The sequence below is a fragment of the Paenibacillus sp. QJM3NY_38 genome, assembly GCF_056173265.1.
Genome location: NZ_CM149665.1, coordinates 4769648 through 4884990, shown reverse-complemented (window position 1 = coordinate 4884990; position 115343 = coordinate 4769648). Strand labels below are relative to the sequence as shown.

At 49.5% G+C, this 115343-nt stretch carries 104 protein-coding genes, 1 pseudogene and 1 riboswitch (2 of these 106 running past the window's edge); of the genes and pseudogenes, 73 read left to right on the top strand and 32 right to left on the bottom strand.

From position 1 onward, the window contains the following. Positions 1 to 493: the 5' portion of an ATP-dependent Clp endopeptidase proteolytic subunit ClpP gene (clpP, locus tag AC0VZ8_RS22485; RefSeq protein ID WP_071219929.1), read on the bottom strand. 89 nt of this gene lie to the left of the window's left edge; 493 of the gene's 582 nt are visible here — the first part of the coding sequence; the start codon lies at positions 491 to 493; its stop codon lies off the left edge, out of view. 179 nt (positions 494 to 672) lie between these two features. On the opposite strand from clpP, the gene AC0VZ8_RS22480 reads away from it, so the two are divergent. From AC0VZ8_RS22480 to AC0VZ8_RS22450, 7 genes are all read left to right on the top strand, one after another. After that, positions 673 to 1407, top strand: a complete 735-nt coding sequence (locus AC0VZ8_RS22480; RefSeq protein ID WP_475484439.1) for an RNA polymerase sigma factor — start codon at positions 673 to 675, stop codon at positions 1405 to 1407. A gap of 223 nt (positions 1408 to 1630) precedes the next feature. Continuing rightward, positions 1631 to 2110 (top strand): NUDIX domain-containing protein, encoded by a 480-nt coding sequence (locus AC0VZ8_RS22475; protein ID WP_475487739.1) that lies wholly within the window; start codon positions 1631 to 1633, stop codon positions 2108 to 2110. A gap of 17 nt (positions 2111 to 2127) precedes the next feature. After that, positions 2128 to 2847 (top strand): HAD family hydrolase, encoded by a 720-nt coding sequence (locus AC0VZ8_RS22470; RefSeq protein WP_475484438.1) that lies wholly within the window; start codon positions 2128 to 2130, stop codon positions 2845 to 2847. 70 nt (positions 2848 to 2917) lie between these two features. Beyond that, a protein-coding gene (locus AC0VZ8_RS22465; RefSeq protein ID WP_475484437.1) for an IS3 family transposase occupies positions 2918 to 4068 on the top strand; the annotation gives its coding sequence in 2 pieces (ribosomal slippage) (positions 2918 to 3179 and positions 3179 to 4068; 1152 coding nt in all). 45 nt (positions 4069 to 4113) lie between these two features. Next, entirely contained in the window at positions 4114 to 4533 is a 420-nt protein-coding gene (gene fosB / locus AC0VZ8_RS22460) for a metallothiol transferase FosB (RefSeq protein WP_475487738.1), read from the top strand. 44 nt (positions 4534 to 4577) lie between these two features. Beyond that, entirely contained in the window at positions 4578 to 5162 is a 585-nt protein-coding gene (gene pgsA, locus AC0VZ8_RS22455; RefSeq protein ID WP_260065925.1) for a CDP-diacylglycerol--glycerol-3-phosphate 3-phosphatidyltransferase, read from the top strand. Positions 5163 to 5372: 210 nt separating this feature from the next. Next, on the top strand, positions 5373 to 7508 hold the full coding sequence (locus tag AC0VZ8_RS22450) for an Ig-like domain-containing protein (protein WP_475484436.1): 2136 nt from the start codon (positions 5373 to 5375) through the stop codon (positions 7506 to 7508). 96 nt (positions 7509 to 7604) lie between these two features. Here the strand turns inward: AC0VZ8_RS22450 and AC0VZ8_RS22445 are convergent, their stop codons facing one another. The 4 genes from AC0VZ8_RS22445 to AC0VZ8_RS22430 are packed head-to-tail and all read right to left on the bottom strand — an operon-like array spanning position 7605 to position 12655. Then, a complete protein-coding gene (locus AC0VZ8_RS22445; RefSeq protein WP_475484435.1) occupies positions 7605 to 9053 on the bottom strand; it encodes a methyltransferase domain-containing protein in 1449 nt (482 codons plus the stop codon). 1 nt (position 9054) lies between these two features. Continuing rightward, a complete protein-coding gene (locus AC0VZ8_RS22440; protein ID WP_475484434.1) occupies positions 9055 to 9945 on the bottom strand; it encodes a glycosyltransferase family protein in 891 nt (296 codons plus the stop codon). Then, positions 9942 to 11549: a glycosyltransferase gene (locus AC0VZ8_RS22435; protein ID WP_475484433.1), complete on the bottom strand. Its 1608-nt coding sequence runs from the start codon at positions 11547 to 11549 to the stop codon at positions 9942 to 9944. The genes AC0VZ8_RS22440 and AC0VZ8_RS22435 overlap by 4 nt, the downstream gene beginning before the upstream one ends. After that, positions 11546 to 12655, bottom strand: coding sequence for a glycosyltransferase (locus AC0VZ8_RS22430; RefSeq protein ID WP_475484432.1), 1110 nt, complete (start codon positions 12653 to 12655; stop codon positions 11546 to 11548). Before AC0VZ8_RS22430 ends, AC0VZ8_RS22435 begins: the two co-directional genes overlap by 4 nt. 225 nt (positions 12656 to 12880) lie before the next feature. Between AC0VZ8_RS22430 and AC0VZ8_RS22425 the strand changes: the two genes are divergently transcribed. From AC0VZ8_RS22425 to AC0VZ8_RS22325, 21 genes and pseudogenes are all read left to right on the top strand, one after another. Continuing rightward, the gene (locus AC0VZ8_RS22425) at positions 12881 to 13207 is read left to right on the top strand and encodes an alpha-helical endospore appendage domain-containing protein (RefSeq protein WP_071219936.1); all 327 of its coding nucleotides are present in this window, start codon (positions 12881 to 12883) and stop codon (positions 13205 to 13207) included. Positions 13208 to 13662: 455 nt separating this feature from the next. Continuing rightward, positions 13663 to 13995, top strand: coding sequence for an alpha-helical endospore appendage domain-containing protein (locus AC0VZ8_RS22420; RefSeq protein WP_475484431.1), 333 nt, complete (start codon positions 13663 to 13665; stop codon positions 13993 to 13995). A gap of 38 nt (positions 13996 to 14033) precedes the next feature. After that, positions 14034 to 15245, top strand: a pseudogene (locus AC0VZ8_RS22415) (alpha-helical endospore appendage domain-containing protein); the annotation flags it as partial. A 110-nt stretch (positions 15246 to 15355) separates the two neighbouring features. Further along, positions 15356 to 17347 (top strand): collagen-like protein, encoded by a 1992-nt coding sequence (locus AC0VZ8_RS22410; RefSeq protein WP_475484430.1) that lies wholly within the window; start codon positions 15356 to 15358, stop codon positions 17345 to 17347. A gap of 211 nt (positions 17348 to 17558) precedes the next feature. Continuing rightward, positions 17559 to 18446: a PhzF family phenazine biosynthesis isomerase gene (locus tag AC0VZ8_RS22405; RefSeq protein WP_475484429.1), complete on the top strand. Its 888-nt coding sequence runs from the start codon at positions 17559 to 17561 to the stop codon at positions 18444 to 18446. 61 nt (positions 18447 to 18507) lie between these two features. Next, the gene (locus tag AC0VZ8_RS22400; RefSeq protein ID WP_475484428.1) at positions 18508 to 19053 is read left to right on the top strand and encodes an STM3941 family protein; all 546 of its coding nucleotides are present in this window, start codon (positions 18508 to 18510) and stop codon (positions 19051 to 19053) included. Then, positions 19050 to 19979: a phosphotransferase family protein gene (locus AC0VZ8_RS22395; RefSeq protein WP_475484427.1), complete on the top strand. Its 930-nt coding sequence runs from the start codon at positions 19050 to 19052 to the stop codon at positions 19977 to 19979. The genes AC0VZ8_RS22400 and AC0VZ8_RS22395 overlap by 4 nt, the downstream gene beginning before the upstream one ends. Positions 19980 to 20236: 257 nt before the next feature. After that, positions 20237 to 21415: an IS110 family RNA-guided transposase gene (locus AC0VZ8_RS22390; protein WP_475484426.1), complete on the top strand. Its 1179-nt coding sequence runs from the start codon at positions 20237 to 20239 to the stop codon at positions 21413 to 21415. Between the two features lie 226 nt (positions 21416 to 21641). Beyond that, positions 21642 to 22253, top strand: coding sequence for a hypothetical protein (locus tag AC0VZ8_RS22385; RefSeq protein WP_260065907.1), 612 nt, complete (start codon positions 21642 to 21644; stop codon positions 22251 to 22253). Positions 22254 to 22312: 59 nt separating this feature from the next. Then, on the top strand, positions 22313 to 23527 hold the full coding sequence (locus AC0VZ8_RS22380) for a glycosyltransferase family 4 protein (RefSeq protein WP_260065905.1): 1215 nt from the start codon (positions 22313 to 22315) through the stop codon (positions 23525 to 23527). 21 nt (positions 23528 to 23548) lie between these two features. Then, a complete protein-coding gene (locus tag AC0VZ8_RS22375; RefSeq protein ID WP_260065904.1) occupies positions 23549 to 23722 on the top strand; it encodes a hypothetical protein in 174 nt (57 codons plus the stop codon). Between the two features lie 23 nt (positions 23723 to 23745). Then, positions 23746 to 24315: a methyltransferase domain-containing protein gene (locus AC0VZ8_RS22370; protein WP_475484425.1), complete on the top strand. Its 570-nt coding sequence runs from the start codon at positions 23746 to 23748 to the stop codon at positions 24313 to 24315. 20 nt (positions 24316 to 24335) lie between these two features. Beyond that, positions 24336 to 25466, top strand: coding sequence for a class I SAM-dependent methyltransferase (locus tag AC0VZ8_RS22365; protein WP_475484424.1), 1131 nt, complete (start codon positions 24336 to 24338; stop codon positions 25464 to 25466). Positions 25467 to 25600: 134 nt separating this feature from the next. Next, on the top strand, positions 25601 to 26491 hold the full coding sequence (locus AC0VZ8_RS22360) for a TIGR01777 family oxidoreductase (protein WP_475484423.1): 891 nt from the start codon (positions 25601 to 25603) through the stop codon (positions 26489 to 26491). A gap of 103 nt (positions 26492 to 26594) precedes the next feature. Then, the gene (locus AC0VZ8_RS22355) at positions 26595 to 27104 is read left to right on the top strand and encodes an N-acetyltransferase family protein (protein ID WP_475484422.1); all 510 of its coding nucleotides are present in this window, start codon (positions 26595 to 26597) and stop codon (positions 27102 to 27104) included. A 21-nt stretch (positions 27105 to 27125) separates the two neighbouring features. Next, positions 27126 to 27260, top strand: a complete 135-nt coding sequence (locus AC0VZ8_RS22350) for a hypothetical protein (RefSeq protein ID WP_475484421.1) — start codon at positions 27126 to 27128, stop codon at positions 27258 to 27260. Between the two features lie 131 nt (positions 27261 to 27391). Further along, the gene (locus AC0VZ8_RS22345; RefSeq protein WP_475484420.1) at positions 27392 to 30727 is read left to right on the top strand and encodes a DEAD/DEAH box helicase; all 3336 of its coding nucleotides are present in this window, start codon (positions 27392 to 27394) and stop codon (positions 30725 to 30727) included. Between the two features lie 53 nt (positions 30728 to 30780). Further along, positions 30781 to 31353 carry a hypothetical protein gene (locus tag AC0VZ8_RS22340; RefSeq protein WP_260065892.1) on the top strand — a complete coding sequence of 191 codons (573 nt, stop codon included), beginning with the start codon at positions 30781 to 30783 and terminating at the stop codon, positions 31351 to 31353. Between the two features lie 90 nt (positions 31354 to 31443). Then, positions 31444 to 31776 carry a potassium channel family protein gene (locus tag AC0VZ8_RS22335; protein WP_475484419.1) on the top strand — a complete coding sequence of 111 codons (333 nt, stop codon included), beginning with the start codon at positions 31444 to 31446 and terminating at the stop codon, positions 31774 to 31776. Positions 31777 to 32026: 250 nt separating this feature from the next. Continuing rightward, complete coding sequence (locus AC0VZ8_RS22330) at positions 32027 to 32644, top strand: NUDIX hydrolase (RefSeq protein ID WP_475484418.1); 618 nt, start codon at positions 32027 to 32029, stop codon at positions 32642 to 32644. Between the two features lie 27 nt (positions 32645 to 32671). Then, positions 32672 to 34741 (top strand): peptidoglycan D,D-transpeptidase FtsI family protein, encoded by a 2070-nt coding sequence (locus AC0VZ8_RS22325; protein ID WP_475484417.1) that lies wholly within the window; start codon positions 32672 to 32674, stop codon positions 34739 to 34741. 209 nt (positions 34742 to 34950) lie between these two features. Here the strand turns inward: AC0VZ8_RS22325 and AC0VZ8_RS22320 are convergent, their stop codons facing one another. From AC0VZ8_RS22320 to AC0VZ8_RS22295, 6 genes are all read right to left on the bottom strand, one after another. After that, on the bottom strand, positions 34951 to 35982 hold the full coding sequence (locus AC0VZ8_RS22320; protein WP_475484416.1) for a glycoside hydrolase family 88/105 protein: 1032 nt from the start codon (positions 35980 to 35982) through the stop codon (positions 34951 to 34953). 45 nt (positions 35983 to 36027) lie between these two features. Next, positions 36028 to 36804 (bottom strand): carbohydrate ABC transporter permease, encoded by a 777-nt coding sequence (locus AC0VZ8_RS22315; RefSeq protein WP_373456890.1) that lies wholly within the window; start codon positions 36802 to 36804, stop codon positions 36028 to 36030. A 62-nt stretch (positions 36805 to 36866) separates the two neighbouring features. Further along, a complete protein-coding gene (locus AC0VZ8_RS22310; protein WP_009589786.1) occupies positions 36867 to 37766 on the bottom strand; it encodes a carbohydrate ABC transporter permease in 900 nt (299 codons plus the stop codon). 118 nt (positions 37767 to 37884) lie between these two features. Next, positions 37885 to 39225 (bottom strand): ABC transporter substrate-binding protein, encoded by a 1341-nt coding sequence (locus tag AC0VZ8_RS22305; RefSeq protein ID WP_220684519.1) that lies wholly within the window; start codon positions 39223 to 39225, stop codon positions 37885 to 37887. Positions 39226 to 39368: 143 nt separating this feature from the next. Next, entirely contained in the window at positions 39369 to 40916 is a 1548-nt protein-coding gene (locus AC0VZ8_RS22300) for a response regulator (RefSeq protein WP_475484415.1), read from the bottom strand. Positions 40917 to 40929: 13 nt separating this feature from the next. Then, positions 40930 to 42663: a cache domain-containing sensor histidine kinase gene (locus AC0VZ8_RS22295; RefSeq protein WP_475484414.1), complete on the bottom strand. Its 1734-nt coding sequence runs from the start codon at positions 42661 to 42663 to the stop codon at positions 40930 to 40932. Positions 42664 to 42898: 235 nt separating this feature from the next. Between AC0VZ8_RS22295 and AC0VZ8_RS22290 the strand changes: the two genes are divergently transcribed. The 3 genes from AC0VZ8_RS22290 to AC0VZ8_RS22280 all read left to right on the top strand — a co-directional run bounded on the left by AC0VZ8_RS22290 (position 42899) and on the right by AC0VZ8_RS22280 (position 44913). Further along, entirely contained in the window at positions 42899 to 43996 is a 1098-nt protein-coding gene (locus AC0VZ8_RS22290) for a rhamnogalacturonan acetylesterase (protein ID WP_475487737.1), read from the top strand. Between the two features lie 100 nt (positions 43997 to 44096). Further along, positions 44097 to 44471 carry a sensory rhodopsin transducer gene (locus AC0VZ8_RS22285; protein WP_260065877.1) on the top strand — a complete coding sequence of 125 codons (375 nt, stop codon included), beginning with the start codon at positions 44097 to 44099 and terminating at the stop codon, positions 44469 to 44471. Between the two features lie 13 nt (positions 44472 to 44484). Beyond that, positions 44485 to 44913, top strand: coding sequence for a GNAT family N-acetyltransferase (locus tag AC0VZ8_RS22280; RefSeq protein WP_475484413.1), 429 nt, complete (start codon positions 44485 to 44487; stop codon positions 44911 to 44913). Here AC0VZ8_RS22280 and AC0VZ8_RS22275 read toward each other — a convergent pair. Genes AC0VZ8_RS22275 through AC0VZ8_RS22265 form a run of 3 tightly spaced genes read right to left on the bottom strand, consistent with a single transcriptional unit; the run spans position 44892 to position 48744 of the window. Beyond that, on the bottom strand, positions 44892 to 46091 hold the full coding sequence (locus AC0VZ8_RS22275) for a Ger(x)C family spore germination protein (protein ID WP_475484412.1): 1200 nt from the start codon (positions 46089 to 46091) through the stop codon (positions 44892 to 44894). The genes AC0VZ8_RS22280 and AC0VZ8_RS22275 overlap by 22 nt on opposite strands. Then, entirely contained in the window at positions 46088 to 47179 is a 1092-nt protein-coding gene (locus AC0VZ8_RS22270; protein WP_260065873.1) for a spore germination protein, read from the bottom strand. The genes AC0VZ8_RS22275 and AC0VZ8_RS22270 overlap by 4 nt, the downstream gene beginning before the upstream one ends. Positions 47180 to 47205: 26 nt before the next feature. Continuing rightward, a complete protein-coding gene (locus AC0VZ8_RS22265; protein ID WP_475484411.1) occupies positions 47206 to 48744 on the bottom strand; it encodes a spore germination protein in 1539 nt (512 codons plus the stop codon). A 377-nt stretch (positions 48745 to 49121) separates the two neighbouring features. Here AC0VZ8_RS22265 and AC0VZ8_RS22260 point away from each other — a divergent pair, with 377 nt between their 5' ends. From AC0VZ8_RS22260 to AC0VZ8_RS22175, 18 genes are all read left to right on the top strand, one after another. Next, positions 49122 to 50204 carry a Gfo/Idh/MocA family protein gene (locus AC0VZ8_RS22260; protein WP_475484410.1) on the top strand — a complete coding sequence of 361 codons (1083 nt, stop codon included), beginning with the start codon at positions 49122 to 49124 and terminating at the stop codon, positions 50202 to 50204. Positions 50205 to 50401: 197 nt separating this feature from the next. Continuing rightward, on the top strand, positions 50402 to 50785 hold the full coding sequence (locus AC0VZ8_RS22255) for a hypothetical protein (protein ID WP_475484409.1): 384 nt from the start codon (positions 50402 to 50404) through the stop codon (positions 50783 to 50785). 102 nt (positions 50786 to 50887) lie between these two features. After that, positions 50888 to 51679: a lipid II flippase Amj family protein gene (locus AC0VZ8_RS22250; protein ID WP_071219965.1), complete on the top strand. Its 792-nt coding sequence runs from the start codon at positions 50888 to 50890 to the stop codon at positions 51677 to 51679. A gap of 48 nt (positions 51680 to 51727) precedes the next feature. Next, positions 51728 to 52021, top strand: coding sequence for a hypothetical protein (locus AC0VZ8_RS22245; protein WP_475484408.1), 294 nt, complete (start codon positions 51728 to 51730; stop codon positions 52019 to 52021). 337 nt (positions 52022 to 52358) lie between these two features. Next, positions 52359 to 53057: a FadR/GntR family transcriptional regulator gene (locus AC0VZ8_RS22240; protein ID WP_071219967.1), complete on the top strand. Its 699-nt coding sequence runs from the start codon at positions 52359 to 52361 to the stop codon at positions 53055 to 53057. A gap of 90 nt (positions 53058 to 53147) precedes the next feature. Further along, complete coding sequence (locus AC0VZ8_RS22235; protein WP_475484407.1) at positions 53148 to 54497, top strand: acyclic terpene utilization AtuA family protein; 1350 nt, start codon at positions 53148 to 53150, stop codon at positions 54495 to 54497. 13 nt (positions 54498 to 54510) lie between these two features. Beyond that, complete coding sequence (locus AC0VZ8_RS22230; RefSeq protein WP_071219969.1) at positions 54511 to 54837, top strand: DUF4387 domain-containing protein; 327 nt, start codon at positions 54511 to 54513, stop codon at positions 54835 to 54837. A gap of 3 nt (positions 54838 to 54840) precedes the next feature. Next, the gene (locus AC0VZ8_RS22225) at positions 54841 to 55734 is read left to right on the top strand and encodes an ABC transporter permease (protein ID WP_071219970.1); all 894 of its coding nucleotides are present in this window, start codon (positions 54841 to 54843) and stop codon (positions 55732 to 55734) included. 15 nt (positions 55735 to 55749) lie between these two features. Continuing rightward, entirely contained in the window at positions 55750 to 56622 is an 873-nt protein-coding gene (locus AC0VZ8_RS22220) for a carbohydrate ABC transporter permease (RefSeq protein ID WP_427489194.1), read from the top strand. A gap of 71 nt (positions 56623 to 56693) precedes the next feature. Further along, a complete protein-coding gene (locus tag AC0VZ8_RS22215; RefSeq protein ID WP_260065859.1) occupies positions 56694 to 58187 on the top strand; it encodes an extracellular solute-binding protein in 1494 nt (497 codons plus the stop codon). A 13-nt stretch (positions 58188 to 58200) separates the two neighbouring features. Beyond that, complete coding sequence (locus tag AC0VZ8_RS22210) at positions 58201 to 59355, top strand: ADP-ribosylglycohydrolase family protein (protein WP_475484406.1); 1155 nt, start codon at positions 58201 to 58203, stop codon at positions 59353 to 59355. 62 nt (positions 59356 to 59417) lie between these two features. Further along, positions 59418 to 61538: an ADP-ribosylglycohydrolase family protein gene (locus AC0VZ8_RS22205; protein ID WP_475484405.1), complete on the top strand. Its 2121-nt coding sequence runs from the start codon at positions 59418 to 59420 to the stop codon at positions 61536 to 61538. A 20-nt stretch (positions 61539 to 61558) separates the two neighbouring features. Beyond that, on the top strand, positions 61559 to 62470 hold the full coding sequence (gene rbsK, locus AC0VZ8_RS22200) for a ribokinase (protein ID WP_475484404.1): 912 nt from the start codon (positions 61559 to 61561) through the stop codon (positions 62468 to 62470). A 248-nt stretch (positions 62471 to 62718) separates the two neighbouring features. After that, a complete protein-coding gene (locus tag AC0VZ8_RS22195; protein WP_074961828.1) occupies positions 62719 to 62904 on the top strand; it encodes a hypothetical protein in 186 nt (61 codons plus the stop codon). A gap of 352 nt (positions 62905 to 63256) precedes the next feature. Further along, positions 63257 to 63805, top strand: a complete 549-nt coding sequence (locus tag AC0VZ8_RS22190; RefSeq protein ID WP_475484403.1) for a nucleotidyltransferase family protein — start codon at positions 63257 to 63259, stop codon at positions 63803 to 63805. Between the two features lie 107 nt (positions 63806 to 63912). Continuing rightward, complete coding sequence (locus AC0VZ8_RS22185) at positions 63913 to 64620, top strand: class I SAM-dependent methyltransferase (RefSeq protein WP_260065852.1); 708 nt, start codon at positions 63913 to 63915, stop codon at positions 64618 to 64620. Positions 64621 to 64622: 2 nt separating this feature from the next. Beyond that, complete coding sequence (locus AC0VZ8_RS22180) at positions 64623 to 65087, top strand: NUDIX hydrolase (protein WP_475484402.1); 465 nt, start codon at positions 64623 to 64625, stop codon at positions 65085 to 65087. Next, on the top strand, positions 65084 to 65644 hold the full coding sequence (locus tag AC0VZ8_RS22175) for a histidine phosphatase family protein (protein WP_475484401.1): 561 nt from the start codon (positions 65084 to 65086) through the stop codon (positions 65642 to 65644). The genes AC0VZ8_RS22180 and AC0VZ8_RS22175 overlap by 4 nt, the downstream gene beginning before the upstream one ends. A 199-nt stretch (positions 65645 to 65843) precedes the next feature. Here AC0VZ8_RS22175 and AC0VZ8_RS22170 read toward each other — a convergent pair whose 3' ends face one another. After that, positions 65844 to 67094, bottom strand: coding sequence for a methyl-accepting chemotaxis protein (locus AC0VZ8_RS22170; protein WP_475484400.1), 1251 nt, complete (start codon positions 67092 to 67094; stop codon positions 65844 to 65846). A 185-nt stretch (positions 67095 to 67279) separates the two neighbouring features. Then, a complete protein-coding gene (locus AC0VZ8_RS22165) occupies positions 67280 to 68002 on the bottom strand; it encodes a class I SAM-dependent methyltransferase (RefSeq protein ID WP_071219980.1) in 723 nt (240 codons plus the stop codon). A 143-nt stretch (positions 68003 to 68145) separates the two neighbouring features. Between AC0VZ8_RS22165 and AC0VZ8_RS22160 the strand changes: the two genes are divergently transcribed. Together AC0VZ8_RS22160 and AC0VZ8_RS22155 are read left to right on the top strand one after the other, a co-directional pair. Next, the gene (locus AC0VZ8_RS22160; protein WP_475484399.1) at positions 68146 to 68844 is read left to right on the top strand and encodes a nucleotidyltransferase domain-containing protein; all 699 of its coding nucleotides are present in this window, start codon (positions 68146 to 68148) and stop codon (positions 68842 to 68844) included. Between the two features lie 117 nt (positions 68845 to 68961). After that, a complete protein-coding gene (locus tag AC0VZ8_RS22155) occupies positions 68962 to 69060 on the top strand; it encodes a YjcZ family sporulation protein (protein ID WP_194543647.1) in 99 nt (32 codons plus the stop codon). A gap of 72 nt (positions 69061 to 69132) precedes the next feature. Here AC0VZ8_RS22155 and AC0VZ8_RS22150 read toward each other — a convergent pair whose 3' ends face one another. Continuing rightward, on the bottom strand, positions 69133 to 69738 hold the full coding sequence (locus AC0VZ8_RS22150) for a YkoF family thiamine/hydroxymethylpyrimidine-binding protein (protein WP_475484398.1): 606 nt from the start codon (positions 69736 to 69738) through the stop codon (positions 69133 to 69135). A gap of 85 nt (positions 69739 to 69823) precedes the next feature. Continuing rightward, positions 69824 to 69926: riboswitch (TPP riboswitch) on the bottom strand. A 184-nt stretch (positions 69927 to 70110) separates the two neighbouring features. After that, a complete protein-coding gene (locus AC0VZ8_RS22145; protein ID WP_475484397.1) occupies positions 70111 to 70713 on the bottom strand; it encodes a nitroreductase family protein in 603 nt (200 codons plus the stop codon). 541 nt (positions 70714 to 71254) lie between these two features. On the opposite strand from AC0VZ8_RS22145, the gene AC0VZ8_RS22140 reads away from it, so the two are divergent. From AC0VZ8_RS22140 to AC0VZ8_RS22120, 5 genes are all read left to right on the top strand, one after another. Then, positions 71255 to 72208, top strand: coding sequence for an ABC transporter permease (locus AC0VZ8_RS22140; RefSeq protein WP_071219984.1), 954 nt, complete (start codon positions 71255 to 71257; stop codon positions 72206 to 72208). Further along, positions 72198 to 73145: an iron chelate uptake ABC transporter family permease subunit gene (locus tag AC0VZ8_RS22135; RefSeq protein ID WP_071219986.1), complete on the top strand. Its 948-nt coding sequence runs from the start codon at positions 72198 to 72200 to the stop codon at positions 73143 to 73145. Before AC0VZ8_RS22140 ends, AC0VZ8_RS22135 begins: the two co-directional genes overlap by 11 nt. After that, positions 73142 to 73900: an iron ABC transporter ATP-binding protein gene (locus AC0VZ8_RS22130; RefSeq protein ID WP_076325073.1), complete on the top strand. Its 759-nt coding sequence runs from the start codon at positions 73142 to 73144 to the stop codon at positions 73898 to 73900. Before AC0VZ8_RS22135 ends, AC0VZ8_RS22130 begins: the two co-directional genes overlap by 4 nt. 198 nt (positions 73901 to 74098) lie before the next feature. After that, the gene (locus AC0VZ8_RS22125) at positions 74099 to 75070 is read left to right on the top strand and encodes a siderophore ABC transporter substrate-binding protein (RefSeq protein ID WP_071219988.1); all 972 of its coding nucleotides are present in this window, start codon (positions 74099 to 74101) and stop codon (positions 75068 to 75070) included. A gap of 179 nt (positions 75071 to 75249) precedes the next feature. Continuing rightward, on the top strand, positions 75250 to 76674 hold the full coding sequence (locus AC0VZ8_RS22120; RefSeq protein ID WP_475484396.1) for an NAD-dependent succinate-semialdehyde dehydrogenase: 1425 nt from the start codon (positions 75250 to 75252) through the stop codon (positions 76672 to 76674). A 139-nt stretch (positions 76675 to 76813) separates the two neighbouring features. On the opposite strand, the gene AC0VZ8_RS22115 is transcribed toward AC0VZ8_RS22120, so the two are convergent. The 6 genes from AC0VZ8_RS22115 to AC0VZ8_RS22090 form a co-directional block, all read right to left on the bottom strand. Continuing rightward, positions 76814 to 77776 carry a Gfo/Idh/MocA family protein gene (locus tag AC0VZ8_RS22115; protein WP_475484395.1) on the bottom strand — a complete coding sequence of 321 codons (963 nt, stop codon included), beginning with the start codon at positions 77774 to 77776 and terminating at the stop codon, positions 76814 to 76816. Between the two features lie 192 nt (positions 77777 to 77968). Next, positions 77969 to 78952: a Gfo/Idh/MocA family protein gene (locus tag AC0VZ8_RS22110; RefSeq protein ID WP_475484394.1), complete on the bottom strand. Its 984-nt coding sequence runs from the start codon at positions 78950 to 78952 to the stop codon at positions 77969 to 77971. 125 nt (positions 78953 to 79077) lie between these two features. Next, positions 79078 to 80100 (bottom strand): Gfo/Idh/MocA family protein, encoded by a 1023-nt coding sequence (locus AC0VZ8_RS22105; protein WP_475484393.1) that lies wholly within the window; start codon positions 80098 to 80100, stop codon positions 79078 to 79080. 44 nt (positions 80101 to 80144) lie between these two features. Then, the gene (locus AC0VZ8_RS22100; protein WP_113057310.1) at positions 80145 to 80981 is read right to left on the bottom strand and encodes a carbohydrate ABC transporter permease; all 837 of its coding nucleotides are present in this window, start codon (positions 80979 to 80981) and stop codon (positions 80145 to 80147) included. Between the two features lie 16 nt (positions 80982 to 80997). Continuing rightward, entirely contained in the window at positions 80998 to 81939 is a 942-nt protein-coding gene (locus AC0VZ8_RS22095; RefSeq protein ID WP_194543639.1) for an ABC transporter permease subunit, read from the bottom strand. 47 nt (positions 81940 to 81986) lie between these two features. Next, on the bottom strand, positions 81987 to 83249 hold the full coding sequence (locus AC0VZ8_RS22090) for an ABC transporter substrate-binding protein (protein ID WP_475484392.1): 1263 nt from the start codon (positions 83247 to 83249) through the stop codon (positions 81987 to 81989). A 429-nt stretch (positions 83250 to 83678) separates the two neighbouring features. Between AC0VZ8_RS22090 and AC0VZ8_RS22085 the strand changes: the two genes are divergently transcribed. The 4 genes from AC0VZ8_RS22085 (at position 83679) to AC0VZ8_RS22070 (ending at position 89484) form a co-directional block, all read left to right on the top strand. Beyond that, on the top strand, positions 83679 to 84881 hold the full coding sequence (locus AC0VZ8_RS22085; RefSeq protein ID WP_475487736.1) for an ROK family transcriptional regulator: 1203 nt from the start codon (positions 83679 to 83681) through the stop codon (positions 84879 to 84881). Between the two features lie 69 nt (positions 84882 to 84950). Further along, positions 84951 to 86441, top strand: coding sequence for a glycerol kinase GlpK (glpK, locus tag AC0VZ8_RS22080; RefSeq protein ID WP_475484391.1), 1491 nt, complete (start codon positions 84951 to 84953; stop codon positions 86439 to 86441). A 188-nt stretch (positions 86442 to 86629) separates the two neighbouring features. Beyond that, positions 86630 to 88360 (top strand): glycerol-3-phosphate dehydrogenase/oxidase, encoded by a 1731-nt coding sequence (locus AC0VZ8_RS22075; protein ID WP_475484390.1) that lies wholly within the window; start codon positions 86630 to 86632, stop codon positions 88358 to 88360. A 131-nt stretch (positions 88361 to 88491) separates the two neighbouring features. After that, positions 88492 to 89484, top strand: a complete 993-nt coding sequence (locus tag AC0VZ8_RS22070) for an aldose epimerase family protein (RefSeq protein ID WP_475484389.1) — start codon at positions 88492 to 88494, stop codon at positions 89482 to 89484. 99 nt (positions 89485 to 89583) lie between these two features. Here the strand turns inward: AC0VZ8_RS22070 and AC0VZ8_RS22065 are convergent, their stop codons facing one another. Next, on the bottom strand, positions 89584 to 90276 hold the full coding sequence (locus tag AC0VZ8_RS22065; protein WP_475484388.1) for a YwaF family protein: 693 nt from the start codon (positions 90274 to 90276) through the stop codon (positions 89584 to 89586). A gap of 273 nt (positions 90277 to 90549) precedes the next feature. Between AC0VZ8_RS22065 and AC0VZ8_RS22060 the strand changes: the two genes are divergently transcribed. Further along, complete coding sequence (locus tag AC0VZ8_RS22060) at positions 90550 to 91497, top strand: hypothetical protein (protein ID WP_475484387.1); 948 nt, start codon at positions 90550 to 90552, stop codon at positions 91495 to 91497. 86 nt (positions 91498 to 91583) lie between these two features. On the opposite strand, the gene AC0VZ8_RS22055 is transcribed toward AC0VZ8_RS22060, so the two are convergent. The 3 genes from AC0VZ8_RS22055 to AC0VZ8_RS22045 form a co-directional block, all read right to left on the bottom strand. Next, positions 91584 to 91928, bottom strand: a complete 345-nt coding sequence (locus tag AC0VZ8_RS22055; protein WP_009590070.1) for a LytTR family transcriptional regulator DNA-binding domain-containing protein — start codon at positions 91926 to 91928, stop codon at positions 91584 to 91586. Positions 91929 to 92061: 133 nt separating this feature from the next. Beyond that, positions 92062 to 93270: a peptidyl-prolyl cis-trans isomerase gene (locus AC0VZ8_RS22050; protein ID WP_475484386.1), complete on the bottom strand. Its 1209-nt coding sequence runs from the start codon at positions 93268 to 93270 to the stop codon at positions 92062 to 92064. 134 nt (positions 93271 to 93404) lie between these two features. Further along, positions 93405 to 94475 (bottom strand): permease, encoded by a 1071-nt coding sequence (locus AC0VZ8_RS22045; protein ID WP_475484385.1) that lies wholly within the window; start codon positions 94473 to 94475, stop codon positions 93405 to 93407. Positions 94476 to 94767: 292 nt separating this feature from the next. Between AC0VZ8_RS22045 and selD the strand changes: the two genes are divergently transcribed. Together selD and mnmH are read left to right on the top strand one after the other, a co-directional pair. Further along, the gene (gene selD, locus AC0VZ8_RS22040) at positions 94768 to 95820 is read left to right on the top strand and encodes a selenide, water dikinase SelD (protein WP_475484384.1); all 1053 of its coding nucleotides are present in this window, start codon (positions 94768 to 94770) and stop codon (positions 95818 to 95820) included. A gap of 39 nt (positions 95821 to 95859) precedes the next feature. Continuing rightward, positions 95860 to 96912: a tRNA 2-selenouridine(34) synthase MnmH gene (gene mnmH, locus AC0VZ8_RS22035; RefSeq protein WP_475484383.1), complete on the top strand. Its 1053-nt coding sequence runs from the start codon at positions 95860 to 95862 to the stop codon at positions 96910 to 96912. Positions 96913 to 97152: 240 nt separating this feature from the next. On the opposite strand, the gene AC0VZ8_RS22030 is transcribed toward mnmH, so the two are convergent. Then, on the bottom strand, positions 97153 to 97797 hold the full coding sequence (locus tag AC0VZ8_RS22030) for an SDR family oxidoreductase (protein WP_260065815.1): 645 nt from the start codon (positions 97795 to 97797) through the stop codon (positions 97153 to 97155). A gap of 179 nt (positions 97798 to 97976) precedes the next feature. On the opposite strand from AC0VZ8_RS22030, the gene AC0VZ8_RS22025 reads away from it, so the two are divergent. The 5 genes from AC0VZ8_RS22025 (at position 97977) to AC0VZ8_RS22005 (ending at position 105863) form a co-directional block, all read left to right on the top strand. Beyond that, positions 97977 to 98666, top strand: coding sequence for a phosphatase PAP2 family protein (locus AC0VZ8_RS22025; protein WP_475484382.1), 690 nt, complete (start codon positions 97977 to 97979; stop codon positions 98664 to 98666). Between the two features lie 107 nt (positions 98667 to 98773). Beyond that, positions 98774 to 99832 carry an FUSC family protein gene (locus AC0VZ8_RS22020; RefSeq protein WP_100538204.1) on the top strand — a complete coding sequence of 353 codons (1059 nt, stop codon included), beginning with the start codon at positions 98774 to 98776 and terminating at the stop codon, positions 99830 to 99832. A 294-nt stretch (positions 99833 to 100126) separates the two neighbouring features. Next, positions 100127 to 102457, top strand: a complete 2331-nt coding sequence (gene helD / locus AC0VZ8_RS22015; protein WP_475484381.1) for an RNA polymerase recycling motor HelD — start codon at positions 100127 to 100129, stop codon at positions 102455 to 102457. 310 nt (positions 102458 to 102767) lie between these two features. After that, complete coding sequence (locus tag AC0VZ8_RS22010; protein ID WP_071220013.1) at positions 102768 to 104471, top strand: methyl-accepting chemotaxis protein; 1704 nt, start codon at positions 102768 to 102770, stop codon at positions 104469 to 104471. Between the two features lie 111 nt (positions 104472 to 104582). Continuing rightward, positions 104583 to 105863 (top strand): MFS transporter, encoded by a 1281-nt coding sequence (locus tag AC0VZ8_RS22005; protein WP_260065807.1) that lies wholly within the window; start codon positions 104583 to 104585, stop codon positions 105861 to 105863. A 148-nt stretch (positions 105864 to 106011) separates the two neighbouring features. Here the strand turns inward: AC0VZ8_RS22005 and AC0VZ8_RS22000 are convergent, their stop codons facing one another. Beyond that, positions 106012 to 107250 carry an MFS transporter gene (locus AC0VZ8_RS22000; RefSeq protein WP_475484380.1) on the bottom strand — a complete coding sequence of 413 codons (1239 nt, stop codon included), beginning with the start codon at positions 107248 to 107250 and terminating at the stop codon, positions 106012 to 106014. Positions 107251 to 107258: 8 nt separating this feature from the next. Continuing rightward, the gene (locus AC0VZ8_RS21995; RefSeq protein ID WP_233355010.1) at positions 107259 to 107705 is read right to left on the bottom strand and encodes a MarR family winged helix-turn-helix transcriptional regulator; all 447 of its coding nucleotides are present in this window, start codon (positions 107703 to 107705) and stop codon (positions 107259 to 107261) included. A gap of 224 nt (positions 107706 to 107929) precedes the next feature. Between AC0VZ8_RS21995 and AC0VZ8_RS21990 the strand changes: the two genes are divergently transcribed. From AC0VZ8_RS21990 to AC0VZ8_RS21975, 4 genes are all read left to right on the top strand, one after another. After that, positions 107930 to 108667: a glycerophosphodiester phosphodiesterase gene (locus AC0VZ8_RS21990; RefSeq protein WP_220684560.1), complete on the top strand. Its 738-nt coding sequence runs from the start codon at positions 107930 to 107932 to the stop codon at positions 108665 to 108667. 4 nt (positions 108668 to 108671) lie between these two features. Continuing rightward, the gene (locus AC0VZ8_RS21985) at positions 108672 to 109880 is read left to right on the top strand and encodes an SLC45 family MFS transporter (protein ID WP_475484379.1); all 1209 of its coding nucleotides are present in this window, start codon (positions 108672 to 108674) and stop codon (positions 109878 to 109880) included. Positions 109881 to 110032: 152 nt separating this feature from the next. Further along, on the top strand, positions 110033 to 111043 hold the full coding sequence (locus AC0VZ8_RS21980; RefSeq protein ID WP_475484378.1) for a LacI family DNA-binding transcriptional regulator: 1011 nt from the start codon (positions 110033 to 110035) through the stop codon (positions 111041 to 111043). Between the two features lie 109 nt (positions 111044 to 111152). Next, complete coding sequence (locus tag AC0VZ8_RS21975; protein WP_475484377.1) at positions 111153 to 114374, top strand: cellobiose phosphorylase; 3222 nt, start codon at positions 111153 to 111155, stop codon at positions 114372 to 114374. Between the two features lie 71 nt (positions 114375 to 114445). Here the strand turns inward: AC0VZ8_RS21975 and AC0VZ8_RS21970 are convergent, their stop codons facing one another. Then, a complete protein-coding gene (locus AC0VZ8_RS21970; RefSeq protein WP_201259374.1) occupies positions 114446 to 114619 on the bottom strand; it encodes a glycine zipper domain-containing protein in 174 nt (57 codons plus the stop codon). 218 nt (positions 114620 to 114837) lie between these two features. Between AC0VZ8_RS21970 and AC0VZ8_RS21965 the strand changes: the two genes are divergently transcribed. Next, positions 114838 to 115343, top strand: partial view of a TraX family protein gene (locus tag AC0VZ8_RS21965; RefSeq protein ID WP_475484376.1) — the 5' portion only. Its footprint extends 118 nt past the window's final position; only the first 506 of its 624 coding nucleotides appear in the window; its start codon is at positions 114838 to 114840; its stop codon lies off the right edge, out of view.

The following is a 115343-nucleotide window of genomic DNA, read 5'->3' as shown; positions in this document are numbered from 1 at the left end:
CGCGTTCGACGGATTGACCTGTCCGCTCGGATATAATCTGTGCCAGCTTCTCACGGGTTTTCAGGATGCGTTTTGCCGTAATGGCAATATCGGTAGCCTGCCCCTGCACACCACCCAGCGGCTGATGGATCATGATCTCGCTGTTCGGCAGCGCAAGTCGTTTGCCTTTGGCCCCGGCCAGCAGCAGGATCGCGCCGTAAGAAGCGGCAAAACCGGTGCAGATGGTGTTGACTTGAGGTTTGATAATCTGCATGGTATCGTAAATGCCAAAGCCCGCGGATACCGAACCGCCCGGACTATTGATATACATGTGGATATCCTTCTCAGGATCCTCAGCCGCCAGAAACAACAGCTGTGCGATAATACTGTTCGCGATGGCGTCATCGATGGCTGCACCCACAAACACGATCCGATCCTTCAGCAATCGGGAATAAATATCGTAAGATCGTTCGCCCCGGTTGGTTTGTTCTACAACATAAGGAACAACATTCATGGTTTCATCCTCCATATTCGTTAGGTTTTCAGGTTTCAGCAAGTAAACGAAGAGGCAGCCGCAAAAGATACGGAGAAACCACGAAATAAATTGTTCGAAAATCAAAGTAACGAAAAGATAACTTCATTCGTTTACATTTAAGATATCTTTATCGAGATTAGGAAAGGAGTTGGCTTCCGATGACGATATTTCGACCAAGCGTTACCCCACCGGCTGATCTGAGCTTGGAGGAAATGAATGCTACCCTGCACAGATACTGTCTGTCCCTTACAAACTCCTCATGGGATTCCGATGATCTGGTGCAGGACACTTGGATCAAGGCACTGGAGCATATGAAGCAGCGGAGCCATGTCAACCCCGAAGCGCTGTTGCTTCGGATTGCCAAGAATACATGGATTGACCGGGTTCGCCGGGATCAGACCTATAGACGGATTCTGGAAGAGAAGCTGGAACATGTTTTGCCTAGGGAAGAAGCGTCGAACGAGGACAGCAAACTGAACATCGAGTTCGCTTTTCAATGGCTGCTGGAACACTTGTCGCCCCTGCAGCGAACGGTGCTGGTGCTCCGTGAAGTGTACGAATATTCTGTTTCGGAAACTGCGGTGAAACTGAAAACGACGGAGGGAGCGGTGAAAGCGGCCCTTCATCGAGCTCACAAAGTGCTGCAATCGCTGGATCCGGAGGAAGAGGAACTTGAATTGGCTATGCCGGAAGACGAGGTGATGACCCTGAATCTTCAGGCATTGGCAGAGGCATACCAATCCGGGGACGTTGAAGCGGTCGTGAGACTTATTCAATGGAATAGCAGTGAAGCATCAGCCATCGGTTGCATGGTTCCGATGCAGGTTGAAACTCCGAGCGCAAGTTATATGATGTACGGCGGATATTCGTCCGACATGAGAATGGCTGCGTAAAGCGAAGATTCAAGCAGGTTGATCATACACTTATCGGGAAGGCCGGAGCAGAAGCTGCTCGGGCCTTTTTTTGATGCAGATTCACAACCTTGAGTTTGAAAAAGACCGGCATGAATCTCCGTTCATCATATCGTCATTCAGCGCTTCCGGATGTATACTATAAACCAAGTAGAACCGTTAGGAATGAGGGGTTAGGTTGCAGACCGAAGTGAAGTTGTACACCATGTGCATGATACAAGACGGAAGCAGCGTTCTGCTGATGAACAGACCGGATGCCAAAGGGTTTCCCGGATATATTGCGCCCGGCGGCAAAGTGGATTTTCCGGAAAGCATTGTAAACGGAGCCATTCGGGAGGTGCGGGAAGAAACCGGCTTGATTGTAAAGGACATCGTCTATAAGGGCCTGGAGGAATCGTGTGAGCCGAATACAGGTCTACGGTATATGGTGTTTAATTATTTGGCCACTTCCTTTGAAGGGGAATTGCTGGAGCATCCCCCTGAAGGAGAGCTGTTATGGGTGGACCGGGAAGAGGCATTAAAGCTGCCCATGCAGGATTGGTTTAAACGCCGGTTTCCGTTGTTTTTTGAAGAAGGTACGTTTGAATTAAGCGAGATTTGGGACGAGAAGACCGGGATTGTTCTGGATGAAACCATTAAACAGTATCCGGCGAAATCACCTCAGGCGGCAGGGATCGTTGATTAACGAAGGGAGCGGTGTTCATGATGGTCAGGGCGGTGTTCTTCGATTTATTCGAGACGTTAATTACGGAATTCGCAAACGGCAAGCGGGTGTCCAAGAGGTCCTATGATTATAGGAATAGACTCGGGCTATCCGAAGCGGAGTTTAAACGGGAGTGGAGCATCCGGTTTGAGCAAAGAATGAATGGTCATTTTCCCAACTATCACGCGGTGATCCGGGATATCCTTGACTCACGGGGTTTACCCTATCATCAGGAACACGTAGAGTTTCTCTATCAGTCGAGAGTCGGCGAGAAGAAAACCCCTTTTAATACGATATCGAATGAGATCTGCAGGATGCTGGAGCTTTTGCGTGAAAGGGGTCTGAAGGTGGGCTTGATCAGCAATTGCTCGGAAGAAGAGGTGATTTCTTTTGGCCAGAGCGGATTGGCGCCTTACTTCGATGACGTTATCTTCTCATATGAAGTTGGGGTAGCCAAACCGAACCCGGAAATCTATCGAATGGCCTGTGACCGATTGGGCGTAACACCACAGGAATCTCTGTTTATCGGGGATGGCGGTTCAGATGAGCTGAGAGGCGCCAGCAATGCCGGTCTTAGGCCATTTCACGCCTATTGGTTCAACACGTTTATTGAGAGCGAGTATGAGAAGATCCATCAACCGCTGCAAGTGCTGGATCTTATCGAATCTTCTATTAAAAAGGAGTCGCCCAACAATGAAACTGCTGGTATTATCCCCTGATGGTAGACAGTGAAAAAAGAGGACATGTTACAATGAACTCAAACACTGGATACCGGAGGGGATTTTTGTTATGCCAGCGAAGAAAGGTCAAACTTTTAATCGATATAGTGAAGAAACGAAGAAAGAGGCCGTTCGTTTGCGAGTGGAAGAAGGTTGGGCGTACAGCCGGATTATGGAGAAGTTTGGAATTAAAAGTGAGAGCCAGATTATCACATGGGTACGTAAAAGCCAGAACGGAGAGAGTTTTGAGGATTACCGGGGACGCTGGACGAAGAAGCATTTTAGCAGTGCAGAAGAAGAAAATGCTTATCTGAAAGCGCAGGTAGAATATCTAAAAAAGCTCAATCCGAACTTACACGGGGAGGGAAGCTGGATTTCGAAGCCCGGTGCCAGTCCATTCAAGAAATAAGCAAATGGGCTCCCGTGGTTTGGCTGTGTAGGATCGCTGAAATTTCACGTGCAGGTTACTACAAATGGAAAAAGAACGCTATCCTTAGAGAGAAACGAGCAGACCGGGATGCGGATCTGAAAGCACACATATTGGGCATTCATCGGCTTCGTCCTTATTTCGGTTACAAACGTATGCGAACTGCTTTAGGAAAAGAAGGCTTGGTGGTGAATCACAAAAAGGTGCGTCGCTTGATGAGAGAACTTCATATTCGCTCCGTGATTCGCAAGAAGCGTCCCTTTGCTGGCCGGAAACCGTCAGTCCTGTTTCGTAATGTCTTGAATCGAGAATTTAGGGCTACGGCTCCTGAGCAGAAGCTGGTGACGGATATTACGTATGTCCGGATTGGACATGAGTTTGCTTATCTCTCGGTGGTGATGGATCTGTATAACAACGAGATTGTGGCCTGGGAACTCTCCGAACGAAATGACTTAAAACTCGTTACAGACACGGTGAAGAAACTGAAATGTGGACCTACCTTGCTCCATTCGGACCAAGGGTTTCAATATACAACACAAAGCTATGCCAAGTTGCTTGAAGAGAAGAAGCTAACAGGAAGCCATTCCAGGCGTGGGAACTGCTATGACAATGCTTGTATTGAGTCGTTCTTCTCCCACTTAAAGACGGAGAAGTTGTATTTGGAGAAGCCTCAGAATCTGGAGCAAGCCAGGAGCCAAATCACGGAGTACATTTTGTTTTACAACAAGGAACGTTTCCAAAACAAACTGGGCGACCTCTCCCCGATTGAGTTTCGGGAGAAAGTCGCCGCTTAATAAAATTTCTCTTTTTTTATTGTCTACTTGACGGGGCTATGACCACTGCAGGCTATTAACCATCTCTGTTTTTCTGTTTCGGAATTGGAACGGTCCATCGCTTTTTATAGGGACGTATTTGAAGCCAAACTGCTGGTTAAAGGGAGAAAGCTGGCTTATTTTGATCTGAACGGACTGTGGATTGCTTTAAATGAAGAAGATGTCGACAGGAGCACCTCGAATAGAACATATACGCATATTGCCTTTACTATGGAAGAGGAGGAGTATGAAACAACGCTGCTTCGTCTGCAAGCGCTCCAGGTGGAGATTCTGCCGGGAAGGGCAAGGGACGAGAAGGACAAGAAGTCGATCTACTTCCTGGACCCGGATGGGCATATGTTCGAGTTTCATACGGGCTCCATGAATGACAGGCTGGACTATTACCGGGCGGATAAAGAGCATATGACCTTTTACGATGCCGAATAGTTGGGGAACGAACGATTCCAATAGCAGATCGAGGAGATGAGCCGATGAACCTTGCCAACAAAATAACGATAGCCAGAATAATGCTGATTCCATTATTTATTCTTTTTTTTGCCGAGTATCCGCTATGGCTGACCGAGAACAGCCGCTTCTTCGGATTTATTCATGTTTATGGAACCTACATCGCGCTGGGCGTGTTCATTCTTGCTTCGGCTACGGACAAGCTGGATGGTTACATCGCGAGGAAATACAATCAAATCACGAATCTTGGAAAACTACTGGATCCGCTCGCAGATAAACTGCTCATATCGGTTGCCTTAATCATGATGGTTCAATCAGGGATGGTCGCGACATGGATTGCCGTTGCCATCATTGCGCGGGAATTTGTGATCACAGGGCTTAGGATGGTTGCATCCGAGCAGGGAATCGCATTGTCCGCTGACAGTCTCGGCAAATTGAAAATGGTACTTCAGGTGATAGCCATTGCAGCGGTATTGCTGGATAATTATCCGTTTCAGCTTGTCACTATGATTCAAGTGGATGAAATTCTCATGCTTGCAGCAGTGGCCTTGACGATATATTCGGGCTTTCACTATCTGTTGAACAATTATAAACTCATAAAATTGAGCTGATCTAAGCAGGATGAGCGTTATCCCGGCTTGCCTGATTGGAACAGCTGTCCATTTTATCATGCCGGATTTTTTTCGAGATCCGGTGCTGGGAAAACATCCTACTTTGTGCCTATTTTGGCGTCAGAAGGTAACGATTTCATCCGGGACTGTCGATATAGAGATAGACTGAAAAAAAGCCTGAGAGACAGAAGGTACAAAGGAGAGAAATAAATGAGCTTAAACAGAAAGACAACGAAGATGTTTCTTGTCGTTGTGATGATGTTGGCGATGGTTTTTCCAACCAGCGTATTCGCCGCCTCCGGGGACGTAACGTCGATTGAATTTGATACGAACGAGAGCAAAATTTACTTAACCGTTAATGAAACTTCGGAACAACTTCGAGTATTGGCTAACATTGAAGGCTCTTCTACGAAGAAGGATGTAACCAATGAGTCGACGTGGACTTCGTCCAACACGAGAATCGTAAAGGTTGACGGTGGACTCATCATTCCACTGGAGAAAGGTACAGCCCGAATTACGGCAAAATACAAGGGCGCGATCAAGACGATTGACGTCGACGTTAAATTTGCCATTGACGAGTTTAAACTGGATCAGCCCGATAAAGTGGAGCATAAGCTTGGAACGGAAGGTCTAACCGTTAAAGCATTGGCTGATGGAACGAATGACGTGACCACGGAAGCGAAATGGACCACTTCCGATGACAGCGTTGTAAAAGTAAGCAAAGGAGAACTGACCCTTGTAGGTTTGGGAAGCGCAACCGTGACTGCGGAATACAAAGGGCTTAAGGCTTCTTTTACGGTTAAAGTCGTTGCGCCTTACCAAAAGCTTGCGATCGTGCCGGGCGAAGATCAGGAGCTCTTGGTTGGCGATGCGCCTGTTGAGCTGAAAGTATTCGCTAAGCAGTCGGAGACCGATACAGGTATGGACGTGACGGATAAGATAGAGCTTAAATCATCCAATTCCTCCGTAGCTACGATTGAGGATGGCAAGCTAAAGCCGGTTGCGTTGGGTAAATCTACGATCAGCGTGAGCTATCTGGGTTCAACGGCCAAATTGGATGTGTATGTGCGCAATCCTTATGAAGCTTTGATTCTGGATCAGACGGATTTCGTCAAGAATCCGGTTCTGTTCATGAATGATTCGATTACGGTACAAGCCAAGGTTCGCAACGCCGCTTCGCAATCCATTGACGTGCCTGGGGAATGGACCTCATCCAACCCGCTGGCCGTATCCGTTAATGGTGGCGTGATTACAGCGAGAGCTTCGGGAACTTCCACCATCAAGGTGAGTTACTTGGGAATCAGTAAAGAATTCACGGTAAAAGTATATCCGACCGTGACCAAGTTTGAGGCAGCCGAAACGGAAGTGGATGTGCTCAAAGGTGAATCCAAATCCTTCCCTAAAGTGACGGGAACGCTTCTGGACGACGAGAAAGAGGACTTCAGCAGCGCGGTTATCTGGACTTCCAGCGATGAGAAAGTGGTAACGACCGAAGACGGCAAAATTAAAGCCATTGATGCCGGTACAGCAACGATCACCGGTAAGATCGGTTCCAGAGAAGTAGCGACGGTGCCGGTTACTGTCAATGAAAAAGTGCTGGTGCTGCTGCCGGATGTAGAAGAGTATCAGCTGGTTATGGGCAGAAGCATTGCGCTGCCGAAAGTAAATGCTGTATTTGAAGATGGTACGGAGAGTGATGTGACTTCTTCCGTTGAATGGTCACTGACGGGCTCTGCGGCTGTCATTAAAGACGGTACGATCAAGGGATTAACGAAAGGCTCGACCACGCTGAAAGGCACTTACCTGAATAAAGAAGTCAAGATTCCGGTCGTGGTTGAACAGGAAGTTGTGAAGATCGTTGTAGAGCCGGAGAATATCGACCTCAACATCAAGAAATCCAAATCGATTAAAGTTACAGGCTATTACAGCAACGGCAAAACGGTTTCGCTCTCATCCAAGATGAATTGGAGTTCTTCGGACACTGCGATTGTGACGGTATCCAGAACCTCCGTTAAAGCAGTTGCCGAGGGAACGGCTACGATTACGGGTTCTTACCAAGGCAAAGAGGCTACAGTCAAGGTAAACGTAGTTCCGAAATTAAAGAAATTGACGGCAAGCGAGAAGAAACTGAACTTGAAGCCCGGTGACGTCAAAACCGTTACGGTTACGGCCGAATTCGATACCGGCGCGAAAACAAATGTTGGAGACGCCGCCGTTTGGACAACCAGCAACTCCAGCGTTGCCAAAGTAACGAACGGACGTATTGAAGCGATCGCGAAGGGAACCGCCCGCATTAAAGGGCAGTACAATTCAAAGACCGTATCCATCACCGTCTCTGTCAAATAGGACAGCAGATTAGCAGCAGCCCGGCTTTTTAGAAGCCGGGCTGCTGTCTTTTCTAAGAGGGTTCTGCAGTTAGCTGGAAGTCAAAATACCATGCTGCTATTTTTTAAGAAACCAGGCAAGCAGATGTCCATTAAATACTTCTAGCGATTTCACATGGAAATCCGTCGCTTCCGATAAGACATACAATTCGTCGATCGTATAATATTTCATCTCTGCATCGATAAACCCGTCGCCGGTCCGGTAGTAAGGCATATGGAGGAGATCCGGATCGGAATGAGCAGGGGCAAAGTGCCGTTTCCATGGTGTAGAGATGAGCAGGCTGCCGCCTGGCATCAAACTTTCATGAATTTTGCGGAGGACCGGTATGGGATTGTAATTCATATGCTCAAGCACTTCCGTAAACAGAGCGACATCGTATCGATCGTTTCCCGGAATATCCTCAGCTTCAATATTGCATTGGCTCCATCGGATCCCATAATCCTGCTCCAGCTCCACGGACCAATAATCCGCGATTCGATCCAGACCGTATGCTTGGGCTCCGGACAGGACGCTGTACATCAAGAGTGTACCGTAAGCAGCGCCAATATCCAGTACCTTGGTGCCTCGGTTTACAAGCAGCGAGTCCAGAGTCTCGAGCAGCGGAAACCAGTAGCTGGCTTCCTCATTCTTGTAAACAGACAAGTAGTGACTCTCGTTCCGCTTAACATGATAGGAGGAGATGATCGCTTGGGCGCGGGACAGTTTCTCTTCAGGCGATTGCTTATGATAAAGGGGTTGATTCCATTGGTTCTCGGCAGTTTCGGGTAACGGTCCCACCATTCCAACGCTGACGAGCAGGTATCCAGGCACATTGCGCTTCTCTTGTTCCGGGAGTCCATGGTACCACATCGTCAGCCAATGCTTGACGGTCTGGGAATCCCGGATAAAATCAAGGAAATCCAGACTGTCCAAGAAGCCGATGCTGCTCTCCTCGATAAACGATATTCCGCATCGCTCAAATGAATCCTTGAAAGTAAAGGCTGGGCGCTCCATACCGTACATCCAGGTGCCGAGCTGTTCCGCGGCTTCTTTACCTGCACGGTACGGCAAACACTCCGCAAAAGGGGTGAGGACTATAATCGTTCCTCCCGGTTTGGTGACCCGCATCATTTCTCTCAAAATCGTGATCTGCTCGTCCTCTTCAAAATGCTCAAGAACACCTGCATTCCAGGTTATATCGAATTGCTGGTCGGGAAGCTGCATTTCCCTAATGTCGGAGTGAACAAAGGTGCCCGGAACCTTAGCCTTATAAAATGCGCTTCGGCTGTTGAACAGGGCATTCTCGGAATAATCGACTAAAGTTACTTCTGCATGCTCAGCCGCCAGACGAAGCGAAATTTTGCCTGTCCCCGAACCAGCCTCAAGTATGCGTTTGCCCTGAATGCCTCCTGATACCTCCATGATCTTATCGTATATGGTTTGGCTCAATGAATCCCAATGATAGGATACCTCCCGGGACGACCATAGCTGGTCCCATATCAACTTCTGCTGCTCATTCTGTAGCATATTATTCGCTCACTCCTTTGTGGTCTGGCGTAAATTTCCGAAACAGCTGGAGGAATCCCTCGGAGCCATGGTGAATATCAGCCAGTTCCCTTAAACCATAGGCACCATATTGATGAAACAAGCCGTTTTCGTTCTTGGAAAAATCAATATATTTATCCGGAAGCGACATGCGCTGCGCCATCGTTGCGTGGTATACCCAGGATTCCAGGCAGCACTTCGGCCTCCATTTCGTTCGGGTTCCCATGTAATAACGCATGCCCAGCAGCAGGCTATCATCCTCATACCCTTGCTTGCCGGAAAGGAAACGGGGATCATACCCGCCAATCTTGCGCAGTATATCCGCTCGGTGAACGACCGGATGCACGAATCCATCCGCGGTGCCTTCTCTTGGGAGCTGCTGAAGCGTTTCGCAGATCCCTTCCGGTGTATCCGGCAGAAGAATGAACGCTCCCAGCGGCTGCAGTTCCCCGCTCGAAGTAACGATGCCGGGTGAAACCATGGGCTCGTCTGTACGCTCCAGATAGCGAAGAAGGGGGGCGTACCAGTTCGGCGGAAATATCATATCGACATGAATTTCAGATAAGTATTCGATTTGCGGAAAGTGCTCCCATATAAACTCAAAGCATGCTTGCCTGGCTGCAGCGATGCCAATATTCGTTCCGTTCCCGCGAATCATAGCGGATATGCCTTGTGTTTGCAGCCAATCGTGCAGTTCTTCATTCGTTAGGCACCCTTGATTAAATAGAACTGTCACGTGATCTTGGGAGCGCTGGAGACTGCCCAGCGCCAGGCTTGCCATATCTAAATCGTGCTCGCGTGAGCTCTCCCGGATGAATAATGGCATTGTATGAATAATCCGCATGTCCATCGCTTTCTTGCCACCGCTGCTCATGATTCCACCCATTCAACCAGTGATGGCGACTCATCCAGGATGGAGTCGTACTGTTCCTTCCAGCCGAATTTCGCTTCAGGATCAAGCTGTCGATAGCGCTTGTATTTCTCAAGCCTGTATTCCGGTTTGGCCCACCCGTAATGTTTAAGACGAATGGCGGACAGATGATGTGGGAGTTCGAATACATTTGCCGGAAACCTTCCACAGTGCTGAGCCGTCTCTTTCCAGTAATAATGTACTTCGGGACGGTAACGCAGAAGAAACGGGCGATAGGTTTTATGTGAGCTCCAATAATTATCATCCCGGTAATGGGTTTCATTCCAGAAGTCATAGAGCCGGAAGCAATACAAATCGAATTCTTGTTGTTCAAGCATAGCCGGAAGCTCGCCCACAAAGGCGGATTCGAACCATTCGTCTGCATCAAGATTCAGGATCCATTCGGGATGAACGTTCAAAGTTTCACGCCACTGCAGTTTACGGAGCTCGATTTCATTGTGAAACAGGGAAGATTCGTTGCGGATCAGCCGCAGCGGAATTCCCTTCAATATGTCCATGCATACATCGAGTGTATTGTCTGTACTGGCATCATCAATAATAACGGCCTGATCAATATAGCAGCGATGCTGTTCAAGCGCTTGCCGCAAATAGCGGTTGCCTTCATTTCGCAGTACTATCGTAAGGGTGAGAGATGGGCGGGCAGTGCCTGCAGCAGCTGTGACTTTTCGAAGGCAGCGCACTTCATGTTCTTCAAATTGACGAAGCTTAACCTCAGGGATGGACGAAATCTCCTCTGTTGCCTGCAGAAACAGCTTGGCATTGTGAAGGTCACTTTCACGGTAAATGTGATAGGCCGGATAGTGAGTATCTACATATAAGGTAAAGCCCAGCGCGGCGGCCCGGATGCAGAAATGCCGATCCTCCCCCCAAAAGGATAAGTTATAGATGCGTTTATAGTTAACTCCACGCAGGAGCGCCTGGCGATGGATTAATGTGCAGGCTCCGAGCCCGCCCACTTCATATACTCCCGGCTCCGTTAACCGGCTGACAAACTGCTGGTAACGCTGCTCCTTCTCTGCTTCATCCAACGTTTCGCCTGCGCTTTGTTCGTATTGGATATATTCATCCTTTAGCCATACCTGGGGTTGGGGCCGTGCATCTGGCTGCCAACGTGTCCAGAAAATTTCTGAGATGATCTCTTTATTAATTGCGACGAGATGGTTCAATGTTTGAGGCGTTAGCAGCAGATCCGAATCGACGAGGAACAAATAGTCATAATGTAAATCAAGCGCGTATTGAATGATTTTGTTCTTATAATCAGCTACTTTCCAAATTAACGGTTCATTCCAATAATGCGTTGTCTCGTTGCGGATATAATCGTAATCGTCGCTATGAGCGTTATGGATAACAACATGATTTGTTTCCCTCATAAATCGGCTCAGATGTGCGCTGGATAACTCATCGTTGTTGTCATCAATAAAGAAGTAGCTCACATCAAGATGATCGTGTTCCAGCCGGCGTAATGAAGTCAGAAAATAGTCCAGGATTTCAGGCTTTTGCCGTACGGGACTGCCGATCAGAACACGTCTGCGTTCCTTGGCTGTCATGGACTCGGCCTTTCTTGGTCATTTTGAAGCTCCTGCAGCTTGTTTTGAAAATATTCCTGGTTCGCCAGTATCGTCTCATCACCTGGGCGATAGACAAGCGCCTGCTCATTATGCTGATTGGCAAGAGCATGGGCTCCGATCCGGTCGTAACAAACGGCCAATTGCAGGTGAGGCAGCCAGGTGGAGAAGGAGGGGTTGTGAAATCCCATATAACCCGGAGGCAGCTCTAGCTCGGTCGCCAGTTTATACCAGTAAATGGCCGTATCGTAGTTGTTTTTCACGAAAAAATGGTAACCAATGCGGCAGCAGAATTCGGACCGCGGTGGCGCATAATGCAGGGATCTGATAGAGGATTCAAAAGAGGCTTGCCCGTTACCGAGTTCGTGATGGCAATCGGATAGCCTGCTGCAGGCCGTGAGTATATCCTCTATCCAACCCTGTTCCGTATGTAAAAATTGTTCGTAATAATCAATAGCTTTCTCGAATTGGCCGTGATCCTTCAATTCATTCGCATAATAGAATAAATCTCGTGGCGTGAACGATTCGCCAGCCGTCTCACGCTTCTCGTAGATTCTAAGATTCCGGCCGGTATCGGGGTCATGCTTCGAGCTGAGATGGGTAATCGCGATATCGCTATTGATAATATTGCCGTAGACCTCTAGATACTCATGGACGGGTCCGATCCATCGGAAGCCTCTGTTTCGCTTCACAAGACGGTTGCGCCGGAGACTGAAGGTGACATTGCCAAATTCGTCCGAACTTAAGTGGTAGAGCATGGTAACGGAATCGATGCCGGATGTAAGGTTTTCTTTAAGCGTTTTTAACTTGAGCTGGTCTTCTTCCAGCAGTATGTCGTCAGCATCGAGCCACAGGATATAGTCCTGGGTAGCCTTACTAAAAGCGAAATTACGCGCAGCCGAGAAATCGTCAATCCACTCAAAATCAAAGATGAGCTCTGTAAAGGATTGAGCGATTTCTTTTGTACGATCGGTAGATCCTGTATCGACAATGATGATCTCATCCACGATGTCGGCAACACAGGATAAACAGCGGTTTAACACGAGTTCCTCGTTTTTTACGATCATGCACAGGCTGATAGTGTTCAATGAAATTACCCCCATGTATGGTTTTGATTCATAACAATATGCCAGATATATATTCAAGTCAGCTTACGAAATGAACCGGGGATCATCAAATATAAGCCTTTCTATCCATAAATGACGCATATCGCCCCTGTTAGCTCAATATTCTTAATCATAAATGGGGATAGATTATTCTGGGATCACATTCACTTCATGTGCCGTAATCATTCCACGAGGAGGGGCTTAAGCATGAGCATGCCGCAGATTCCCGAAGAGAGTTTTAGACCGACCAAAGAAGAGGTAGTCATCGATTTGTTAAAATCGATTGCGATGGAGGAAAACGCGATTGCCCATTTGCTTCATGCCGAAGCCGAGAAGATTCAAGCTTTTGTGGGTCATCATCACCGCATTTCGGTTGAGCCTTCCCATGCGGACCTCATAAAATTGAGTGGCCAGGTGACTCAGCTGCTGGATGTGATTGTGATGAAGGAATGGTTGCTGCTGCGAAAATTGGAAAATGTCATGGAACTCAATGACCCCGGACATGGCTGGGACGACTGCAATGATGGGGAGTAGGGACAGACTGAAGCACACACTAGAAAATGAACTCAGCCGGACGCTAGCAGAGGTGCTTTTTCCATCGCTATTGGAGCTTAATCAATCATTCCATCGATTCTTGGATTCCGTGAACGACCTTCGGCAGCTGATGATGAAGAGTGAAAAATCTCGTTTACATCCATCTTCGGACACTCATGCCGTTTCTCAGTTTCTATATATCTATCAGCAGAAAATAAATATAGGTTTACCTTGGCTAAATAAGGCAGAACGGGCTCGTTGGAATCCCGTCAGAATACATACGCTGCTGCTCTCCATACAATTGACAGGTAAAATTGATCCGGTGCTGAATCAGCATTTATGGAATGCTCAGTCCACGAAACGCTCCCCGTTTCCCTCACCGCCCTACCTGCTTAGATCCGTGTATTCACCAAGCAAAACCCAAGATCATAATAAAGAGGAAGGCGGTGAGATGTTTGTCTAAGGCCCATTCGTCCAACTCGGAATCCGTGGCGCAGAGAGAGCGAATTCATACGATCATGCGTCTGCTCTCTACGATCGCTATAGAGGAGATGGCACTGGCTCATATCGTTAACGCAGAAGCCGAGAAAATTCAATATGTAGCGGGGACTTTGCATCCTGCGATGGAAACCTTAGAGGTTCTATCCGTTCATGATCTATTCGTCATTCAAGATTCAGTTCGAAAAATGATGGAGGATGTGCTGTTGAGGGAAGTGATGCTGCATATGAAGTTCAGTAACATGCTGGACGCACTGGAGACCAACAGTATACATACGCAGAGTATCTGATAAAACTCAGGCTTGCATACGAGCGGCGGAGGTGCTGAATGCCTGAAGATAATCGTTCTAAAGTCACTCCGGCTCCTTTTAAGTCAAAGGACCAAGCGATAAATCACTTACTTACTTCCATCGCGATGGAGGAGTTAGGGTTAAGTTATGTCATTCATGCCGAGGGAGAAAAGCTTCAGTATGTCCTTGGAACGATTTCGGGGTTAGCGGGTTCTCCAGCAACGGTTCAAGACCTATTAAAAGTGAATGAAAGCGTTAGGCATACGATTCAGGAAATTACAAAAAAGCAGTGGTTGCTACAGTGTAAATTGGACAACGTGTTATCCGGCTTGATTACGCCAACGGGTTGGCATTGTGGGGCAAAGGAAGTATGGGGTGCGACCGGGCCGACAGGAGCTACAGGTGCCACAGGTCCAACCGGGGTTACGGGTGTGACGGGTGCTACTGGAGCAACTGGAGTAGCAGGCGCGACAGGAGAGGCAGGAGCAACCGGTGCAACAGGAGCGACAGGTGCGACGGGTGCAACTGGAGATCCGGGAGTAACAGGACCGACAGGGGAAGTAGGAGCAACCGGGGCAACCGGTGCAACAGGCTCGACGGGAGAGACCGGTGCAACAGGAGCGACTGGCGTGACGGGAGCCACGGGAGCAACGGGTGCAATAGGTTCAGCCGGGGCAACGGGTGCAACTGGAGATCCGGGAGTAACAGGACCGACAGGGGAAGTAGGGGCGACCGGGGCAACAGGAGTGACGGGCGTCGCAGGAGCAACGGGTGTTACCGGGGCAGCGGGGGCAATGGGAGCGACAGGAGCTACAGGTGCTACTGGAGTCACGGGTACAACTGGGGTAACTGGTGCGACGGGGGTTACAGGAGCAACGGGTCCAACAGGAGATCCGGGAGTAACAGGGCCGACAGGGGAAGTAGGGGCGACCGGGGCAACAGGAGTGACAGGAGCAACGGGAGTAACAGGACCGACAGGGGCAACAGGTGTGACGGGCTCTACTGGGGAAGTAGGGGCAACCGGGGCAACAGGAGTAACGGGTGTAACTGGAGACCCGGGAGTAACAGGACCGACAGGGGAAGTAGGGGCAACCGGAGCAACAGGAGTGACGGGCGCCACCGGAGCAACCGGGGCAACTGGAGTAACAGGAGCAACTGGTGTAACGGGAGCAACTGGCGTTACGGGAGTAACAGGGTCGACAGGGGCAACAGGAGTGACAGGAGCAACGGGGGCAACAGGTGTGGCCGGGGCAACAGGTGTGACGGGCGCTACGGGAAAACGGGTGCAACCGGGGCTACGGGTCCAACTGGAGATCCGGGAGTAACAGGGCCGACCGGGGAAGAAGGGGCAACCGGGGCAATGGGAGCAACAGGTGTTACCGGAGTAACGGGTCCAACAGGAGATCCGGGAGTAACAGGACCGACAGGGGAAGTAGGAGCAACTGGGGCAACAGGTGTGACGGGAGCCACGGGAGCAACGGGTGTAACGGGAGCAACAGGGGCGACCGGAGCAACAGGAGGCACAGGAGCTACTGGAGTAACAGGAGCAACGGGTGCAACTGGAGATCCGGGAGTAACAGGACCGACAGGGGAAGTAGGAGCAACCGGAGCAACAGGAGTGACGGGCGCTACGGGAGCAACTGGAGTAACAGGCGCGGCAGGAGAGGCAGGTGCTACCGGAGTTACAGGTGTGACGGGCGCCACGGGACCAACGGGTGCGATAGGTGCAGCCGGGGCAACGGGAGCGACAGGAGGCACAGGAGCTACTGGAGTAACAGGAGCAACGGGTGCAACTGGAGATCCGGGAGTAACAGGACCGACAGGGGAAGTAGGAGCAACCGGAGCAACAGGAGTGACGGGCGCTACGGGAGCAACTGGAGTAACAGGCGCGGCAGGAGAGGCAGGTGCTACCGGAGTTACAGGAGTGACGGGCGCCACCGGAGCAACCGGGGCTATAGGAGTCACCGGAGCAACGGGTCCAACAGGAGATCCGGGAGTAACAGGACCGACCGGGGAAGTAGGAGCAACCGGGGCAACAGGGGTAACGGGCTCTACGGGAGCAACGGGTGAAATAGGTGCAACCGGGGCAACTGGAGTAACAGGAGCAACTGGTGTAACGGGAGCAACTGGCGTTACGGGAGTAACAGGGCCGACAGGGGCAACAGGAGCGACTGGCGTGACGGGAGCCACGGGAGCAACGGGTGCAATAGGTGCAGCCGGGGCAACGGGAGCGACAGGAGCAACGGGTGTAACTGGAGATCCGGGAGTAACAGGACCGACCGGTGAAGTAGGGGCAACCGGTGCAACAGGAGCAACTGGCGCTACAGGGGTAACTGGTGCGACGGGGGCAACAGGAGTGACAGGAGCAACGGGAGTAACAGGTGAAATAGGTGCAGCTGGGGCAACGGGAGAAACAGGAGCCACCGGAGTAACAGGAGCTACAGGTGCTACCGGAGTCACGGGTACAACTGGGGTAACTGGTGCGACGGGGGTTACAGGGGCAACAGGAGTGACGGGCGCTACGGGAGCAACGGGGGTTACAGGAGCAACAGGCGTGACAGGAGCGACAGGTGCTACCGGAGGAGCAGGTGTAACAGGACCCACAGGGGAAGTAGGAGCGACCGGAGCTACAGGAGCCACGGGAGCAATAGGTGCAACCGGTGCAACAGGAGCAACTGGCGCTACGGGGGTAACTGGTGCGACGGGGGCAACAGGAGCAACCGGGGCTATAGGAGTCACCGGAGCAACCGGTGTAACAGGACCGACAGGAGAAGCAGGTGCAATCGGAGCTACGGGAGCAACAGGAGCAACTGGCGCTACGGGAGTAACAGGCACAACCGGTGCAACCGGCGCGACAGGTCCGAACTTTGCAACGACAGGTTTTTCTGCTTTTCAAACTGCTTTGTCAGTGACTACATCTGCGCAGCTTGCAAATTGGACCGTGACGGCGCCCTATTATCCGGATCCAAGTTTTAATGCAACGATAGGGACCTTTACGGTACCTGCGACAGGAAGATATGCGATTAAGGCTACGATAAATTATTCTACATCAGCAGCAGTAACCGTATCTCTCGGAGCGGGAATCAATCCGGCTTTTACTGTACGCAGGACTTCGCCGATTGTCACGAATTTAATCAGTGGATTGTTTCCGCTGTTGAATGTCAACGTTGCCTTGGTTCTAACCTTAAGAGCGGTTCTGGGGAATGGCGCTGTAACCTTGGCTGGCGATGTGCAATTGAATGCAGGCGATGTGGTCGGCTTGTTCTACGACGCCAATGGTCTCACCATTTCGCTAAACCTCGGAGGAGCAACTTCATCTGGTATTGTCTGGTCGATATTCAGATTATCCTAATTTGAAGAGCAATGGACATCAAATCCGGCCATCCTTGGTCGGTTTTTTGATTACGTATAGTCCCTGACGTGGGTTCGGATAAGCATGAGGTTTATCAGATGAGGGATGTTGTTTGAAATTTGGTCTGGATTTAACATATCCCCTAATGGTAAAATCTTCACTAATTTGGATAGCAAATCATAGACGGTGCAGAAAGAAGGGGCAGAGGAACATGAAATCCATAAACGTGCTTCATTACGATGCATTCTCCGTGCAGCCTAACAAGGGAAATCCTGCTGGTGTGGTTCTGAATGCAGATGATCTGACGGAGGAAGAGATGCAATCCATCGCTCGCAGCGTTGGATTCAATGAAACCACCTTTATCTTACAATCAGAGCAAGCAGATATCAGATTGAGGTATTTTACTCCCGGCCATGAAATGAATTTATGCGGCCATGCCACCATGGCCTCCATGTATGCTTTAAAAACCAGGGGATTGCTGCCGGAAAAAGAAACCGTGTGGATTGAGACCAAGGTGGGCAGTTTGCCTATAGAATTTCAAAATGCCGAGGGCCGGTTAACCATGAAGATGAAGCAGGATCACCCTCAATTCATATCCTTCGAGGGAGATGTAGACCGTCTAGCATCATCCATAGGTCTGAAACGTGACGATTTGGACTTAAGTATGCCCATCGTCTATGGAAGCACGGGAATCTGGACATTGTTGGTCCCGATAAAAGGGTTGGATCATTTTAACCGGTTGGTGCCTGATAATGCAATGTTTCCGGACATTTTAACCGAAAACCCCAAGGCCTCATTGCATCCTTTTTGCCTGGAAACGATGGATGCGTCTTCGTTCATGCACGCGAGACATTTCTCTTCGCCGTATTCGGGCACCATTGAAGACCCGGTAACTGGAACTGCATCGGGGGTAATGGGGGCTTATTATTTGACTTACCTGAACCCTGAAGTATCCTCCGCTCGATTTAGTATTGAACAAGGCCAGGAAATGGGGAAAGACGGTAGAGTGCATGTTCATGTGAACCGTCGTAAAGAGACCATGGATGTCTATATTTCCGGTACGGCGGTGTTTGTAAAGGAATTCCAGGTTTGCTATTGATGGATGACCATCGAATGATAGAGTCATCGACATAAGTTAATTCATACAAGGAGTGCGACTCATGCAGGAACAAGAAGAAATAAAGATTTATCCTAAGGTAACCAAAATGCTAGTGGGCTCTTTGGCGTTTGTGCTGCTAGGCAGTGGATTGGTATACGGCGGGGTGACGTCGGACAACATGGTTATCGCCATTGTCGGAATCATCTGTGCGTTGTTTTTTGGCGCGGGACTGGTGTTTGCCGTCACCAAGCTGTTCCAATCGGCTCCGGCACTCTTGATCCATAAGGAGGGGTTCGTCGATAAATCCTCTTATGTGAGCGCAGGAGCCGTCGCGTGGGACGAAATTAAAAATATTCATATCTATCAGATAAAGAATGAGAAATTCATAGGAATTGAAGTTTATGATCCTGATCATCTGATGTCCAGGCACCCTGCCTGGAAGCGGAAGCTCATGCGTATGAATAAAGGCATGACGGGCTCTACGATTCATATTTCTGCATCGAGTATCTCCGCTAATATATACGAGCTGTTCCCTTTGATGTACCGAAGATGGAATGCGTCCAAATCGAACCCGGATCAGATGCTGAAGGAGGAGAACATGTTATGAGGACATTTAAGCCGGAAATGACTTTGGATATGGCGGTAAGCCATCTGAAGCATATTGAAGGGGAATCGGTAATGAATGTCACCCCCATCGAGATGGGGGAACTGAGCAAGGTGTTCAGTTACCGCAAGGGCGATGCCGATTATGTCATTCATTTTAAGGATAATGAGCATAGCCTTCATAAAGTGTTCAAAATCTACGATATGTACGGTGAACAATCCTTGCCCATTCCCCGAATCCACAAGGTAGGGAGAGTGGAGAATATTCATTTCTCCATTTCGGACAGAGTATCCGGAACGCCGATAAGTGCTCTTGAACCGACGCAAATTCGAGCGCTCATCCCCGACATTGTCCATCAATTCATGCGGATCCGTCAGGTACATGTCGCGGATTCCCATGAGGGTTACGGCTGGATTACCCCGGAAGGCAAGGCTGTCCATCGTTCATGGCTGGACTACATCACGTCTGTTTTCGATGAGGAGCAAGAAGGCTTCTACCATGGGTGGCACAATCTGTATGAGAACAGCTTTCTGGAAAAAGAGTTTTTTGAAGAAATCTACCAAACGATGATCGAACGGGTTCGCTATTCGCCTCCGGAGCGATATCTTGTACATGGAGATTTCCATTTGGGTAATATGCTGGGAGAGAACGAGAACGTTACGGGGATCGTGGATTGGGAGATGGCCATGTTTGGCGACTTCATGCTGGATGTTTCTGTTCTTCATATGTGGTACCCGATGCTGGAGTTTCCAAGTAGGCTGCAGCAAGCCCTGGAGCAGCAAGGCGTAAGTATTCCATATTTTGAGGAGAGACTGTTAGGCTATCAACTGTTCAAAGCGCTGGACGGACTCCGTTTCTATGCGAAGAAGGATGATCCCCACAGCTATCAGTTTATGAAAGTCAAAATTATATCTCTATTAAATCGATAGATCCCTACGGGGATCTTTTCGTATTATTAGGTCAGCCAGAGATTTTTGGTTGGCCTTTTTTCTTAGGTGCATTAAGATGGCGGTAGCCGGGAGAACGTGGGTCTTTTAGGGGCGTAGACCCCGTCAAAAAAACTGTTTTCCTACTACCCCAATGACCATGTTTGAGCTGGTAGAGGCTTTGACCTCGCATCACAAGCGAAGCTATGGGTTTGGAACCATCGTAGGAAGTGCCGGTGAATACGAATTGGGAGGTTATTATGGAACCTGTTGTCGGCGTTGACGTAGCCAAGGGATTCAGTGTGGTACAAGCGTTTTTAAAGCGGAATGAGCCGTATGGGAAGATGATTAGCATCTCGCATGGGGAGGGTGGATTTAAGTATTTGGGGGAGGTACTTGCAGAGCTGCAGACAAAGACAATGCAGCCTCCGGTCGTTATTCTTGAAGCGACAGGTCATTACCACCGCGGACTTGCCACCTATCTAGAGCGCAACGGATGGACATATTTCATCGTCAACCCATTACAAGCAAAACGAGCGAAAGGAACACAGTTGCGCAAGGTAAAGACAGATGCTGCAGATGCCTGGCATTTAGCCGAGATGTATTATCGGGGAGACGTTACCGCGCATCGTACTTGGGATGAGGCATTTAGAGAGCTTCAACATGTCACCAGGCAACATGAGTTTGTGACGGGGATGTATGTGCAAGCGAAGTTAAACATGAGGTCCTTGCTGGATCAAGTTTTTCCAGCGTATGAGAAGGTATTTCGCGATCTATTTTCTGTGACATCTCTCAACGTGCTGGCCCGTTGTCTGGAAGGTCAAGTCGAGAATCTGCATGAGGTCATTCAAAAAGGCGTAGGAAGGTCACATTCACGAAAATGGATGGAAGCTAAGGTGGAACAACTCGAGGAAGCACTGTCTGATTGGAGCGAACAGCCAAGAAGTCATTCTCAAACTTTCGTTTTACGCGGGATGGTTGACTTACTGCTTGCATTTTCAGAGCAACTGAGCGAACTGGAGAAGCAGATCAATGAAATGGCAACGAGTCTTCCAGAGGTCGAATTGGTGAAAAGTATACCGGGAATAGGAGATAGACTTGCAGCCGCGATTGTCGCTGAAATTGGAGACGTTAGGCAGTTTAAAGAAGCGAAACAACTTGTTGCTTTTGCTGGATTGGATCCTGGGATATTCAGTTCGGGGAAATTCACGGCAAGTAGTTCAAAAATTACGAAGCGTGGCTCAAAGAGGCTTCGTCGTGCTTTATATTTAGCCGTACAGTGCGGTATTCGTGGAAGAACTAATCCCAAAATATGGGATTATTACGATAAAAAACGAAAAGAGGGCAAACCCTACAAGGTTGTCGTGATCGCTTGCGCCAACAAGCTTCTCCATCACGTATACGCCATCCTTAGTAAGAGCCAGCCCTATCAATCCTAATATTCCAATATCCAAATTTATCCAAAACCTTCACGCCAATGAAGGTTTTTTGTCTTGCTTAAAAATAGTATATCAAGAAGATCGCCAATCACCAACACCAAATCCTTGACAAGTATTAGCTGGTTTTTATGAGAGAAATGTGTGAAACGGTATAGTTAACTGACGAGTCCAGAATGATTGGCCAAGAATATAATGGACTAGGTTTAGTTGAAGGGTGGGAACGTCAATGCAGCATACCGATCGGGTAAGGAGCCGTGTACCGGATGGCACTCTAATTAGGGGCTTGTATTCTGCTGTTTATTTGGTTGAGCAAGGCAAGAAACGGCCCATTAGCGATATGGCGACTTTCCATTCGTACGGATTTACCGCGAAAAGTATGGTGGAATTGAATGAGTCGGTACTCGAAGAAATGGAGACCGGGTCACCCGTGAATATATCCGGGGATTTCATCCTGAACAGTCCTTCAACCCTTCTGGTAAAAAACAGCGGATCGGAAATCTATCTGTGGAGCGATCGGCGTCTCCATCCGATTATTTCCCACGAAATGTATCACAGGCTCCATTTTAATTATTCCAGCGTTGTCATCTTGCCGGACGAACTAATCGCTATACTCCCTCAAGGGGATATGATTCATGATGCATCCTTGCTCACGTCTTTTCTTATTAACGGCAGATTATACAGCGCTCCGAATGGGTCGATCTACTATGGGGAGCGGCATATGCTGCGAAAAATCGGAGGACCCGCCATCTTTGCTTTCTATCGGTGGAGAGTTGAAGAGATTGTTCATTTAACAAGTGAAGAGTTCCACAACTGCCAAATAGGGGAGCCGATCCTGTAAATAATTTCGCAGTATTAGAAGCTGTTTATGACGAAGTTTTTTCGGAAAGGGTGGGGTGCTTGAAGATATTGCTCGTGACGATATTCCTGATTCCTCATGTCGGTGGACTATGGAAGTATATGCTGCAGATCAAGCAGGGGCTTGAGGCACTGGGGCATGAGGTCGACATGGTCGGTGACAGAATTGATTGCTTTTATGTGTATGGAGATGATAACCGGAAGGTGTTCAAGAGTCATTATAAACCGATGTTGGAGGCGAATCTCCCAGCAGCATCCCCTATATTCTCGGATAATTGGGTCAGGCATGCTGAATCTGAGCGGTTATGTTTGGAGCTAACGCTTTCTTATTTGGACCTGGAGCAATACGATGTCATCCATGCACAGGATGTGCTGGCTGCGGCAGCCGTCAGTCGTGTGAAGCCAGCGGGCATACCCTTGGTAACCAGCATTCATGCTTCCGTGGCACTTACTATTTTGAATATGGTCCAAAATGATCAAGGGATTAAACCTTCCAGCCCATTACTCGTCTGGAATTATTATAAATCGATTGAGAATATCGGGGGCTCATCCAGCGATCAGTTGCTTCTGGCTTCCGAATGGCTGAGGGATGTCGTGGTATCGTACTTTGGTCTGCCGGTATCCCGGATCTCATTGATTCCCTATGCGATGGATATTCCAAGCTTCGAAGACAGGCTGAAGAAAGAGCACGAACTGACTCGACCCATGGACAAGAAAGTGATCATCTGCACCTCCAGACTCAGTCATGAAAAGGGCATTCACGTGTTGTTGGAAGCCTTGGGCAAACTCCATGCCTTTCGACAGGACTGGGAATGCTGGCTTGTTGGAGACGGAGATCAGCGTGCATTGTACGAATATCGCGTTGGTCAGTTGGGTATGACGGGGGCAGTCCGTTTTTGGGGCTCGCGTGACGATGTTCCTGCGTTGTTAGGGCTGGCAGATATTTTTGTTATGCCAAGTCTGATGGAGACCCTCTCCTATTCTGTGATGGAGGCGCAGATTGCCGAACTGCCGATCGTTTCTTCGGATGCGGGCGGTCTTAAGGAAGCGGTACAGCATGAGGTGAACGGCCTTCTCTTTCAGACCGGGAATGACGATATGCTTACTGCACGTCTGAATATGTTGCTGGAAGATGAAGCGTACCGTAGGCTTCTAGGTAAACAAGCGCGGAAATGGGCATTGGCTCATCGTGGTCTGGATTCCATGGTGAAGCGAGTATTGGAGGTTTATCAAAAAGAGATAAGCAAGGCCCAGTAACCTAGGAAAGGGAGGAAGGCCATGCATTTGATAGAGGTACCCGGAGACCAGTACAGTCATTTGTTTCTGGTCAATCAATTCCCTTCGTCATTAATGGTGAATCAAATGGTGTGGGAGCAAACAGTAAGCCGGCTTCCTAAGGATTATTTCATACCGGATTACCGGATTATTAATATGATGATGAATATGAAATAGAATGATCGAATGGAGGTATGGGAATGGGAACATCTAACTGGCAGAATTTATCTTTTTGTGTGGATCTGATCCGGTATGTATCTCCGAAGTCCGTACTGGATGTCGGCGTTGGATTTGGCCGTTGGGGAATGATCTGCCGCGAATATTTGGATGTTTGGGAGGGGCGCGTATTCCGCACATATTGGGATACGCGCATCGAAGGGATTGAAATCTATCCGGTCAATATTGATTCATATCATTCCTGTTTCTACAATATCATCCATGTTGCGGATGCATTCGATCATGTACAAACGGAGGTTCAGCCAGGACAATTCGATCTGATCATTCTTGGTGACGTTCTGGAGCACTTTACAAAAGAGCGGGCGCTTGTGCTGCTGCAGACCTGTATTGAAAAATCCCGCTTCGTTCTGCTGAATGTTCCGATTGGAACAGACTGGCCGCAGGGAGCAGTGTACGGTAATGATTTCGAAACCCATTTGAGCACATGGACAACGGAGGAGCTGGATCTGTTTCCCGTAGTCGACAAAAGGCACTTTAAGGATTACATTAACCGTGATTTCTCCACGTATTTGTTTTCGATGCCAGGCAAGTAGCTAGAAGGGAGGCTTGCGCGATGTCATCTGAATCACATTTGCAGACCATGGTCACGAAAGTACCGCTGGAATTGTTATTTACGGATTTCATAGAAGAGGAACATAAAGCCGAAATTCCAAACTACACGGAAGCCTGGTATGAAGTTCATACAAGATATGCCGATCTTCCAATTATTCGGTTGTCACCCCATTTGCAATTGTACCGTTACCTTATGAATCTAGGGGGGGATCCGAAGTTGTATCTGGATTGGCATACCTCCATATATACCACCCGTGATATGAAGGTACCTATCTCGGATTATGATCTATTGGAACAGCGGCGCTTGCAATATCGCACGATGGCTGCCTTGTTCGCCAATGATAAGGAGCATTTCAACGAAGATCCGATTTTGGTCCAATACAACAGGAAAGGCGGTTATTTTCGTTTGAAAGACGGCCACCATCGAGCCATCTTTCAATATCTCAGCGGAGTTAGGCACGTCCCCGCCCGAATGACCGTTCGCGACTATGAGGAGTGGCAGCATACGGATGCTGTGAACCAGGTAACCGAGGTCTTTTCCCGCCATCTTCGAACCCTGATTTATACACCGATTTTGAATCCTCATTTCTTGCATTTGAAGAGTGAACGGGATGATGTCTATCCGACCCGTATGGATCTGATGATGGAGTATCTGGGTTCCTCATCCGTTCGAGGAAAAAGGGTAATCGATATCGGCTGCAACATCGGATTTTATGCCAGACACTTTACACGTCAGGGGGCAATCGTTACCGGTTATGAGCCAATGGCTGAGCATTACGAGCTGGCGAGGCAGCTGAACGTTCTCGAACGAGTTCATTTTGATCTCAAGGAGGAGCGGTTTGAACGCTCAAGTCTTACGGAAACATATGATATCGGGTTGCTTCTAACCGTATTCTATCATGTGATGGACGATCTGCCGGCGCGGGAAGCATTTCTGAGGAAATTAGACCAGAGTGTTACAGGAGTTCTATTTTGGGAATCCGGGGCCGAGCCGGAGAAGGAAAAGGCTATTTTGCTTAGGGGGACGCATTTTGACAGATATGAGAAATTGGGGGATACCGAAGGGACCGGGAAGAAAAGAGAATTTGGTGTTTTTCAGAAATCATCATACAAATCCGGCAGCGCTATATGAATGGAACATCTTCTATAAGGAAGGTGTTTTCTTTTTATTCTTGATTGAAAAAATGATATATTGTAAGAAACAAATAGATAAAATGGGAATTTATAATGGGGATAAAACCTAGAGAAATGAGCTGATTCTATTCTATGAAAAAGATCGTTCTGGCCGGTGGAACAGGTTTTATCGGAACTTATCTTGCGAAAAAATTCACGAATGAGCAGCATGCACAAGTACTTATGATATCCCGACGGAAGGGCCATATCGCATGGAACGATCAAGAAGCGATCATCGCTGCTCTGGAGGGGGCGGATATGCTGATTAATCTTGCAGGTAAATCGGTCAATTGCCGTTACGATGAGGAAAATAAGAAGCTGATTCTGAAATCAAGAATAGATACAACGAATATACTCGGCACGGCTATCGAGGCATGCCGTACTCCTCCTCGTACATGGTTTAATTCCAGTACGGCCACGATTTATCGCCATGCTGAAGATAAGCCGATGACGGAGGAACAGGGTGAAATCGGGACGGGTTTCTCGGTTGAGGTTGCCAAGGAATGGGAGCGCGCTTTTTTCTCGTTCTCACTGCCTCAGACACGACAAATCGCTTTACGTATTGCCATCGTGCTGGGACCGGGTGGCGGCGTCATGACGCCTTATGTAAACTTGGTAAAATACGGACTCGGTGGCGTTCAAGGTACAGGCAAGCAAAAGTTCAGCTGGATTCATGTGGAGGATTTGTATCGTATGATCCTGTTTTTACAAGAGAGAGCAGAGCTGAGCGGGATATTCAATTGTGCATCCCCTCATCCGGTTACCAACAAAGAACTAATGGAGCAGCTTCGGCTTGCATTGAATCGCAGAATGGGATTGCCATCACCCAAATGGCTGCTTGAACTGGGAGCCCGGCTGATTCAGACCGAAACGGAACTCGTGCTGAAGAGCCGATGGGTCATTCCGGACAGACTCTGCAAGGCAGGATTTCATTGTACATATGATACGCTGAATAAAGCACTGGCTGACATCTTGAAGCGATAAGTGGATTTTAACGCCTTGGTGGATTACGCATTGTAAAAATGATGGCATATGGAAACGGAACGGATAGAATGGATTTATTAGATGAGAGAGGGAGTGTCCTATAATGAAACCAACGTTAACGATTGTAGAGATTGATCAATTAGAACCCGCCATACAGCATCAATTAACCGAATTGTTGATTCGGGTGGTAGAAGATGGGGCATCGGTAGGATTCTTACCGCCGTTGTCTTACGATGAAGCTTCCGCTTACTGGGAGGATGTGCTTGGCCCAGGGGTTACCCTGTGGGTTGCCGTGCAGGATGGGCAGGCGATTGGCACGGTTCAGCTGCAGTGCGCCATGAAGGCAAATGGCAGACACCGGGCCGAGGTAGCAAAGCTGATGGTGGACCCCGCATCCCGCCGCGGGGGCATCGGCCGAGCATTGATGCTGCATCTGGAGCCGAAAGCCAAGGCAGAGGGCAGAACGTTGCTGGTCTTAGATACCCGGGAGGGGGACCCCTCCAACAAGCTGTATCAGTCTCTGGGTTACATACAAGCTGGAGTCATACCCGATTATGCCATATCCTCTAACGGCGAACTGGACGGAACGGTGCTGTATTACAAACGTATCTAAGCCACGAAACGGAGGGGTTGGATGGATCGAGATGAGCGATTCTATCGCAAATGGACTCAGATCCGGGCGAAGGGGAGAGCATGGAGAGGTCAAAACACCCGTTATGACAATTTGACCCGGCCTTATGAGAAACAGCGGAAGAAGAACTTGCCGTAGCGGCGAGTTCTTTTTGTCTTCTGGAATGGACGTCGATAGACGTTTTCTAATATCGGACGTCGGCATTACTAGCCTTTTCGCCCAACATGTTATACTGTTTTTTAGCAGCAATTAGAGAAGGGATTGTGGTTATGGGTTACCAGCTGACCGAACGGGTGATCAAGCTATTATGCGGAAAGACCTCTTACGATCGCGGCGGGGTTTTATATAGAGATGGACATGTTACGATGTTGAAACAAGATACGGACACTCGGAAATACGAGGCTGAAGTGACGGATCAGGAGCCGGGTATCGCCTATGCCGAGATTGACTCGAACGGGGATGTATTCACGGAATGCACCTGCATCGATTATGGATTCTCCCGGAAGCGATGTAGACATATTGCGGCTCTGCTCTTGAATATCCGTGATATTGAGCAAACGGTGGAAGCACCAATCCGCCCTTATCCATCGTTATTACATCTTTCTGACGGCGGGAATAATGGAGACGGGCAATTAACACCTCGGTACTCTCCGGAGCATGAGAGAAGCTCGGACGAAGGGGAGCAGGATGCGCGGCTCAGCAGCCAGCTGCTCGGATTGTTCTCTTATTCTGCAGGCCGGAGGGCTACGGCAGCATCCAGGTTTGACACACGAGAAGTTCTGGAGATGGAGTTCATTTTCAAGTTATATCCTTACGGAAATCGGAAATACCTGTTCGGCGTTGAACTGCGAATCGGTAAGAAACGTTTGTACATCGTGCAGCGGATCCGAGAGTTTCTGGCGTGTGTAAAGCACGGAGAGGCCTGCATGTTCACGAAGAATTTCACGTACGATCCGGAGCAACACAGCTTTAAAAAGGAGGATGATGATATTCTCCAGGAGCTGATTCGTATATACGAGCATGAAAGCATGTTTAAACAGTCACTGGACATGTATGCTCCGCATGGCAAAAACGGAAGCAGCGACCGAATGCTGATGATTCCTCCCACTTTTTGGCCTGAGGTAAGGGAACGATTATCCCATTCGAACCATTCCCTGTTGTCTTTGGACGGGATCCTCACGGATAAGCTGGAATTCGTTCAAGATCCGATCCCCCTTCAATTCGAGTTTGATGAAGCCGGGGATGATCACTACCTGATGAAGATTGAGGGATTGGAGCGAATGATCGTTCTGGAGGGCTACGGCCTCGTCATTGTGGACGGTAAGCTTATTCAGCTTGAATTGGATGCTTGCAGAAGACTCTCCGAGATGAAGCATCTGCTTGAGAATTCGAATAAACCGCATATCCGGATTCAACCTGAGATGATGGAGTCCATTATGGAACGGGTGGTTCCGGGACTGATGAAGCTTGGAAGTGTCCACGTGGCACAGACCGTGTCGGACCGCATTGTCAAAACGCCTTTAAAAGCGAAGCTCTATCTGGACCGGGTGCGTGGCCGGCTTTTGGCCGGACTCGAATTTCAATACGGAGAAATCACCATTAATCCGTTGGAGGGACATCGCGCAACACACAGCAGCAGCTCAATCCTCGTTCGCGACGGAGAGCAGGAGCAGCGGATTCTTGAGCTTATGGAGAACGCCTCCTTTGCCAAAACGGATGGCGGTTTTTTCATGAACGATGAGGATGCCGAATACGATTTTCTGTATCATACGATCCCGGAGCTGGAGAAGCTGCTGGTGGTTTATGCAACGACAGCCGTGAAGGAACGGGTGCTTACTGAACCGATGGGAGCCAAGGTGCGGGTGGAGGTCGACGAACGGACGGATTGGCTTGAATTGAAGTTTGACATGGAGGGGATTCGGGAAGCCGAAATCCGGGAAATCGTCAAATCGCTTGAAGAAAAACGCAAATATCACCGGTTGCGAAACGGAGCGCTGCTTCCGCTGGAGAGCGCCGAGTTCCAGGCCATGGTTGCCTTAATGAACCGGGTAGGGCCTTGGTTATACGAAGGGGAGGGCAAACCGTTTAAAATGCCGGCAGTCCAAGGACTTCAGCTGCTGGATTGGGAAGAAGCGGGATCCACGGTTCAACTTGGCCGATCCTTACGCCGAATGCTGCAGCACGTGAAGAATCCGGATCATTTGGATTTTGCTGTGCCGCCGAGCCTCGAACCGGTCCTCCGGGATTATCAGAAGTTTGGCTTCCAATGGATGAAGACGATGGCCCACTACCGCTTCGGCGGCATCTTGGCCGATGACATGGGCCTCGGTAAAACCATTCAGAGCATTGCTTTCATTCTGTCGGTGCTCCCGGAGATCAGAGAGCGCAGCGAACCTGCACTTATCGTGGCGCCTGCCTCACTGCTCTATAACTGGTTTAATGAGCTCCAGAAGTTTGCGCCCGAGATCAAGGCCGTCATTGCCGATGGCACTCAGACCGAGCGGACTAAGATTATACAGAATGCGGGGAACGCAGATGTCATCATTACTTCGTACCCGCTGCTCCGCAGGGACGTTGAGCGGTATGCGAAGCTGCCGTTCTTAACGTTAATTCTGGATGAAGCCCAATTCTTCAAAAATTACACAACGCAAACGGCTCAGGTTGTCAAAACGCTTCATGCCCGTTATCGGTTTGCACTGACAGGCACCCCGGTCGAGAACCGATTGGAGGAGCTATGGTCCATATATGATGCCGTATTCCCGGCACTCTTTGGAGATCGAAAAGCGTTTCAGGAATTGCCGAAAGAAACCGTGGTGAGGCGGGTGCGTCCCTTCCTGCTTCGCAGGCTGAAATCGGATGTGCTCAAGGAGCTGCCGGAGAAGATCGAGACGGTTCAGGCATCAAGCCTGCTGATCGAACAGAAGAAGCTCTATACAGCCTATCTTGCGAAGTTAAGACAGGAGACGCTCAAGCATTTGGCGCAGGATGGATTTCAGAAAAGCCGGATTCGCATCCTGGCGGGCATTACCCGTCTGCGCCAGATCTGCTGTCACCCAGCCCTATTCGTGGAAGGCTATGAGGGCAGTTCGGCCAAGTTTGAGCAGCTCCTGGAAACCATTGAGGAATGTCGTCTTGCAGGCAGAAGGATGCTGGTATTCTCCCAGTTTACGGGGATGCTGAATCTGATTGCCGGGGAGCTCGGATATCGGGGAATCCCGTTTTTCTACCTGGATGGACAGACTCCGGCATCGAAGCGCGTGGAGCTGTGCGAACGCTTCAACGAGGGAGAACGGGAGGTGTTCCTCATCTCGCTGAAGGCAGGCGGAACGGGGCTGAACCTGACCGGGGCCGATACGGTGATCTTGTATGACCTGTGGTGGAATCCGGCTGTGGAGCAGCAGGCGACGGACCGGGCCCATCGCATCGGACAGAAGAAGGTTGTGCAGGTGATACGGCTGGTGGCTCAGGATACCATCGAGGATAAAATGGTTGCTCTGCAGCAGAAGAAGAAGGATCTGATCGAGGAACTGGTTCAGCCGGGAGAAGAGTCGCTTCCAAGCTGGACCGAGGCGGAGATCCGGGAGCTGTTGTCCCTTCAGAGCTAAACTCATGGGTATGGATGGCGCTCGATTGCAAAAGATGACAAGGAGTTGTTGTTTTGAAAAAAACAATGTTTCTCATACTGGCAGCCGTGTTGGTCGTCATCAGTTACATGCCGCTGTTCCTGGGTGGATATGTATACAATGAAGAGCAGGCCTTGCGGCGCTTGCATCCTGCGTATACCGGGGATAAGTTATACGAGAGAATAGGGGATCATCACAAGCTGATCGTCTGGCATGATGGCAACGTGAAGATGGTCACCCTTATGGAAAGTAAATGGGGACTGCTGCACCGTGCTTCGAACTCGGTCGTTCTGGAACGGGGATCCGAAGATGAACCCTTTACTCGGATCTGGTCGGCTAGCCGTCGCGGGGAGGATATGTATGATACCTTACTGGCGGTCGAGACTTCAGAGAACGAGAGCAGGAAGATCATCGTGACCAATGAGCCATGGGATGATGAGCCGATCGATGATCTGGATCAGATCAAAGCCTTGTCCGGGGTCTACATTGAAATGGACGTCGAACAAGGATATGCCGTTCATTATGAACAGCTGCCTGCCGATCAAATCGGAGGTTTTATATTTCGAAGTATCGATTCCGAAGGGAATATTCTCTCCGTTCATCCTTAGCTCATGGGCGGAGAACATAAACGCTGATATAATAGCTGTATAAGATTGATGTTACGTATACTCCAGTTATAGAATAGGACGGTTTCCGGGATGATATCTTTTTTACTAACGTTAAAACGTCTTTTCAGCGGTCTGTTTCGAGCGTTTAAGCAGCGGTATTTTGTAGCGCTGTTTGTTCTGATTGTCATTATGCTCATATCGGGCACGATGTTTTATACCAGGCAGGAAGGGCTATCGGTGCTGGATGCTCTGTATTTCTGCGTAGTGACTTTAAGCACGGTAGGTCATCCGGAATTCGTGCCGCAGACGCCGCTTGGTAAAATATTCACGATGGTCTACATTGTCGTCGGAACGGGTTTATTCCTGGGGATGGCCGGACAATTGGCGTATGCCTTAATCCGAACGAATCAAAGGGATGAGTAGGACCTAAGGAATTCCGAATGGAAAATAGGAAACGCCCAGGTGATTGAGCTGTGACCCGATATGTGGAAGGTTCATAGAATAACTGTCTGGACTTAACTAGCAAGCAGATGACCTCTGAATTTGTTGTCAGGGGTCATCTTTTTTATGCCAGGAAATATGTTATAATTTTGAAATCAAACACTTCCATTATAAACCAATCGTGGGTAGCAGGCGTTATATATATGAGAAGAAATCGAAGAGGGATGAATCTATGACACTCAAATGGTTGGATTGGGCAAAAGAGATACAGGCGATCAGCCAGGCCGGACTGGAATATACGAAGGATGTCTATGACATGGAACGGTTTGAGCAGCTGAGGGAGCTTAGCATCGAGATCATGCATGAGTATACGGAAGCAGGCGACGAGAAGATCCGTACGCTGTTTGCGAGCGAAACCGGATACCAAACGCCGAAGGTGGATGTCCGTGGTGTTATTTTTCAAGACGGAAAGCTGCTGCTGGTGAAGGAAAAGGCCGACGGGGCTTGGGCATTGCCCGGAGGATGGGCGGACATCGGTCTATCGCCTGCCGAAGTTGTTGTGAAGGAAGTGAAGGAAGAAGCGGGTTACGACGTGCGTGCAGGGAGGCTGCTGGCCGTATTGGATAAGAAATTTCATAACCATCCGCCTTCGGCCTTCCATGTGTACAAAATGTTCATTCAGTGCGACATTACGGGCGGAGCTGCAGGCGTGGGGACCGAGACGTCCGCTGTCGGTTTTTTCCGCCAGGACGAACTGCCTCCGCTGTCTGAGGAACGGAATACGAAGGAGCAATTGCAGCGAATGTTCCAATTCGAGAACAACCCGCATCTGCCGACTTGGCTGGATTAATCCATATAACAAAGGAGCGTAGACAATGTGAAGGGCTTTAAACCTTATAAGGACGTACCGGATGAAACAGAAATCAGGCGTAGATTCCATGGACGGATCAATATTTTCTTTTTCAGCGCATTTTTAATCTTTTGCGTCATTATCGTTCGCATGGCCATATTACAGTTCGTGGAGGGACCGGAGCTGGCAAGCCAGGAAACCGGGGGGGAGCAGAAGCATTTCCCGCTGCAGCCGATCAGGGGGTCCATCATCGATGCATCCGGCACCAAGCTAGCATACTCTACGGCTTCAAATTCACTATATATCACGCTCATGAAGGATTACAGCAAGAAGACGGACAAAGGAAAAGAAAACCGGCCGGAAGCGGAGGAGATGGCGAAGCGGCTTGTCCAGGCGTTTAACAAGTATGGGGACCCCAAGGCGGAACCGATAACGGTGAAGAAAGTGATTAAAGACCTGGATTTGGAATATATTAAGCATCATGGTTATGAACCGAGACGCATCAAGACGGATTTGACGAAGGAAGAGATCGCTTATTTCATGGAGAATCGTGCCAAGTTTCCCGGCATCCAGATCGTGGAGGAGAATGTAAGGCACTATGATCCGGATACGGTGGCCGTTCAGACGATCGGGTACTTAAAGAAGTTCAGAGGCTCCAAAGACCTTAAGGTTTATGAGGCTATTGATCAGAGCAACAAGGATCAGAAAAATCCCGGCTTGATCTACACGGAAGAAGAGTGGATTGGCTATGACGGATTGGAGCAGATGTTTCAGGAAGAACTGCGCGGCAAGAGCGGGTATCTCAGCATTCCGATCAATCCGCAGAATATGGTGGACGGCGTACCGACGATGATCGCTCCCGAAAAAGGCCTTGATATTCACACCACGATTCATAAAGACATTCAGCTTGCCACGGAGCAGGCCATTATGGATCAGCTCCAATATCTTCATACTCATCCGGTATCGGGTAAGTTACATAAGGATGCCTTAACCGGATATGCGGTCGCCATGGAGGTGGATACCGGTAATGTAGTCGCGATGGCGAGCATGCCGGATTACGACTCGAATGTGCGGGTAAATGGTGGCAAGATTACGCAGGATGTCGTAGACTCGTCGGGAAACGGGACTATTACGATCTATGGATCAGGTCGCTCGGGAAACGGCTTTGAATCCATGATCTTTCTCGGTTCCGTCATTAAACCGCTGACGGTGCTGATCGGGCTTAATGAGGGGTTATTTGGCATTAATGACACTTATCCTGATCAAGGGTACGCCACCATAGGTCGGGAAGGAAGCGAAACGAGGATATCCAACTCGGGCGGTCATCGAAACGGCCCCATCAAGCCGCAGTTAGCGATTCAGCAATCCTCGAATGCTTTTATGATTGATATGATCGGCAAAAGGCTTGTCAATAAGTATGGCGGGGAGAAGGGCGTTACGGTCTGGGATAAGTATATGGAGAAGTTTGGTCTTGGCGTCGTAACGGGGAGCGGTTTGCCCAACGAGCATAAAGGATTGAAAAATTATACCGATACAAAAGCAGCGGGAAGTAATCTGGCGGCGTTAGCCTACGCTTCCTTCGGTCAGCAGGGTAAATACACCCCTCTACAGCTTGCTCAATACACGGTGATGCTGGCGAATGAAGGCAAGCGCATCAAGCCGCAGCTGGTCAGCAAAATCACGGACCAGGATGGCAAGATAATCAAGAAATTCGGGCGCGAGGTTCTGAACGAGGTCGAGTTCCCCAAAGCGTATTGGCAGACCGTCAAGCGGGGGATGAATACGCAGGGGCTGGCAGCCTTCGAAGATTTTAAATATGATTTTGCCCGCAAAACAGGTACATCCGAGCAATCATATAAAGGTGTTAACCTTGATAACGGCGTCTTCATCGCCTTTGCTCCGCGCGACAACCCGAAATTGGCGGTGGCCGTGGTTGTGCCGGAGGGCGGCTTCGGCTCGCAAAGCGCCGCGCCGATTGCAAGGAAGATATTCGATGCTTATGACGAAGTCTACGGACTTGACGGAACGCCACATCCGAACAAGACTGAGGAGCAGACGAAGGATGGCGGCGAAGAAGAGACAGGGGACAATCGATAAGAAACGTAGACGCAGAATCGCGTTAAGATTAGTGATGGGAAAAGGGGCGATAAAGCAATGATTTTGAATGTAATTATTCTTGTTACAGCTGTCCTGTTAACCGGTTATTTTTCAATAAAATATCGCTTGTGGAAACGCATATAACAAACGGCAGGTTGTAGAGGCGAACTTGATCCTCTCCAATCCTGCCTTTTTTGTATCTCATTCAATCAATAAGGATTGCTCCTGATCTTCAGCACTTCCGAGAGAAAGGTAAGGGCCAGGCCTTGGCCCCAGCCTTGGATTCGCTTATCGGGCACGCCTCTGTAACCTGCGGCGTCTTTCATGACGGCCGTTCCCGCGGATACGCCGGTTACGGTACCATCCTCGGTAATCTTGGCCAAGATGCCGTCAATCGATTTCTGCGTGTATTTATTGTAGATGCGTCCCTTGGTCAGCAGGGCGGCGGCGATGCCGGCCGAGCCGGACGTTTCAAGCGGAGACTGCGGATCGGTCGTGATCGTATGCCACAGACCGGATTCATGCTGCAGCCGGACCAGGGCGCTGAGCTGATCGCGCAGCGATCCTTCGATGATCATGAAGGAAGGATGCGTAACCGGCACGAGTTCCAGGGCACGGGCCATCGTGATGGCGGCCCAGGCATTGCCCCGGCACCAGAAGACGCCTGACATATGGTTGCCGGCGATGTTGTCCCAGCCGTGGTAATAGAGATTCGTAACAGGATCCTGCAGGCAATCCTCATGGCCATGATACTGCTTCAGGCCATCCTCGAAGTAATCCTCCCGGTCCAGCATCACGCCGATCCGAAGCAGGAAGTAGCCTGCCATGAACATTGTATCGACCCATGCCTGCTCCGGAAATTTATACGTTTCGGAGTTCACCGTATGCTGAAAGATGCCGTTGCCGAAACGCAGCGCATCATGCGTGAGAAACTCGGCCATTTCCTTGGCCGTTTCAATATACCGCTCATCTTCATAAACCTCGTATAAGGTCAGCAGGGAGTGGCCGATGGAGACACCGTTGACGGACAGCTTGGGCAGACCTTCTTCCATATTTTCGTCGACCCAGGCTTTCAGCTGTTCCAGATATTCCTTTTTGCCGGTGGCCTTGTAGGCTTCGCATACCCCGTAAAAGGCGACCCCGCCCGGCCAGTCCCAGCTGAAGTCCATGCGAAAGGTCCGGTCAACCACGCGGTCTATAACATTCTCAATCTGTTGATCATCAAATACAAGTGCAGGCATGATGAGAAACTCCCTTCATATTCTATTTGCTTCTATCTGTATGAATTACCCTTTCAATCCCGTCGTGCTGATCCCTTCCACGATATATTTCTGGAAGATAAAGAAGACGATGACGACCGGCAGCAGCGATAAGGTAGCCATAGCAAACATGCCGCCCCAGTTATTAAGCGACTCCCCGTCAAGGAACAGCTTCAAGGCAAGTGACACCGGGTATTTCTCCGGATTGTTCAAATAAATGAGCGGATTGATGAAATCATCCCATCTCCAGTAGAAGGAGAAAATCGAGCACGTGATCAGAGCGGGTACGATCAATGGCACAACGATCCGGAAAAATATCCCGTATTTGCTGCATCCGTCAATCTTGGCGGCTTCATCCAGTTCCTTCGGAATGGTGCGGATAAATTGCATGATCAGGAAGATGAAGAACGGAATGCCAAAGAATTGGGGAACGATTAACGGCTTGAAGGAAGACAGCCAGCCGAATTTGGCGAACATGACATATTGCGGGACGATCACAACGTCATGGGGCAGCATCATCGTTATCATCATGCAGGCGAACCAGAACTGCTGTCCGAAGAACTTGGTCCGAGCCAATCCGAAGGCGACAAGCGCCGAGGAGGCGACGGCCCCAATGGTGGAGATGATGACAATGATAAAAGAATTTTTAAAGAAGGTACCGAAGGTAGTCCCGGCAAAACCCTTCCAGCCTGTAGCATAATTCGAGAATTCCAGCCGACTCGGAATCAAGCTGTAAGCTGTCGTGAATATTTCATGATTGGGTTTAAGCGAGCTGGCGACCAGCCACAGAATCGGATAGGTCATGCCGAGGGCGAACAATCCGACCAGGGTATGGTAGAGAACACGTCTGGATTTGGTCATAACCGTCAATCTCCTTTCGACTCGTAATGAACCCAGCGGGTGGATGATCTGAAGATGAGCAGGGTCAGGACACCAACGATAATGAGCATGATCCAGGCAAGCGCCGACGCGTATCCCATCTCAAAATGCGAGAACGCCTTGCGATACAAATAGAGCGAATAGAGCAGCGTCTGGTCCAGGGGCCCGCCTTCTCCGCGCGAAATAATGTAGGCCGGAGTGAAGGTCAGGAACGCCGAAATCGTCTGGAGCGTCAAATTAAACAAAATAATGGGGCTGAGCATAGGCAGCGTAATCTTGAAAAAGCGATGGACCGCATTGGCACCGTCCACGCTGGCAGCCTCATAGTAATCCTTCGGGATATTTTTCAAACCAGCCAGAAAAATGATCATCGAGGAGCCGAACTGCCAGATAGACAAGGCGATTAGTGTCCATAGCGCCGTACTCGGATTCCCGATCCAAGAGGTCGTGGAATGGATCCCGAAGAGCGAAAGGGCAGAGTTCACGAGTCCCTTGTCGCCAAAGATCTGCTGCCACATGATAGCCACGGCCACGCTTCCGCCAATGAGAGAGGGCAGGTAGAAGGCGGAGCGGTACAACCCTACGGCTTTGGTTGCGGTATTCAGAATCATGGCAACGAAGAGGGCGAATATGAGTCGCAGGGGAACGCTGGCGAATACATAGGTGAATGTGACCTGAAAGGACTTGCCGATCTTGTCGTCCTCCAGAAACAACCGCTCATAATTCCCCAAGCCCAGCCATCTTGGCGCTTCCATCAGATTGTAATTGGTGAACGAATAATACAGGGACGACAGGATTGGATATAAGGTAAAGATGAGAAAACCAAGAACGAACGGCGCTGAAAACACGTAACCGGTGATGTGCTCGTTCTCACGGAGCCTCTTCATAGATTTCAACCCCTACGATTCAGATTTGGTTGCGCCCCGTGCAGGGGTCACTGATGTAAAAAGGCATCTCTTGCACGGGAAAGACGTGCCGGAGATGCCTTGTCTAGCCGTGTCCTGGTTATTGCTGAGATCTGGCCAAGATGGCATTCGCTTCCTTGCGGAACTCGGCCGCGGCATCTTCGATCGAGATTTTCTTGAACAGGATGCGTTCGCTGAGATCTCGCAGCAGCTTCTCGATCTCCACCGCGCCGATCGGGTTAGGCGGATCGCCTGGCGTGCTGTTGGCCTCAGCCCAAGTAACATAGTCGAAAATTTTGGCTTCGTTCTCGGAGAGGAGCGGCTTGAGCGCTTCCTTCACCTTGGCGGATACGGGAACGCCGCGTTCGCCCTTGATCAGCTTGTTGGCCTCGATGTCGTTAATGAAGAAGCTGATGAATTTGGCGGCTTCTTCTTTATGCTTGGAGGTTTCGGTGACCGAGAAATACATCGAAGGTTTCAGGAAGAGTCCTTCTTTTGTTCCGGGTCCCGGCATCGGATTCAGCTCTAATGGACGATCGGTTACCAGATTGGCCACGGCGAGGAATTGGTTGGACCAGCCGGTGCCTGATATAGAGTTGCCAAGGACAATTTCATCCTCTTCGGCTACGCCTTTCTTCTGGGCTTCCTTGTCCAGGGACAGGATATATCCGTTGTCGTACCATTTCTGGTAGCGGGTGAAGTAATCGATAAAAGGCTGGTCGTCGCTGTATCCGATGGTTTTGCCGTCAGCGCTGTACATTTTCTGCCCGATGGTTCTTAGGTAGTACGGGAAGAAGACGTCATGCCGGTAAGCAAAGCCTCCGATTTGCAGGCCTTTTTCTTTGGCTTGGGCCCCCATCTTGTCCATGTCGTCCCAGGTCCATTCCTTGGACGGAATATCGATGCCGTTCTTCTTCATCGTCTCCACGTCGAATGTAGTCTGGAGTGCGTTCACGCCGAGGTTCATGGCAACCAGCTTGCCGCTAACCTCACCGCCGCTCAGCGCATTCTCGCTGACATCGGCGACATCGAGCTCGCCGCTCTCGGTAAACGGCTTCAAATCCGCCAGCTGATTCCGGCCTGCATATTGATTCAGGTAGGAGATGTCCATCTGGATAATGTCCGGAAGTCCGCCGGCCACCGCTTGGGGAGCAAGCTTCTTCCAATAGTCATCGAATGGAGCATACTCCGGCTCAATGGTGACATGCGGATTCTGGGACTCATACATCTCGATGACCTTCAAGGTATAATCATGCCGGGACTGACCGCCCCACCACGCAATGCGGAGCTTGACCGGATCCTTGCTATCGCTTGCAGCCGCCGGCGGCGTTTCCGTTCCGGTTCCGCCGTTTGCCGGTGGTTCTGCGGCGCCGCCGCCCGAACAGCCGATCAAACTTCCGATCAGGGAAAACATCAGAACCGCGTTTAACACTTTTTTCATTCCATTTCCTCCCCTTTGTTAATCAACCATTTCATGTCGCTTCAAATGTTAGTGCTTACATTCCCAATTATCTAGTTTTTGCGGGGAAAGAGTAAGGAAAAAAACCGTGCAATTTGTTTAAAAAGCAGAGATGTACGTACAAGTTAATCACTCTTTTTCATATATTCAGAGGGTGTACAGCCAATCTGTTTCTTGAACACTTGGCTGAAATATTGAGGATTATCGCCGAAACCGAGCCGTTCCGCCATTTCAAAAATTTTGATATCGGGATTGCTTGCCATCATTTCGGTTGCGCGCTTCATCCGAAGCTTCATTATGTAATTGGAGAACTTCTCGCCGGTCTCCTTCTTGAACAGCTTGCCGAGATAGTCGGCGTTCATATACAGCATGTCGTTTGCCACCAGATTAAGGGTAAGCTCCGAGTTCCCCAACTGCTCCTCGATAATCTCAACCACCTTGCGGACGATGGCATTATATTTGACCTTGTTTTGCTCGAAGTTTCGCAGCGTGATTTCCCGTACCGTTTTCTCCAAGAAAGATTGAATGGCTTGAAGCGTACTCATCTCGGCGATTTCCGGAATCCGTGCATAGTGTTCTTGCATCCCATCCGGGTCTGTTAGACGGATGAGGGATACATATTGCTGAATGACATAGGATTTGGTCATGTCGATACTAAGCTGCGCATGCTTCAGCTCCTGAACAAATTCGGCCAAGGCAAGCTCCGCTTCGTTGCGGTGGCCGGATCGGACCGGCATGCACAGGCGTTCCTCGTCGAGGACAAACGTTCCTTCCAGGCCGCCTGCGTGCAGCGTATCTTCCGTCGTGATCATCCCGCTCTCATCCAGATAGAAACGGTAGTTCAAGCATTGCAGCGTATCACGGTACAGCTTCCGGACCAGGGTAACAGGCCCGGGATCGCTGATCGCGATTGTGACGTCCATCTTGTAATACTGTTTAAAAGTACACCGGATATCCTGCAGCTGCTCATGGAGCCGCTGCTGATCATGTTGGTTCTCGATGAGCACCAGTACATGCTGTCCGATCGTCGTACTCAGCAGCGTTGTGTCCAACAGATCCTCCGCAATGTTCTTCACGGCAAATTGATGCTCGTATTCGACCGTGCCCTCCAGCTGGAACAATAGCAGCCGGACGGGCTGATCGAAATCGTATTCGAACAGGCTTCGGTACTCCTCCAGATCATGGCGCCCATAGGTCTTGTTGGTGACAAACTCTTTGAGCACCTGTTCTTTGACATGGGGCAGTACCTTCCGGAGCCGGTTCTTCATTTCCTGGACAAACGTTTCCTTGTTCCGGTCCTGGGTCAACTCGTTGATGACCTCTTTCAGCGCTCCTCCGATCTTGACCTCGTCGGTCGGCTTCAGCAGATAATGCTTCACGCCGTATTGCATGGCGCGGTTGGCATACTCGAATTCGCCGAAGCCGGACAGCAATACGAATTTGATATGAGGATGGGAGGCGTGGGTCTTGGCAACGAGCTCCAGACCGTCGAGCCCGGGCATGCGAATGTCGCAAACGACGATATCCGGGCTCTCCCTGACGATTTTTTCATATGCTTGAAATCCGTTCTGGGCCGTGCCAGCCAGCTCGGTTCGGTATGATCGCCAGTCCACCATCTGAGATATGCCATCCAGTATAATCCGTTCATCGTCCACAAGCAGAACTTTGTACATCCGAATCCCTCCGTTATTTGGGTAAATACAGAATTACACGGGTCCCAGGACCCGATCCGCTGTCAATGGACAAACCGTAGTGGTCGCCAAAAGCCAGCTTGATTCGTTCATCGATATTTAACAGTCCGATCCCGTTACCGCTGGTGGCTAAATCGCCATTTCGCAATTGCGTCAAGGTATCTGGTGCCATGCCGGGACCGTCATCCTCCACGATGACGCAGAACGCGGAAGGTGTCTCCTTGCAGAACAACGAAATTTGACAAGGGTCAACGGACGGCTCAAGCGCATAATGAATTGCATTTTCGAGCAGAGGCTGGAGAGACAGCTTGGGGATTTTGCGGTGCAGATCCTGCTCCTTAACATCCAGCGTAAACTCTAGTCGGTCTTCAAACCGGAACTTCTGTATGAGGACATAGTTTCGGACAATCTCCAGTTCTTCACCCAGTGTCAGAATCGGCTCCTTCAGACTGACGGAGTTACGGAGAAGGAAGGCTAACGCTTGCACCATGTCGGAGATTTGGGTTTGCTTGTTCATCTTCGCCAGCCAGTTTACGGATTCCAGCGTGTTATACAAAAAGTGGGGGTTGATTTGCGCTTGCAGCGCTTTGAACTCGGTCTCTTTGATCAACAACCGGTTTGAATAATTCTCGGTGATGAGGGCATTGATTCTTTCGATCATGAGACGGAATGTGCGATGCAGCAGGCCCAACTCGTTCATGGCGACAGGGGCGGCGTCCTGCGGGAGCACGTTGGCTTCCGCAAAGTTTCCTTTTTCCGCGAGCTTCATCCGGGTGATGAGACTTTCGATAGGACGTGTCAGACCCCGGCTGAATCGGATGCCGAGCAGAATCGCAACCGCGAAAATAACGGTGAACACGATGATGACAAGCTCTTTAATGAATATGATTTGCTTGAAGGTTTGGTTAAAGGGTGTAACATTCATATACGTCCAGCCCGTGTTGCCAGATCGATTATGTGCGATAAAGTAGGTATGGCCATCGATTTCCCGGGTTAGGTACCCGTTTCCGGACGACAGGGAGGATTGAATGACGACCGGATCGAAGTGCGGCGTTGCGGGATATATGACATCGGTACCGGAAGTTACGATCAGGTCGCTTTCCCCGCCGGCGGACTTCCGGACGATTTTGTCCATATTGATGCGTATGATGATGGTACCCAAATAGTTAAGATCGAACAAAGTGCCGGAATAGGATCTTATTTCCCGGGAAAGTAGAAGGGCAGAATCCGTATCGTCAGGGTATATCCAGCGCTCTCCCCCGTCCGCGTCCCCGGCAAGCTGAAGAATCAGCTCCTTCTTGGCAGGATCAATCGGGACAACACTGCCGACGTCCTGCTGCTGATCATACGAATCGATCAGGTGAATGGAGTAGAGCATGGGCTCGGAGCCTACGTAATTCAGGAGGCGGTCCACCAAATGCTGCCGGAGGATGAGCCTGTCATAGTCGGATTCGCTTCCGGCGATGGAACGTAATATATTCTGGATCTGGGTATCGGTAATGATATTAAAAGATAACTGTTCGATCCGCTCGAGCTCTGCCTCAATCGCGGAGGAAGACAGGTGAAGGACCTGGGATGATTTGAGGTACAGCTGCTCGTCGTAGATGGAGAAGGCATACTGCTGGACGATGACGGCGAACGTGAATGCCACGGCAACAATTAAGCTGATAAGAAGGGAAAGCTTATTTTTGATTTTCATATTTTTATAAATCGTTATCCATTTTTGCACGGCAACGTCTCCTTGCGCTGGTCCCAAAATGTTGTGTACACATTATGTACCGGGCTGTAAACGCTGTCAATACAAGCGCTGTTATTCCAGCACCTGGAATAATTAAAGGGGCTTTGCTTATGTAGTCGGTTATTTGAACAAGGAGAACGGTTATTTGAATTTATGTTCGGAGGCTCGCAGTTCATAATGGATTTAGATGGAATTTAACCGGGAGAGGTGAAATACGTTGCAATGGATGTATAAATTCGATTTTGGCACGGGAGCGCCGGGCCAAGAACATATCAAAATAAACGCTGAAACCTTATATAATCCTGACCTTGGCTACGGATTCCATTCCTTATCCAACGTCTCTGCCTTGAATCGGGCGGGGGAAGAGGCATTAAGGGGAGATTTTATCATACCGCTGAATGCTGCGTTTCAGGTCGATGTGATCGATGGTCTGTACACCCTGCATCTGCTGATGGGTGATGCCTGGTTTGATACCGAAACCTCGATTCGTGGAACGGAAGGTCAGATGCTGCTGGACGGGAAACATATACCGGCTGGCCACTTTGAACGATTTAGCATCACGGTGCCGGCCGTCCAAGGTAAAATCGTACTGACCTTCTCGGGCAGGGCTCCCCGGATTAATGCAATGGAAGTGGCACCTGCGCCACATGCTTGCAACTTGTTTTTGGCAGGGGATTCAACGGTAACGAACCAGCCTGCGGACGGTTATCCCTATGCCGGGTGGGGGCAAATGCTGCCCGCTTATATTAAAGCGGATGCGACTGTGAGCAATTATGCTCGTTCCGGTCGAAGCTCCAAGAGCTTTATTACGGAGGGATTATTGGAGCAAATACGTGAGAAGATGAAGCCTCATGATTATATGCTGATTCAGTTTGGCCATAACGACCAAAAGCGGGATGAGGAGAGGCATACGGAGCCTTTTTCGACATACAAGGAATTTTTAAAGAAATACGTGGATGTTTGCCGGGAGAAACAGGCGACGCCGATCCTGGTAACGCCCGTTCATCGTCGCTATTTTGATAGTAAGGGGCTATTGGAGGACACGCATGGCGATTATATCACGGCAGTGCGGGAACTGGCGGAGGAGGAGAATATACCCTTGGTCGATCTGGCGGCGCTGAGTTTGGAGTGTTTTAACCAGCTGGGTCCCGAAGGGACCAAATCCGTGTTTATGTGGGGGAGGCCAGGGGAGTTTCTTCTGTTTCCGCAGGGTGTCATGGACAACACTCATTTTCAAGAGCGCGGTGCGGCCCGATTAGCCGATATGGTGGTTGGCGGTTTGAAGGCGCTTGGCCTCCAGCCGTTGTCTCTGTTTCTGCGCTAGCATGATGGGTCGGGACGTGGATTAAAGGAATTTCTGCGTTAATAGCGAATCTAGTATCTATTCAAAATCCTTAAATCATGAGTTGTGAGGAGTGAAACACATGTCAAAAGGTGAAAAACATTGGATTATTCCGGATGGGTATATCCCTCCTGAAAGCAGCGGAGAACTAACCAGTCATGAATCCGTCTGTGTTTTGAACTTATCCGAGCAGGACGTTGTGGTTACGATTCATGCTTACTTCGAGGATCGTGATCCGTTGCTGGGAATGGAAACCATCGTACCAGCTAGAAGAACCAAACATATACGAACGAGCACGCTTCAAACGGACGTCGGGGACGGTATACCTCCAGGTATTCCTTATGCCATGGAAGTTACGAGCAGTGCACCCGTATTTGTTCAATACAGCCGTCTCGATTCGACTCAGCCCGAGAATGCCTTGATGAGTGTCATGGCGTATGCGGTAACCCGATCCTAAGGAAAGTCATTGAATGGTACAGGATATAATATATACCTCAGAGCCGCCAGAGGATTTTCGTCAATTGGAAGCATTGTACGCTTCGCTTGGTTGGAACTCTATTCATCTATCCGTTATCGAATTGAAAAGCATGTGTTTGCAGAGCTGGTATGCCATTTATGCTTATGAAGGACAGCGACTGGTAGGCATGGGACGTGTAATTTCCGATGGGGTGGTCACCGGCGTTATTTGCGGATTAGGCGTACATCCGAATTATCAGTTCAAGGGGATAGGACGACAGATCCTCCATCGATTGGTTGAACATTGCGAGAAGTCCCGGGTCTTCCCGCAACTGATGTGTGAAGAAGGGCTGGAACCGTATTATGAGAAGCTGGGTTTTCAGCGATTTACAATTGGCATGAAGAAGGATATAAAGCGAACTCATTCAACGGATGTCCCATAATCTTTGATCGTTACTTTCACCTCAGACTTCATCGGAACCTCACTAAATATTTGATCCCAATCTTTTTTGGTTGTTTTCCAAATACGAGGATATCTAATTCTCAATTGGTTTCCGAAGCCGGCAACGTCCGTTTTGTATTCATGTTGAATTTTATCCAGTACATTCTCAATTAAACGCTCCACCTCTTCTTCAACAGCTTTTTCCACTCTTTTCAAAAAGTCAGTATCGATGCTTTTCTCCGAAACCACCCAATGCTCGGCAATTCTTCCTTCAGACTCGATTTTTATATCAAACGAGATGTTATTCCCATTAACGTGAGGTATAATTTTACTTTTCATGGATATCACTTCGTATATAATTGGCTGGCCAGTCTCTCTATCAACGCTTTTTACCAAACCGCCTTTTCCATTTCCGGATATCCACGTTAAGCCCTCCAAGTCCTTTTCATTCAAAAAGCCGCGCAGTTTTTTAGTTTTCCCTTCAATGACGGCAGCTCCGGTGAATTTTATTTCTCCTTTCGTCGAAACGACATTTTGCAAAAGAAAGCTGGCTCCTGAATGCAGCTTCCCCTCTATCTTGGTAATTGTAGTAGGAGGCAGAATTTTGGTTGTTCTTCCGTGACCGTGTGTCATTTCAACGAGTTGAAACGCTGGAATATCCATTGGTTTGTTCGATTCTAGCGTTTGACTCGCACGGTTTCGAGCGATAAGAAGGAGTCCGCTTGGTCTCATCTCCTGTTCCCTAATATAAAAATCCAAAATCTTTTGCATATCCAGCGTACGTGCAAGATCCTCTCCAATGATAATCACTTTTGAATGCTCAGCAAAGGCGCGCTTGTCGATTCTTAATACCATATTACGCAAAGTCGGCAGGATCGCATCTCCTGTTTCAGAAACGTTATTGTAAGCTTTTTGTGGTGATGATCCTGGTTTTGTTCCTTTTCCTGTAGTCTCTGAGGTAACAAATTGATTGGTTATCGTAATTCGATTCAGGTGAGGCTGACCGCCTGCTTGTCCCGCTGACTCTTCCCGAGGACCTCCCTGTTTTTCCAAATCCATCGAAGTACCCACAATGAGTGCCAAATCTTCAATTTCTTTATTGCTCCAACATCCTGTAAGGGGCAGGATTATAAAAACCAACAGTGCACTCAAGAGGATCCGTATCGTGATGTGCTTCAAGCTTTTCCACCTCTCAGTTTCGATATTAGAAGTAAAATTACTGGCAGAACAGCAAATAATAATAGCGCGACATGTCCGATGATATCGCCAAATTCAAAAAGGTCATTGATATTTTTTGGAACCATGGCAATGACGTAAATAATCGGAATCAAGCCATATATAAATGGATGAATCTTCTTTTTGAAGAGCTGTGCCATCCCTAAAGCAGCTGCGTAATAGGTAATGGTAAAGGTCGTGAATATTTGCATAATCCATATTACCAGCAGCAAAGATTCAAACCGTTCAAAGATCAATCCGGGGATTTCAAAACTTCGCATAAGCTCAAGGGTAGGCCATGTACTCATGACCACTCCATCAATCGACAGGGCTCCGATGACCATGACAACGGTGATGACGTAAAAGAGCAAAGGGATGGAAACACCGATTAGAACAACTTTTACGGCTTTGTCCGGCTTTTGCATAAACGCAACAAGGAGCAGCATAATTTCAGAACCTAAAAATGCGAGAACGGTTGTCTTTATTCCTTTTAGCATGGGGCTAATTCCCAATCCTAATACGGGACGGAGATTATCGATCTCAAATATGCCTAAGCTCAAAAAGGCAACCAGTAAAAAGATGACGATCGTAATAGGGAATATGATTTCAAACAAACGGGCGAGCGTGTTGATTCCGCCTATGATCAGATAGAGACCTATCCACATGAAAGGCAGAATGATGGCCCAGGTGGGGGTGCCTTCCAGCAAAAAAAGGCCGGTTACTTCTGCCATTGTTCTGACTTCATAGGCAGAAATGGTAAAAAAGTAGCCGATAACAAGTAAACTGAAGAACCCGCCCATCCATTTACCTACAATTTCCTGGTTATATTGATAAAAGGTTTTTCCGGGGAATCGCTGGTTTAATTTCACGATGATCAACGCTACGAGCATGGCGATCATCCCGCCCAAAATCACGGTGATCCAAACATCCGGTGTTTTCACTTTCTCCACAGATGTTCGCGGTAGGGTTAGAATCCCGGCAGCAAGAATATAGTTGACGAGGATCACCGCTGCTTGCGAATTCGTAATTTGTTCTTTTGAACTACCTATCATGTTGGATTATTTCCTTTCATAGAGAGCTATCCTTTACGGATGGAGTCTTTCCTGTGTATCGCCTTCCGACGGCGTTTCATCTTCACGAGTGGCATACGAATCATAAAGTCTTTCCAATCACTTACTCGATATGGAACGATCGGAGTGACAAAGGCAACACCAAAACTCTCCAACCTTACTAAATGGCTGCAAAAGAAAAGGAAAAACAGAACGACACCGTATAATCCAAACACTGCAGCGAAAAACATGGCTATAAAACGAAGCATACGAAACGTAATCCCAGCGCTGTATTGAGGGATGGCAAAGGAAGAAATGGCGGTTAACGCCACCACGATCACCATAATTGGACTCACAATCCCCGCTTGTACGGCAGCTTCTCCTATGACCAGACCACCGACGATACCCATGGCCGGACCAATGGGTTTAGGTAATCGCAGCCCACCTTCCCGCAAAATCTCGATGGCTACTTCCATGATCAGAGCTTCGATTAGTGCCGGAAACGGTACACCTTCCCTCGTGCCCATGATAGACAAGGCCAGTTTGGTTGGGATCAATCCCTGGTGAAATGATACAAACGAAATATACAAGGAGGGTCCAAATAGCGATATAAAAGCCGCAAAATAACGCAACAGGCGGATGAGAAAAGTAGGTAACCAACGATCATAATAGTCCTCTGGTGAGTGCAGCATCATACTAAATGATATCGGAACGATCAAAGCGAAAGGCGTCCCATCTAACAAGATCGCTACTCGTCCTTCCATCAAGGCACTGTAAACGCGGTCGGGACGCTCTGTATTCTGTACTTGGGTAAAAGGACTGAGGTAATTATCCTCGATCAGCTGTTCTACATAGCCTGATTCCGGTACATCATCTATATTTATTTTTTGGATTCTTTTCTGGACCTCTTCCACCAAAGCAGGATCAGCCATATCTTTGATATAAGCAATGACAAGTTCTTTTTTTGAACTTTGCCCTACTTGAAACTTAATGATGGATAAGTTGTTGTTGTCACCATGCTGTCGTAAAAGAGCGGTATTATCACGTAACGATTCTGTGAAACCTACCCGTGGGCCTCTAACCAATGGTTCCGAAGACGGTTCTTCAATACTGCGCGATTTCCCTTTGGTCGTACCGAGAATGAGCACATGCTGCAATCCATCCACAAACAGTGCAGTCGAACCTGTCAATATCTTGGACGTTAAGTCATTAACATGTTGTGTTTCTGTTACTTCACTAATGGTAAGAACTTGATTTTTAATAAACTCGTTAGAAAGGACCCCATGCACAAGAGATGGATCCTGATTATTTTTTTCGGAGAAGCTCATCATAAGCGATTTCATAATGTGTTGGTCGATGAGCTCTTTATCCGACAGTCCGTCTACGAAAATGATGGCCGCACCAATGCCCGTGCCTCCAATGTAAAACTCCCTAAATTGCACATCCGAGTTATGGCCGATCCTTGTTCTCATCAGTTCAAGATCCAAGGCGAAGTTCCCCGAAAAACGGTTTATTGAGGTTTCAGCAGGATCCAAGGTTTTGTTGTTTTCATGGTCATGTTGTTTCATTGTTGAACCCCGCCATTTCTTCAGTCTTCCTTTGAGTTATGAACCCACTTAAAAAACCTTGAGATTATATATGGAACCATAAATGCAATGAACCCCTGCATAAAAACCTTCCAATCCGGAAGGTAGGAAAGCACCATTCTCCACATGTTAATCCCCCTGTTATGCCAACATTAGCGCCATTTAGGCGTAAGTCTCTATAATTCCATTATTATCTAAGCAACAACCGTTTAAACTTAATACATCGACGACTAAGCAGGAGTGGAACTAATGATTATTGAAAAGTTTGGCTTGACTAAAGACACTGGATACGCGAGAGGGAAATAATGTTAAAATAACTTCAGGCAGGTAGCTCGATGTACGTTAGGAGGTTCCATAAGATGAAGACATTGTCGGTAGGGATTATAGGGACCGGATTTGGCGGTACCGTTCATGCTCCCATTCTTCAGCTGCACCCGGGAATGGAGGTGAAATCCATTGCCAGTGTGCATCGACAGCGCACGGATGACCGCTCGTGGAATGGAATTCCGTATTACAGGAACTGGCGTGACATGATGGAGAGTGAGTCGCTTGATCTGGTATCGATCGTTTCGGCGCCCGTCCATCATTATGAAATGACGATGCTCGCCCTCCAGTCCGGCTATCATGTCCTGACGGAGAAGCCTCTGGGCATGAATACAGAGCAAACGTTACAGATGTGGAGAGAGTCAGAACGGGTAGATCGACAAGCTTTCGTTAATTTTCAATGGAGATGGACACCAATTCGGCAACGAATAAAGCACATGCTGCAAGGTAAAGAACTCGGAGACATACAGCATATCAAATATACAGGGAGCTTTTCCGGCCACTCCGTACTGTCTAATTCTTACCGGGGATGGGAAGCGCGCAGCGAGGATGGCGGTGGATTCCTGTTTGCGATCGGTTCGCATATGGTAGATTCCCTCTTGTGGTGGATGGACGAAGAAATTACAGAAGTGTACGGCGACCTGAGAACCCAGGTTCCGGCCTATAACGGAGATGCAGGGCTTGAGCTTAGGGATGCTGAGGATGCCTTTACCTTCACAGGGTGTTTTAAGGGTGGTGCTTCTTTCCTTGCGGATGTATTTTTTCCGGGGATCCGCGGAGCGGGATGGACGTTAGAGATCTATGGGACGAAGGGGACGCTGGTGATGCGAAATGATCATACCCTCGAATGCAGCTTCGGCGGGGCGTTTGAATCTATCCCGATGGTTCCGTTTGATCCACCGGCTAACCTGGAAGCCCCGGCAGTGCCCTATTATAACGGCTTCTATCAGATGATAGACGGCATATATCAGAGCATAACTGCAAATCGATCAATGTTGAATATGCCGAATTTCGAGGATGGCCACAAGGTACAAGCTGTTCTGGATGCGATTCGTCTTTCGTCCGTTACGAACAGCCGAGTCAGCGTTGATTATGGATCCATGATTCGAAATGGGTAATAGGAAAGTTAAAGCCCTTTACTCCGTATCCGAGACTGCCCGATTCCGCACATCGTTATAGTTACAACCAACTGAGCAAAACAAAATTTCGGGACATTTCCAAGCGGTTATTTGAGTTTCTTTGTGAGCTGCAGCTCCGCTACGGGCAGCGCATTGTGCTGGAGCATGATTTTTTTGGTGACTACGAGGATGTGTTCATGGATAGCTTTCACGATTATCCTGAAATCGGGTTTGTGCTGGATACGGCCAGACTTGATATTACCCGCAGGGCCTTTTACGGGTTTGACCCGTATCATTTTCTGGATCGGATGGCATCCCGGGTATATGTGGTCCATTACAGCAACGTATTTTATGATGAGGACAAGTTCACGCATCACCTGCCTGTCCTGCCGGAGCATGATCATGATGTGAATTACGGAGATGCTTACGCCTATATGCGGTATCTTGCAGATCGCAATTCACAGTTTCATGTAACGTTTGAACATAAAGCCAGTCTCATAACCCGCCAGCAGCTGCACCAGATTTATAGCCGGACGGCTTTGATGCTGGAAGAGCAGGGAGGGCACGTACTAATCCGGTAGTAAATCGGATAGATATAAAGAGTGGGCAGATAGCTTGCAGACCAATTGCCACAATATTGGGTACGGTGTTTTACCTGAACATCAGGTGGGGAGGAACCCTCTATGCTACAGAGCTTGATCGTTGTGTTTGTGCTGACGATGATTATTCATACGGCCGAAACCTTGTCGTACTCCGCAAGATATGCCGGAGTGAAGCTAAACAAGATCGCTGTTGCATTATCGTTGACGGGGATTATTGTGCTGGTTTCCCGAACGTCCAACTTAGTTCAAGCTCCGCTGACAGCCAAGTTTGTTGATTATGCGAAGTTGGATCCTTCATTTGATGTGCTCTCTTATTTCAGGGCGATTCTGTTAGCCGCCTCAATCGGAACCATTGTTGCAATCGCACTGTTTCCCACCTTTGTCAATCTGTTCAGCAGAGTCATCAGCAAGCTGGAGGTCGCCGGATCGATTCCGAAGCTGGTATCCAGTGTGACCATTGGACAGCTTAAGAACACAAGGCATTACATAAGAAAACCCAACTTGAAATGGAGTCAGTTTCGTTACTTAGGAGTACCTAAACGGTTTATTATCCTGAATATTGTGGTCACGGCTTTTTACACCGTAGGTGTCCTGTCATCCCTGTATGCAGCTCACCTCATTCCTCAGTACAGCACCACAGCATCTCAGGCATCCGGGTTAATCAACGGAATCGCGACCATTATTTTAACGATATTTATTGATCCCCAGCTTGGTTTGATTACCGATAAGGCGACTCGGAACGAGGAAGCGAGGGATCAGCTTGGCAAAGTATATACAATGCTGATGGTTTCAAGGTTTTTTGGGACCATGCTGGCACAACTCGTGATCATTCCAGCCGCTTATGTAATCAGTGAGATTGTGAAGTGGATATAAGGACTGTAATTGTTGTTTGAACGCCAGAAGGAGAGAGGAAGAATCGTAATGACGCGTAAACGTGTAGTGATGGAATCCGTGCTGTTTGCTGCAGCGATATATATAGGCTATTTTGTATTTATGATGCTGCAAGGCATGGTGCTAACACAGAGATATGGGCGGGATCTGGATCTGAGCAGGCAATATGAACAGACGGAATCCCTGCCGGCTCAGGCAGCTTTTGGAATGATTGAGCGGAATAGCGAATGGTTTACCGTGGCTGCAATTGGAGGCTTTATTGTATTAGGCTGCTTATATGGAAGTGTTAGATGGATGTTGGCAAAACGAAGACCGCAATCCTAACATTGGATTTTATAGAGTGAGCATAAACCCTGTCATGGATTCCTATCCAAGCCAGGGTTATTTGTCTTGAATATATGGTCGAAGTTGGATTATAGACCTTACGCATATTGGAAGTAATCCATACTAGAAGGTGTGGAAAAAGAGGACAAGATGAAGTTTATTGGGTCACCCAATTATCCGGTGTATCTGTATATTAGGTGCTGACAAGCCTTTAAAACGGTTATGTAAGCGCTATTTTTATGCTTGACAGCCTATTCGGATGCGTTTATGCTAAACATGCGGTTAATTGGGTCACCCAATTATCGTCTGCGCAAGTAGGGATAGAGAGGGTAGTCATATGACCATTAAGAAGATTAAATATCATCGGGTGTACGAGGATGTCATCGAACAGATCAAGAATTTGATTCTGGAAGGAAATCTGACCCCGGGCGACGTTCTTCCGACAGAGCGGGAGCTGGCCCAATCGTTTGGCATTAGTCGCGGGACATTGCGGGAAGCTTTCCGCATTCTGGAGCGCGAAGGATTGATCGAAGCCAGACCCGGAGGCGGGCGTTTCCTGAGCAAGGCACTGGATGTTGCCGAGGATCGCAGCCGCATCCTGGATAATATCGAACGTGCAACCATCATTGAGTTGTTAGAGGCGCGTGAATTGTTTGAGACCGGAATTGTGGAGCTGGCGGCAAAGCGCGCAACCGATGAGGATATCGCCGAGATTGAGGCAGCCTTCGCGACTTGGGGGGAGATCGATCAGAATGCGGACGATCGATCGAAGCCGGATCAAGCATTCCACTTGTCGATTGCGAAAGCCACGCATAACGTTGTACTCGTCAATATGATTGAATTGCATATGGATTTGCTGCAGCGGACACTGAGCAAAACCGCCCAGATTCCGGGTCGCAAGAGCGAGGTCTACGAAGAACATTTACTTATTTTGCAAGCCATTAAGGAACGTGACCCGGTAAAAGCGAAGCTGGCTTTGCTGAACCATCTCAGAAGGGTTAAAGAAAACATACAGAAAAACTACATTCATGTTTAAGAGGGGAGAAACGTCCCCCTTTTAGCACAAATTGGATAATCCAATTATCCAATGGTCATGGGTGAATATGTTGGTAGAGAGGGACTGCAGATGAATACAGACATTCGAATTCTATCACCCTGCGGCATGCTGGGATATGGATTTCCTGAACAATCCTTCCTGAACGGACTGGAGTTCGAGCTGCACGGCATCGTCGTTGATGCGGGCTCCACGGATGGAGGACCGCACAAGCTGGGCGCCGGCGTATCGATCGTCAGCAAGCGGGCGGTCAAGAAGGATCTGGACATTATGCTCACGAACGGTTTACCCCGGAAAATTCCGATCATCATCGGCTCGGCCGGGGGCTCGGGGGCACGGACCCATGTGAACTGGACGCTGGATATCATTGATGAGATTTTGGATGAGCGGGGGCTTCAGGCCAAGGTGTCCGTCATATGGGCCGACTTCACCCGGGAGGAAATTCATCAGGCGAAGGAAGAAGGGCGGATTAAGGCACTAAGTCCGAATATTCCGCCACTCACCAGTGAGTTGATTGACTCCACCAACAGCATCGTTGCCCAGATGGGACACGAGCCGATTGTGGAAGCGCTTCAACAAGGTGTGGACATCATCGTCTGCGGCCGGGCGTATGATCCTTCGCCTTTCGCGGCGATCGGGATCTATCACGGCAAGGACCCGGGGCTATCCTATCATCTGGGCAAAATTTTGGAATGCGGCGCATTGTGCGCGGAACCGGGAACCACCAAAGACAGCATTCTTGGCACGATCAGCGACCATTCGTTTACCGTTCAATCGCTTAACCCGAGCCGGACGTGCAGCCCGACCAGCGTTGCGGCCCATACCTTTTATGAGAAGGAACATCCGTTTATTCTGCACGGCCCCGGCTTTACGCTCGATTTGGAGAACTGCCGCTTCGAGGAAGAGGAGAAAGGCGTCGTTCGCGTAACCGGCAGTCGGTTCCTTCCGGCGGAGAAATACTTCATTAAGCTGGAAGGCGCTAGGCGCGTCGCGTATCGGACCTTCGTGGTCGCCGGGATCCGGGATCCGCTTCTGATCGGGAAGCTGGAAGAGGTTGAGGAATATGTTCGCAACCAGGCGCGGGAATATTACCGGGAAATTTCGGAATCGGATTATCGGATCCAATTTTACAACTACGGCAAGAATGGCGTTCTCGGGAGCAAGGAGCCTGAGTCGTTCGCCGGACATGAGGTCGGCGTCATGTTCGAAGTGGTGGCCAAGACGCAGGAATTGGCGAACAGCATCTGCGCGACGGTGCGCTCCACCTTTCTGCATTATGGCTATGAAGGCCGGAAATCAACGGCAGGCAATCTGGCATTTCCATTCGCGCCAAGCGATATCGAGTTCGGTCCTGTGTATGAGTTCTCCGTCTATCACCTGATGGAAATGAAAAATAATGCTTTTCGTATAGAGCATCGATAAGGAGGATCAAACCATGACAGAACTCGGCGATTTAGCGAAAGTGCTGCGAAGCAAAAACTCGGGACCCTTCGAAATTACATTAGACGTGTTGTTTGATTCCAAGGAGCAGTATGACAGAGTGAAACAGTCCGGCGTCATTACGAAAGGGACGATATGCGAGCTGTATCAGATAAGGGAGGAGCAGATTCATCATTTGGTATTTTTCGACCAGGCGCTGGGTTTCAAAATCACGATGTCGCGGGACATATCGTCGGGCAGTGTCGGCGATCGCGACGTGTACGGTGCCCAGCAGCATGCTCCCCTCATGAAACTATCCATTGAACATCTGGAGGAGGGGTAAGCCATGAAGGTATTAAGGCGATTAAGGCAGGATTGGGTACTGTACGCGATGCTGTCGCTGCCTCTGCTCTACTTTTTTATCTTTCACATCATTCCGCTGTACGGCATGAAACTCGCCTTTCAGGATTACCGGATTCTCGGGGATCATGTCTGGGTCGGGTGGAAGCACTTCAAGACGCTGTTCAGCTCGCCCGCCTTCACAAGCGTGCTGCAGAATACCATTATCATCAGCTTGATGAAAATCGTATTCGTGTTCCCGATTCCGATCATGCTGTCGCTTCTGATTAATGAAGTTCGGAGCACGAAATACCGCAAATATGTGCAATCCGTGGTCTATCTGCCACATTTCCTGTCCTGGGTCGTGATTGCCGGAATCTGGATCAGTCTCTTGAACCCTGCCGAAGGCGGAGTCAATCTGATAGCGAATTTCTTTCAACTGCCATCCGTGGATTACATGACCAGCAAGGAGCATATCCGTTGGGTGCTCGTATTCTCCGAAATCTGGAGAAGCGCCGGCTGGGATTCGATCATTTATCTGGCAGCCATCATGAAAATCAGCCCAGGATTGTATGAAGCAGCCAAGATGGACGGGGCGACCCGGCTGCAGCAGATGAGGTTCATTACGCTTCCTCATTTATACAGCACAGTTGTAACCGTCTTCATTCTGAATCTGGGCTTCTTCATGAATGCCGGTTTTGATCAGGTGTTTAACTTTATGAACGATTCCATCATCAGTGTGGTGGATATTCTGGACACATATGTGTACCGAATCGGTATCGGGAACGGACAGTTTGCTTACGCAACTGCAGCAAGTCTGTTCAAGGGCGTGATCGGTATCATCCTCATCCTGGGCACGCATTTCATATCGAAGCGCTTCTCGGGCAAGGGCGTCTGGTAAAGGAGGGATTTAAGGGTGAGACGGCTGGAAATATCCAAAATCGTCATTTATCTCATGTTGTTTGTGTTCACGCTCATGGTATTGGTTCCTCTCCTGAATCTGCTGGCGCTGTCCTTAACCGATCCCGGCAAAGCCCATCTGATGGGCGGACTGGACATCTTTCCGAAGGGATTCTCAACAATCAATTACCAACTGTTATTGTCCAATCCCTTGATTACAGGCAGTATTCTGAATTCCGTATGGATTACCGTAGCAGGCACATTCCTGAATCTGCTGCTAACCTCCATGGCGGCGTACGTGCTGGCGAGAACCGATTTTATCGGTAAAAAGGTTGTGTTGTTCTTTCTGATCGTCATTATGGTGTTTGAGCCGGGCATGATCCCCGAATACCTGCTGGTAAAGGATCTCGGACTGATGAATACGCTAACATCACTGATTCTGTACAAAGCGATCAACGTGTACTATCTCTTTATTCTCATGCGGTTCATTCAGGACATACCGGAGGAGATTCTGGAGGCATCTCGAATCGATGGGGCAGGTCATTTCCGCTTATACAGCCGAATCATACTGCCGTTGTCCAAACCGGGGCTGGCGACCTTGGGCTTGTTTTACGGGGTGTACCACTGGAATGAATATTTCAGAGCGACGCTCTACATTTCGGACCCGACCAAATGGCCGCTGCAGGTCGTGCTTAGACAATTCGTTGTCCGCAAGGACAATACGTCCCTGATCGGCAACCAGAACATGTTCGACAGCTCGATCAACTTTGATTTTGCTTCCCTGCAGGCAGGTACGATCATGATTGCAATTGTGCCGCTGTTATTCCTATATCCGTTCATTTTGAAATATTACGCGAAAGGCGAACTGGAGGGTGGAGTGAAGGATTAAGCGGGAAGGCGAAGTCAGCTTACTTATAAGGCATGAATGTTCAAATTCATAAAAAGGGGAGAAAGATGAACATGAAAAAATTAAGCCTTTTACTCATCGTTGCCATGCTGGTTATGGTCATGTCGGCATGCACATCGACATCAAACACGCCGGGAGCGGGTCAAGCCGAACCCGGGACTACCCAGCCGGATGGAAGCGGTGATCCCGTTACATTGAAGATCGTGTATAAGGATGAAGGAACGGCGAACCCTGTTTCGGTTAAATTCTTCGAGACCTTGGAGAAATCCCTGGCCGAAGACGAAGGATTGAAAGTGAAATTCGAGCTTGTCGATCTGGCACAGGGCAGTTATGCCGAGAACCTGAATCTTCTGCTGTTAGGCGGAACTATTCCGGATATCATCTACTTTCAGGGCGGCGACCAGCAAATTGCCGAACAAGGCCTGCTGGAGGATCTGACGCCTTACATTGAAAAATCCACTTACATTAAAGATATCATCGAGCCGCATAACCAAACGCGGATGGCAAGCTATCCGTATCTGCTGTGGATCAAACCGCTCGCTCCGAAGACCCCGGTCATCCGGGCCGACTGGTTTAATGCCATGGATAGCTCCAAGGCCCTGATGGAGAACCCGACCGTTGACAATTATTATGCCTTCTTCAAGGAACTGGTGGAGAAGAAGCCGGGTGAAGGCAAGCCGAGCTACGCGCTGACGGCAGCAGGCGATATTGCTGAGATCAACTTTATTTTCAATACGGCTTTCGGTTTAGATACGACTTGGCTTAAGAAGGAAGACGGAACGTATGAGTACTCCAAGGTTTCCCAGAAGGAAAAAGAAAAGCTGACGTTCTACAACAAGCTCTACAAGGAAGGGCTGCTTGACCCGCAATTCATTACGAAGCAATGGGATACGAAGGAAGACGCCTTCTATAAAGGTGAGGCTGCCGTTATTACGGGCACAGCCGGCAAAATCATCGATTTGTATGACGGAAGAATGCAGGAACTCGGCGGAGATGACGCCAATCTGATCGTGCTCCCGCCTGCTAAAGGCGAGGCTCAAGGCTTCGGGGCCACCGATGTTACGAAGGAATCCAGAGGACTTGCGATCTCCTCGCAATCTCCGCATAAAGACGTAGCGTTCAAGGTATTCGATTACCTTGCAAGTCCGAAGGGGCAAATGCTGGACCGCCTCGGTTTCGAAGAGGAGCATTACAAGGTGGTTGACGGCGAAATCGAGCTTAACGAGAAATACTACAGCGAATGGTATGCGCGTTTCTGGGAGCCGACCGAGATCAAATCCGAAACGCCTTTGAAAACGCCGCTCCTTGGTGAGCCTGGAACCGAATCGTTGAAAATGGCTGGCGATTTCTACACGGAAGACAATAATTTCATCATCCCTGAGCAATTCATTGCGAACTGGGATGCGATGAACAATCTGTACAAGGAATATTCGACGGACTTTATTACAGGCAAGAAGGACTTGTCCCAATTCGACCAATTCGTTGAAGCATGGAATGCTGCAGGCGGAGCAGAGATAACGAAATACGCCAACGAAAACATCAAGTAAGGAGCCTATAACTATGACTTCGTTTCGTGACCGGGTGAGGGGCGTGGTGATATCCACCGCGCTCGGAGACGCAATGGGAGCTCCAATCGAGAAATTGACGTACGGGGAGATCAAGTCCAAGTACGGACGCGTAGAATCCCTCATGACAAGGTGGCATAAGATGGATCTGCCCCCCGACGTCCGGCTTGGCCGTGTAAGAGGCGATGGCATTGTCACGGACGATACGCTGATGACCATTGCGCTTATGAACGTGTATCTTACCGAGGGCAGGCATCTGGATGCCTATGATATGGGCAACGAGTTCGTGAAGGAGATCGCGTTCCGCAAGACGTTTGTTCCTGAGCTGAATGAGGAAACGCTGATCATTGACCGGTTGTTCTATCCGGAAAAATATATCTTTATGCGTCATGTGCTGGCCAATTGCGATCCGAGAGAAGGCGGCATCGGGAATATGGTGAACTGCGGGGCGGCGATGTACATCGCCCCGATCGGGATCGTCAATGCAGGCAATCCAAAGGCGGCTTATGATGAAGCCATCCTGTTTGCGATGGGTCACCAGAGCAGTTACGGCCTGGAAGCCGCGGGCGTTCTGGCCGCTTGCGTGGCGAAGGCGTTTGAGCCGGGGGTGAGTGTGGACGATATCGTCCACACCGCCATCAGTCTGGCAAAAGACGGCACGAAAGCTGCCATTCAAGAGATGACGCAAGCTGCCCGCGAACTGCGGCAGGAGCGGGATGATATGGACAAAGTGATCAAGGTATTCCAAGCGATCATGCTTAAGTATTCGCCGATGGGCGATGACGTGAGCCGCCACATTAACAAGGTTGGCATCCCGAGCAACCATTATACGCCGAGCCGTTTATGGTCGATTGAAGAGCTGCCGATGGCACTGGCGTTTATCGTTCTCAATGACGGTGATTACTATCGTTCGATTCTGGACGGGGTTAACTCCGGCCGTGATACCGACTCAATCGGCGTCATGGCCGGGGTGATCCTGGGCGCCATGTATGGCAGCGAGGTTATCCGCAAGGAAGATATTAAGCAGCTGAATAAGGTGAACCGCTTGGACCTGTGCGCTATCGCTGATCGGTTCAGCGGCATTGCCGCGAAGATCATTGAGGAGGATATTCGCATCAATGAGTCTCGGAAGACCATAGTGAGTCGTTAGCTTTAAACAGTACTAAGAACCACAACGGATAAAGAAAATGCTTTAAATAGGAGGGAGAGCAAATGATACCTAAACAATATGTAGAGACGGTATATGCGGGATTCATCGGCATGAACATTGGCATAAGGCTGGGTGCTCCCATCGAACCGGTGGCTTGGACGTATGAACGCATTCGGGATGTATACGGCGATATACGGGATTATGTGAAGCCATATACAACCTTTGCCGCCGACGATGACGCCAACGGTCCGGTTTTCTTTATCCGCGCGCTGTATGACGATGCGACAGACCGTGAGCTTGAGCCGGAGGATGTGGGCAAAGCATGGCTTAATTACGCAAGGGAAGGGATCGGCATGTTCTGGTGGGGCGGTGAGGATATCAGCACCGAGCACCGCGCCTATGTGAATTTGCGCAAAGGCATTCCGGCTCCTCGTTCGGGCTCGATCGAGGTCAACGGCACGGAGATGGCGGAGCAGATCGGCGGCCAGATCTTCATCGATTCCTGGGGTCTGCTGTTCCCGGGGCAAGCGGAGAAAGCGGCGGATTACGCGGAAAAAGCGGCCAGCGTCTCCCATGACGGCAACGGGCTGTATGGCGCCCGCTTCATGGCCGCCTGCATAGCCAAAGCCTTTGATGCTTCATCCATGGATGAGATTATTGCGGAAGGCCTGCGCATGATTCCGGATGACTCCACTTATGCGCGCGTGGTCCATGCGGTGATGGACTTCCACCGGGAGCAGCCTTCCGATTTCCGTGCTTGCCGCCAGTATTTGGAGGACCATTGGGGATACGATAAATATACGGGAGTATGCCACATTATCCCGAATGCGGGCGTGTGCGTGCTTGCCCTTCTGTATGGCGAGGGAGATTTTGCGCGCACGGTCGAAATCGCGTCGATGTGCGGCTGGGACACCGATTGCAATGCAGGCAACGTGGGAACGATCCTCGGCGTTTACAGAGGTCTGGCGGGTATTCCCGAACATTACCGAAAGCCGATCAATGACTTCATCGTGGCTTCCAGCGTGTCCGGCTATTTGAATTTGGTGGATTTTCCGACATTCGCCAAAGAGCTTGCACTGCTTGGCTACCGCCTCAACGGAGAGAAAGCACCTGAAGAGCTGGCACGTCGGGTGAGGCAGGGCGAGGTGTCTTTCGATTTCGACCTGCCGGGGTCTACGCATGGATTCCGGACGAGCCATGCCTTCAAAACGCCGGTCGTTCGCCATTCGACGAAACATGTTTATGATAGCAGAGGATCGCTTGAAGTAGTTTTTGACAGACTGGTGGAAGGGGACAGCAGCAAGATCTACTATAAACCGTTCTATCGCCGGGCGGAGTTTAACGATGAGAAATATAAGCCGACCTTTGCCCCTCTGGCCTACAGCGGGCAGACCATATCCGCCCGCATTTATGTGGATCAGTGGGAAGGCGAACCAATTACCTTGACTCCGTATGTACGCAATACCTATACGCAGGAGGACGTGCGTATGGCTGCGTTTACTCCCGTGTGCGGAGAGTGGAACGCTGTTCAATTCGTCATTCCGGATACGGAAGGTGCCATGATTGATGAGATCGGATGGATACTCGAGAGCCCGTCGCCGCTATTGAATCGTGCCATCGGAAGTTTGTTCGTCGGGCAATTCCGCATCACGGGAGCTGCGGATTATACGATCGATTTTGCCAAGCAAGCCAAAGAATTCGCTTCGATCACGCCATTCTCGCATCATCGAGGAACATGGGAGCTGCGTGATGGAACGATGCATTGCACATCGAAAGGAGACACCTCGTCCTATTCCGGCAATTACTATGCTGAAGATATGGAGATTGAAGCGACCATCAAACCGATATCCGGCACCAGCCATTGTCTGATTACAAGAGCGCAGGGCGTCATGCGTCATTATCTGGCCGGGTTCGATGGCCCCAATTCCGTATCGTTTATCAAACAGGATTTTGGGATCAAGCGGCTGATTACGGCAAGATACGATTGGGCATTGGGTCAAGAATACCGCCTGAAGCTGGTGTCCGAGAAGGATCGGTTCATCTTGTATATTAATGGAGAGAATGTGCTGGAATGCAAGGAAACCGCTTATGGTCATGGCATGTTCGGCTTTGGCTGCTTAGATGACGGCGAGAATGAGATCAAGGATGTTCGTGTTCGTACATCAGAGCCGAAGTCGGTATAAGAGAAAGGAGCGGATTATCTTTGCGCAAGCTGGTTGTCATTGGCAGCATTAATATGGATGTTGTGAGTACTGTAGAGCAGTTCCCCCGCCCGGGGGAAACGATTCATAGCAAGGGCACATCTTTTTTTCCTGGGGGGAAAGGGGCAAATCAGGCTGTGGCGGCAGCCTCGGCGGGTGCGGATTGTGCCATGGTCGGCGCGGTTGGTCTTGATCCATTTGGGAAGACCCTGGTTGCTTCTTTGGAGGAACGAGGCGTTGGCGTTACTTCCGTCCTCTCCAAGACAGGCACCTCGGGGATGGCGATCATCACGGTCAACGAGGAAGGCGAGAATTATATTGTGCTGTCGGAAGGAGCCAATGGGCGGTTGACTGAAGAAGACGTAGCGACAGAGGTGAAATGGGATGGAGTATATGCCGTGCTGCTGCAGAATGAAATTCCGTGGCAGACGACGGAGTACGTTATCCAATCGGCCAACAAGGCAGGCGTTCGCGTCTGGTTGAATCCGGCGCCTGCGCGAGAGGTCCCTCATGACGTGCTGCCGCTGATCGATACATTAATTGTGAACGAGACCGAAGCGGAAGTGGTAAGCGGCTTGAAGGTGGAGGACGCGGTTACAGCGGATGCAGCGGCAGCGTCGATCATCGGCAGAGGCACCTCCAACGTGATCATCACCCTTGGCGAGCAGGGCTGCTTCTATGGGAATGCCAAGGGTGAGCGTTTCACCGTTCCGGCTTTCCGTGTCACACCCGTGGATACCACGGCGGCAGGAGATACCTTCATCGGTGCTTATGCGGCGGCTTGCACGGAGGGATTGGAAACGGAAGAGGCCCTTCAGTTTGCAACTGCAGCGGCTGCACTGACGGTAACCCGGCCAGGCGCACAAGCCTCTATACCGTCCAAGGAAGAGATTATGGCTTTTATAAATAAATAATTCGTTGCAAAAAGCGAGAGGGCGTCTTTGTTGCCTTCTCGCTTTTGTTATATTCCCCCTCGTATTTCGAATATGCGCGATAGGCGTACGATGACGACGATCCGCCATTCATTCCGGATCTGATGAGGCTGCAGTGATTATGATCCCTGTCATGTGAGATCTAAATGGAGATGCCCGACATGTTCTGCCGAACCCTTTCATATATGTAAGAGTGATGATAATGAATCTATGAAATGGGGTATCTGCTCATGGCAAAACAAAAAAGAGGCAAATCCTTGTGGAACCTACCAACTCGCGCCCGCGGTACATGCCCGGTATGCAAGAGTACGCGGACTAAACTGTTGTATCCCCGGACCAAATCGGACGGGACTGCCCTGAAAGTGTGCAAGCGCTGTGACGGCGCTTCGCAGGAGCGGGTGGACGCGGCTGTGTAGCTATCACACCAGCGGCCTTGATTGGACGAACGTCGGGATAGTCTTGTGCATATCGTGCATAGCTCTTCGAAATACGGCTTATAATGCTCCCTCACAACATACCGAAGTCAAACCATCTCAAGTCGCAGCTGTTAGTGCGCATGCTCAGGTTTCAGTCCGGCATGCTGCACGGGTGGCACCCGCTGCGCCTATAATCCCTGCCTGTCTTGCCGTTCAGGGATTATTTGGAATATAATAGTTTTTACCAAAGAGCGTGCATAGACCGTATTCCACGTGAAGCGGTCTATGCTTTTTTAAGAGATAAGAAAGTATAATCGGCGAAGAGGAATATCAGGTTACTGGAGGTGGATGGATGTTAGAGGAACGGTTAAAGGAATACATAAGCCAGCATAAGCAATTGATGACGGATTTGCGCATCGTTCGCGACTTAGGACTGCCGCAGTGCTATATTGCTGCAGGCTACATTCGAAATTATGTGTGGGACCTGCTTCATGGGTTGGAAGGGACGGATCGGCATACGGATATCGATGTCGTATACTTCGATCCGGAGGATGTTTCTGTAGAGCGGGATATTCGATTGGAAGAGCTTCTTAGAACAACAACGGCGAACCCGAAATGGTCAGTCAAGAATCAGGCCAGAATGCATGTGAAGAATGGAGATGAGCCTTATAACTCGACCCAAGCAGCGTTAACCTATTGGCCGGAGACGGCGACCGCGGTCGGGGCAAGGCTGAACTTCGAAGAAGAGCTTGAGCTCTGCTGTCCTTATGGATTGGAGGATTTATTTGCGCTTCGGGTTCGCAGAAGTCCTAACTTTCATAAGCCGAGCTATTATTTGGAACGGGTAGCGAAGAAGCAATGGAAGGATCAGTGGCCGCAGCTAACGATAAGCGATGATTAGATAAGGGTACCCTATATCCTAGCAGGAGTTGCAGTGAGCAAGGAAATGGGCTGTCCGTATTGAATTTATAGGTAGGCCTTATAACGGCCGGAACAAGGGGCTATCGCATGGACATATTCAACTGCGCACGTCAAAAGGAAATATTGTATCACGAGACACTGTACGAAGAAACCGTATTGTTTCAGCCTGGGAGCTGGTTAGCCAAGCCTGTGCAGACAGTCCTCGATCATCTGGAATTATTGTCGTTTCATGAGATGCGGGTATTGGATCTGGCCTGTGGCGTCGGGCGTAACAGTATCCCGGTTGCGCAGCGGATCCAAGCGGCGAACGGGCAGGTCGTCTGCGTGGATCTGCTGCCATCGGCAGTCGAGAAGCTGCGGCAGTATGCGGTACTACATGGCGTAAGCTCAAACCTTGAGGCCATTGTGGCAGACGTAGAGCACTATGAAATTGCCGTGGATACTTATCATTACGTCATCGCATGCTCATGCCTGGAGCATATGAGCTCCGAGGATGCCTTCGTATCCAAGATCGAACAGATGCAGGCAGGAACCGTGCACCAGGGCATACACTGCATCATGATGAGCACAGAGGTGAAGGAAATCGATCAGGAAACGGGCTTGGAGGAGGAAGGTTTAATCGAGCTGAATCTGTCCGCGGACAGAGCCTTTTCCATCCTCGATGAGCTGTATTCGGAATGGGAGATCTTCACGAGGCGTCAGGTGCAGCAGGATATTCAAGAAGTGAAGGGTGGGAGAGACGTACTTTTTCGAAGTCAATGGATCACCTTCACTGCAAGAAAAGGAGTGTGTTAACTGTGGTGAAACATACGCATCTCGGCGTTTATGGAGTATTGATTCAGCATGATCATATCCTGTTGATCCAGAAAGCGAGAGGGCCGCACAAGGGGAAGTGGGATTTACCGGGCGGCTCCATTGAGTTCGGAGAAGAGCCGGAGCATACGCTGCAGCGCGAATTTATAGAGGAAACCGGGCTTGCTCCAATTAAGGGGAGCATTCGGACGGCTGTATCCTACACGATCGTATATCAGTATGAAGCGAATCAGATGGAAGAACTGCATCACATCGGCATCATGTATGATGTCGAGCTGCTGGATCATCAAGCCGTGATCAAGACGGACGGAGACGGCCAAGACTCATTAGGAGCAAAATGGATTCCCTTGGAGTCATTGGGGTTGTTACCGTTAACACCGTTTGTAGAGATGATGATGGAGCTCGTATTAAAGGGTGAGACTTCTAAAGAAGCAGAGGTTGAAGGATGACGACTTTCTATTTTGTGAGACATGCGGAATCTCCATTTCTCGATGGGAAGGAAAGGTCGAGGGGATTGTCTGCCGAGGGTTCCCTCGCTGCGATTCGAGTCAAGGACATGCTCCTGGGTGAAGGGATTGACGCTATCATATCAAGCCCTTATCAACGAGCCAAGGATACGGTCCAACCATTGGCGGACGCTTTGGGATTGCCGATTACGGAGTATGAGGACTTAAGGGAACGGAAGGTCGGGGATTTTCAGGGGCATTCCTTCCTCGATGCCAAGAAGATCCTTTTTCAGGATCCAACTACCTTCTTCCCTGGAGGGGAATCCAGCAAAAGCGCGCAAAGCCGAGCAGTCCAGGTGCTAAAGGAAATCCTGAATAAACATATCGGAAAGTCTGTCGTGATTGGCACCCACGGCGACATTATGACACTCATGCTGCAGCATTATGATCAACGATTCGATTATCATTTCTGGTTAGGTACAACGCTGCCGGATATTTACCGAGCCGAGTTTGAGGAAGGGCGGCTTGTCAATATCGCGCGGTTATGGAACGAGCCATAGGGCTGGAGTACTTTGCATGATATAAAAGGGGGCTGCCCCCTACGACGGTTTGCTCACTTGACGGACGGTTCGTCATACTCGAAAATGAGTCCAATGAAGAATGGCTGTGCTCAGGATGTTATCCTAGCACAGCCATTTCTTGCATTTCGGCTCGTTGCCGCTTCAAAAGCGCGTATACAATATGTAGAGTGTAGCTAGCTTAAAATTTGAAAATGTTGATCGTTTTTTGCAGCCGGAAAACGGCATTATTCATTGTTTCCGCTTCCTCGGCCATCTTCTGGATCGATGAGATGCCTTCATTCATGGAGGCCGACACCTGCTCCGTTCCAGCGGCGGATTGCTGCGTGATCGCCGATATATTCTGAATCGCGGAAGAAATGCTCTTCGCACTTTCGAGCATGGATTCGCTCTCCTTGGAGAAAGCGGCGATCTGTTCCGAAATATACTGAACACTGTTTACAATCTCCATGAACACCAGCTCAGCCTCACGGATCATTTCGGTTTGCTGCCTGACGACCTCTTCATTAATTTTAATGTTCTGGGTGGCATGTTTCACGTCCGATTCGATGCTCCGTACGAGATTGAATACTTCCCGTGTTGATGACGTGGATTCTTCGGCCAATTTACGCACCTCTTGGGCGACAATCGCAAAGCCGGCGCCGTGCTCGCCTGCTCTTGCCGCTTCAATAGATGCGTTCAAGGATAACAAATTGGTCTGATCGGCAAGTTCCGAGATCGTCTCCGTGATCTGCGTAATTCCTCTGGCACTCCGGGCCAGTGCATCAATGGACTCCGCGACTTTGGCCGTTGCGTCAATATTACGCTGCATTCCTGCAGACTGCTTGGCGACGGAGTCCCTTCCTTGCTCAACCAGTCCCAGCGTTTCGATCGAACGGGTATTCATTTCCTGGGTTGAATGCGTATAGTTGCTGACCTTCTCCTCGATCTCGCCAATGGAATGTGTCATTTCGGCTACGTCTTCCGAAATTTCGTTAGCCCCGACGGCCAGCTCATTGGAAGATAAGGAGACTTGATTCATCACTTGAATGAGCTCCTGGTTTTTAATCGAGATATTGGAGCTTGAGGTCATGACCTGACGCGTAATATCCGAGGTTTCCTGCAATATTTTACGAAGCTTGTCCACCATGCTGTTGAATGTTCTGCTGAGATCGTTCATGCCCCCAACCTCTTCTACCTGGAAGGTGAAGTCGCCTTTCGCGATTTTGGCAGAAACGCTGGAGATTTCCGCAAAGGAGTTGGTAAGCGTTTTCTCAATTAGACGAGAAAGAGGAAAAGTAAGACCGGTTAGTACCACCACGATGACCACGCCAATGATTGCTTTACCCATTAGAATAAATGCAAGCAGCATTGGAACCGCAAACAAAGCGGCAATGAGAAAACAGGCTGTAGTAATTTTTCGTGAGATAGGGAGTCTGTTGAACCATGCCATAAGAATGAGTCCTCCTCAACAACATAGGATATATTTACCATGATTATAGCATCGACGGGCAAAACTAGATAGGACGAATTGACAAAAAGTGTTGGATTAGGTCGAAAGAACTGAAAATGAGGAGGGAAGAGGGGATACGTAGCAAATATACGAATCCCCACTTGATGCACAGATATGAAAAGGTTTTATTTTACTGCCCGGAATAAGGCGGAAGCGAGATAGTCGGTATTATCCAGAATCATGCGGTCATGCTTGAACAGCGTTTCCCAGAGCGCAACATCGAACAGGAGTCCTTTATCGCGCTGTTCAAATGTATCCAGATGACGTGTCTGCTCTTCCTTTAACTGCTCATTGAAGTGGTTGTACTCCAGAATTTCTTCCTGTTTAAACCCGCAAGCCAAGAGGGAGTCCGCCCATTCTTCTCTCATCATCAGATTAGGTATTCCGAAGAATTCGAGCAGTTCCTGAAGCTTTGCTTCCGGCATGGGTTTATCTAGCAGTAATTCTCTGTCCAGCAGGACGCCTCCGCGATCCAGAACGCGGTAATATTCGGGCAGCGATTTCGAAGTATTCGTAAATACGGTAACAGACTCGGCCATGATCAGATCAAATTGGTTGTCCTCGAAAGGCAATGCGCATACATCCGCTTGATGGAACTGCACGTCGATTTCCATCGCTTCGGCTCGTGCTCGTGCTTTTTTGATCATATTTTCGTTCAGATCAATAGCGGTCACTTGATACCCCATCTCCGAAAGATGGCATGCGGTTCTGCCAGTTCCGCACCCCACCTCCAGAATGCGGCTGCCCGGTTGAATGGGATAATTCTTCAGCATTCTGAGGGTTGCCTCGAATCCTCCCGGGTGGGCACTGCCCATGCCTAATTTGGAGAGCATATGAATGTAGTTCATCTCATCTATCCCTTCTTCCTTGTCATCAACATGAGGGTAATCGTTTATTTACCATATGATTCAGGTACGTTTAGGGTTTTAGCTGAATTAGATATTTTGAGCCCTTTTTTCGGGAGGATCAGAGTCATAATGGAGGAAACGTCATGAGGATGGAACCGGTAGAGGCAGCGGAACGCGTCATTCAACACGATTATCCCGACTGTTTGCTAGCCGTGCTTGGCGGCAGCGCGAGCAGAGGCGAATATAATGAACAATCCGATTTGGACATTATGGTCCTTGAACGAGGGGGTTATGATTTCAGCAGGAGGACGATAGAGGCGCATGGGTGGATCGCGGAAATCTTTATATTGTCTTTATCCTCCTATCGCGAATATTTTGACGAGGGAGTGATCGCGGCGAATCCGTCATTTCAGCGGATGATCGCAGAAGGGACGGTGCTGCGCCTGCTGCCCGAGGGGGAAGAGGTGCGGGCGGAAGCCCAAAGCGATTTGGATTACGGACCTCTGCCCCTGTCGATAACCGATATTAACGATTACCGTTATGTGCTAACCGAGTACATGCTGGACTTGAAGAGTCCCCGAAGCGATGGCGAAAAATGGTTTACGGTGCACAAAATAGCTGCGATTCTCTGTGATTTTGTACTTAGGGTGAACCGGGAGTGGACGGGTGAAGGGAAAACGCTGTTCCGCCTGTTTAACCGCTTTGACACAATCTTAGGAGAGCGATTGGAAGCAGCGCTCGCGGCGATGTATCGCCAAGATGATCCTTCTGTTCTAATGGCATTTACCGAGGAAATGCTCCGTCCGTACGGAGGGAAACTTCTCATCGGTTATGAGGAATAAAATATCGTTGCCAATAGATAAAGAGAGGTACATTAGCCGTGACGCTAGCAAGGCGCGGGAAATACTATAATAGTGTGATTACATCACGTCATACTTTAAATCCAGGAGGGGATCTTCATGAGCGGAGTATATGGCGGCGGTGAATATGGCAATTCAGTAGGAATTATTTTGGTTCTCTTTATCCTGCTCGTAATCATCTTGAGTGCTTGGGTTTAAACCGTCAAGATTCTTGGCAGTAGTGACAGAAAAGCCCGGCGCATGCCGGGCTTTTGTCTGCCTCAATCGAACTCAATTCGATGCGGCTTTGACCGATGGGCTGTGGGCAGACACAACCGCTGTCATGACCAGATGACTGCTGTCGGATTGGATCGCATGCAAAAACGCCTCTTCAAGTGACCCGAACACCCGGGATAAGGACCCGTCCAACCGGCTGGCGTAATGAACGCCTCCGGCGAATGTACCGGCTGCCTTCGCACGATTTACCTCAGCGTAGATGACCTCCATATAGTTATCCGTACCCATGGGGTAAAGAGCGAATTGGCAGGCAGTCTCCATATCCGCATGTTCTCCGATGTCGTTGTTTAAGCGGGTCGAATCCTCAGTCATATATACATCGGCGTCCGTATCTCCGGGGCAGCCGATGGAATAAGTGCCATTAAAAACAGTGTGCACGCCACTAGCCGCAGCATAGGCGAATATCGCCCTTGTAACATCAAAGACATGCTCTGCACGTCCACGAATACAAGTGCTCACATCGTCTGTCTGAATCCACACCTTCCCCGTATCCACAGATTGCAGCGCGCCCAGGATGACCTCCACAAACCGGTCTGTCATGGGAAATACCGAAAACCGGCATCCCACGATCCGGCTGGTTCCGCAAACAAGCTCATTCATTGTCATTTCCTCCTCATTATATAAGTCCACGCCAAAAAAACCGCACCCCGTGAAGAAGGTGCAGTTATGCCTACGAAAGGAAATAAACATAAATGCTACACTTCCCCACGCTAGTATGACCTAGATCGGGTGATAAGGGTTAACGGCAGCCCGCCGTCTCTCAGCACATGGCACCCCTAGTACAGCCAACATCTTATGTAGTTGGTTAACCACAAGATTTGCCCCGGAACTTCATGTTATCGGTAGAAGTTCGAGGGTTCTTACCTGTGTAATTGTATCGTTTTGCCATCGGTTTTTCAATCTTTGCCCATTATAAAAACCGCCTGTCCCAGTTGCAGGAACTTAGGGAGGCGGCTTTTTTCATCTGTTTGATTAGTTATATACTTTCACGCGATCTTCAAGCGGTGCAAATTCTTTTTCGCCTGGTTCAGCAACCGGCTTACCGAAAGGCATTTGAGCAATCAGCTTCCAGCTTTCCGGGATGTTCCATTCGGCTTTTACTTTTTCGTCGATCAGCGGGTTGTAGTGCTGCAGGGATGCGCCCAGACCTTCTGCTTCAAGGGATGTCCATACTACAAATTGCAGCATGCCGTTGGATTGGTTGGACCATACCGGGAAGTTGTCGGCATAAGCGGCAAAGTTTTGTTGCAGCCCGGCAATGACGTTGTTGTCCTCGAAGAACAGTACCGTACCGTAACCAGCGCGGAATGAAGCCATTTTGTCGGCAGTGGATTTGAATGCTTCTTCATCACCAACAACTTCCTTCAGAATGCCTTCCGTCATGTCCCACAGTTTATCATGCTGTTCGCCAAGCAATACAACGACGCGTGCACTTTGGGAGTTGAAAGAAGACGGAGTATACTTAACCGCTTCGTTTACGATTTCCTGAATACGCTCGTCCGAGATAACGGATTCTTTGCTAATCCCGTAATAAGAACGGCGATTTTTGAGTGCAGCTGAAAAATCTTTAGACATTGAAAAAAAACCTCCTGGTGTAATCGAATTTGCATACGCCTGATTAGAAGATGTCCCTTACTACAAGCAAATATGCATTTTACGTTATTAGCCATAAATTCAATTATTATTCTACATTAACTTACGTTTAGTTAGAAATAATAATTCTGTTAGGATATTAATATAACTTAGAGGAATTGTCAACGACTTTTAATATCTAATATAATTTTTCTTATCCATTTAATAGGGATTGAAACAGTATCGTTTTTAGAGAAGTCTCATTATTGCAGATGCTGCATTAAAGGGGATTTAACCAAAGTGTGGTTCTGCCCTGAGGATAATAGCTATGTCTCCACCTAACTTCATATTATGAACAATTCATGAACAAAATATACTTGTATGAACAATTTAATTGATTTTGATTCTCAATTATACTTGTCGAGCCAGAATGAGGATGATATAATGCATATCAGAACGCAATTGATAATCAATCTCAATGAGAATGATGACGAAAATTGCACGATCCCAGGTATTTAGAGACATACGCATAGAAGGAAGAGCCATGAAGATTAGATACTTATTTGCAGCCGTTGTGGTACTCTCGATAATCTCATTATTTATTGGAGTTAAAGATATCTCGCCACTGCAATTGTTCTCGATGACGGAACAACAACAGCATATTATGCTTGTCAGCCGGATTCCTAGGCTTGTCAGTCTCATCTTGGCGGGTGTCAGCATGAGCATCTGCGGATTGATCATGCAGCAGCTCAGCCGCAACAAGTTCGTATCGCCCACCACGGCAGGTACGATGGACTCTGCCAGACTGGGGATATTGGTCGCCATGCTTGTCTTCACGACAAGCGGACCGCTTATCAAAATGCTTGTGGCATTTGTATTCGCTCTGGCAGGAACCTTTATCTTCATGAAGATACTGGATCGGATTAAGTTCAAGGATGCGATCTTCATCCCGCTCGTAGGGCTGATGTTCGGTAATATCGTCAGTTCGATCGCCACCTTCTTTGCATACAAATATGATCTTATTCAGAATATGTCCGCATGGCTCCAGGGTGATTTTTCCATGATCATGAAGGGCCAGTATGAAATGCTCTATCTTAGTATCCCGCTTGTGATTCTGGCGTATCTGTTCGCCAACAAGTTTACGGTGGCCGGAATGGGAGAGGAGTTTGCTACCAACCTGGGCCTTCACTACCGGAGAGTTGTGAATCTGGGACTGGTCATCGTGGCGCTGGTTACGGCTTCCGTCGTGCTGACGGTCGGCGTGATTCCGTTTCTTGGTCTGATCATACCTAATATTGTTAGTTTGTACTTAGGAGACCATTTGAAAAAAAGCCTTTCGCATACCGCGCTGCTGGGGGCCGGGTTCGTACTGTTCTGTGACATCCTGGGCCGGATCATTATTTATCCCTATGAAATTCCGATTAGTCTAACCGTGGGCGTACTCGGAAGCGGTATATTCATTTTCTTACTGATGAGGAGAAAGGCTTATGACTTATAAAGCCAAACTCGGCCTGTTGGCCGCAGCGGCAATCATCCTGGTGGCAGTCTTTCTGTTCATTGATCTTGGCGGCAATTGGGATTACGCGCTTCCGAGGAGAATCAAGAAGGTGCTTGCCATTATTCTGACCGGCGGGGCGATTGCTCTGTCTACCACGGTGTTTCAAACGGTCACGAATAACCGGATACTGACGCCTAGCGTTATGGGATTAGATTCCTTATATATACTGATCCAGACCACCGTCATCTTTGTTTTCGGATCCTTCACGCTGTACAAACTGGGCAGCAACGTTAACTTTCTGATCAACGTGGGCGCGATGATCCTATTTGCCGGAGTCTTATATAAGATTCTGTTTAAAAGGGAAGGGAATAACATTTACTTCCTGCTGCTGATCGGCATGATCTTCGGAACCCTGTTCTCCAGCATGTCTTCCTTTATGGAAGTGCTGATTGACCCGAACGAGTTCCAGTTTGTAGCCGACAAAATGTTTGCCAGCTTTAACAATGTGAAGACCGAGCTTCTGGTCCTTTCCGTCATTGTCGTAGCGCTGACCTTGCTGTACTTTGCCCGATTTGCCAAGTACCTGAACGTGCTGGCACTAGGTCGTGAGCAGGCGATCAACCTCGGCGTGAATTATGATTATGTAGTGAAGCGGCTTCTGATTGTGGTTGCCGTTCTGATCTCGGTGGCTACCGCTTTGGTTGGTCCGATTACATTCCTTGGGCTCCTGGTGGTCAATGTTGCCTACGAAGTGATGAAGACATACAGGCATTCATATTTAATAGCAGCATCCATACTGATTAGCATTATTGCACTGGTCGGCGGTCAATTGGTTGTAGAGCGGGTGTTCACGTTCTCTACAACGCTCAGCGTCATTATCAACTTCATCGGCGGTGTCTACTTCATATACCTGCTACTAAAGGAGAGTAAAGCATGATCCAGGTTACGAACGTATCGAAAGTCTATGGCGGCAAAAAAGTCGTTGATAATGTGTCCGTTACGATCCCGAAAGGTCAAATCACTTCCTTTATCGGTCCGAACGGTGCCGGCAAAAGTACGTTGCTGTCCATGATTAGCAGATTAACAGGCAAGGACAGCGGACAAATTACGGTGGACGGTAAAGAGGTTAGCCAATGGAAGAGCGGCGATCTGGCGAAGAAGGTTTCGATTCTGAAACAATCCAACCACATCAGCCTCCGTCTGACGGTGCGTGAGCTTGTATCCTTTGGTCGTTTTCCTTACTCTCAGGGCAGATTGAACGCGGAAGACGAGAAATACGTAGATGAGGCTATCTCTTATATGGAGCTTGGGGATATGCAGCATAAATATCTTCATCAGCTCAGCGGCGGCCAGACCCAGCGTGCTTACATAGCGATGGTCATCGCCCAGAATACAGAGTATATCCTGCTGGATGAGCCACTGAACAATCTGGACATGAAACACTCCGTACAGATTATGAAGATTCTCAGAAAGCTTGTCGCTGATCTGAACAAGACAATTGTCATCGTTATTCATGACATCAATTTCGCTTCGTTCTATTCGGATTACATCGTGGCATTGAAGGATGGAGCCATTGAAAGCGAAGGGAAGACCGAGAATATCATTCAGAGCAATGTGCTTCGCGGAATCTATGACATGGACATTGAGATCGAAGAGATTAATGACAATCGGGTGTGCGTATACTACGGCTAAGCGACATGATATGAGAGAGTGGAGGATAAGGATTCTGAAGATAACAGCACGGAATCCTTATCCAATACAAGGACAGGGCTGCCTTGGATTTAGGACGGCATGGTTTAATCTGTTCGGATTGAATTACATATTCAACCATAAATTCAAATATATGTTGAATAATAGAAGCTTGTAAATATAAAAAATGGGGTGTAAATAATGAAAAAATGGTTGGCTTTATTTATGGTAGCAATGTTCACGCTTGTGCTCGCAGCTTGTGGTCAAGATGATAAAACAAGCGGCACGGGTGGAGGAGATGCAGCTGGAGATCCACCGGCTGCCACTGAAGAAATCACGATTACCCATCAACTGGGTGAAACGCCTGTTAAGAAGAATCCTTCCCGCGTCGTTGTTTTCGATTTTGGTATTCTGGACTCTGTCGACAAATTGGGTATTGAGGTTTTAGGTGTTCCACAAGCCAATATCCCGTCCTACCTGTCCAAATTCGAAGACAAGAAATACGAGAATGTGGGTAGCCTGAAAGAGCCTGATTTTGAGAAAATCAACAGCATTAACCCGGATCTGATCATCATTTCCGGCAGACAGCAAGATGCGTATGAGGAGCTCAGCAAAATTGCTCCAACTATCTTCCTGGGTGTTGATACAAGCAAATACATGGAATCCTTTAAAGCAAACATGAACACGCTGGGTCAAATCTTTGGTAAAGAAGCAGAAGTTGAAAAAGAGCTTGCTACGATCGACGAGAACATCAAAGCATTGAATGAGAAAGCTACAGCAACCGGCAAGAAAGCATTGATCATCTTGGCTAACGAAGGCAAAATCAGTGCATACGGACCGGGTTCCCGCTTCGGCATTCTGCATGACGTGTTCGGTTTCGGAGCTGTAGATCCTAACATCGAAGTCAGCACACATGGTAAAGACATATCGAATGAGTACATCGTTGAGATGAACCCGGATTATCTCTTTGTTGTCGACCGCGGTGCAGCGGTTGCCACGGGCGAAGGAGCTTCAGGTGCTAAAGCGGTTGTTGAGAACGAGCTTGTGAATACAACGAACGCGGCAAAAGAGGGTAACATCGTTTACTTGAACCCGGATTTCTGGTATCTTTCCGGCGGCGGCCTGACGTCCGTATCTGAAATGATCACGGAAGTAGACGCAGCTATTAAATAAGTTTAGCGAATTGTTATGAATATAGGAAACACTGGAGCTTTCGTATAAAGCTTCAGTGTTTTATTTTTTTGCATTAGGGTAAGTGGGTAACGGATAATAAGAAGGACGGATCGTGACCGCAGCAGTTGATGATCAATCAGCATTCACAGCCATGATGAGACGAAGAGGAGGTCTTTACGATGTTTCGTAATCAAATCTATATTGCTGGACAATGGATTCAGACCGAAGAACAGATGGACGTATATAATCCGGCGGATGGGAAGGTAATAGGTACCGTGTCCAAGGCCGGCAAGAAGGAAGCCGGGCTTGCCGTCGATGCAGCAGCCGATGCGTTTGGCGTATGGTCCCGCAGAACGGCGAATGAGCGGGGAGAACTGCTGCGCCGCTGGCATCAGCTCATAGCGGAACACACGGATGATTTGGCGCGGATTATGACCACAGAGCAGGGGAAACCGCTTAAGGAAGCAGCGGGCGAGATACAATATGCCAACAGCTTTGTGTCCTGGTATGCGGAGGAGGGCAAACGAATCTACGGCGAGACTATACCCGGATCATCCAGCCGGCAGCGGATCATTGTAACGAAGCAACCCGTAGGCGTCGTAGCAGCGATTACGCCGTGGAACTTCCCCGCATCCATGATTACCCGCAAAGTGGCGCCTGCTCTGGCCGCCGGCTGCACCGTGGTGATCAAGCCATCCAGCGAGACGCCGTTCACGGCCATCAAGCTGGTGGAGCTTGCTGATCAGGCCGGTATTCCAGCCGGGGTCATTAACATCGTAACCGGAGCTTCAAGCGACATTTCCGGTGTGTGGCAGGCAGACAGCCGCGTAAGAAAGCTGTCTTTTACAGGATCAACTGAAGTGGGGAAACAGCTGATGGCCGGAGCTGCCGCTAACGTCAAGAAAATATCGCTGGAGCTTGGCGGCCATGCGCCCTTTATCGTGACGGACCAGGCTGATCTGGATCAAGCGGCTGCCGGATTAATCTCCTCCAAATTCCGCAATGGAGGTCAGACCTGCGTATGTGCTAACCGGGTTTATGTACAGGAAGGGATTGCGCAGGAGTTTGCCACAAAGTTTGCGAAGCTTATGAAGCAATTAAAGGTAGGAAATGGACAGGAGAACGGCGTCGATATCGGCCCTTTGATTAACCGGGACGCTGTGGATAAAGTCGTAAGGCAGATCAAGGACGCGGAAGAGAAGGGCGGCGTTATACTAGCAGGAGGTCAAGCATTGCCGGAGCTGGGCAGCAATTATATTGAGCCTACGGTCATTATGAACGCAACCGACGACATGGAATGCATGAACGAGGAAACCTTCGGCCCCCTTGCCCCGATTACCACGTTCAAAACGATAGACGAAGCGGTGCAGCGTGCCAACAACAGTCCCTATGGATTAGCTGCCTATGTATTTACGCAGAATCTGGGCGAAGCAGTGAACATTGCAGAATCGCTGGACTACGGGATTGTTGGTGTGAATGATCCCGTTCCTTCGACGGCGCAAGCGCCGTTCGGCGGATTCAAGGAGAGTGGACTTGGCCGGGAAGGCGGGCACTACGGAATGGATGAGTTCCTGGAGGTGAAGTACATTTCGCTTGGTTTATAAGAGCGGGGCGAGTGCATCATTACGACATAGTGCGAAACGGGTGAGCTGTTGAGCAGTTATCGGACTGTGTCGCACCATACGAACCCAAAATTAAGGGGCATGCTCAAGGTCTACAGACCAAGAGCATGCCCCTTTTTTATTATGATTGCAGGATGACGGGTTGGCCGGTTTCCGCGGATTCATTGGCGGCCAGCGTCACTTCCAGCGTCTTGAAGCCGTCTTCATAAGATGCCAGCACGAGGCTCGGATCGTTGTTACGAATGGCGTCAATCAAGGCGGTGGTTAGGTTTTTGTAAAAGTCCGATTTGCTGCGGTACACGATTTCTTTCTCCTTGTCTACAATGGAGAGCGTGGTTCCGTCCAATACTACGCGGAAGTCGCGACCCATGATCTCGATTCCGCTGCGGTGATCGAACTGGATAAATCCAGTTTGCATATGGCCGACGGCTCCAGAGTCTAACACGAATTGGATGGCGCCCACATCCGGAATGTCAAGGTCCGGAATGTCATTCACCAGCAGCAGCTTCATATCGGCATACAGGCGGGTGATATCGCCGCACAGATAGCGAACCAAGTCCATGGTATGCGTGGACTGCTCCACCAGCTGCCCGCCGGATAATGCCTTCTTGCGCCACCAAGGAGTCGGTACAGGTGTTGTTATGTAGTGGGCGCGAACCATTCCGATTTTTTTGTCCTTAAGAAAATCTTTGGCGATCGCAACGGTGTCCAGGTAGCGCAGACAGTAGCCGGAAGCTGCTATGATTCCGCTTTCACTTATGACTTTGGCTTTGTGTCGGACAGACTGGACGTCCAGCCCCAGCGGCTTCTCCACCATCAGGTGAATGCCCTTTGCGGCTGCCTGTTCTTCGATATCACCATGGCAAAATGGCGGAATGCATACATACAGCACATCCAACTGTTCTTGCTCCAGCATCGTGCTGCCGTCCGTATAATAAGCTGTGCCGTACAGTTCGGCCTGCTGCTGCGCTAACGCTTCATTGGTGTCGCATATTGCAGCCAGCTGAACGTGTTCGTTTCCGTGCAGGTTTTTGATATGGACGGCGCCCATGCCTCCCGCTCCAAGCACGCCTGCTTTTATCATAGGTTGCCTCACTCCTGATCGTATAGGATGTTGGTTTCATGTTCCGGTAACTCGATTACTCACACGTGATTATAGCCCCGCTATCCATATTATTCAAGCTTCATTTGAACATAGATTAACGGATCCGCTATGAAAAAAAGCACAGAAGACCTCCTCGAATACCACGAGTACGACTTCTGTGCCCGTTAACGATTACAGCTCCGACAACGCGATTGTCCGATGGCTCGCGGATGATCGATAGGCGGCTACGGCCACGGCAAGTGCCTTGAGCCCATCTTCACCAGTGACGGATGCTTCTGCAGCGCCGGAGGAAATCGAAGATACGAAATCCCTGATCAGGCTGGCATCCATGCTATCCCCCCATGCATGATGGCGGTATCCGGAATCATCGGTGTATACGTGCAGTTTCTGGCTGGTGGCATTAACGCTAAGGGTCCCGGCAGAGCCTACAATTTCTAAGGTCACGTCGCCCCATGTCGGAAACTCCTTGTTGCGGGACCAGCTGCAATCCAGCGTGGCAAACACACCATTATGGAACTCCATAGTCAGAATGCCGCAATCATCGATAGGGGATTCCGAGATGAGATGGTCGACTTCGGCATACACGTCCTTCACCTCGGCACCTGTAATCCAGCGCATGATATCAGCGACATGCACCGTATGATCCATGACGGCACCTCCGCCGGACAGCTTGGGATCGATGAACCAACCGCCGGGATTTCGCCCGCGGTTGGTCCCCTTCATCGCCAGAATACGGCCTAATTTCCCCTCTTCGACCATCTGTTTGGCTCGAACGACCGTAGCATTGTAACGCACGGGGAATGCCGTTTGCAGCAGCACGCCGCTTGCTTTGCACGCATCAATCATATCCTGTGCATCCTGTATATTGGTCGAAAGCGGTTTTTCGCAGAGCACATGCACCCCGGCTGCAGCCGCGGCAAGCACGTGCTCCTTATGATGGGCATTCTCGGAGGTGACAATGACACCATCCAGGCTTTGACTAAGAAGCTCGTGATAATCCTGATAATAGGCTGTCCCGAAATACTCGGCGTATTTCCGTCCGCGCTCCTCCACAGGATCGGCTATGCCGACAAGCTCTACGCCTTCGATCCCCTGCAGCGCTTTGGCATAACTGAACGCGTGCATATGCGCAAAGCTGATTACTCCCAATTTCATAGCTTTCTCTCCTTCTACAAAAGATGAGAAAGGATAACCAACAGAGTTGTATCCTTCTTATCCCGTAAGAAAAATGATCCGCTGCATGCGGTCTGACTTTTGAAAATACGTCGATCGCCTTTTTCTCATGTTGAGGCGAGTGTGAGCGCATCATCCTCGATAACCACCGGCTCGCCGGAGGCCATGGAGGCAAGGGCGGCAAGCGCGATACGAAGCGCTTCGTATGCGTCTTCTGCCGAGACGACCGGCTCGCTGCCGTCACGGATACACGACATGAAGTGCTCCAGTTCCCGGTAGTAGGGACTCCGTTCAAGCGGGCTTTCCGGCACGACGACACCGGGGACGGTAGCGGCACTGCTCCGCGTTTTGAAGAGAAGAGGGCTGTCCTTCGCGCTGTCATAATCGATAACCCCGCTTGTGCCCGCCATCTCTAAATTCATGGAAAAACCCTCGTGAGCCCAGGTGCCTTCCACATGCGCGATGACACCGCTACGAAAACGTAGAGTTACCAGCGAATAATCCAGCTGGGCCTGATGACGGCCATGGGGCCCTTTGGCATATACGCGTTCAACCTCGCCAAAGCACCAGCGCAGGTAATCAAAATCATGAATCATTGCATCCAGCGTAATTCCGCCGCTCGCTCCAAAGTCACTGTACCAATGGTTCCAGCCCACAGGATAACCGCCGCCCCTGCCTGCCCGGATGACAGCGGGTTTGCCGATGCTGCCCTGATCCAGAAGCGATTTGGCCTTCACATATTCCGGAAAGAAGCGGAGGACGTGACCCACGAATAAACGCACGCCTTTATCCTGGCAGTAGTTGATCATGAAGCGTGCATCCGCTTCGCTTCTGGCGAGCGGTTTCTCGCATATGACATGTTTGCCGATGTCCGCGGCTTTGACAACATAGTCCTTATGAAACGGGGTTGGCAGGCAGACGTCAATGACATCAATGCGAGTCGCGCCCAAACTTGCAACGGCTGCTTCGAATGAAGCGTAGGCCTGTGCTCCGTATTTATCCGCCAGCTGCTGTGCTTTTTCCGCCCGGATATCGGCAATCCCCGCAAGCTTAACGCCCGGCATCGAAGCATAAGCGGCGGCATGGGTCCTACCCATGGTGCCTGCACCAATCACTAACACCTGTAACATTTCCGTACACTCCTTTTTTTTGCATGGTTCGAGCGATCCGTGCGCTATCCTTTAATCCCGTTCATGGCGATCCCTTCAATAAAGTATCGCTGAAGGAAGATAAACAGGATGATGATGGGGAGGGTAGCCATTAAGGCCCCTGCCATCAGCAGCGGGTAATCGGTGGAATGCTGTCCCTGGAAGCTGGATATCCCGATGGAAAGGACACGCATCTCCTCGGAGCTCGTCATGATGAGCGGCCATAGCAGATCGTTCCATGAGGCTAATATGGTGAAGATCGCCAGGGAGACGAGAGCCGCCTTGGATAAAGGCAAATAAATATTCCAGTAAATCCGGAAATAACTGCAGCCATCGATTTTGGCCGCTTCCTCCAGGTCCTTCGGCAGCGTCATAAAGAACTGTCTCAATAAGAACGTACCGAAGGCGCTGAATATGCCGGGTACGATCAGCACGTAGAACGTGTCCAGCCAATTGAACTCGCGCATGATGACAAAGCTCGGAATCATAACAACCTGGGACGGGACCATCAATACGGCCAGGAGCGCGAGAAAGATGGCGTTCTTGAAAGGGAATCTCAGACTGGCAAATGCATAGGCTGCAAGGGAGCACAGAATGAGCTGTCCAGCCGTCCGTCCCACCGTCACGATAACGGTGTTCAAATAATAGGTTCCGAAATCAATGGTTTGGATGACCCGCAGGTAGTTGTCCGGGTGCCATTCCACAGGGAGCCATTTGGGCGGAACGGACATGGAATCCGCAAAGGACTTGAAGGATGTGGATATCATCCACAGAAACGGCATAATCATGAGCAGCGCCCCGACAGCTAAGAGGATGTGGACCGCCAGACGGCTTGCTTTTCCCGCATCGGTTGAAGTATTCACGTCTACACACCTCCTGTTATTGGTAGTGGACCCAGCGCTTCTGAATATACATCTGAACCATGGTGATGATCAGAATAACGATAAACAGAATGAAGGCCTGCGCTGAAGCGTAACCCATATTGAAGTATTTGAAGCCGTCCTCCCAGATGCTGTACACAACCGTTCGGGTGGATTCCAGCATCGTGGTCTGTTGATCCATCATGATGAAGATCAGGTCAAACACCTGGAACGAATTGATGAAGGACATGACCAAGACAAAGAACAGGCTGGGTGTCAGCAGAGGCAGCGTAATCCTAAAGAACTTGTACAGCGTTCCCGCTCCGTCAAGCGAAGCCGCCTCATAATAGCTGCCGGAAATGCCCTGCAGACCGGACAGCAGAATGACGGCATTGTATCCGATGCTGCTCCAGACACTGACGAGCACGATGGAGAACAAGGCGAATTTCTCATCGAACAGCCAGTTGGGCTGCGGCAGGTTCATGACACCCAGCACGTGGTTGATCAATCCGAATTCGGAGTTGTACAACCATTTCCACACCATGCCAACCGCGATCGGCATGGTGATCACGGGTATGAAATAGAAGGTGCGGTAAAAGACCATGCCTTTGATCTTCTGGTTCAGGAGCACGGCCAGCACCGTTGCGAGTGCGACGGATAACGGCACCGTACCGACGGTGTACAGCATCGTGTTCAGCATGGAACCGGTGAATTTGTCGTCCTTCATCAAATTTGCGAAGTTATCGAATCCGATGAATTGGGGGGAAGTTAGTCCATCCCACGACGTAAACGACAGGAACAGGGATGCTGCGGAAGGCGCCATATAGAACAGACCGAGGCCCAGCACGACAGGCAGAATGAAGATATACCCCCAGACAGCTTCGTGTACGGCGAGTTTCCCTGCTTTTCGCTTGGTTGTCGTTTTAGGAGGTTCTGTGGTCACAGTGATGGGAGAGCTCACAGGCTGCACCGTCCTTTCTTAATTTCCGTATTGGGAGCGGATGCTCGTCATTTCGTTTCTGTCGCCAGGATGGCATTCATCTGTTCGCCGGCATTTTTTAATGCTTCTTCAAACGATTTCTTTCCGAGGAAAGCCGCCTGAATTTCCTTCACTTCAGCGTCCTGCCACTCTGCGGTTTTCTGGGATACCGGATAAGGTACGGCGAACTCCAGGCTGTCCACGAACACCTGCAGATCAAGAGAAGGAATGGACTTCAGCCAGCCACCCTCCGTGCCTTTGTACGCAGGCATCGAGAATCCCGATTCGGCGAGTAATTCCTGGCCTTCCTTACCGGAAAGAACTTGAATCAGTTCCCAGGATTCCTGCTCGACTTTCGTCTTGCCGTTGATGGCCCAGCTGAGTCCATGAACGATCGATGCCTTTTCCTTGCCGGCAGGAAGTTCAGCGACACCGAGTTTGTCGCCGAGAAGCTTATACAACTCAGGCGAGTTCACCGATATCCCCGGGAACATGGCTGCCTTGCCGGAGCCGAACAATTGGCGGGACTTCGTTTCAAGCTGCTGCTGCGCGCTTGGGGAATAGCCTTTTTCAATCAAGCTCTGTTCCCACTGGAACGCCGATAGTGCTTCGGGTGTGTCAAATCCGGATGATTTCTTATCGTCCGAGATGACATATCCGCCCGCTTGGGCAATGAAGTTGTAATATCCGATTTGGCTGTCGATCGGGGCTATGAAGCCGTAAATGCCGTTTGATTTATCCGTCAGCTTGGCTGCGTTCTCCTCGACGGTTTGCCAGGTCCAGGTTTTGTCGGGATAAGGCAGACCGGCTTTGTCAAACAATTCTTTATTGTAGAAAAGTCCGACGGAATCCTGGAAATAAGGAAGTCCGTGAAGTTTACCCTGATAGGTGTACATATCGACGAGCGCTTCGGTATAAACCGAGGTGTCCAGGCCGCTTTGCTCAATTAGGGGAGACAGGTCTTTAATTAGACCGGAGGAGGCATAGGAATGAAAGTTAGGGCCGTTCATCCAGTAGACGTCAGGGCCGCTGTTGCCGGCGAGGCTGGTTCTCAGCTTGGTCCAATAATCGGCCCATGGGGTGTAAGTCACTTTCACTTCAACATTCGGGTGCTTCTCATTGAAAATTTTAATGGACTTGTCCAGCGTGTCCCGCACATTTTCGTCCCATAGAGCGACGTTGATGACCTTTTTGCTGTTATTTCCGCCAGAGGCATTGCCGCCTCCGCAAGCGGACAGTAACGCGGTGAACACAAATAATATCGAAATCAGGACAGCAATTCTTTTTTTCATCAGATAACCCTCCTTGAATTCACATGATTTTTGATCAAGCGTGGTTGGTCGTACGGCTTGTTCGAAGGAATCGGACCCCTTGAGCCCCCCTTTATGTATGTGATGTAAAAAGCGATAGTTATTCCATAAGTCGAAAAAAGTTAACATCAAGATGCTATCTTTCTTGACAGAACAACCAGCTTCTATTGCGAAAGATTATATAATTCCCTCTATTATTTTTCAAGATAGCGATTACAAATCAATTTAAATTCTTTTTTTCACAATATGAGCGAATCAGTATGAGATCTAACATGACTAGTTATTTCGATTGATGGAATAAGTTTTTGTTCGGTTCTGTAACATGTTATAGTGATTCTATCCTCATTTTTCCGATACAGAAAGTCCTACTATATGAAGAAATTATAGAAAGGTTGAGCTCGCTTGAACAATATGAAAAAAGGTGATCACAAGCTGATCCAGGCATTAAACCGGTCCAAGGTGCTGAACAAGATCCGCACGGAGGGACCCATATCCAGAATCGACCTGGCCAAAAAAAACAAGCTGAGTCCCTCCACGGTCGCCTCAGCCGTACAGGAGCTTATCAAGGAAGGCTACGTTTCCGAGATTGGAACTGGCTCCTCCAGCGGTGGAAGAAAGCCCATTCTGCTCAAATTCAATCCGGATAATCATTATTTGTTTGCAGTAGCGATTACGAATTCGGTCATGATGCTGGCCCGCATGAATCTGGAGGCGAAGGTGCTCCGGAAGGAAACGCATTCTCTAGCCGGGCTCCAAGGAGAAGCCATTATCGAGCGGCTGCTGAGCCTGATGGACGATTTCATGTCAGGACAAGTGGACTTGGAGCGGTGTGTCGGGATATCCATTAACGTGCCGGGCATTGTGAGTGATAGTCAGGGCATGGTGCGTTATAACACGAAACTTCGCATGACCGATGTTCCGTTGAAACGGATTATGGAAGAACGCTACGGGCTGCGGACGTGGGTAGAGAATGATATGAATTCCGTTGTGCTGGCTGAACGCCGATTTGGCGATTACGCATATGCGAACCTGATTTATATTTCCATTGGCGACGGGCTTGGTTCCGGTATTTTGATTAACGATCATCTCCTAAGGGGCAAGCATGGCGGTGCCGGCGAATTCGGTCATACGAGCGTAAACCGCAGCGGCATCCGCTGTGAATGCGGCAATGTAGGCTGCTTGGACAGTTACATCAGCTGGATTGCCGTGTATTCGCGAATGATTACGGCGATCGCAACAGGGAGACCGACGCTGATCCAGGAGCTGAGCGGGGGAGATTACAGTAAAATTGTTCCGTCCGTATTCAAGGAAGCTCTTCGCAGAGGGGACAAGCTCGCAAGGGATCTGAATGAGGAAGTGGCGGAGCTTCTGGGAGCAGCGATCGTCAATCTGATCAACATGTTTAATCCCGAAGCTCTGATCCTGGGCGGGGACATGGCCCATGGAAACCCGGAATTGCTGGACATGGTTCGCAGCTATATAGACCGGCATGCGCTGCCGATTCTGAAGGAGGACATGGTATTTGGTCTGGCCTCCCTTGGCGAGGAAGACAAGCTAATGGGTGCGGCTTCGGTCCTGCTGCAGGACTTGCTAGGTTTCTCCCTGACGGAATAATGGATTTGACAACGTTTCCACCTGCACGTTATCTTTGGTTAAATGCATATGCGGAAGGGGAGAAGTTGATTGGAGCAGTACATTCTGGCGCTTGACCAAGGAACGACAAGCTCGCGCGCGATCCTGTTTAACAAGGAAGGAGAAATCGTACACTCAGCTCATAAGGAGTTTCCGCAGTATTTTCCCAAGCCGGGCTGGGTGGAACAGAATGCCAATGAAATATGGGGTTCCATTCTTGCGGTCATTGCAACCTGCTTATCCGAAGCGGGTGTAAAGGCGGATCAGATTGCCGGAATCGGAATTACGAATCAGCGGGAAACGGCCGTGGTATGGGATTGCAAGAGCGGCGAACCGATTTACCACGCCATTGTCTGGCAGTCCCGCCAGACGGCGGGCATCTGCGAGGAGCTGATTGCCGCCGGACATGACGGGACGGTTCGGGAGAAGACCGGACTGTTGATTGATCCTTATTTCTCGGGAACGAAGATCAAATGGATCCTCGATCATGTAGACGGTGCCCGTGAGCGGGCCGAGCGCGGAGACGTTATATTCGGGACCATCGATACCTGGCTGATCTGGAAGCTGTCCGGAGGCCAGGCGCACGTGACCGATTATTCCAACGCATCGCGTACGATGCTCTATAACATTCATGAATTAAAATGGGATGAGGAGCTCCTGCAGCTCCTAGATATTCCGATGGCGATGCTGCCTGAAGTCAGGCCTTCTTCCGAGATTTATTCCAATACCGTTTCCTATCATTTCTTTGGGCGCGAGGTCCCCATTGCCGGAGCAGCCGGCGATCAGCAGGCGGCGTTGTTCGGGCAGACCTGCTTCTCGAAAGGCATGGTGAAGACAACTTACGGAACCGGCAGCTTTATGCTGATGAACACCGGCGACAAGCCCGTAAGATCCGAGCATGGGCTGATCACTACGATCGCCTGGGGACTGGGAGATGGCGTACAGTATGCGCTCGAGGGCAGCGTGTTCGTGGCCGGCTCGGCGATCCAGTGGCTGCGCGACGGGCTGCGGATGTTCCGGGAAGCGAAGGACAGCGAGCCTTATGCGCGCCGGGTCAATTCCACGGAGGGCGTGTACGTGGTGCCGGCTTTTGTTGGACTTGGCAGCCCATACTGGAACAGCGATGTCCGAGGGGCGGTCTTCGGCCTGACACGAGGCACGTCGAAAGAACATTTCATCCGTGCAACCCTGGAGTCGCTGGCATACCAGACACGGGATGTTCTATCCGTGATGGAAGAGGATTCCGGCTATAATATCACATCCCTGCGTGTGGATGGAGGGGCCGTATCCAACACGTTTCTTATGGAATTCCAAAGCGACATCCTGAATGTGCCGGTAGAACGGCCGAACATTACGGAGACAACGGCACTCGGTGCCGCCTATCTGGCGGGGCTCGCTGTCGGTTTCTGGAAGGACCAGGAGGAAGTCTGCAGCAAATGGAGCATGGGGCAAAGCTTTAAGCCAACCATGGAGGAAGACGTAAGGGAGCAATTATACAGCGGCTGGAAAAAAGCCGTTTATGCGGCAATGGCTTTTCATTAGCATTTTCTGTGGTATAATGATCAATAAGTGAATATTTGTCTGGAGACTTGGAGAGACCACTAGGCGCGGAATACCTCATGTTATGGGGTTTGTTACTGCGTGTTTCGTGGTCTCTTTTTTGCTGTCTTTTTTCATTGGAAGGTAACGATAGATAAAAACAGGGTAAATCATACTGGGAGGGATTCATTGTGAAGCAGGCACAGACGTTTTCAAGTTTGGACCGCAGGCGTCGATTTCAAGAAATGGCAGAGGGAGCCTTCGATCTGATTGTCATCGGCGGCGGCATAACGGGTGCAGGAATTGCGCTGGATGCGGTCACGCGCGGGATGTCGGTTTTGTTGGTTGAGATGCAGGACTTTGCCGCAGGAACGAGCAGTCGTTCAACCAAGCTGGTGCATGGCGGACTGAGGTACCTGAAGCAGTTAGAAGTCGGCATGGTAGCCGAAGTCGGCAAAGAACGGGCCGTTGTGTATGAGAATGGACCGCATGTTACCACGCCGGAGTGGATGCTCCTGCCGATACACCAGGGTGGCACCTTTGGGAAATTCAGCACCTCTATCGGGTTGATGGTGTATGACTTTCTGGCTGGCGTAAAGCGGGGAGAACGGCGTTCCATGCTGTCCGCATCCGAGACGCTGAAGCGCGAGCCGCTTCTGAAGCAGGAGGGCCTTAAAGGCGGCGGATATTATGTGGAATACCGGACGGACGATGCCAGGCTGACGCTGGAGGTCATGAAGGAGGCAGCCGCCAGAGGGGCGGTTCTGTTTAATTACGCAAAGGCCGAATCGTTGAATTATGATGCGAATGGACGAATTACCGGAATCACCGTACGGGATATGCTGGGTGGCGGGGTCAAGTCCGTATCCGGAACCAAAATTGTAAACGCAGCAGGGCCGTGGGTGGATCAGGTGCGCGAAATGGATAAGTCCAAGAAGGGAAAAATGCTTCAGCTGACCAAAGGGGTTCATCTGGTCATCGATCAATCCAAATTCCCGCTTCGTCAAGCGGTGTACTTCGATACACCTGACGGCAGAATGGTGTTTGCCATTCCCCGTGACGGGAAGACCTATGTCGGAACCACCGATACGGTCTACAAGGCCGATCCTGTACGTCCCTTGATTACGGTGGAGGACCGGGATTATATTTTGAAAGCCATTCATTACATGTTCCCTGGCGTGAAGCTAAGCCCGGCAGACGTGGAATCGGGATGGGCGGGAGTCCGGCCCCTTATACTGGAGGAAGGCAAAAGCCCGTCCGAAATTTCACGCAAGGATGAAATATGGGAGTCCCCGTCCGGCCTGATTACCATTGCCGGTGGCAAGCTGACGGGCTATCGCAAAATGGCCGACACCGTTGTCGATCTGGTTGCAAAACGGATCCAAGAGAACGGCGGGAAAGCGTATGGTGCCTGCGTAACGAAGAATCTGCCGATTTCCGGCGGTCAGGTTGGCGGATCCGGCCAATTCCCTGATTTTGTCCGCAAGCAGGCGGAGATTGGCGCCGCGCAAGGAATTGACCGTAAGCTCGCTGAGCAGTGGGCGCGAATGTACGGATCTAACGTGTCGGAATTGTTCCGCCTGGCCAAAGAGGGCTCCGACCAAGCGGAGGCAGCGGCGCTTCCGGTATCGGTGCTGGTTCCGCTGATGTATGCGATTCAGCATGAGATGGCAGCGAAGCCGGCCGACTTTTTCATCCGTCGCACGGGTTCCCTGTTATTTCATATCGATTGGACGAGAAAATGGAAGATGCCCGTGATTGATTATATGGCTAGGGTACTGGGTTGGAGCGAGCAGCAGACCCACGAATACACGAAGGAACTGGATGAGGAGCTGGTTTCGGCCACACAGCCTGCTGCAAGCGATCGATCGGCCCCGGCTCCAATTCCGCAAAACCCTTCTACAACGAAACTTTCATCTTAATAGGCAAGCAATTTTAAACGGACGGAGGGGGGAGGGGATGACAAGGGTTGACGATCCCTCCTCAAATATAGAAGTAAGGGCACTGGTATGATAATCTATATACGTTCACACTTGAGAGGAGAGATCATCCGATGAACCACAAAGCGTATGAAGGATCATATCACGGAGAGCGCGCGGTTTGGCTCCAGCACGGCCCTTACGAGGCGGCGATATTGCCCGAAATCGGAGGCAATCTCATCGCTTTTAGGGATAACGAAAGCGGTTACCGGTTCCTTCGCGAACCGGAAGCAGACGAAATGGAAGCATTCAAATCCAATCCGGGCGTACACGGCATTCCTGTTCTCTTTCCGCCTAATCGCTATGAGGACGGGCGGTTTCCATGGAATGGACAAACCTATCAGTTCCCGATCAATGAGGAAGCGACGGGCAATCACCTCCATGGTTTTTTACATACGATTCCTTGGAGCGTCGAGGATTTTGGCAGCAGCGAGTCTGAAAGTTACGTGGTGGTTTCGGTCACCATTGATGAGAATCATCCGGTGTATGCGATGCTCCCGCACCAGTTCACTTTCCGGCTTCGCTACACGCTGAATCAGGATGGCTTGGCCCAGCATGTGTTTATACGTAATCAGGGTACCCGCAGCATGCCGTGCCTGCTAGCCTTTCATACGGCGATCAATGCTCCGTTTGCCCCGGAGAGCACGGCGGATGATTGTGTCGTAAAGATAACGATCGGCGAGCGGTGGGAAATGAGTGACCGGATGCTGCCGACCGGCAAGTTCCAGACTCTGACAACAGAAGAGGAGCTGCTTCGGACAAGCGGTGTAACTCCCTATTTTGATTCGATGGACAACCATTACACGGCCGTCCCGCAGAACGGCAGAAACCGTATGGAATTGACAGATACCAAGCTCGGTAAAACATTCGTTTACGATGTTGGCAATTCGTATAAGCAGTGGATGGTATGGAACAACAAGGCCTCCCGGAAGTTCTTCTGTCCGGAGCCGCAGATCAACCTGGTCAACGCACCGAACGTGGACTTGCCTGCTGACGATATCGGCCTGTTCGGTTTGGCTCCGGGTGAAATTTGGGAAGCAACCTCAAGGCTGTATCTTAAGGATTAGTAGTCAGACCCTTTCCCCCAAAAAAAGCGTATGGATTCTGGCACCCGGCTACACAGGGCGTTTACCATCCATACGCTTTATGTTTATTTGATTCCTTCTTCAACTGCCGGACGAAGAAAAAGTTTGTTCCTGTTTACGGCGGCGACTGCGTTTAATGCGATCCGGCATGACAAAAAAGACGATATACATAAGGATAAACAGTGTGAGTGCGATGAGTTCCTCAACGAAAATGTATACGGGATGCGGTCCCAGCAGATCCAGCAGCGAAGCCGTGTCCGGCTTGCGCATCAGGAACATATAATTCGAGCCGACAGCGAGGTTGACCAGCCCGACAACGAATGCGGATACGTTTAGGAAGACCATCGTCCAGCCGATGGATTTCCAGGTTGGACGGTATCCTCGAACCCATGTCATGTACAAAGCCGTCAATATGATCGCGATATGGACGACGAAGAAATGAAAGAACCGGAAGTGTGGGAAAGGATAGCCCAGATTCGGTGTTAATATAGCCTGTAAGGCCCCTCCGATGCCGGCAAAGTAAACCAACGGATATAGGCGGCGTTCATCCGTAAGCAGGATGGCGATGGAGAGAAACAGGGTCAGACTGCACAATTCCAATGGAAGCGAAGTGGCAGGGTCCCATATTCCCTTTGACGCATACCAGATATGAAGGGAGGCTTCCGGTAACGAAAGTGCAGCAAGCAGTCCCCATCTCACGCTCTTTTGCAGAGAAGTACTGGAGGCGATTACGGTTCTAAACAAGTACAATAGTAAGCCTAGAGCGATAAACACCGTAATGGCCATCCAATGTTCGATGGAGAAAGCAGTAAAAACTTCCGGATATCTCGGATCAAAATAGGGATCGATTCGTGATCATCCTCTCTATGTTCATAAACCTTAGATTTGATATTACCATAATGTGGAATGGGTTAGGAATAGGATCATATCTCGCATCCTTATGTATCATGAGGTACAACCAGACCAGAATACATTACATTTATGTGGGTGTGCAAGGCCCCAATAACCTGCCGTTATAAATTATGACGATGGAAGAGAGGTACATTTATGGCGAGCAAACGACAGGGAATCAAACGTTATGCAAGTCTCCTGCTTAGCTTAGCTCTGATCTTCAGTTTAAGCGGACTTGCCCCTCCAGGGGAGGCCGAAGCAGCCAGCTCCAAGTACAAAAAGTTTTTCGATATCAGCAAAAAGGGAGCCGCCATTCCTGGTTACTCCGGAACCAAAGAGTGGATTCCGCAAGGGCTGGCTCTTGTTCCGAGCAAGAATTGGATCATTATATCGCATTATTGGGGCAATAAGGACAGCAATCAAGCCAGCAGCATTTCGATTACAAGCAGCAAAACCAACAAACGTATCAAAACCCTGTATTTGTATGAGAGCGGGAGCAAAAAACATACCGGGCATGTCGGAGGGCTTGCGGTCAGCAAAAAACATCTGTGGGTGGCGTCCGGCAAAAAGGTGTATAAGATTCCGCTGAGTACAATTAGCAGCAAGAAAGATTATGGCAATATTGTCATGACACCTTATGCGCTCGGTCATAAAGCATCCTATGCCACGTATTCCGACGGCATTCTATGGATCGGCGAATATATGGATGGCGAGGACCAAGGGGGCAAGCAGTGTGCGCCGGGACCTAAGGGCAAGCTGCGAGGCTATCCATTAACGTCCAGCGACGCTTTGCCGTCGAATCGGAAAGCCGCCTATACCTGGAGCACACCTGACCGTATCCAAGGGGCGGTCGTGACGAAAACCCGCGTTGTATACAGTCAATCCTGCGGACGCAACAATGCAAGCAAATTGCTCATATATACTCGTGGAACAAAGGGAAAGGCTGCGGCTGCCCCGCTGACGATGCCTCCGATGTCCGAGAATATTGCGATGCGGGGCCACGACCTGTACGTTCTGTTTGAATCCGGTGCCCGCAAGTACAGAAACGGTGCATTGCCGCTGAAGCATCTATACATCGTCAATGCTAGGAAACTGAAGCTTTAACCTGTAAACTAAAAGATCCCGCTTCCGTTTAACCGGATACGGGATCTTCTGTCTTGAGCGCCTGATTCTTGAGGAGAGCGCTGCTCTTAAACAGGCTGTTTTACTTCAGCGACAAGGCGCTTGAGCGATTCTTGCTTCCATCTCGGAATCCGAAGATGTTTAGCAGAAGGTGCCTTCTCCCCAAAGTAAACGATGCCTTGTTCTACCGTCGTGATTTTGTCAACGTTGACGTAGCAGTTGCCGCCGACATGATAGAACTGTTTACCGGAGAGCAGGGATGCGATTTTTTCGGCAGTCATTCTCTTTTTAATATTGTAGTTTCTGCCGTGAAAGCTGACCAAACCGTGCGATCCGGTTTTAAAGAACAGAATGTCTGTCTCCACCACGAAGTCCTCATACATGTTGCGGGATTCCGATACGTGCTTCATCATTCTGCTTCCCCCTTTTCCAAGATCAACATTTGATAACGCTTACATTCTAACATGTTTTCCCTGGTGTTGAAAGAACTTTTTATTTCGCATTAAAAAAAGCCCGTACCGCAAGGGTAGGGGCTTGGACTAACATTTAAGGTGCAGCAGGTGCTTCTGGTGCTTCTGTTGCAGGATCTGCTGGTGTTTCTGTTGCAGGATCTGCTGGCGTTTCAGCCGCAGCTTCGTCCAGCGTATTGGTGATGGTTGCTTTATCCTTCAGCTCCTGAATATAGGCTGTGGATTCGGAATAAACCTTCTGGTTCTCAAGCTGACTGCGGATTTCTTCCTTCTTATCTTCAAGGGTAGGGTTCGTAGCTTCTTTACGATCGGTAACCTTGATGATGTGGTAACCGAAAGAACTCTTCACCGGGTCGCTGATTTCGCCCTTCTTCAATTTGAACGCTGCTTCTTCAAATGCAGGGTCCATCTGGCCGCGTCCGAAGAAGTCCAGGTCGCCGCCGGTCTCCTTCGTAGCATCTTGGTTCTTCTCTTTTGCAATCGCTGCAAAGTCAGCGCCTTCCTTCAGCTGCTTCACGATGGCTTCGGCTTCTTCCTTGGTCTCGACCAGGATGTGGGATGCGCGAACTTGCTCAGGCGTAGCGAAGCTGTCTTTGTATTGGTCGTAGATTTGTTTAATCTCATCATCGGTTACTTTGATTTTGTCGGCCATCAGCTTTTTGAGCTCGACCTGGGTTTTGGTCTGTTCTTTAAGATCGTCGAGCGTCATGCCGGCTTGCTGAAGCTGCATATTGAATTGGTCCTCGGATGGGAAGGTCGCCTTCAAGGCATCCACTTCTTTACTTACATCAGCGTCGGTCACCGTAATGGATTTCTTCTTCAGCTCCTGCTGGATCAATTCCTCTGTGATCATGGAATTGAGTGTTTGTTTACCGCCTGCGCTGACAAGCTCATCATACAGATTATCCTTGGTAATGTTAACGTCATTGACTTTGGCTATAGCTTCATTGCCGGATCCTTTGGCAAACGGAGGGACAATCAGGACGACGATTAACGCTGCCGCCAATACGAGCGAAGCGATCATCCAACCTTTGCCTCCGTTACCGCCGCCACCTGCAGGAGACTGTTCATCGAAATGCGGTTGATCCCCTGCCGGATGCATGAGTGCAGGCTGTTCGTTCTCATCCTTGTGAAGCTCGATGGGCTCCGGATAGGTTGAATCTATTTTTTCTTCTTCATGAGACAAGCTGCCCGGATCTTGTTGGTTATTCTCTTTCTCTTGGGCTTGTCCTTGTTCATCCTCGGGTTGCCCCGGATGGTTTGGCTGCAAATCGTTATCTTTCATTTAATGATTGACTCCCTTCGACTGCATGTAATAATGAGTTGGTTCATTCTTTAATCACTTTACCAGATAAGCCAAGGGTTTACCTTAAGAAAAAATAAAAATTGAAAAGATACGCGAAAAAGTTGGAGCTGGGTCTACAGGATCAGCATGCCCGCTATACCGCATACGATTCCGAGCAGCACTACAGAAGCAACAACAAACCACATTACATTCCTCGGGAATGAGCGTCGTACCATGAGCAGGGACGGAAGACTGATGGCCGGCAGCGTCAGAAGCAGCGCTGCGGCCGGGCCCGCTCCGAGACCTGCTGCCATAAAGGCCTGAATGATCGGGATTTCCGCTGCGGTTGGAATGACAAACAGCATTCCCATCACGGAGAAGAAGATGACGGCCAGCAGCGTGTTTCCTGCAGCAGCTCCCAGATGCGGAAACATCCATACTTGCAGTGCGCCAAGGAGAAGCACGGCTATCAAATACGCCGGAACCACGCGAATCAGCATATGACCGATACTGGCGAGCCAGCGTTTCCACAGCGGACGTTCATCGGTTTGATCGGTGCTCTCCGGCGCGTCAATCTCTACCGGATCCACCTCTTTGGCGAAGCGGTTAGCCAGGTAACTGACACCAAAGGTCAGAATGAGGCCGAAGACTAAACGCAGCGCGGTAAATTTCCAGGATAAAACAAACGTCATAAAGACGAGGGTTGCCGGATTGATGGTCGGATTGCCGATCCAGAACGCGAGGGCGGAGCCCACGGACACCTTTTTCTTACGCAGACCGATCGCGAGCGGTGCCGCGCAGCAGGAGCACATCATCCCCGGAATGGAGGCAATTCCTCCAATCGCCGTGCTGCCGAAGGTGGTTTTGCCGAGAACGCGGAGCAGCCATTGGGAGGGCAGCAGCGACTGGATCAAAGTCCCGAGCAGAATACCGAGCACCGCCGCTTTCCATACTGCTTTAAAATACGTGACCGCATAGTCCCAAGCCGCATGCCAAGAAGGCACGACATTCCCGGGCTCCATGCCTAATATGGAGGAGCCGATGCTGTGCTCCATAATAGCTTTGAGCGCTTTATCATAATAAGGCCACCACTTTACGTAGGTTAGCCCTGTTGCTGCAATGATGATGAAGACGGTGATAAACCAGATGGTTCTTCTGCGATCCGAATGATCAAAGGCCATTCTGCCGTCGCTTGAGTGATTCATGATCTATATTCCCCCGATGCGTTGTGAAATGATTTACATATCCAATCAATTAGTATATCACATTGTGAGCAGAAAGAAGAAAGATATTCCCGGTAATTGCAAGATATAGGAAGACCATTAGACTTGGAGCAGCCAATTTCTTATAATATAGATATTGTGTGTGATCACAAGTGTTAGTAAACGGACGAATATCAGATTATCCCCGGGGTAGATGAGACGTTTTTATGCATCCACGCCGGGTTTGTTGCATGTGTTTTATAAATTCAACTCTTAAGCGAAGGGAAGACCCGTGATGAGTCAATCGGAGAAAATAAAATTAACTTCGTATTCTTCTAAAGGAGGATGCGGCTGCAAGATCGGACCTGCGGACCTGGCGCAGGTCATTCGCAAGCTCCCGCAAGCCGAGCCGAATCCTAATTTATTGGTCGGTTTAGATACAAGTGATGATGCAGGCGTATACCGTCTCACGGATGATTTGGCTATGGTTCAGACCGTCGATTTCTTTACGCCGATTGTGGATGATCCCTATGATTTCGGACAAGTGGCTGCAGCGAATGCCATCAGCGATATTTACGCCATGGGAGGCAAGCCGCTGACTGCCTTGAATATCGTGGCATTCCCGATCTCAACGCTGGACAAGCAGGTATTGACGGATATTTTGAGAGGTGCAGGAGATAAATTGAAGGAAGCCGGGGTTACGTTGGTTGGCGGGCACTCCATCGATGATAAAGAACCGAAATTCGGCCTTGCCGTTACAGGTACTGTCCATCCGGACAGAATAAGAACCAATGCCGGCGCTAAGCCGGGCGATGCCTTGATTCTGACGAAGCCGATCGGCGTGGGTATCCTTACGAGTTCCATCAAGAAAGATCTGTTAAGCGATGAGGAGATTCGCCGAGTTACCGCGGTCATGGCCGCATTGAACAAAACGGCTGCCGAGCTCATGGAACCGTATGAGGTGCATGCTTGCACCAATGTAACTGGTTTCGGTCTCCTTGGACATGCGCTCGAAATGGCCAAAGGAAGCGGCACGGGGATCCGTATTTCCAAACCTTCCGTTCCCATTTTGGAGCGGGTTCGAGAGATGGCTGATGGCGGTGTTATACCAGGCGGTACGAAAAACAATTATGATCACGTGAAGGACGATGTAGATTTCCCGAATGACATGGATCAGATCGATAAGTGGATTTTGTGCGATGCCGTTACTTCAGGAGGACTCCTCATTGCGGTTGATGGCTCGCAGGCTGATCAGCTTCTGGCAGAGCTTCGCGAAGCCGGGCTGGAAGCCGGGAGAATCGGCCAGATCGTAGATGACCATCCGAATCGCATTGTCGTTGAGTTATAAAGTGAATCGGGTTTTGTATCAATAAAGGAGCGAGCAGACATGTTTCAAGACATCACCGTAAAAGAACTAATGGAACTGCAAAGCAGCAAGAAGATTACTTTGATTGATGTCCGTTCCCCTTCGGAATACAGGGATTCCACGATTCCGGGAAGTCTGAACATTCCGGTCTTCAATGATGAAGAACGGGCGGAGATCGGGACGATTTATAAGCAGGTGAGCGTCGATGCGGCTAAAGAGCGTGGACTTGCCATTATGTCGGCCAAGCTCCCGAGCTTTGTGAAGCAATTCAAGGAGATCAAGGGAGATAAGGCGGTCTATTGCTGGCGCGGCGGCATGCGCAGCCGGACGGCCGCAACCGTTCTCTCATTGATGGATATCCATGTTAACCGGATTACGGGCGGAATTAAAGCTTACCGGAAGTATGTGCTGGATACGCTGGAGCATAAGAGTCTGCACGCGGAAGCATTCGTCCTTCACGGCTTGACAGGCACAGGCAAGACGGCAGTGCTTAGACAGCTTCAGCAGGAAGGCTACCCTGTCGTGGACCTGGAAGGGCTGGCAGGACATCGCGGCTCGATTTTTGGCCATATCGGTCTACAGGCGAATAACCAGAAGACATTCGATTCGGAATTGTTTGAGCGGCTGAAGCAACTGGAATCCTCGCCGTATTTGTTATTTGAGGCGGAGAGCAAACGGATCGGCAAAATCGCCGTTCCCGATTTCCTTATGAAGAAGAAAGAGTCGGGGGTAGCCATCGTGTTGGAACTGCCGATGGCGGAGCGTGTTCGCCAGATCCTGGAGGATTACAACCCATCGGCTTATAAAGAGCAATATTTGGCGGCCTTTCAATTAATCAAAAACAGGATCCATACGCCTATCGCCACGGAAATTGGCAAGTCCTTGGAAGAGGGGCGGTTTGCCCAAGGAATACAGCTGCTCCTTGAGCATTATTACGATCCCAAGTACAATCACTCCTTTAGTCAATACGAGGGCACCACGCCCATCGTTGTGGCGGTGGACCGGGTGGAAGAGGCAGTGGATGCGGTTAAAGACATATTGCGGACTCAAATGCAGCAGAAGACCGGCGCGTAAGAATACATTACAAACGTAAGAATGCATTACAAACATAAGAATGCATTACAAAACGTAAGAATGCATTACTAACGCTTATTGGACAAAGCGAATCATAAACTATGCGCCTCCGTGGGCATGGACCGCTTATATTATAGCTGGTTATGATTGAACTAGTACGAAAGATCGCCCCTAAGTATGAGCGGATAAGAACGTGCCGCTTTATACTTCGGGGCGATCTTTTTTGATAAAGGACTCTTTTTAGATGGAGGATAAAGCTTCGGATATGGGAGTATCCCCTGAAATTAAGTCGAAGGAACGACGGAAGGTATTTTCTTCATCCAGTGATAACAGAATTGTTTTCGCTACATCCTCTCGCGGAATCGAACCGCCCCGGATATTCTCCGCAGCGGCGATGTGTCCGGTACCAGGGTTATTCGTAAGTCCTCCTGGACGAATGATGGTGTACGTGAGGCTGCTCTGACGAAGCATGCGATCCGCGTAATGTTTGGCCGCATAATACGGTTTGATCTCCTCACTCCAATATTCCCGATGATGGGCCCCAATGGCACTCACCATCACAAAGCGCCTAACAGACGCCTGCTCGGCGGCTTCCATCATTTTTACGGCTCCGTCCAGATCGATTAACAGGGTTTTGTCGTATCCGGTAGCCCCGCCCGAACCGGCAGCGAATACCACCGCCTGGCAATTCTTCGCTGCATCAGCAAGCTCCTTGACCGACCCTTCCAGGTTCGCAAGAACACACTCTATTCCGGCAGCTTGATATGGGGCTGCTTGCTCCTCCTTTCGTACCATTGCTCTTACGGTATAGCCTTCATGGTCTTGCAACAGATGGGTAAGCTGTTTGCCTATTTGGCCGTTGGCACCGACAACGAGAACCTTCATGTGGACAACTCCTTTATGGTAAAAATTCTCTTGAAAGAGTAATCATTGCGATTTTGACATAGACTACGGGATATTTCATGTATCTCCCCTATGGACTTTTCTTTATCTCAGGAAAATGATATTATCTTGTTTTCACCAACTCGCACGGATTCGAAACAAAGGCAAAGGAGAAAAGAGAGTTGAGCGGACAGAAGCTACACCTGACTTCAGGAAGACAACGCTGGATTTTCCTCATATTGATAATCAGCTTGATCGGATTTGTCACACTGGCTGCTTTGGTAAAGCGGCAAAGTCTGGCAACGTTTGATTTGGCGATCATAAGAACGGTACAGGCCTGGGAGCATCCGCTTATCACGGATATTGCCATCGGGCTGTCGTTTATAGGCTCCATCGGACCGGTGATTGTGTTATGTCTGATTGTAATCGCCGTGCTATATTGGGTACTGGGGCACCGCATGGAGATTCTTCTCCTTATTGTGGTCGTCTTCGGTTCATCTATTCTGAATTTATTATTAAAATGGGTCTTTCAACGGGCAAGGCCCGACATCCACCGCTTAATTGAAATTACGGGATACAGCTATCCCAGCGGGCATTCCATGGCCGCCTTCTCGTTCTACAGCGTGCTCGCTTATTTGTTGTGGAGACATATTGACAGCAGGGCGGGGAGAGGAGTATTAATATCCATCTCCGTCATTATGATTCTCAGCATCGGATTAAGCAGGGTCTATCTCGGGGTCCACTATCCAAGCGATATTGTTGGCGGATATCTGGCTGCTTGCGCTTGGCTTGCATTTCTGGTCCGATCTTACGAGAAGAGGATGGGAAAGCGGGCCAATTCGAAAGATGTGAAGGAATCAGAAACTGCATAACATTGGAAGCTTAAGGGTAATTCATGTAATAGCGGTTCAAACGGAGGAGTATGTATCATGGTGTGTATCCATAGATGTGAAATTGGGTTAGGTAAGGAGGGCTGTCTGTGGCGTTTGGAGCAAGAATGTTCAAAACCGGCTTAGCCGTGACGCTGGCTCTTTATTTAGCCATGCTGTTTGATTTTAAATCCCCTGTCGTTGCCGCCATAGCAGCGATCTTTGCGATGCAGCCATCCATATACAGGTCGTGGAGATATTTCCTGGACCAGCTGCAGACCAGTACGCTCGGTGCGATTCTGGCGATGCTTGGAGGATACTTTTTATCGAATCAGCCGATTTCCGTCGGATTGGTATGTATTCTAGTGATTATGATTTGCATGAAGCTGAAAATGGGCGAGACCATCGGACTTACGCTAGTTACGGTTATCTCCGTGATGGAAGCTTCCGGTCAATGGGATTTTGCACTCAATCGCTTTATTTTGACGATTATCGGTATCATATCCGCATTTCTTATCAATATTCTTGTGTTTCCCCCGAAACCCAAGGAACAGTATATCACGCGGATTCATATTGTATTTGGCAAAATGTCGCTGCTGCTGCGTACGGCCATCTCCCACGAAATGAAGGATTCGGTATACCGTGCGGAGAAGAAGGAGCTGGAATCGGCGATCAAATCATTGTCCGATAAATATAATTTGTTTGAGGAAGAGCAGAAGAAGCTGAAGCGGGCCAAATACAGTCAAGCAAGGCAGTTGGTGGTGTATAAGCAATTGCTCCAATCGCTTCGTAAGGGGTATGAAGTGCTGGATGCGGTGGAGAACCACTATTTTCAGGCGGAACGATCTGAAGAAATCGACGAGCAGTTTGATCATAATCTGGAGAGGTTAATGAAGTACCATGAGCATATTTTGTGGAAGTTCGAAGATAAACTGAAACCGAATGAGGACGAAGCCGAGACCATGGCGGAGAACAATGAAGCGTTCATGGAGCAGGTGATGTGCGGACCAGGCGCCAATCCAGGGGGGCTTCGACTGTCGGTGGTGGCCGCCTCCATGTATGATTACGGGTATCAGCTAGACCGGCTGAACCGGGTAGCGGATCAAATCAGCCGTGTCGTGGATGATAAAGAGCAGGAGGAAGCCTTATTTTCGTGGCTGCGTAAATAAGAGAAGTCATCATGAGGGAGCCGATCAAGATGCCATATTTGATCGGCTGTTTTTTTGCATCAGGGTTATAGGACTCCTCTTGGCAGTGAGCCTTGGGAATGGTATTGTATATAAACGCAAAAAAACCGCCCCGGTGGGTCGGCTCTCTGAAATTCGATGTTGAATTATACGGGTTACATTGCTATAATTAGCAATGGTTTGTCATTAAATATTGATGATTTGGTTAGAATATCACAATTGTATTATATTACAGACATATTACGCTGTCAACCAGTATATTAGGGGGATGAACAAATGGCTATCAGCGAACAGGATTGGCAAGAAGAACAGGCACGGGTAACGGAAGTGACAACGAAAATCGGTAATAAAATATCTCAGCTGGAAGCGAGCGTCGGGGATATCCGTGAAGTCGTTATTGATATGCGGAAAGACTTCTGGGACGAAGTAACGGTCAACTTCAGCAACCCGGACGATTTGGGTGAAACGTCCACCAACCTGAGGCAGCAGTCGCAGGTGCTGGCGGAACGTGAGCATGCTCATCTGCAATCCAGCAAGCTGCTTAAGAAATATAGAAAACTTGTGGAATCCCCTTACTTCGGACGCATTGATTTTCAGGAGGAAGGAACCGCGGAGACGGACACTATTTATTTGGGAACAGGATCTTTTTTGGATGAACATATGGAGACGTTTCTGGTTTACGATTGGCGGGCTCCAATCTCGAGCTTGTATTATGATGGGGCGCCCGGCCCGGCCCAATACGAAACGCCCTCGGGCACGGTTAAAGGCGAAATGCTGCTTAAGCGCCAATTCGTCATCCATAACGGCGAGATCAAGGTGTTGTTTGATACCGGCGTAACCATTGGAGATGAGCTGCTGCAGCAGGTGCTCAGCCATAGCGCGGATGATCGGATGAAGAGCATCGTAGCTACGATTCAGAAGGAACAGAATGCCGTCATCCGAAACGACAAAACCCGCATGCTGATCGTTCAGGGGGCTGCCGGCAGCGGCAAAACCTCAGCGGCACTGCAGCGGGTAGCTTATCTTTTGTATAAGTATCGGGAGACGCTTCGGGCCGACCAGATGATTCTGTTCTCTCCGAATCCGCTGTTCAATAGTTATGTATCCACGGTGCTTCCGGAGCTTGGCGAGGACAATATGCAGCAGACGACCTTCCAGTCCTATCTGGAACACCGGCTCGGCAAGGAGTTTGAGCTTGAAGATGTGTTTACGCAGACAGAAACCTTGCTGAATGCGGACGATTCGCCGCGTTACCGGGCGCGACTTGAGAGCATATCCTTTAAATCCTCGGGAGCTTATCTGGATACCATCAGACGATATAAGGAATTGCTGGAGAAGGGCGGGATGCTCTTTAAGCCTGTCGTATTCCAAGGTAAGGTGATCGTCAGCACCGACGAAATGTCCGTGCAGTTCTATAGTTATGATTCGGCGGTTAAACTCGCTGGCCGGATCGACTTGATGAAAGAGTGGATGCTGAAACGTCTGTCGGAGTTCGCCCAGAGCGAAAAAGACGCCCCGTGGGTGGAGGAGCAAATCCAGCTGCTGGATACGGAAGATTACCAGCGGGCCTTTCAAACGATGAGACGTAAGCAGAACCGGAAGTCGGACACATTTGACGATTTCGATAAAGAAAGGGATGTCCTTGCCAAAATGGTCATCAGCAATCGGCTCAAGCCGGTTAGACGCTGGATCAAGCGGTTTCGATATGTGGATGTAAAGGGCATGTACCGAAAATTATATACCGATGAATCGCTATTTCGCCGGGCGGCCGGAAATTTGGAGACGCTCCCGGATTATTGGGAGGAGATCTGCAGTCTCACCGTTGCGTCACTGGACAATAAATCGCTGCTGTATGAGGATGCGACTCCGTTCCTCTATCTAAAGGAGCTGCTTCAAGGTTTCCGCACGAACACGTCGATTCGTCATGTGATTGTCGATGAAGTACAGGACTATTCGGGATTTCAGCTGGAATTCCTGAAGCGATTGTTCCCGCGAGCGAAAATGACGGTGCTGGGGGATCTCAATCAAGCGATTTACGCACATGGAGAGGCGCTCGGCAATCTGGAAAATCTGGTGAGTCTGTACGGCGAGGAGGATACGGAGGTCATCAATCTGACGCAAAGCTACCGGTCCACGTATGAAATCGTTGATTTCACGCGGCAGATGATACCGGGCGGGGAGCGGATTGTTCCATTTAACCGGAGCGGCGAAGCTCCTCAGGTGGTTGCGGTGAACGATGAAGAACGTCTGCATGAAGCGACAGTCTCTGATATCCGTGAGCTTCATGAACAGGGATTCCAGTACGTGGCGGTGATTTGCCGGACAGAAGAGGAGAGCAGACGTGTACACGAGCAGCTGTCGACAGATATACCTGCGCGATTAATTACCAAAACCACGCCTGCTTTTGAGAAAGGAACGCTTGTCGTTCCTGCCTATCTGGCCAAAGGCGTGGAATTCGACGCGGTGATCATATACAACGGCTCCGAGGATGTGTACCATCGCGAAAGCGACCGCAAGCTGTTCTACACCGCATGTACACGTGCCATGCACAAACTTCATGTATATCATATCGGGGAAAAAAGCCACTTTATACCGGATCAAAACTAAATAATTTAAGGTCTGTCTGCGCAACATCTCAGGCAGGCCTTTTTTTCATGATGGATATATGAAAACCAAGCATGTTTCATAGAAGAGGAAAAAAACGGAAGTGAAATTAGGAAAGCAGTATGGAGCAAGCTTTATACAATAAGGAGGGAGTTATCCAATATTTATCATGATTTGACCGGTGATTAATAATATTTTTCAATTATTTTCGGGAAAAGCGCTTTCTCGATCGCCGAGTCTATTCATTTTTGACATAAATTTGACGAAAAAAGGTTTGGGGGTATATTACTTATCAAAGGTCGGGTGCTTGCGGATGAAGATAAAAACAAAATTAATTCTTTCGTCTACGATTCTTGCAGTGGTTACGTCGGTAATCGTAATTATCGCGTTTATCACTTCGAATATGACGGAGAAGAGGTTCAGCAAGATTATTGAAGTGGATCAGAAGGTCATTTATAACCTGACGCAATTGGAGACCCTATTGTCGGGCGTCTCTAATGATGAACGGGGGTACTTATTGACCGGTGATTCGACCTTTGCAGATTCATTGAAAGCGAAGCAGGAGTCCGTCGCCAAACTCATGGCCGAAACCAAAGGCTTGATGACGGCTGAGGAAGACCGCAACGTTTTTAACGAGATCGAAACCGGGTATGTCATATACACCGAAGCCGTGAATGAGGTGTTAAACAAATTAGGGTATGACACCGGTTTTTACAAGGCTGTGCCGTTCCGGGTATATGAAGCTGCTTTTAACCAGGAGCGCGAAGTGCGCAAGTCCTTCAGTACGCTTATCGCACAATTTACAGTACATAAAAATGAAGCCTTGGCTAAGCAGGCTGATCAGATTGCGGCCAGCAGCCGATTCCAGAATTTGATCATTATGTTGATCGGAGTTGCAGCCGTTGTTTATTTTGCTATTCAAGGATATCTTCTTACCCGTTCGATTCGTCCTTTGAATCGGATGAGCGATCAGCTATTGAAGATTGCCGAAGGCGGAGGGGACCTGGTTACCCGATTACAGATTAACACGAAAGACGAAATCAGGGATGTAGCTGATGCTTATAATAAATTGGTCGATGGCTTCAGGGAGCTCGTCGTACAGGTGCAGGATACGGCCGGCAAAGTCGGTATCGCAGCTTCGACGCTGCACTCCACAACCGAGGAAATTCGCCAAGCTTCCCATCAAACCTCAGGTATTATGGAAGAGCTGGCGGCCGGGGTAGAGAACCAGCTTCAGGATACCGAGGAAACGACGGCTACGGTAACGGACATGGCGGAAGGAATGAAACACATTGCGCATGCCGCCCAAGACGTCTTTGGCTTGGCAGCAACGACGAACCAACTTGCGGCTGAAGGGGAACAGGCGCTTATCCATACACTGGCTCAAATGGAAGGCATACGCACCAGTGTGGATCAATCCGCTCAATCGGTGCGTGCGCTCGGCGAAAAGGCCTCCAGCATCGGAGCGATGGGTCAGATCATTATCGAAATTGCGGAGCAAACATCACTGCTTGCCTTAAATGCCTCAATTGAGGCCGCTCGGGCGGGCGAGCATGGCCGAGGTTTTGCGGTTGTAGCGGCTGAGGTCCGGAAATTGGCAGATCAGGCATCGAACTCCTCTGTCGAAATCAGACAATTCGTCCATGAACTTCAGCAGGATATTGTTGATCTGGCCGGCGTTATGGAGCAGGGCACCCGCGAAGTGACCGAGGGCATGAATGTGGCACAAGGAGCCGAGAGAGCCTTTAAGGACATTGAGCAATCCGTCGGTGAATTGAATGAACAAATTCAGAGTGTTACCGTTGCAACAGAGCAGATGAACTCCGGAGCAGGGGAGCTTGTTCACGCCATCCGCCGAATTCAGGAGGTCACGGAGACGACTGCAGGGGGAACTCAAAGCGTCAGTGCCGCCACGGAAGAGCAGCTGGCCTCAATGGAGGAAATTACAAATTCCGTTGAAGATTTGAATGTTATGTCCAGCAAGCTTCGGCAGTTGATGTCCGGCTTTAAAGTATAAATAAGGAAAAAATGTATATGGGAAAAAAACGGCCACCTTGCAATCATGCATATTCCGGGGAAAAGAAACCTACAATATGGATGACAGATAACGCAAAGGTGGTCTTCTCTTATGGAAAACAAGAAATGGGATCTGGTTGCCCTTGCATCCATACCACTCATCATGACGTTAGGCAATTCCATGCTGATTCCCATTTTGCCGCAGATCTCCAAAGCTCTGGGGATCAGTTCCTTCAAGGTCAGTATGCTTATAACGGTGTATGCTGTTGTAGCCATCTTACTGATCCCGATTGCCGGTTATTTATCGGATCGGTATGGACGAAAGAAGATCATCATCCCTAGCTTGATTATTGCGGCATTAGGCGGAGCTGTCTCGGCTGTGGCTGCCTGGATGCTGAGTGGGACGGCGGCATATTACGTTATTTTGGCAGGACGGTTTCTACAGGGAATTGGTGCTGCCGGGGCATTCCCCATTGTCATTCCGCTTGTCGGCGACATGTTTAAAGAGGAAGAAAAGGTCAGTAAGAGTTTGGGTATTATCGAAACCTCCAATACGTTTGGCAAGGTAGTCAGTCCAATACTGGGCGCCCTGCTCGGGAGTTTTATCTGGTTTTTGCCCTTTATAGCGATTCCGGTTCTATGCCTGATCTCTATCGTGCTTGTCATTTTTCTTGTGAAGACACCCAAGTCGAACAACGACGATAAACAATCCATACGCGAGTTTTTGAAAACAACCAGGCAGGTTTTGCACGAGAAGGGAAGATGGCTGTATGCGATATTCGCCATCGGCGGCATTGCGATGTTTGGCGTGTTCGGCGTGCTTTTCTATTTGTCGGAGACGCTCGAGAGCACTTACAATTTACACGGTGTGGTAAAAGGGCTGGTGCTTGCGATTCCGCTGGCTTTGTTATGTCTGGCTTCCTATTTAGCCGGTAAATTCACGGGCAAAAATAAAGCGGCTAAGAAGTGGACAGGTTTCGCGGGTATGGCCATTTTGACGGCTTCCCTGATCGTCACCGGATTTAGTTCGCAGATTTATTTTGTAGTCGGTATGATGACACTTGGCGGCATCGGGATCGGAATGGTGCTGCCGTGCATGGACACGCTGCTGACGGAAGGTATAGAGAAGGAGCAGCGAGGTACCATTACCTCTCTATACAGCAGTATGCGTTTTATCGGCGTATCGCTCGGACCTCCAGTTGTCTCGCTGCTCCTCGGGGCGAATCATTGGGTGCTGTTCGGCACTTTGGCTGCCGTTGCGGCTGTAGGCAGTCTGCTCACATTATTCGCCGTGAAGCCGGAGGCAAAGGAAGACGATACCGGAGGGAATTCATACCGAGTTGACTTCAAGAAACCCCAGGGCTTGAAAAAGAAAGGTCTTGTCCATAAATAATGGACAAGACCTTTCTCATATCTGATATGGACAGAGAGCATAGTGACATGGAGGAACACCCATCGTCCACTTTGTTTCCTGGTCCATTCCTGGGACGCTTTCGAAGTTCATATGCCGTCGCCTTTTCTAGGCTTCGCTGCTATCTCCGTTATCCTGCAGCGGTGGGTTCGGTATCCTCAAGCTGTAAGGTTGCTTTGGAGCGCGATTTGCCGGTTACCTGCATGATGATATAAATCAGGATTAATATTACAAGCGCAATGGCTGAATAACGGTACATGATCGCGTACGAAGTGGATTTGGCGATGGAACCGAGCGCGATAGAGCCGATAGCGACACCGAAATCCAGAGAATTAAAGAACATGCCGTTGGCCATGCCGCGCTGCAGCGGATGAACCTCCTGAATCATCCAGGTCTGGATGGATGGCTGCATTGCACCGAAGCCAAGGCCATAACATAATGCCGATAACAGCATAGTTCCCGTCGATGTGGCGAAGGTCAGCAACAACAAACCGGCGACCATTAGAATAGCAGCGGGTATAACCAGTGCCTTGTGTCCATACCGGTCATAGATTCTGCCGGAGAACGGCCGTACCAAAATAATGGCAATGGCATTGAACAAGAAGAAATACTGGGGATTCCGGAGGTGAGCCTCGGCGCCGAACAACGCCATGAAGCTTAACAATCCGCCGTACGTAATGGACATCAAAAAGTTAAGGACGCTGGGCAGAATCAGCTTTTTATTGAATGAACCTTTTGGTTGCTCCTCAACTCGAGGTTGAACCGCTGCGGGGCGCTCCATATTTTGTTTTGCTGATCTTGACGTCAAGACGTAGGCAAGCGGGAAGATAAGTACATTGATTATGACGGTGATGATCACAAGCGGTGTGAACCCCCCGTCTTGCAGAAGCGTCAAGCCGATCATCGGTCCGATCGACATGGCGAGCGTAGTGGATAAACCGAAATATCCCATGCCCTCGCCCAGTCGTTTGATCGGAATGACGTCTGATGCCATTGTAGGAAACGAGGTGCTGGTCATCCCAAAGCCGATGCCAAACAAAACGCGCATCAGCAGAAGAAAGGCAATGCCGGATGCCCAGTAATAGCCGAGCGTGGCTGCCAGTGAGATCAACAGCCCGACGTACAGAAGCAGGCGCAGCTTACCTTTTTCCAGCGCTTTGCTTGACACGAAGCGGGAAGCGATCGCGCTGAAAGCGAACACGCTGGTTATCAGGCTGACCTGCAGCGGGCTTGCCATAAACGCCTCCTTGGCGTATGCGGGCAGCGTGGTCAGCATCATCTGCAGGGTCAGAAACAGAAAAAGGTTGCTGACCATCAAGGTGATGAATTCTTTGGTCCATAATCGTTGTTTTGTATTCGTTCCATTCATGTGAAACATCACTCCTGTTTGTCTAAGTTGTGTATGTTGGCATTGATACGCGAGAGTGTGTCCCAGAACATCTCTAATTGATGATCGTCAATGCCTTCGATTAACTGGCTTCCGCATTGACTTTCGATGGTTGTGGTTGCCTCGATCAATTCTTTGCCTGTATCCGTCAAAAAGAGCTGGAAAGCTCTCCGGTCGTTGACCGATACGGATTTGCGAGTATATCCTTTTTTCTCGAGCAGATCCAAAATACGCGTAGTGGTCGGTTGGTCCTTATCCGCTTTGGCGGCAACTTCCTTTTGATTTAACCCTTCGTGCTCTCCGATGTGGTACAGAACCAGCCATTGCTCGGGAGTGATGTCATAGGGCTTCAAGGCATTGGCAAACAAATGGGATGCGCGGCGATAGGTGTAACCCAGATGAAAACCGATGGAGGGGTTGCGTTTAGGTACTTTCAAGAAACAAGTCACACCTTTCATTTCAAGTTTTCAAAAATAGTTGTCTAAACAATTATATGCCTGACATGCAAATGAGTCAAACCATTCAAAAAATTAATTATCTGCATGACAGGGTTTCGTTAAACGATGTGGAATATGAAAAATGGAATGATAACATAGCTCTAACAATTGCGAGCTATATTTATAGTACAAACCAATATCTCACCACTCAGGAGGAAGTACAAATGTCACAATTGATTAATTTTGCACACCGCGGGTCATCGGCCATATGCCCCGAGAATACGATGGCTGCCTTTGCCAAAGGCTTGGAGCAGGGAGCTACCGGGATTGAAACCGATGTTCAGATGACGAAGGACGGAAGGCTGGTTCTGATCCATGATGAGAGTGTCGCCCGTACCACGGGGGCCGAGGGGCTAGTCAAGGATTATACATACGACGAGCTGGCCAAGCTGGATGCTGGCTCATGGTTTGGAGCGGATTTTCAAGGGGAACGGATACCGCTGCTGGAAGAACTGCTGGAATTAACGAAAAATCACGGCACGATTGTTAATATCGAGCTGAAGAACGGATCGATTCAATATCCTGAGCTGGAAAAGCGCGTGATCGAGACCGTAAGACATTACAATATGTCAGAGCAAATCGTCATCTCAAGCTTTAATCATTATTCCCTGGTGGAGTGCAAACATATTGATCCTGAAATTCGAACTGGCCTGTTGTATGGCGAAGGCTTATACAAACCGTGGGAGTATGCCAAATTGGCTAAAGCGGATGCTCTTCATGCATACCATCGCGCAGTTCTGCCGGAATGGGTAGAGGAAGCGAAACAGCATGGCGTAGTCTATCACCCTTGGACCGTCAATGACGAGGAGCAGATGAAAACCTTGATCGATGCCGGTGTGGCGGGCATTATTACGGATTATCCGGATGTACTCGGGGGATTGCTACAAATTAAGGGAGCGTGACTTTGTGAAGAAAACATGGCTGCTGGGCTTTGGCTTTTTCAGCATTAGCATTACCTGGGCGCTGTACAATGCGTTTGTGCCCTATTTTCTCGAGGATTACATATCCAGTGTCGCACTGATCGGTTTCTTTATGACGATCGACAATTACTTTGCCTTGTTCTTGCAGCCATGGATCGGAAGTCGCAGCGACAGGACCCATACCCGGTACGGCAGAAGAATGCCTTACCTGCTCATCGGTATGCCGCTTGGCGCTCTGTTTACCGCAATCATTCCGTTTCACAACGGGATGGCGACATTGATACTGTTTATGGTCCTCATGAACCTGGCCATGAGTCTGTATCGTTCGCCTACCGTTTCATTAATGCCGGATATTACGGAGGAGAAACGCCGCACGAGAGCCAACGGCATCATTAACTTTATGGGCGGCATAGGGTCCATATTGGCTTTTGGCGTGGGCTCGGTACTGTATAGCGCACATCAGTCTCTGCCTTTTATTGCCGCAGCGGGCATAACGCTGGTGTCGTTGTTCATCTTGAGGACGTTTATCCAGGAGAAGCGTGACGCTCCAGGCTATCAGGCTCAGACGGCCGCCAAATCTAAAGTTTCCTTTAAGAGTCAGATCAATCGGACAACGGTGCTGCTCTTGGCGGCGATATTTTTCTGGTTTGTCGCATATCAAGGGGTTGAGACCCTGTTTACTTTGTACGGGAAAAACGAGATGGGGCTAACGGAATCGCAGGCTTCCTTTTCCCTGACGTTTTTTTCGCTCGCCTTTGTTGTGTTCGCCATTCCAAGCGGATGGCTTGGTGGTAAATTCGGCAAGAAACGGATGATTCTGATCGGCGTCAGCGGGCTGTTGGTTGTCTTTGCGCTCGTACCATGGGTTGAATCACTGCTATTGCTTCGCATATTGCTGACCGTTGGCGGATTATTCTGGGCTTGCATCAATATCAACTCCTATCCATTTATCGTATCTACAGGATCGGAGGACAGCATTGGGACACGGACGGGAATGTACTATTTGGTATCCTCACTTGCGGCGATCGCGTCACCGCCTCTTCTGGGCAAGCTCATTGATGGCATGGGGTATTCGATTCTGTTTTATTGCGCCGCAGGCAGCATGCTGCTCGCGCTGATCTGCGTGCTCATGATCCGGCATCAGGAAACGGAAAGCCCTGCAAACTCGCAGACCGCTTCCGCCAGCTTGTCCTAGCCGATTTGATTTTTTGATAACCGAAGGTTCGGCTCCTGCTGGTCAGTGTGTACGGAACAACATTGACGAGAGCTTGCCGGCACAGGTAGAATCTAATATCAGATAGATTTGAATTAAAAATGCCGGCAAAGGTGCAGGAGCTGATTCCAAGGTTGACAACGATTTATGATATTGCCAAGAAAACAGGCTATTCGCCTACGACGGTGTCGAAAGTCTTCAACAACTATCCGGATGTCCGGGAGAAGACGAGAGCCAAGATTCTGGCAACCGCGAAGGAAATGGGCTATCTTCCAAACGCAAACGCCAGATCGCTTACGACGAAACGATCCTGGACCATTGGCATTCTCTTTGTGGAAGCTACGGGAGCAGGGATTCGTCACCCCTATTTCGGAGCCGTCATCGAAAGTTTTAAGAAAATTGCCGTATCCAAAGGGTATGATCTGATGTTCATCTCCAAGGATGTCGGCGGCCGAAGAAGCAGTTATGTGGAGCATTGCAAAATCCGGGGCGTCGATGGCGTGGTCGTCATTCTGTCGAGCAGCGAGGACCCCGATTTCCAGGAGCTGCTGGATAGCGGCATACCGTGCGTCATTCTGGATTCGTCACCGGGGCAGGTGCATTCGGTTTACTCCGATAACATCGGAGGCAGCATGCAGGCACTTCGGTATTTGCACTCGCTTGGACATCGCAGCATTGCCCATATATCGGGCGGATTGAATACGTTTGCAGGCGAGCAGCGTCAACAGGGCTATGAGCAAGCCCTTCGGGAGCTTGATCTGGACCTAAGGGAAGAGTACATAACCAGCAGCGATTTTTTCTCCACCGAGAGCGGATATGAAGCCATGAAGAGGCTGCTGGGGCTTAGAGAGAGACCGACAGCTGTTTATGCCGCTGGAGATCTGCTTGCGCTTGGAGCTATTCGTGCCGTGCAGGATCATGGCTTGAATGTACCGGGAGATGTGTCCATCATCGGTTTTGATGATATTGAAATGTCCCGTTATATTACCCCTGCGTTAACGACCATACGCCAGGATACGGAGCAGTTGGGCACCGTTGCGGCGGAGACCCTTCTTACTTCGATCGAAGAACAAGACGCAACAGTACAGTTGGTTATGCTGCCGGTTCAATTGATTATCCGGGAATCCTGCCGCCCGGTCACCTAGGTGAAATATAAAGGCAGGACTCATTTTTGCCACTTTTCGAAACCGGTTTCGAAAGAGATCTAACTCTGAAGTTGAATCAAGTATGAACCCATTTAAGGAGGATCTGAGCATGTCAAATTATCGTTTTGAGAAGGATACCTTTGTGATCGAGCAGTATGATCTCGCCAAACCGTTTTCCAGCTTCCTGCCGGGGATTGCTGGCTTGAAGGGGATACCGATGTGGACCTTTTATGTGAATCGGGGTCAGGGGATATGCAGCTTCGGCATACGCGACAAGAACTCGCCGATCATGGAATTTTCCCCGGCGAATATCTCGTATAAGAATGTGTCGACAACCGGCTTCCGTACGTTTATCAAGATGGCGGGGACACCGGCAGTCTATGAGCCGTTCCAATCCTTTCAGCCGGATTCCAAAGCGAAGAGAACGATGTTGATCCGTCAGAATGAGCTGGTCATTGAGGAGGAGCATGCCGGTAACGGATTTCGCACGTCGGTGTCGTATTTTCAGCTGCCCGGTGAAGATTTTGCCGCCCTTGTCCGCGAGGTTAGCGTAACGAATATCGGAGCTCAGCCTGTATCGCTTGAACTGCTGGACGGCATGCCGGAGATTCTGCCTTACGGTGTCGAGAATAGCGGGTACAAGGAGGTCGGCAATCTCCTTCGAAGCTGGATGGAAGTGGAGAACCTTGAACGGGGGATCCCGTTCTATAAAGTTCGCTCCAGTACGCACGATGAGGCTGAAGTCAGCGAAGTTACGAGCGGTCACTTCTATCTGTCGTTTGATCAGCACGGGAAGTTGATTCAACCCCTTGTAGACTTTGATCTGATCTTTGGCGGAAACACTTCATTAATCCATCCTGATCGATTTGCCGTGAGCTCGGTGGAAGCTTTGATGAACGCCACGCCGTATGCCGTGAACAAAGTGCCCTGCGGATTCAGCGGGCTGTCGGCTACGCTTGAGCCTGGGGAGTCGGCGACCGTGTATACGCTGGTAGGCCATGTGAACGATATCGGCAAAATCAATAAGCGCTCCAAAGATTTGTGTTCACCTGCCTATATCCTCCGTAAACGCGAGGAGGCCTCGGCGTTGACACGGGAATTAACCGAGGATGTTGCAACCAAAACGGGATCACCACTATTTGATGAATATAGCCGTCAGTCCTATCTGGACAATTTTCTGCGGGGCGGATATCCGTTCCTGTTCGATAACGGGAAGGAAGGGGCCGTTGTCCATCTATACTCCCGCAAGCATGGGGATCTGGAGCGGGATTATAACTTCTTTTCTCTTGCGCCGGAGTACTACTCACAGGGGAACGGCAATTTCCGGGATATGAATCAGAACCGCCGAAATGACGTGTTTTTCCACCCGAAGGTAGGTACATTCAACATCCGGATGTTCTTCAGTCTCATTCAAGCCGACGGATATAACCCGCTTAGCGTCGAGGGAACGAAATTCCGCGTGAGTGAAGGGAAGAAAGAGGAACTGGAGAAACTGCTGCGGGCCTCCGCGGCTCAGCAAGATTATGAGAAGCTGGCCAAAGCTTGCGCCGGGGATTATACGCCGGGTAACATCATCAACGCGATTTCGGATCAAGGCATCAGGCTGGAGATCAGCGAGGAAAGCTTCTTGTCCGGGCTGTTGGCGATATCCGATCAACATTTTGCCGCTTCGTTCGGCGAAGGGTTCTGGTCGGATCATTGGACTTATAATATGGATCTGGTTGATACCTACTTGGATATTTATCCCGACCGTTATGAGGAACTGTTGTTTGGCGAGAATGCGTATACGTTCTTTGACAGCCCGGTGTACGTCCTTCCGCGGAGTGAGAAGGTTGTGATCAGCCGGGGCAAGGTACGGCAATATGGTGCGCTGTTGGAGGACGAGGAGAAACTGAACAAGCTCGGCAGAAAAAGGAACGCTGCGGAATGGCTGCGGGTCGATGGCGGACTAGGCGGCATTTACCGCACAAATCTGTTTGTCAAAATGATCTCATTATCGCTCAATAAAATGGCAACACTCGACCCTTACGGGATGGGGGTAGAGATGGAGGCGAACAAGCCGGGCTGGAATGACGCGATGAATGGTTTGCCGGGCCTTTTTGGGTCGGGCATGAGCGAAACAATGGAATTGAAGCGGATGGTCGCATTTATCGTGGATTCGGCCGAGCGGTTCGGCCATCAAGTGATTCAGGTGCCGGAGGAGATTGCGTCTTACTTAGAGAGCGTATACGAAGCCGTACAGCTATATCAGTCCGGCTCACTGGACTCATTCGGTTATTGGGACTTGGTAGCGGGGCAGCGTGAATCCTACCGTGCATCGGTCCGGTACGGAATCAGCGGCCGGGAGGTTGAAATTTCGGTGAAGAACGTGAGGAACATGTACGAAGCCTTTCTGGATAAAATCGAAGAAGGTATCCAGCGTGCCGAGCAGATGGGTGGCGGAATCGTGCCAACGTATTTCCGTTTTGAAGCCGAGCGATTTGAAGAGGTTCGGGATGCAGCGGGTAACCCTGTGATTACCCACTATGGATTGCCTGCCGCAAAAGTGCTTGAATTCAAGGCTTATGCTCTCCCGCATTTTCTGGAGGCACCGTCTCGCGGCATGAAGCTTGCCGATGAAGGCCGGGCGAGAACGATGTATGACCGGATCAAGGCATCCGATCTGTATGATTCCGCGCTCGGAATGTATAAAACGTCCGTCAGCCTGGAGGGAGAAACCGATGAAATCGGACGCATCCGTGCATTTACAGCCGGCTGGCTGGAGCGGGAATCCGTATTTTTGCATATGACCTATAAATACTTGCTTTCATTATTAAAAGCCGGATTGTATGACGAGTTTTTCTCGGAAATCAAAACCTCCCTCATCCCTTTTCTGGACCCGGCTGTTTATGGACGCAGCACGCTGGAGAACTCCTCGTTTATTGCCAGCAGCGTGAATCCGGATCCCCACGTGCATGGACGAGGTTTCGTGGCAAGGCTGAGCGGATCGACGGCCGAATTCCTAAGCATGTGGATTACGATGATGGCAGGAAAAAAGGTATTCCGATACGAAGGCAGCCAGCTGCAGCTTCATCTGAACCCCGTTCTTCCAGCGTGGCTGTTTGACGAGAATCAAGAAGTGTCCTTCATCTTCCTTGGTGCTGTCAAGGTGACGTATCGCAGCGAGCGCGCAGCCAATACGTATGGTCAGGACGGCGTTACGATTCAGCGTTTAACTCTCACCACGGTGGGAGGGGATTCGATCGAGGTCGATGGACCTCTTATTACAGGTGAGTTGGCTCATGAAGTCCGTAACGGGAACATCCGGGCCATTCATGCTGTGCTGAAATAGAGGGAAACGAAAGCCAACCAGGCCGCCCGAGATGAATCGGGTGGCCTATTCACTGTTATTTGAAGTTCTGTTTATTCATGAGGAGGCTTTTTGTTATTGCTTGACATGGCTGAGCCAAACGTAATGCCAATAGCAGCACCGATCGCTATGCCGATAGCGACATTATCCATGGCAACACCAATGGCTACCCCGACGCCGACCCCCATGCTTATCCCGAGGGCCATGTTGTTCTTTTTCTTTTCCATACGACCGTCACCTCTATCTGTATCAGTTGATCCCAACAAGCGTCCTTCCTACTCAAGCTGCTATTGTTTATATTATAGAGGATATTGGACGTGGATGCCGGATATCCGCTGCTTCATGTTTTCTTCGCTTGCAAGTCCCAGTGTTGCAACCCATAATAGATATATCGATTTGAAATACATATGAATTCAACATCTTCGAGTGCGAGGAGGGGGTTGTCATGCAGTGGATCGCCATGCTGACGATGCTGATTGATCATGTAGGGCTTGTGTTTTTTCCGCATCAGGAGATTTGGAGAATCATCGGCCGCATTGCTTTCCCAATCTACGTCTATGCTCTCGTTCAGGGGCACCGCTACACTTCTTCGAGACCCAAGTATATCATTCGGCTGGCCATTATTGCGGTGATCTCCCAAATTCCCTATCAGCTTGCGCTGGATCCTGAAGGGTTGAATGTGGTCATTACCCTGGTTGCTGGAGCTATCGTTTTATATGTGCTGGAACGTTCGGATTCCCAGCTGTTATCGTGGATGGTTGTTGTTGCCGCATGTGCCCTAATGAGTGAATTTCCGTTTGATTACGGAGCTTACGGACTGCTGTTGATTTTGATTTTCCGATATGCTCAGGCCAGCTGGCTTGTTCCGCTTCATCTTGTGTTGAACCTGTTATTCTGGTTCCTTAATAACTGGGAACTGCAGATGTGGAGCGTCATCCCGACGGCTGTGAT

Coding starts and splice junctions, on each gene's coding strand:
- AC0VZ8_RS22125 (WP_071219988.1), top strand. CDS start 74,099: ATGAAAAAATGGTTGGCTTTATTTATGGTAGCAATGTTCACGCTTGTG.
- AC0VZ8_RS22070 (WP_475484389.1), top strand. CDS start 88,492: ATGAACCACAAAGCGTATGAAGGATCATATCACGGAGAGCGCGCGGTT.
- AC0VZ8_RS22255 (WP_475484409.1), top strand. CDS start 50,402: ATGGATAGCTTTCACGATTATCCTGAAATCGGGTTTGTGCTGGATACG.
- AC0VZ8_RS22270 (WP_260065873.1), bottom strand. CDS start 47,179: ATGATAGGTAGTTCAAAAGAACAAATTACGAATTCGCAAGCAGCGGTG.
- AC0VZ8_RS22055 (WP_009590070.1), bottom strand. CDS start 91,928: ATGATGAAGCACGTATCGGAATCCCGCAACATGTATGAGGACTTCGTG.
- AC0VZ8_RS22440 (WP_475484434.1), bottom strand. CDS start 9,945: ATGAGCAGCGGTGGCAAGAAAGCGATGGACATGCGGATTATTCATACA.
- AC0VZ8_RS22085 (WP_475487736.1), top strand. CDS start 83,679: ATGAAAAAAGGTGATCACAAGCTGATCCAGGCATTAAACCGGTCCAAG.
- AC0VZ8_RS22090 (WP_475484392.1), bottom strand. CDS start 83,249: ATGAAAAAAAGAATTGCTGTCCTGATTTCGATATTATTTGTGTTCACC.
- AC0VZ8_RS22245 (WP_475484408.1), top strand. CDS start 51,728: ATGACGCGTAAACGTGTAGTGATGGAATCCGTGCTGTTTGCTGCAGCG.
- AC0VZ8_RS22205 (WP_475484405.1), top strand. CDS start 59,418: ATGATACCTAAACAATATGTAGAGACGGTATATGCGGGATTCATCGGC.
- AC0VZ8_RS21990 (WP_220684560.1), top strand. CDS start 107,930: ATGTCACAATTGATTAATTTTGCACACCGCGGGTCATCGGCCATATGC.
- AC0VZ8_RS22470 (WP_475484438.1), top strand. CDS start 2,128: ATGATGGTCAGGGCGGTGTTCTTCGATTTATTCGAGACGTTAATTACG.
- AC0VZ8_RS22290 (WP_475487737.1), top strand. CDS start 42,899: ATGTATAAATTCGATTTTGGCACGGGAGCGCCGGGCCAAGAACATATC.
- helD (WP_475484381.1), top strand. CDS start 100,127: ATGGCTATCAGCGAACAGGATTGGCAAGAAGAACAGGCACGGGTAACG.
- AC0VZ8_RS22140 (WP_071219984.1), top strand. CDS start 71,255: ATGAAGATTAGATACTTATTTGCAGCCGTTGTGGTACTCTCGATAATC.
- AC0VZ8_RS22395 (WP_475484427.1), top strand. CDS start 19,050: ATGAGGACATTTAAGCCGGAAATGACTTTGGATATGGCGGTAAGCCAT.
- AC0VZ8_RS22160 (WP_475484399.1), top strand. CDS start 68,146: ATGAGGATGGAACCGGTAGAGGCAGCGGAACGCGTCATTCAACACGAT.
- AC0VZ8_RS22145 (WP_475484397.1), bottom strand. CDS start 70,713: ATGTCTAAAGATTTTTCAGCTGCACTCAAAAATCGCCGTTCTTATTAC.
- AC0VZ8_RS22280 (WP_475484413.1), top strand. CDS start 44,485: ATGGTACAGGATATAATATATACCTCAGAGCCGCCAGAGGATTTTCGT.
- AC0VZ8_RS22030 (WP_260065815.1), bottom strand. CDS start 97,797: ATGAAGGTTCTCGTTGTCGGTGCCAACGGCCAAATAGGCAAACAGCTT.
- AC0VZ8_RS22225 (WP_071219970.1), top strand. CDS start 54,841: ATGAAGGTATTAAGGCGATTAAGGCAGGATTGGGTACTGTACGCGATG.
- AC0VZ8_RS22335 (WP_475484419.1), top strand. CDS start 31,444: ATGATATCTTTTTTACTAACGTTAAAACGTCTTTTCAGCGGTCTGTTT.
- AC0VZ8_RS22315 (WP_373456890.1), bottom strand. CDS start 36,804: ATGACCTATCCGATTCTGTGGCTGGTCGCCAGCTCGCTTAAACCCAAT.
- AC0VZ8_RS22005 (WP_260065807.1), top strand. CDS start 104,583: ATGGAAAACAAGAAATGGGATCTGGTTGCCCTTGCATCCATACCACTC.
- AC0VZ8_RS22385 (WP_260065907.1), top strand. CDS start 21,642: ATGCAGCATACCGATCGGGTAAGGAGCCGTGTACCGGATGGCACTCTA.
- AC0VZ8_RS22310 (WP_009589786.1), bottom strand. CDS start 37,766: ATGAAGAGGCTCCGTGAGAACGAGCACATCACCGGTTACGTGTTTTCA.
- AC0VZ8_RS22355 (WP_475484422.1), top strand. CDS start 26,595: ATGAAACCAACGTTAACGATTGTAGAGATTGATCAATTAGAACCCGCC.
- AC0VZ8_RS22165 (WP_071219980.1), bottom strand. CDS start 68,002: ATGAACTACATTCATATGCTCTCCAAATTAGGCATGGGCAGTGCCCAC.
- AC0VZ8_RS21970 (WP_201259374.1), bottom strand. CDS start 114,619: ATGGAAAAGAAAAAGAACAACATGGCCCTCGGGATAAGCATGGGGGTC.
- AC0VZ8_RS22365 (WP_475484424.1), top strand. CDS start 24,336: ATGTCATCTGAATCACATTTGCAGACCATGGTCACGAAAGTACCGCTG.
- AC0VZ8_RS22445 (WP_475484435.1), bottom strand. CDS start 9,053: ATGCTACAGAATGAGCAGCAGAAGTTGATATGGGACCAGCTATGGTCG.
- AC0VZ8_RS21975 (WP_475484377.1), top strand. CDS start 111,153: ATGTCAAATTATCGTTTTGAGAAGGATACCTTTGTGATCGAGCAGTAT.
- AC0VZ8_RS22155 (WP_194543647.1), top strand. CDS start 68,962: ATGAGCGGAGTATATGGCGGCGGTGAATATGGCAATTCAGTAGGAATT.
- AC0VZ8_RS22405 (WP_475484429.1), top strand. CDS start 17,559: ATGAAATCCATAAACGTGCTTCATTACGATGCATTCTCCGTGCAGCCT.
- AC0VZ8_RS22175 (WP_475484401.1), top strand. CDS start 65,084: ATGACGACTTTCTATTTTGTGAGACATGCGGAATCTCCATTTCTCGAT.
- AC0VZ8_RS22115 (WP_475484395.1), bottom strand. CDS start 77,776: ATGATAAAAGCAGGCGTGCTTGGAGCGGGAGGCATGGGCGCCGTCCAT.
- AC0VZ8_RS22240 (WP_071219967.1), top strand. CDS start 52,359: ATGACCATTAAGAAGATTAAATATCATCGGGTGTACGAGGATGTCATC.
- AC0VZ8_RS22150 (WP_475484398.1), bottom strand. CDS start 69,738: ATGAATGAGCTTGTTTGCGGAACCAGCCGGATCGTGGGATGCCGGTTT.
- AC0VZ8_RS22105 (WP_475484393.1), bottom strand. CDS start 80,100: ATGTTACAGGTGTTAGTGATTGGTGCAGGCACCATGGGTAGGACCCAT.
- AC0VZ8_RS22450 (WP_475484436.1), top strand. CDS start 5,373: ATGAGCTTAAACAGAAAGACAACGAAGATGTTTCTTGTCGTTGTGATG.
- AC0VZ8_RS22045 (WP_475484385.1), bottom strand. CDS start 94,475: ATGAATCACTCAAGCGACGGCAGAATGGCCTTTGATCATTCGGATCGC.
- AC0VZ8_RS22170 (WP_475484400.1), bottom strand. CDS start 67,094: ATGGCATGGTTCAACAGACTCCCTATCTCACGAAAAATTACTACAGCC.
- AC0VZ8_RS22265 (WP_475484411.1), bottom strand. CDS start 48,744: ATGAAACAACATGACCATGAAAACAACAAAACCTTGGATCCTGCTGAA.
- AC0VZ8_RS22250 (WP_071219965.1), top strand. CDS start 50,888: ATGCTACAGAGCTTGATCGTTGTGTTTGTGCTGACGATGATTATTCAT.
- AC0VZ8_RS22185 (WP_260065852.1), top strand. CDS start 63,913: ATGGACATATTCAACTGCGCACGTCAAAAGGAAATATTGTATCACGAG.
- AC0VZ8_RS22390 (WP_475484426.1), top strand. CDS start 20,237: ATGGAACCTGTTGTCGGCGTTGACGTAGCCAAGGGATTCAGTGTGGTA.
- AC0VZ8_RS22435 (WP_475484433.1), bottom strand. CDS start 11,549: ATGACAGCCAAGGAACGCAGACGTGTTCTGATCGGCAGTCCCGTACGG.
- AC0VZ8_RS22130 (WP_076325073.1), top strand. CDS start 73,142: ATGATCCAGGTTACGAACGTATCGAAAGTCTATGGCGGCAAAAAAGTC.
- AC0VZ8_RS22300 (WP_475484415.1), bottom strand. CDS start 40,916: ATGTACAAAGTTCTGCTTGTGGACGATGAACGGATTATACTGGATGGC.
- AC0VZ8_RS22230 (WP_071219969.1), top strand. CDS start 54,511: ATGACAGAACTCGGCGATTTAGCGAAAGTGCTGCGAAGCAAAAACTCG.
- AC0VZ8_RS22400 (WP_475484428.1), top strand. CDS start 18,508: ATGCAGGAACAAGAAGAAATAAAGATTTATCCTAAGGTAACCAAAATG.
- AC0VZ8_RS22110 (WP_475484394.1), bottom strand. CDS start 78,952: ATGAAATTGGGAGTAATCAGCTTTGCGCATATGCACGCGTTCAGTTAT.
- AC0VZ8_RS22135 (WP_071219986.1), top strand. CDS start 72,198: ATGACTTATAAAGCCAAACTCGGCCTGTTGGCCGCAGCGGCAATCATC.
- AC0VZ8_RS22305 (WP_220684519.1), bottom strand. CDS start 39,225: ATGAAAAAAGTGTTAAACGCGGTTCTGATGTTTTCCCTGATCGGAAGT.
- AC0VZ8_RS22480 (WP_475484439.1), top strand. CDS start 673: ATGACGATATTTCGACCAAGCGTTACCCCACCGGCTGATCTGAGCTTG.
- AC0VZ8_RS22215 (WP_260065859.1), top strand. CDS start 56,694: ATGAAAAAATTAAGCCTTTTACTCATCGTTGCCATGCTGGTTATGGTC.
- pgsA (WP_260065925.1), top strand. CDS start 4,578: ATGAACCTTGCCAACAAAATAACGATAGCCAGAATAATGCTGATTCCA.
- AC0VZ8_RS22375 (WP_260065904.1), top strand. CDS start 23,549: ATGCATTTGATAGAGGTACCCGGAGACCAGTACAGTCATTTGTTTCTG.
- AC0VZ8_RS22120 (WP_475484396.1), top strand. CDS start 75,250: ATGTTTCGTAATCAAATCTATATTGCTGGACAATGGATTCAGACCGAA.
- AC0VZ8_RS22330 (WP_475484418.1), top strand. CDS start 32,027: ATGACACTCAAATGGTTGGATTGGGCAAAAGAGATACAGGCGATCAGC.
- AC0VZ8_RS22360 (WP_475484423.1), top strand. CDS start 25,601: ATGAAAAAGATCGTTCTGGCCGGTGGAACAGGTTTTATCGGAACTTAT.
- AC0VZ8_RS22000 (WP_475484380.1), bottom strand. CDS start 107,250: ATGAATGGAACGAATACAAAACAACGATTATGGACCAAAGAATTCATC.
- AC0VZ8_RS22285 (WP_260065877.1), top strand. CDS start 44,097: ATGTCAAAAGGTGAAAAACATTGGATTATTCCGGATGGGTATATCCCT.
- AC0VZ8_RS22425 (WP_071219936.1), top strand. CDS start 12,881: ATGAGCATGCCGCAGATTCCCGAAGAGAGTTTTAGACCGACCAAAGAA.
- AC0VZ8_RS22235 (WP_475484407.1), top strand. CDS start 53,148: ATGAATACAGACATTCGAATTCTATCACCCTGCGGCATGCTGGGATAT.
- AC0VZ8_RS22210 (WP_475484406.1), top strand. CDS start 58,201: ATGACTTCGTTTCGTGACCGGGTGAGGGGCGTGGTGATATCCACCGCG.
- AC0VZ8_RS22370 (WP_475484425.1), top strand. CDS start 23,746: ATGGGAACATCTAACTGGCAGAATTTATCTTTTTGTGTGGATCTGATC.
- AC0VZ8_RS22350 (WP_475484421.1), top strand. CDS start 27,126: ATGGATCGAGATGAGCGATTCTATCGCAAATGGACTCAGATCCGGGCG.
- AC0VZ8_RS22345 (WP_475484420.1), top strand. CDS start 27,392: ATGGGTTACCAGCTGACCGAACGGGTGATCAAGCTATTATGCGGAAAG.
- AC0VZ8_RS22195 (WP_074961828.1), top strand. CDS start 62,719: ATGGCAAAACAAAAAAGAGGCAAATCCTTGTGGAACCTACCAACTCGC.
- AC0VZ8_RS22010 (WP_071220013.1), top strand. CDS start 102,768: ATGAAGATAAAAACAAAATTAATTCTTTCGTCTACGATTCTTGCAGTG.
- AC0VZ8_RS22260 (WP_475484410.1), top strand. CDS start 49,122: ATGAAGACATTGTCGGTAGGGATTATAGGGACCGGATTTGGCGGTACC.
- AC0VZ8_RS22050 (WP_475484386.1), bottom strand. CDS start 93,270: ATGAAAGATAACGATTTGCAGCCAAACCATCCGGGGCAACCCGAGGAT.
- AC0VZ8_RS22190 (WP_475484403.1), top strand. CDS start 63,257: ATGTTAGAGGAACGGTTAAAGGAATACATAAGCCAGCATAAGCAATTG.
- selD (WP_475484384.1), top strand. CDS start 94,768: ATGAGTCAATCGGAGAAAATAAAATTAACTTCGTATTCTTCTAAAGGA.
- AC0VZ8_RS22475 (WP_475487739.1), top strand. CDS start 1,631: ATGTGCATGATACAAGACGGAAGCAGCGTTCTGCTGATGAACAGACCG.
- AC0VZ8_RS22060 (WP_475484387.1), top strand. CDS start 90,550: ATGGCGAGCAAACGACAGGGAATCAAACGTTATGCAAGTCTCCTGCTT.
- mnmH (WP_475484383.1), top strand. CDS start 95,860: ATGTTTCAAGACATCACCGTAAAAGAACTAATGGAACTGCAAAGCAGC.
- AC0VZ8_RS22410 (WP_475484430.1), top strand. CDS start 15,356: ATGGGAGCAACAGGTGTTACCGGAGTAACGGGTCCAACAGGAGATCCG.
- AC0VZ8_RS22320 (WP_475484416.1), bottom strand. CDS start 35,982: ATGCCTGCACTTGTATTTGATGATCAACAGATTGAGAATGTTATAGAC.